Annotated in this window: 102 protein-coding genes, 1 other RNA gene and 2 pseudogenes (1 of these 105 only partly in view); 37 read left to right on the top strand and 68 right to left on the bottom strand. The window is 60.2% G+C overall.

The features are described 5' to 3' along the window. Positions 1–742, bottom strand: partial view of an HDOD domain-containing protein gene (locus AEQ67_RS29655; RefSeq protein WP_177333692.1) — the 5' portion only. Its footprint begins 74 nt before the window's first position; the window shows 742 of its 816 coding nt (coding positions 1–742); the start codon lies at positions 740–742; its stop codon lies beyond the left edge, outside the window. Between the two features lie 315 nt (positions 743–1,057). Here AEQ67_RS29655 and AEQ67_RS29650 point away from each other — a divergent pair, with 315 nt between their 5' ends. The 3 genes from AEQ67_RS29650 (at position 1,058) to ilvD (ending at position 5,861) form a co-directional block, all read left to right on the top strand. Further along, complete coding sequence (locus tag AEQ67_RS29650; protein ID WP_059407315.1) at positions 1,058–2,254, top strand: class I SAM-dependent rRNA methyltransferase; 1,197 nt, start codon at positions 1,058–1,060, stop codon at positions 2,252–2,254. 195 nt (positions 2,255–2,449) lie between these two features. Beyond that, positions 2,450–3,646, top strand: coding sequence for an MFS transporter (locus tag AEQ67_RS29645; RefSeq protein WP_059407314.1), 1,197 nt, complete (start codon positions 2,450–2,452; stop codon positions 3,644–3,646). Positions 3,647–4,019: 373 nt separating this feature from the next. Further along, positions 4,020–5,861, top strand: coding sequence for a dihydroxy-acid dehydratase (gene ilvD / locus AEQ67_RS29640; protein ID WP_059407313.1), 1,842 nt, complete (start codon positions 4,020–4,022; stop codon positions 5,859–5,861). A gap of 207 nt (positions 5,862–6,068) precedes the next feature. Here the strand turns inward: ilvD and AEQ67_RS29635 are convergent, their stop codons facing one another. The 4 genes from AEQ67_RS29635 to AEQ67_RS29620 all read right to left on the bottom strand — a co-directional run bounded on the left by AEQ67_RS29635 (position 6,069) and on the right by AEQ67_RS29620 (position 11,608). Beyond that, the gene (locus AEQ67_RS29635) at positions 6,069–8,546 is read right to left on the bottom strand and encodes a TonB-dependent siderophore receptor (protein WP_059407312.1); all 2,478 of its coding nucleotides are present in this window, start codon (positions 8,544–8,546) and stop codon (positions 6,069–6,071) included. 254 nt (positions 8,547–8,800) lie between these two features. Continuing rightward, positions 8,801–9,799: a FecR family protein gene (locus AEQ67_RS29630; RefSeq protein ID WP_152974931.1), complete on the bottom strand. Its 999-nt coding sequence runs from the start codon at positions 9,797–9,799 to the stop codon at positions 8,801–8,803. Then, positions 9,796–10,329: an RNA polymerase sigma factor gene (locus AEQ67_RS29625; RefSeq protein WP_059407311.1), complete on the bottom strand. Its 534-nt coding sequence runs from the start codon at positions 10,327–10,329 to the stop codon at positions 9,796–9,798. Before AEQ67_RS29625 ends, AEQ67_RS29630 begins: the two co-directional genes overlap by 4 nt. A gap of 223 nt (positions 10,330–10,552) precedes the next feature. Further along, positions 10,553–11,608, bottom strand: coding sequence for a phosphorylcholine phosphatase (locus AEQ67_RS29620; protein ID WP_059407310.1), 1,056 nt, complete (start codon positions 11,606–11,608; stop codon positions 10,553–10,555). Between the two features lie 241 nt (positions 11,609–11,849). On the opposite strand from AEQ67_RS29620, the gene AEQ67_RS29615 reads away from it, so the two are divergent. After that, the gene (locus AEQ67_RS29615) at positions 11,850–13,241 is read left to right on the top strand and encodes an L-cystine transporter (protein WP_059407309.1); all 1,392 of its coding nucleotides are present in this window, start codon (positions 11,850–11,852) and stop codon (positions 13,239–13,241) included. Between the two features lie 120 nt (positions 13,242–13,361). Here the strand turns inward: AEQ67_RS29615 and AEQ67_RS29610 are convergent, their stop codons facing one another. After that, positions 13,362–13,874, bottom strand: a complete 513-nt coding sequence (locus AEQ67_RS29610) for a dihydrofolate reductase (RefSeq protein WP_059407308.1) — start codon at positions 13,872–13,874, stop codon at positions 13,362–13,364. 99 nt (positions 13,875–13,973) lie between these two features. On the opposite strand from AEQ67_RS29610, the gene AEQ67_RS29605 reads away from it, so the two are divergent. Further along, positions 13,974–15,344 (top strand): DUF2868 domain-containing protein, encoded by a 1,371-nt coding sequence (locus AEQ67_RS29605; protein ID WP_059407307.1) that lies wholly within the window; start codon positions 13,974–13,976, stop codon positions 15,342–15,344. Next, positions 15,337–16,713, top strand: coding sequence for a GTPase/DUF3482 domain-containing protein (locus AEQ67_RS29600; protein WP_059407306.1), 1,377 nt, complete (start codon positions 15,337–15,339; stop codon positions 16,711–16,713). The genes AEQ67_RS29605 and AEQ67_RS29600 overlap by 8 nt, the downstream gene beginning before the upstream one ends. Positions 16,714–16,830: 117 nt before the next feature. Here AEQ67_RS29600 and AEQ67_RS29595 read toward each other — a convergent pair whose 3' ends face one another. From AEQ67_RS29595 to AEQ67_RS29565, 7 genes are all read right to left on the bottom strand, one after another. Continuing rightward, positions 16,831–17,388, bottom strand: coding sequence for a phosphonate degradation HD-domain oxygenase (locus AEQ67_RS29595; RefSeq protein ID WP_059407305.1), 558 nt, complete (start codon positions 17,386–17,388; stop codon positions 16,831–16,833). Next, on the bottom strand, positions 17,388–18,521 hold the full coding sequence (locus tag AEQ67_RS29590) for a TIGR03364 family FAD-dependent oxidoreductase (protein ID WP_059407304.1): 1,134 nt from the start codon (positions 18,519–18,521) through the stop codon (positions 17,388–17,390). The genes AEQ67_RS29595 and AEQ67_RS29590 overlap by 1 nt, the downstream gene beginning before the upstream one ends. 117 nt (positions 18,522–18,638) lie before the next feature. After that, entirely contained in the window at positions 18,639–19,664 is a 1,026-nt protein-coding gene (locus AEQ67_RS29585) for a putative 2-aminoethylphosphonate ABC transporter substrate-binding protein (RefSeq protein WP_059407303.1), read from the bottom strand. A 37-nt stretch (positions 19,665–19,701) separates the two neighbouring features. Further along, positions 19,702–21,426 (bottom strand): putative 2-aminoethylphosphonate ABC transporter permease subunit, encoded by a 1,725-nt coding sequence (locus tag AEQ67_RS29580; RefSeq protein ID WP_059407302.1) that lies wholly within the window; start codon positions 21,424–21,426, stop codon positions 19,702–19,704. Then, entirely contained in the window at positions 21,426–22,502 is a 1,077-nt protein-coding gene (locus AEQ67_RS29575) for a putative 2-aminoethylphosphonate ABC transporter ATP-binding protein (RefSeq protein ID WP_059407301.1), read from the bottom strand. Before AEQ67_RS29575 ends, AEQ67_RS29580 begins: the two co-directional genes overlap by 1 nt. Positions 22,503–22,723: 221 nt before the next feature. Beyond that, entirely contained in the window at positions 22,724–23,587 is an 864-nt protein-coding gene (locus AEQ67_RS29570) for a LysR family transcriptional regulator (RefSeq protein WP_059407300.1), read from the bottom strand. Positions 23,588–23,603: 16 nt separating this feature from the next. Then, entirely contained in the window at positions 23,604–25,901 is a 2,298-nt protein-coding gene (locus AEQ67_RS29565) for a heavy metal translocating P-type ATPase (RefSeq protein WP_059407299.1), read from the bottom strand. A gap of 84 nt (positions 25,902–25,985) precedes the next feature. Between AEQ67_RS29565 and cadR the strand changes: the two genes are divergently transcribed. Beyond that, entirely contained in the window at positions 25,986–26,435 is a 450-nt protein-coding gene (gene cadR, locus AEQ67_RS29560; protein ID WP_059407298.1) for a Cd(II)/Pb(II)-responsive transcriptional regulator, read from the top strand. A 121-nt stretch (positions 26,436–26,556) separates the two neighbouring features. Here cadR and AEQ67_RS29555 read toward each other — a convergent pair whose 3' ends face one another. The 3 genes from AEQ67_RS29555 to AEQ67_RS29545 form a co-directional block, all read right to left on the bottom strand. After that, on the bottom strand, positions 26,557–27,528 hold the full coding sequence (locus tag AEQ67_RS29555; protein WP_059407297.1) for a thymidylate synthase: 972 nt from the start codon (positions 27,526–27,528) through the stop codon (positions 26,557–26,559). Between the two features lie 48 nt (positions 27,529–27,576). Beyond that, entirely contained in the window at positions 27,577–28,389 is an 813-nt protein-coding gene (lgt, locus tag AEQ67_RS29550) for a prolipoprotein diacylglyceryl transferase (protein ID WP_059407296.1), read from the bottom strand. An 83-nt stretch (positions 28,390–28,472) separates the two neighbouring features. After that, positions 28,473–29,255 (bottom strand): sulfite exporter TauE/SafE family protein, encoded by a 783-nt coding sequence (locus AEQ67_RS29545; RefSeq protein ID WP_059407295.1) that lies wholly within the window; start codon positions 29,253–29,255, stop codon positions 28,473–28,475. 134 nt (positions 29,256–29,389) lie between these two features. Here AEQ67_RS29545 and AEQ67_RS29540 point away from each other — a divergent pair, with 134 nt between their 5' ends. Beyond that, positions 29,390–30,136 carry an NRDE family protein gene (locus tag AEQ67_RS29540; RefSeq protein ID WP_059407294.1) on the top strand — a complete coding sequence of 249 codons (747 nt, stop codon included), beginning with the start codon at positions 29,390–29,392 and terminating at the stop codon, positions 30,134–30,136. A gap of 127 nt (positions 30,137–30,263) precedes the next feature. Here the strand turns inward: AEQ67_RS29540 and ptsP are convergent, their stop codons facing one another. Together ptsP and AEQ67_RS29530 are read right to left on the bottom strand one after the other, a co-directional pair. Beyond that, positions 30,264–32,543, bottom strand: coding sequence for a phosphoenolpyruvate--protein phosphotransferase (ptsP, locus tag AEQ67_RS29535; RefSeq protein WP_059407293.1), 2,280 nt, complete (start codon positions 32,541–32,543; stop codon positions 30,264–30,266). A 22-nt stretch (positions 32,544–32,565) separates the two neighbouring features. After that, positions 32,566–33,045, bottom strand: a complete 480-nt coding sequence (locus tag AEQ67_RS29530) for an RNA pyrophosphohydrolase (RefSeq protein WP_007945562.1) — start codon at positions 33,043–33,045, stop codon at positions 32,566–32,568. Between the two features lie 143 nt (positions 33,046–33,188). Between AEQ67_RS29530 and AEQ67_RS29525 the strand changes: the two genes are divergently transcribed. Continuing rightward, positions 33,189–33,845 (top strand): HAD family hydrolase, encoded by a 657-nt coding sequence (locus tag AEQ67_RS29525; RefSeq protein ID WP_059407292.1) that lies wholly within the window; start codon positions 33,189–33,191, stop codon positions 33,843–33,845. Between the two features lie 96 nt (positions 33,846–33,941). Here AEQ67_RS29525 and AEQ67_RS29520 read toward each other — a convergent pair whose 3' ends face one another. Beyond that, positions 33,942–34,367 carry a DUF2269 family protein gene (locus tag AEQ67_RS29520; protein ID WP_059407291.1) on the bottom strand — a complete coding sequence of 142 codons (426 nt, stop codon included), beginning with the start codon at positions 34,365–34,367 and terminating at the stop codon, positions 33,942–33,944. Positions 34,368–34,406: 39 nt separating this feature from the next. Continuing rightward, complete coding sequence (ilvA, locus tag AEQ67_RS29515) at positions 34,407–35,921, bottom strand: threonine ammonia-lyase, biosynthetic (protein WP_059407290.1); 1,515 nt, start codon at positions 35,919–35,921, stop codon at positions 34,407–34,409. A 281-nt stretch (positions 35,922–36,202) separates the two neighbouring features. On the opposite strand from ilvA, the gene rpiA reads away from it, so the two are divergent. Next, the gene (rpiA, locus tag AEQ67_RS29510; protein ID WP_059407289.1) at positions 36,203–36,877 is read left to right on the top strand and encodes a ribose-5-phosphate isomerase RpiA; all 675 of its coding nucleotides are present in this window, start codon (positions 36,203–36,205) and stop codon (positions 36,875–36,877) included. Positions 36,878–37,003: 126 nt separating this feature from the next. Here the strand turns inward: rpiA and AEQ67_RS29505 are convergent, their stop codons facing one another. The 4 genes from AEQ67_RS29505 to AEQ67_RS29490 form a co-directional block, all read right to left on the bottom strand. Beyond that, entirely contained in the window at positions 37,004–37,921 is a 918-nt protein-coding gene (locus AEQ67_RS29505; RefSeq protein ID WP_059407288.1) for an SdiA-regulated domain-containing protein, read from the bottom strand. A gap of 201 nt (positions 37,922–38,122) precedes the next feature. After that, positions 38,123–39,049, bottom strand: coding sequence for an SdiA-regulated domain-containing protein (locus AEQ67_RS29500; RefSeq protein ID WP_059407287.1), 927 nt, complete (start codon positions 39,047–39,049; stop codon positions 38,123–38,125). A gap of 135 nt (positions 39,050–39,184) precedes the next feature. After that, positions 39,185–39,850 carry a fumarylacetoacetate hydrolase family protein gene (locus AEQ67_RS29495; RefSeq protein WP_059407286.1) on the bottom strand — a complete coding sequence of 222 codons (666 nt, stop codon included), beginning with the start codon at positions 39,848–39,850 and terminating at the stop codon, positions 39,185–39,187. A gap of 22 nt (positions 39,851–39,872) precedes the next feature. Further along, positions 39,873–41,267: an FAD-binding oxidoreductase gene (locus tag AEQ67_RS29490; protein WP_059407285.1), complete on the bottom strand. Its 1,395-nt coding sequence runs from the start codon at positions 41,265–41,267 to the stop codon at positions 39,873–39,875. Between the two features lie 206 nt (positions 41,268–41,473). Here AEQ67_RS29490 and serA point away from each other — a divergent pair, with 206 nt between their 5' ends. Beyond that, positions 41,474–42,703, top strand: coding sequence for a phosphoglycerate dehydrogenase (serA, locus tag AEQ67_RS29485; RefSeq protein ID WP_059407284.1), 1,230 nt, complete (start codon positions 41,474–41,476; stop codon positions 42,701–42,703). Positions 42,704–42,778: 75 nt separating this feature from the next. On the opposite strand, the gene AEQ67_RS29480 is transcribed toward serA, so the two are convergent. After that, positions 42,779–43,204: a DUF4399 domain-containing protein gene (locus tag AEQ67_RS29480; RefSeq protein WP_059407283.1), complete on the bottom strand. Its 426-nt coding sequence runs from the start codon at positions 43,202–43,204 to the stop codon at positions 42,779–42,781. A 135-nt stretch (positions 43,205–43,339) separates the two neighbouring features. Here AEQ67_RS29480 and AEQ67_RS29475 point away from each other — a divergent pair, with 135 nt between their 5' ends. Then, entirely contained in the window at positions 43,340–43,927 is a 588-nt protein-coding gene (locus AEQ67_RS29475) for a transporter substrate-binding domain-containing protein (RefSeq protein WP_059407282.1), read from the top strand. A gap of 139 nt (positions 43,928–44,066) precedes the next feature. Here AEQ67_RS29475 and AEQ67_RS29470 read toward each other — a convergent pair whose 3' ends face one another. Further along, positions 44,067–44,552, bottom strand: a complete 486-nt coding sequence (locus AEQ67_RS29470; protein WP_059407281.1) for a DUF523 domain-containing protein — start codon at positions 44,550–44,552, stop codon at positions 44,067–44,069. 2 nt (positions 44,553–44,554) lie between these two features. Beyond that, complete coding sequence (locus AEQ67_RS29465) at positions 44,555–45,187, bottom strand: 2OG-Fe(II) oxygenase (protein WP_059407280.1); 633 nt, start codon at positions 45,185–45,187, stop codon at positions 44,555–44,557. Between the two features lie 108 nt (positions 45,188–45,295). Here AEQ67_RS29465 and AEQ67_RS29460 point away from each other — a divergent pair, with 108 nt between their 5' ends. Further along, positions 45,296–46,048: a DUF2059 domain-containing protein gene (locus AEQ67_RS29460; protein ID WP_059407279.1), complete on the top strand. Its 753-nt coding sequence runs from the start codon at positions 45,296–45,298 to the stop codon at positions 46,046–46,048. A gap of 130 nt (positions 46,049–46,178) precedes the next feature. Here AEQ67_RS29460 and AEQ67_RS29455 read toward each other — a convergent pair whose 3' ends face one another. Continuing rightward, positions 46,179–47,126, bottom strand: a complete 948-nt coding sequence (locus AEQ67_RS29455; RefSeq protein WP_059407278.1) for an alpha/beta hydrolase — start codon at positions 47,124–47,126, stop codon at positions 46,179–46,181. Between the two features lie 98 nt (positions 47,127–47,224). On the opposite strand from AEQ67_RS29455, the gene AEQ67_RS29450 reads away from it, so the two are divergent. Continuing rightward, a complete protein-coding gene (locus AEQ67_RS29450) occupies positions 47,225–47,818 on the top strand; it encodes a DUF6436 domain-containing protein (RefSeq protein WP_059407277.1) in 594 nt (197 codons plus the stop codon). A 109-nt stretch (positions 47,819–47,927) separates the two neighbouring features. Continuing rightward, the gene (locus AEQ67_RS29445; RefSeq protein ID WP_059407276.1) at positions 47,928–50,327 is read left to right on the top strand and encodes a penicillin acylase family protein; all 2,400 of its coding nucleotides are present in this window, start codon (positions 47,928–47,930) and stop codon (positions 50,325–50,327) included. A gap of 120 nt (positions 50,328–50,447) precedes the next feature. Here AEQ67_RS29445 and AEQ67_RS29440 read toward each other — a convergent pair whose 3' ends face one another. After that, entirely contained in the window at positions 50,448–51,413 is a 966-nt protein-coding gene (locus tag AEQ67_RS29440; protein ID WP_059407275.1) for a GlxA family transcriptional regulator, read from the bottom strand. Between the two features lie 305 nt (positions 51,414–51,718). Between AEQ67_RS29440 and AEQ67_RS29435 the strand changes: the two genes are divergently transcribed. After that, complete coding sequence (locus AEQ67_RS29435; protein WP_059407274.1) at positions 51,719–52,360, top strand: HD domain-containing protein; 642 nt, start codon at positions 51,719–51,721, stop codon at positions 52,358–52,360. A gap of 148 nt (positions 52,361–52,508) precedes the next feature. Here AEQ67_RS29435 and AEQ67_RS29430 read toward each other — a convergent pair whose 3' ends face one another. From AEQ67_RS29430 to AEQ67_RS34415, 8 genes are all read right to left on the bottom strand, one after another. Continuing rightward, entirely contained in the window at positions 52,509–53,402 is an 894-nt protein-coding gene (locus tag AEQ67_RS29430; RefSeq protein WP_059407273.1) for an ABC transporter permease subunit, read from the bottom strand. After that, positions 53,399–54,280, bottom strand: a complete 882-nt coding sequence (locus tag AEQ67_RS29425) for an ABC transporter permease subunit (RefSeq protein ID WP_236710424.1) — start codon at positions 54,278–54,280, stop codon at positions 53,399–53,401. Before AEQ67_RS29425 ends, AEQ67_RS29430 begins: the two co-directional genes overlap by 4 nt. A gap of 35 nt (positions 54,281–54,315) precedes the next feature. Further along, positions 54,316–55,458, bottom strand: a complete 1,143-nt coding sequence (locus AEQ67_RS29420; protein ID WP_008150457.1) for an ABC transporter ATP-binding protein — start codon at positions 55,456–55,458, stop codon at positions 54,316–54,318. Positions 55,459–55,527: 69 nt separating this feature from the next. Continuing rightward, positions 55,528–56,625 (bottom strand): polyamine ABC transporter substrate-binding protein, encoded by a 1,098-nt coding sequence (locus AEQ67_RS29415; RefSeq protein WP_059407271.1) that lies wholly within the window; start codon positions 56,623–56,625, stop codon positions 55,528–55,530. Between the two features lie 240 nt (positions 56,626–56,865). Then, a complete protein-coding gene (locus AEQ67_RS29405) occupies positions 56,866–57,963 on the bottom strand; it encodes a polyamine ABC transporter substrate-binding protein (protein WP_059407269.1) in 1,098 nt (365 codons plus the stop codon). A gap of 182 nt (positions 57,964–58,145) precedes the next feature. After that, entirely contained in the window at positions 58,146–59,510 is a 1,365-nt protein-coding gene (locus AEQ67_RS29400; RefSeq protein ID WP_059407268.1) for an aspartate aminotransferase family protein, read from the bottom strand. A 58-nt stretch (positions 59,511–59,568) separates the two neighbouring features. Then, positions 59,569–60,927 carry a glutamine synthetase family protein gene (locus AEQ67_RS29395; protein ID WP_059407267.1) on the bottom strand — a complete coding sequence of 453 codons (1,359 nt, stop codon included), beginning with the start codon at positions 60,925–60,927 and terminating at the stop codon, positions 59,569–59,571. Between the two features lie 37 nt (positions 60,928–60,964). Further along, positions 60,965–61,345, bottom strand: a complete 381-nt coding sequence (locus AEQ67_RS34415; RefSeq protein WP_082377990.1) for a glutamine amidotransferase — start codon at positions 61,343–61,345, stop codon at positions 60,965–60,967. A 278-nt stretch (positions 61,346–61,623) separates the two neighbouring features. On the opposite strand from AEQ67_RS34415, the gene AEQ67_RS29390 reads away from it, so the two are divergent. Next, complete coding sequence (locus tag AEQ67_RS29390) at positions 61,624–63,000, top strand: glutamine synthetase family protein (protein ID WP_059407266.1); 1,377 nt, start codon at positions 61,624–61,626, stop codon at positions 62,998–63,000. A gap of 226 nt (positions 63,001–63,226) precedes the next feature. Continuing rightward, positions 63,227–63,859, top strand: coding sequence for a TetR/AcrR family transcriptional regulator (locus tag AEQ67_RS29385; protein ID WP_059407265.1), 633 nt, complete (start codon positions 63,227–63,229; stop codon positions 63,857–63,859). Positions 63,860–64,048: 189 nt separating this feature from the next. Here AEQ67_RS29385 and AEQ67_RS29380 read toward each other — a convergent pair whose 3' ends face one another. From AEQ67_RS29380 to AEQ67_RS29340, 9 genes are all read right to left on the bottom strand, one after another. Next, positions 64,049–64,264 (bottom strand): TOBE domain-containing protein, encoded by a 216-nt coding sequence (locus tag AEQ67_RS29380; RefSeq protein ID WP_003229256.1) that lies wholly within the window; start codon positions 64,262–64,264, stop codon positions 64,049–64,051. A 33-nt stretch (positions 64,265–64,297) separates the two neighbouring features. Next, entirely contained in the window at positions 64,298–65,104 is an 807-nt protein-coding gene (gene ssuB, locus AEQ67_RS29375; RefSeq protein WP_059407264.1) for an aliphatic sulfonates ABC transporter ATP-binding protein, read from the bottom strand. Further along, the gene (gene ssuC / locus AEQ67_RS29370; RefSeq protein WP_059407263.1) at positions 65,101–65,883 is read right to left on the bottom strand and encodes an aliphatic sulfonate ABC transporter permease SsuC; all 783 of its coding nucleotides are present in this window, start codon (positions 65,881–65,883) and stop codon (positions 65,101–65,103) included. The genes ssuB and ssuC overlap by 4 nt, the downstream gene beginning before the upstream one ends. An 8-nt stretch (positions 65,884–65,891) precedes the next feature. Beyond that, a complete protein-coding gene (ssuD, locus tag AEQ67_RS29365) occupies positions 65,892–67,040 on the bottom strand; it encodes an FMNH2-dependent alkanesulfonate monooxygenase (protein ID WP_059407262.1) in 1,149 nt (382 codons plus the stop codon). A gap of 25 nt (positions 67,041–67,065) precedes the next feature. Continuing rightward, a complete protein-coding gene (locus AEQ67_RS29360) occupies positions 67,066–68,031 on the bottom strand; it encodes a sulfonate ABC transporter substrate-binding protein (RefSeq protein WP_059407261.1) in 966 nt (321 codons plus the stop codon). Positions 68,032–68,132: 101 nt separating this feature from the next. After that, entirely contained in the window at positions 68,133–68,726 is a 594-nt protein-coding gene (ssuE, locus tag AEQ67_RS29355) for an NADPH-dependent FMN reductase (RefSeq protein ID WP_059407260.1), read from the bottom strand. A gap of 352 nt (positions 68,727–69,078) precedes the next feature. After that, the gene (locus tag AEQ67_RS29350; RefSeq protein WP_059407259.1) at positions 69,079–69,717 is read right to left on the bottom strand and encodes a peroxiredoxin; all 639 of its coding nucleotides are present in this window, start codon (positions 69,715–69,717) and stop codon (positions 69,079–69,081) included. Positions 69,718–70,012: 295 nt separating this feature from the next. Beyond that, positions 70,013–71,356: an OprD family porin gene (locus AEQ67_RS29345; RefSeq protein WP_059407258.1), complete on the bottom strand. Its 1,344-nt coding sequence runs from the start codon at positions 71,354–71,356 to the stop codon at positions 70,013–70,015. A gap of 393 nt (positions 71,357–71,749) precedes the next feature. Next, positions 71,750–73,078 (bottom strand): OprD family porin, encoded by a 1,329-nt coding sequence (locus AEQ67_RS29340; protein WP_059407257.1) that lies wholly within the window; start codon positions 73,076–73,078, stop codon positions 71,750–71,752. A 493-nt stretch (positions 73,079–73,571) separates the two neighbouring features. Here AEQ67_RS29340 and tauA point away from each other — a divergent pair. Beyond that, positions 73,572–73,908, top strand: a pseudogene (gene tauA / locus AEQ67_RS34410) (taurine ABC transporter substrate-binding protein); the annotation flags it as partial. A gap of 124 nt (positions 73,909–74,032) precedes the next feature. Here the strand turns inward: tauA and argA are convergent. Further along, entirely contained in the window at positions 74,033–75,331 is a 1,299-nt protein-coding gene (argA, locus tag AEQ67_RS29330; protein ID WP_059407255.1) for an amino-acid N-acetyltransferase, read from the bottom strand. A 250-nt stretch (positions 75,332–75,581) separates the two neighbouring features. Continuing rightward, positions 75,582–76,733: an acetylornithine deacetylase gene (gene argE, locus AEQ67_RS29325; protein ID WP_059407254.1), complete on the bottom strand. Its 1,152-nt coding sequence runs from the start codon at positions 76,731–76,733 to the stop codon at positions 75,582–75,584. Positions 76,734–76,910: 177 nt separating this feature from the next. Here argE and AEQ67_RS29320 point away from each other — a divergent pair, with 177 nt between their 5' ends. Then, positions 76,911–78,278, top strand: coding sequence for a CYTH domain-containing protein (locus tag AEQ67_RS29320; protein ID WP_059407253.1), 1,368 nt, complete (start codon positions 76,911–76,913; stop codon positions 78,276–78,278). Between the two features lie 123 nt (positions 78,279–78,401). Here AEQ67_RS29320 and AEQ67_RS29315 read toward each other — a convergent pair whose 3' ends face one another. Next, complete coding sequence (locus AEQ67_RS29315; protein WP_059407252.1) at positions 78,402–78,866, bottom strand: Lrp/AsnC family transcriptional regulator; 465 nt, start codon at positions 78,864–78,866, stop codon at positions 78,402–78,404. A 127-nt stretch (positions 78,867–78,993) separates the two neighbouring features. Between AEQ67_RS29315 and AEQ67_RS29310 the strand changes: the two genes are divergently transcribed. The 5 genes from AEQ67_RS29310 (at position 78,994) to AEQ67_RS29290 (ending at position 83,300) form a co-directional block, all read left to right on the top strand. Further along, positions 78,994–79,332, top strand: coding sequence for a hypothetical protein (locus AEQ67_RS29310; protein WP_059407251.1), 339 nt, complete (start codon positions 78,994–78,996; stop codon positions 79,330–79,332). Positions 79,333–79,422: 90 nt separating this feature from the next. Continuing rightward, positions 79,423–81,207 (top strand): GspE/PulE family protein, encoded by a 1,785-nt coding sequence (locus AEQ67_RS29305; protein ID WP_059407250.1) that lies wholly within the window; start codon positions 79,423–79,425, stop codon positions 81,205–81,207. Positions 81,208–81,535: 328 nt separating this feature from the next. After that, positions 81,536–82,456 carry an SPFH domain-containing protein gene (locus AEQ67_RS29300; RefSeq protein WP_059407249.1) on the top strand — a complete coding sequence of 307 codons (921 nt, stop codon included), beginning with the start codon at positions 81,536–81,538 and terminating at the stop codon, positions 82,454–82,456. 8 nt (positions 82,457–82,464) lie between these two features. Then, the gene (locus AEQ67_RS29295) at positions 82,465–82,914 is read left to right on the top strand and encodes an NfeD family protein (RefSeq protein ID WP_059407248.1); all 450 of its coding nucleotides are present in this window, start codon (positions 82,465–82,467) and stop codon (positions 82,912–82,914) included. A 65-nt stretch (positions 82,915–82,979) separates the two neighbouring features. Next, a complete protein-coding gene (locus AEQ67_RS29290; protein WP_169843014.1) occupies positions 82,980–83,300 on the top strand; it encodes a DUF2388 domain-containing protein in 321 nt (106 codons plus the stop codon). Positions 83,301–83,462: 162 nt separating this feature from the next. Here AEQ67_RS29290 and gcvP read toward each other — a convergent pair whose 3' ends face one another. Then, positions 83,463–86,336, bottom strand: coding sequence for an aminomethyl-transferring glycine dehydrogenase (gene gcvP, locus AEQ67_RS29285; RefSeq protein ID WP_059407247.1), 2,874 nt, complete (start codon positions 86,334–86,336; stop codon positions 83,463–83,465). Positions 86,337–86,490: 154 nt separating this feature from the next. Between gcvP and AEQ67_RS29280 the strand changes: the two genes are divergently transcribed. After that, on the top strand, positions 86,491–87,630 hold the full coding sequence (locus tag AEQ67_RS29280) for a DegT/DnrJ/EryC1/StrS family aminotransferase (protein ID WP_059407246.1): 1,140 nt from the start codon (positions 86,491–86,493) through the stop codon (positions 87,628–87,630). Positions 87,631–87,797: 167 nt separating this feature from the next. Here the strand turns inward: AEQ67_RS29280 and gcvH are convergent, their stop codons facing one another. From gcvH to AEQ67_RS29240, 9 genes and pseudogenes are all read right to left on the bottom strand, one after another. Continuing rightward, a complete protein-coding gene (gcvH, locus tag AEQ67_RS29275; RefSeq protein WP_059407245.1) occupies positions 87,798–88,181 on the bottom strand; it encodes a glycine cleavage system protein GcvH in 384 nt (127 codons plus the stop codon). A gap of 50 nt (positions 88,182–88,231) precedes the next feature. Further along, positions 88,232–89,314, bottom strand: a complete 1,083-nt coding sequence (gene gcvT / locus AEQ67_RS29270; RefSeq protein WP_059407244.1) for a glycine cleavage system aminomethyltransferase GcvT — start codon at positions 89,312–89,314, stop codon at positions 88,232–88,234. A gap of 156 nt (positions 89,315–89,470) precedes the next feature. Continuing rightward, a complete protein-coding gene (locus AEQ67_RS29265; RefSeq protein WP_059407350.1) occupies positions 89,471–91,087 on the bottom strand; it encodes an ABC transporter permease in 1,617 nt (538 codons plus the stop codon). A gap of 137 nt (positions 91,088–91,224) precedes the next feature. After that, complete coding sequence (locus AEQ67_RS29260) at positions 91,225–92,226, bottom strand: extracellular solute-binding protein (protein WP_059407243.1); 1,002 nt, start codon at positions 92,224–92,226, stop codon at positions 91,225–91,227. 239 nt (positions 92,227–92,465) lie between these two features. After that, the gene (locus AEQ67_RS29255; protein ID WP_177333691.1) at positions 92,466–93,683 is read right to left on the bottom strand and encodes a 2-octaprenyl-3-methyl-6-methoxy-1,4-benzoquinol hydroxylase; all 1,218 of its coding nucleotides are present in this window, start codon (positions 93,681–93,683) and stop codon (positions 92,466–92,468) included. Positions 93,684–93,692: 9 nt separating this feature from the next. After that, a pseudogene (locus AEQ67_RS36440) lies at positions 93,693–93,797 on the bottom strand (tetrameric acyl-CoA thioesterase); the annotation flags it as partial. Positions 93,798–93,819: 22 nt separating this feature from the next. Then, positions 93,820–95,007 carry a 2-octaprenyl-6-methoxyphenyl hydroxylase gene (ubiH, locus tag AEQ67_RS29250; protein ID WP_059407241.1) on the bottom strand — a complete coding sequence of 396 codons (1,188 nt, stop codon included), beginning with the start codon at positions 95,005–95,007 and terminating at the stop codon, positions 93,820–93,822. Further along, positions 95,004–96,338 (bottom strand): Xaa-Pro aminopeptidase, encoded by a 1,335-nt coding sequence (gene pepP, locus AEQ67_RS29245; protein ID WP_059407240.1) that lies wholly within the window; start codon positions 96,336–96,338, stop codon positions 95,004–95,006. The genes ubiH and pepP overlap by 4 nt, the downstream gene beginning before the upstream one ends. Before the next feature lie 27 nt (positions 96,339–96,365). Next, complete coding sequence (locus AEQ67_RS29240) at positions 96,366–96,926, bottom strand: YecA/YgfB family protein (protein ID WP_059407239.1); 561 nt, start codon at positions 96,924–96,926, stop codon at positions 96,366–96,368. 194 nt (positions 96,927–97,120) lie between these two features. On the opposite strand from AEQ67_RS29240, the gene AEQ67_RS29235 reads away from it, so the two are divergent. From AEQ67_RS29235 to AEQ67_RS29220, 4 genes are all read left to right on the top strand, one after another. Then, complete coding sequence (locus AEQ67_RS29235) at positions 97,121–97,330, top strand: TIGR02449 family protein (RefSeq protein ID WP_007942437.1); 210 nt, start codon at positions 97,121–97,123, stop codon at positions 97,328–97,330. Beyond that, positions 97,327–97,644 carry a cell division protein ZapA gene (locus AEQ67_RS29230; protein ID WP_007942435.1) on the top strand — a complete coding sequence of 106 codons (318 nt, stop codon included), beginning with the start codon at positions 97,327–97,329 and terminating at the stop codon, positions 97,642–97,644. Before AEQ67_RS29235 ends, AEQ67_RS29230 begins: the two co-directional genes overlap by 4 nt. Before the next feature lie 30 nt (positions 97,645–97,674). Then, positions 97,675–97,853: non-coding RNA, 6S RNA (gene ssrS / locus AEQ67_RS29225), on the top strand. An 84-nt stretch (positions 97,854–97,937) separates the two neighbouring features. Next, on the top strand, positions 97,938–98,543 hold the full coding sequence (locus AEQ67_RS29220) for a 5-formyltetrahydrofolate cyclo-ligase (protein ID WP_059407238.1): 606 nt from the start codon (positions 97,938–97,940) through the stop codon (positions 98,541–98,543). A 34-nt stretch (positions 98,544–98,577) separates the two neighbouring features. Here the strand turns inward: AEQ67_RS29220 and AEQ67_RS36050 are convergent, their stop codons facing one another. After that, positions 98,578–98,730, bottom strand: a complete 153-nt coding sequence (locus AEQ67_RS36050) for a hypothetical protein (protein ID WP_152974929.1) — start codon at positions 98,728–98,730, stop codon at positions 98,578–98,580. A gap of 196 nt (positions 98,731–98,926) precedes the next feature. Here AEQ67_RS36050 and AEQ67_RS29215 point away from each other — a divergent pair, with 196 nt between their 5' ends. Beyond that, positions 98,927–99,379, top strand: coding sequence for an EVE domain-containing protein (locus AEQ67_RS29215; protein ID WP_059407237.1), 453 nt, complete (start codon positions 98,927–98,929; stop codon positions 99,377–99,379). Between the two features lie 142 nt (positions 99,380–99,521). Here AEQ67_RS29215 and AEQ67_RS29210 read toward each other — a convergent pair whose 3' ends face one another. Next, the gene (locus AEQ67_RS29210; RefSeq protein ID WP_059407236.1) at positions 99,522–99,929 is read right to left on the bottom strand and encodes a flagellar basal body-associated protein FliL; all 408 of its coding nucleotides are present in this window, start codon (positions 99,927–99,929) and stop codon (positions 99,522–99,524) included. A gap of 150 nt (positions 99,930–100,079) precedes the next feature. Here AEQ67_RS29210 and AEQ67_RS29205 point away from each other — a divergent pair, with 150 nt between their 5' ends. After that, positions 100,080–101,057 carry an NADPH:quinone oxidoreductase family protein gene (locus AEQ67_RS29205; protein WP_059407235.1) on the top strand — a complete coding sequence of 326 codons (978 nt, stop codon included), beginning with the start codon at positions 100,080–100,082 and terminating at the stop codon, positions 101,055–101,057. A 111-nt stretch (positions 101,058–101,168) separates the two neighbouring features. Here AEQ67_RS29205 and AEQ67_RS29200 read toward each other — a convergent pair whose 3' ends face one another. Continuing rightward, positions 101,169–101,783, bottom strand: a complete 615-nt coding sequence (locus AEQ67_RS29200) for an energy transducer TonB (protein WP_059407234.1) — start codon at positions 101,781–101,783, stop codon at positions 101,169–101,171. Between the two features lie 328 nt (positions 101,784–102,111). Here AEQ67_RS29200 and glpT point away from each other — a divergent pair, with 328 nt between their 5' ends. After that, positions 102,112–103,464: a glycerol-3-phosphate transporter gene (gene glpT, locus AEQ67_RS29195; RefSeq protein ID WP_059407233.1), complete on the top strand. Its 1,353-nt coding sequence runs from the start codon at positions 102,112–102,114 to the stop codon at positions 103,462–103,464. On the opposite strand, the gene AEQ67_RS29190 is transcribed toward glpT, so the two are convergent. The 6 genes from AEQ67_RS29190 to AEQ67_RS29165 all read right to left on the bottom strand — a co-directional run bounded on the left by AEQ67_RS29190 (position 103,437) and on the right by AEQ67_RS29165 (position 109,657). After that, positions 103,437–104,108, bottom strand: coding sequence for a gamma-glutamylcyclotransferase (locus tag AEQ67_RS29190; RefSeq protein WP_059407232.1), 672 nt, complete (start codon positions 104,106–104,108; stop codon positions 103,437–103,439). The genes glpT and AEQ67_RS29190 overlap by 28 nt on opposite strands. Before the next feature lie 308 nt (positions 104,109–104,416). After that, complete coding sequence (locus tag AEQ67_RS29185; RefSeq protein ID WP_059407231.1) at positions 104,417–105,385, bottom strand: CDP-6-deoxy-delta-3,4-glucoseen reductase; 969 nt, start codon at positions 105,383–105,385, stop codon at positions 104,417–104,419. Then, entirely contained in the window at positions 105,385–106,851 is a 1,467-nt protein-coding gene (gene ubiD / locus AEQ67_RS29180) for a 4-hydroxy-3-polyprenylbenzoate decarboxylase (RefSeq protein ID WP_059407230.1), read from the bottom strand. The genes AEQ67_RS29185 and ubiD overlap by 1 nt, the downstream gene beginning before the upstream one ends. Positions 106,852–106,990: 139 nt before the next feature. Then, entirely contained in the window at positions 106,991–108,250 is a 1,260-nt protein-coding gene (gene rho, locus AEQ67_RS29175; protein ID WP_007942421.1) for a transcription termination factor Rho, read from the bottom strand. A gap of 249 nt (positions 108,251–108,499) precedes the next feature. Further along, on the bottom strand, positions 108,500–108,829 hold the full coding sequence (gene trxA, locus AEQ67_RS29170) for a thioredoxin TrxA (protein ID WP_003177349.1): 330 nt from the start codon (positions 108,827–108,829) through the stop codon (positions 108,500–108,502). 120 nt (positions 108,830–108,949) lie between these two features. Further along, positions 108,950–109,657, bottom strand: a complete 708-nt coding sequence (locus tag AEQ67_RS29165) for a FadR/GntR family transcriptional regulator (protein WP_059407229.1) — start codon at positions 109,655–109,657, stop codon at positions 108,950–108,952. A gap of 256 nt (positions 109,658–109,913) precedes the next feature. Here AEQ67_RS29165 and AEQ67_RS29160 point away from each other — a divergent pair, with 256 nt between their 5' ends. The 4 genes from AEQ67_RS29160 to AEQ67_RS29145 are packed head-to-tail and all read left to right on the top strand — an operon-like array spanning position 109,914 to position 112,760. Then, positions 109,914–110,699, top strand: a complete 786-nt coding sequence (locus tag AEQ67_RS29160) for a transporter substrate-binding domain-containing protein (RefSeq protein ID WP_059407228.1) — start codon at positions 109,914–109,916, stop codon at positions 110,697–110,699. A 21-nt stretch (positions 110,700–110,720) separates the two neighbouring features. Then, a complete protein-coding gene (locus tag AEQ67_RS29155; RefSeq protein ID WP_059407227.1) occupies positions 110,721–111,389 on the top strand; it encodes an amino acid ABC transporter permease in 669 nt (222 codons plus the stop codon). Further along, complete coding sequence (locus AEQ67_RS29150) at positions 111,386–112,036, top strand: amino acid ABC transporter permease (protein WP_033060645.1); 651 nt, start codon at positions 111,386–111,388, stop codon at positions 112,034–112,036. Before AEQ67_RS29155 ends, AEQ67_RS29150 begins: the two co-directional genes overlap by 4 nt. Next, a complete protein-coding gene (locus tag AEQ67_RS29145; RefSeq protein WP_059407226.1) occupies positions 112,023–112,760 on the top strand; it encodes an amino acid ABC transporter ATP-binding protein in 738 nt (245 codons plus the stop codon). The genes AEQ67_RS29150 and AEQ67_RS29145 overlap by 14 nt, the downstream gene beginning before the upstream one ends. The last annotated feature ends 217 nt before the right edge of the window (positions 112,761–112,977 follow it).

Here is a 112,977-nt window from a genome sequence, read left to right as displayed (position 1 = left end):
CGAGCACCAATGGCCCGATGCTATTCCATTCGTGGTCTTCTTTCTGATTGCCCAACACCCGGTATGAAGCACAAATATGCTCGGCCATTTTCAGGATCGCCAGCAGGTTTTTCAGCTGGCTGTTGCGCGACGAATCATCGCTGAAAATCGCCAGAGCATTATGGTGATTGGCAATGGCTGTACTCACGTGCTCCGGCAGGCGCCAGGATTTGGCCGTGTAATACCCGACCACCGCGTGGTTGGTATTGAACAATCGGTTCTCGGTGTCGACCACCCGGCATTCAGCACTGGCGCTGGCGTAGGCCTCTTCCAGAACGGTCATATAGTTGGGGAAGCGCTGGAGCATCAGCGGCACACCGCAATCGTGGAACAGGCCCAGTGCATACGCTTCATCGCCGGCCTGGACACCGATACGCTTGGCCAGGGTCAGGCAGGTCATCGCCACGTCCTGAGCGGTGTCCCAGAAACGGTTCAAGGTGACGATGGTGTCGTCGTTCATTTCGCCCTTGATCGACTGCGCGTTGATCAGGTTGATGATCGAACGGCTGCCCAGCAGGTTCACCGCACGCTGGATCGAGGCGATCTTGTTACTCAAGCCGTAATACGGCGAGTTGACGATTTTCAACAAGGAACCAGAGAGGCCAGGGTCCTGGGAAATCAGCTTCGCGATCACCTCCAGATCCGGGTCGGGCATGTACTGCTCCATCTGCAAATCCACCATGATCTGCGGCTGGGCCGGCACGCTGATGCCTTGCAGGGACTGTTGAATCTGTTCGGTGGTCAGCTCTTGGGACATAGGTACACACTCTGGGTCAGGCGCAGATTCTAACCTTTATGAAGTTGGATCCGACACCTTGGCTGGCACATCGCCTGAAGTTTCATCGTCGGCGTGGTATTCGAAATGGCCTTCGCGGGCAAGCCTCGCTCCTACAGGGTTTACGCGCCCTTTGTAGGCGCGAGGCTTGCCCGCGAAGGCTTCATCAGCGTTTCATCGCCCACCCGGCCCGCCACAAGCCTCAACACGCTATACTCCCGCTCTTTTTTCCGGAGCGACGTCATGTCCCTGCCTAGCCTGCGCCTCAAAGCCAACGCCGACCGTCGCCTGCGCAACGGTCACTTGTGGGTCTATAGCAACGAAATCGATGTAGCGGCGACCCCTTTGCACGGTTTCAAGGCCGGCGACCAGGCGATCCTCGAAGCGGCCGGCGGCAAGCCGTTGGGTATCGTGGCCATGAGCCCGAACAACCTGATCTGCGCCCGCCTGCTGTCGCGCGACATCAAGTTGCCGTTGGACAAGTCGCTGCTGGTGCATCGCCTGAACGTCGCCCTGTCCCTGCGCGACCGCCTGTTCGACAAGCCTTTCTATCGCCTGGTCTACGGCGACTCCGACCTGTTGCCAGGCCTGGTGGTCGACCGTTTCGGCGACATCCTGGTGGTGCAGATCGCCTCGGCGACCATGGAAGCTCATAAAGAAGACGTGATCGCAGCGCTGACCCAAGTGCTCAAGCCAAGCGGCATTCTGTTCAAGAACGATTCCAAGGCTCGCGACGCCGAAGGTCTCAACCGCTACGTCGAAACCGTATTCGGCCTGGTGCCGGAGTGGGTAGCGCTGGAAGAGAACGGCGTGAAATTCGAAGCCCCGGTCATCCAGGGTCAGAAAACCGGCTGGTTCTACGACCACCGCATGAACCGCGCACGCCTGGCGCCGTATGCCAAGGGTAAACGCGTGCTCGACCTCTACAGCTACATCGGCGGCTGGGGCGTGCAAGCCGCCGCGTTCGGCGCCAGTGAAGTGTTCTGCGTCGACGCATCGGCCTTCGCCCTCGACGGCGTCGAGCGCAACGCCGCGCTGAACGGCTTCGCCGACAAAATGACCTGCATCGAAGGCGACGTGTTCGAAGCCCTGAAAGAGCTGAAAGCCAGCGAAGAACGTTTCGACGTGATCGTGGCCGATCCGCCGGCGTTCATCAAACGCAAGAAAGACATGAAGAACGGCGAAGGCGCCTACCGTCGCCTGAACGAGCAAGCCATGCGCCTGCTCAGCAAGGACGGCATCCTGGTCAGCGCGTCGTGCTCGATGCACTTGCCGGAAGACGATCTGCAGAACATCCTGCTGACCAGCGCCCGCCACCTGGACCGCAACATCCAGATGCTCGAACGCGGCGGCCAGGGCCCGGATCACCCGGTACACCCGGCGATTGCTGAAACCCGCTACATCAAGAGCATCACCTGCCGTCTGCTGCCAAACAGCTAACCCCCTGTAGGAGCGAGCTCGCTCGCGAAAAACGGAAAGACGCCGCAGTCTCCCCGGAGACGCTGCGTCATCGTTGACGTTTTTCGCGAGCGAGCTCGCTCCTACAGTGCTTTTGATTGAATTCCCCGCATCCCGGACTAGTATCGGTTTCTGGTTTCAAGCATGAACGCTTGATCACTCCGGAAAACAAAAACAATGTCTGAGTCCTCTTGTCCCCCTCTAAGCACCGATCTGAAGCGCCAACGCACCTCCCGCTTTATCCTCATTACCAATATCTCGCTGATCAGTTTTTTCCCGCTGAATATCCTCTTGCCTTCTTTTCCTGCCCTTGCCACGAAGTTCAATACTTCCACCGCAGAAATCGCTTTATCCCTCAGCTTGTTCACGCTTGTCTTTGCGATTTCTCAACTGATCACCGGCCCGCTCTCGGATAAGTGGGGACGCAAGGAAGTTCTGCTGGGGTGCATCGTTGTGTCTACTGTCGGCTCGATAGGTTGCGCACTGGCGCCGGACTACCCGAGCTTTCTGCTATTTCGCGCCGTCCAGGCTATCGGGTGTGGTTTTTTTGTACTGGGTCATGCGCTGGTGGAGGACTTGTTCGACGAACAGGACCGGGCCCGGGTGCGAATTTATTACATGACGCTGAGCGGGTCTTTTGTCGCACTGTCGCCTCTATTGGGGTCATGGCTGCAAACCACGTTTGACTGGCAGGGTAGTTTCTATGGGTTTGCGCTGATGGCGTTCGGCATGTTTATCCATGCCCGGCTGATACTGCCTTCCAAAGCCGACACCCCGGAAAAAACACCCGTCTCAGTCATGCGCACGCTGAAATCCATCGTTGGAAGCCGGGATTTCATCCGTTATTGGTGGATCGCCGCGTTAGTGTTTGCTTGTTATTTCGCGTTGATCAGCGTGACACCGCTGATTTTCATGGATGAGTTGAAGCTGTCCGAGTACCAGTACGCGCTGGTGCTTATGGTGTATGGGGTGGCCTATTTCCTGGGTGGAGTAGCCGCTACCACCGTGCAGAAACATATCTCCCTGACGCGGCAAATCAACATCGGGCTTGGGTTACTGGGTCTCGCTGGTGCGTTGTTGGCGTTAATCGTCATTTATGAAGCGATGACGACGATTACCCTGCTCATACCGATGCTGATCAGCGCCCTGGCAGTCACGCTGGTGCGACCGGCCGCCATTTCCGCGGCGATGCTGTTGTTCTCAAGCCAGGCAGGTACAGCAGCGTCGGCAGGCAACAGCATCATGTTCATCACCGCCGCCGTCAGCAGCGCAGCCCTCGCACAAGCCGGGGATCATCTGCTGATCACCATCGCTGTCAGCTTCTTCGTCTTCAGCTTGTGGGGCTTGCTGACAAACTTCAGGATCGGCCGATAACGCGTCGTTGACACCCTTCACTGTAGGAGCGAGCTCGCTCGCGACGGTCGTCAACGATAACGCTGGCAACCTGGCACCCAGCGGCGCTCTCGGGTTCATCGCGAGCGAGCTCGCTCCTACAGGGGTAATTTGATTTGCGCATCCGTATGTCACGTCAGCGCGGTTGCGGGCATTCCCTCCAGCCGCCAGCCGTGTAGAATCGCGACATTCATCGCCAGTCATCCCCCGGCGGGTTTATGAGCTCAAGCTGAAGCGCGCGGCGATCCCGCAAAGTTATCGGCAACTTCCGGACACACGGCCATTTCTGAGTGTTCCAGACGTCAATAGAAGCTCACTTCCCTTTTGATACCTGATTAGCCGCCCGGAGTGCTTCATGCCTGATTACCGCTCGAAAACATCCACCCATGGCCGCAACATGGCCGGCGCCCGCGCATTGTGGCGCGCAACGGGGATGAAAGATGACGACTTCAAAAAGCCGATCATCGCCATTGCCAACTCCTTCACCCAGTTCGTACCGGGCCACGTCCACCTCAAGGACCTCGGCCAGCTGGTCGCCCGCGAAATCGAACGCGCTGGCGGTGTCGCCAAGGAATTCAACACCATCGCCGTGGATGACGGCATCGCCATGGGCCACGACGGCATGCTCTATTCGCTGCCGAGCCGCGAGATCATCGCCGACTCCGTCGAATACATGGTCAACGCCCACTGCGCCGATGCGATCGTCTGCATTTCCAACTGCGACAAGATCACCCCTGGCATGCTGATGGCCGCCCTGCGCCTGAACATCCCGGTGATCTTCGTTTCCGGCGGTCCGATGGAAGCCGGCAAGACCAAACTGGCCAGCCACGGTCTCGACCTCGTCGACGCCATGGTGATCGCCGCCGACTCCAGCGCTTCTGACGAGAAAGTCGCTGAGTACGAGCGCAGTGCCTGCCCGACGTGCGGTTCGTGCTCCGGCATGTTCACCGCCAACTCGATGAACTGCCTGGTGGAAGCCCTGGGCCTGGCCTTGCCGGGCAACGGTTCGACCCTGGCCACCCACAGCGACCGCGAACAGCTGTTCCTGCAGGCCGGCCGCACCATCGTCGAGCTGTGCAAGCGTTACTACACCGACAACGACGAGTCGGTGTTGCCGCGCAACATCGCCAACTTCAAGGCGTTCGAAAACGCCATGACCCTGGACATCGCCATGGGCGGTTCCACCAACACCATCCTGCACTTGCTGGCCGCGGCCCAGGAAGCCGAGATCGATTTCGCCCTGCGCGACATCGACCGCCTCTCCCGCCACGTGCCGCAACTGTGCAAAGTTGCGCCGAACATCCAGAAGTACCACATGGAAGACGTGCACCGCGCCGGCGGGATCTTCAGCATCCTCGGTTCGCTGGCCCGTGGCGGTCTGCTGCACACCGACCTGCCGACCGTGCACAGCAAGACCCTGGCCGAAGGCATCGCCAAGTGGGACATCACCCAGACCGACGACGAAGCCGTGCATCACTTCTTCAAGGCCGGCCCTGCGGGCATCCCGACGCAAACCGCGTTCAGCCAGTCGACCCGTTGGGAAACCCTGGATGACGACCGTGAAAACGGCTGCATCCGCAGTGTCGAACATGCCTACTCGAAAGAAGGCGGCCTGGCCGTTCTCTACGGCAACATCGCGCTGGATGGCTGCGTGGTGAAAACCGCCGGCGTCGACGAGTCGATCCACGTCTTCGAAGGCAACGCGAAGATCTTCGAAAGCCAGGACAGCGCCGTACGCGGCATCCTCGCGGACGAAGTGAAGGCTGGCGACATCGTGATCATTCGTTACGAAGGCCCGAAAGGCGGTCCGGGCATGCAGGAAATGCTGTACCCGACGTCCTACCTGAAGTCCAAAGGCCTGGGCAAAGCCTGCGCCCTGCTCACCGACGGCCGTTTCTCCGGCGGCACTTCGGGCCTGTCCATCGGCCACGCTTCGCCAGAAGCCGCTGCCGGCGGTGCAATCGGCCTGGTGCAGGACGGCGACAAAGTGCTGATCGACATTCCGAACCGCTCGATCAACCTGTTGATCAGCGATGAAGAAATGGCTGGCCGTCGTGCCGAGCAGGATCAGAAAGGCTGGAAACCTGTGGAAAAACGTCCACGCAAGGTGACCACCGCGCTGAAGGCTTATGCCCTGTTGGCGACCAGCGCCGACAAAGGTGCCGTGCGTAACAAGGCGATGCTCGACGGGCTGTAAGGCTTAACCGTCGAACAAAAAATGCCCCGCCAAGTGCGGGGCATTTTTTTGGCTGATCGTTTTTACACGCAGCACACAAATGGCAGACTCACTGAAGCCCTTGTAGGAGCTGGCTTGCCAGCGAAAGCGGTGAGTCAAACAGCAACGTTTTCGACTGGACGTTCGCCTTCGCTGGCAAGCCAGCGCCTACAAGGAGGGTTGCGTCATTCAGAACTGTGGTTTGTAGGTCACGCTGAACATGACGTTGCGTGGATCGCCGTAGTAGTTGTTGGCCGAGACCTGGCTGTACGCCGGAATGAAGTATTTTTTGTCGAACATGTTGTCCAGGTTCACTGCCAGCGTCACCTCATCGCTGGCCTCGTAGGCTACGCGCGAACTCCAGATCGCAAACCCGGGCTGATCGAACCCACGATCAAAACTGACAGTGCTGCTCTGCGCTTTGACACCCGCGCCGACGCTGACTTTGCTGAAGTCCCCCGGCAAGGTGTAATCACCCCAGATGCGCACCATGTGCATCGGCGTAAACGTGGAGAAGACCTTGCCCTCGAGCTCCGGATCCTTGAGGAATTTGGTGGTGTTGTAGGTATAGCTGCTGGCCAGTTGCAAGCCCGGCGCTACTTCACCGCTGATCTCGGCTTCAATGCCCTGGCTGCGAATCTTGCCGGACGCCGTCGAGCAGTACCATCCGCTGCACGCCTCATCGCTTTCGATATCGGTGGAGAAGTCGGTGACCGCACGATTTTTGTGGATGTAGCGGAACAGCGCCAGCGAGGTGTTGAGCTGGCCATCCATCAATTCGCCCTTGATGCCCAATTCGTAGTTTTTGCCCTCGACCGGCGGCAGTCCGGTTTTTTCCTTGGTCAACTGAACCTGAGGAATGAACACTTCGGAGTAGCTGCCATAGACCGACCACTCATCGTTGAGCGCATACACCAGCCCGGCGTATGGCGTGACCTTGCCGCTGGTCTGGACCGAGTTTTTCTCGCCGCCGTCCTGAAGTTCACGGGCGAAGTAATTGTCCTGGTTAAACGCAAAGTCGTACCAGCTGGTACGCGCACCGAGGATCAGGGTCAGCGGATCGGTCAGTTTGACCTTCCACGAACCGTAAATGCCTTTCTGCCGAACGTCATACGTGCTGACGGCCAGGTTGGCGCTGTCGGCGATGCTGTCGAAGCTCTGGAAGGGTCGGTGGTGGTCGATATCGCTAATGTCCACGCCCGGTGCAAACGCACGGGCATAGGAATCGTCGGTGGTGTATTTCGAATAGTTGGCGCCCAGTACCACACTGTGTTTGAACGACAACGCTTCGAAGTCACCGTTGACGAAAACGTCCAGCCCACGGTTTTTGCCGTAGAAGTCTGTGGAGTAATCAGCAAATCGCGGACCGCTCGTAGTGCCGACCGGCACCGCACCGGCAATGAACTGATAAGTCGCTTCGTTGGACTCGTTCATCGCTATCGCCGACGCCTTGAGTTTCCAGTTGTCGTTGAAGTGATGTTCCAGATCCAGATACACGGCGGTCTGGTCATTGAACGAGCGGTTCCAGGTCGAGCCGGTGTAGGTGGAGCGCGGCAAGTCCAGCGACTTGCCATCGGTGTAACGCGGCAAGCCGAGAAAGTAAGGGCGGCCGTGGCTTTTCTTGTTGCTGAAACCGACACCGAGCACGGTGTCCTCGCTCAGGTCGAAGTCCAGCGCGCCGTACACGGTCTGCTCCCAATTCCAGGTGTAATCGGAAAACGAATGGCCTTTCTCGTAGTTGACCACCGCACGGCCACGAATGTTACCGGCTTCATTCAGCGGGCCACCGACATCCGCCTGCGAGGCATAACGATCCCAACTACCGACCTTGGCACTCAACGTCACTGCCGGTGCGGCTTGTGGGCGTTTGCGCACCAGGTTGATCGCGCCGCCCGGGCTATTGGCGCCCTGAAGCAAGCCCGCCGCGCCGCGCAACACTTCCATGCGGTCGTAAATCACCATGTTTTCGGTGATGTAACTGCCCAGCGCGTAGACGTCGCGAGGAACCGGCACACCGTCGTATTGCAGCGCTTCGATGTCGAAACCTCGGGCAAACATGAACATGCCGGGGCCTGGTGACCTGATCGAGCTCAGGCCGGGCACCGCTTCAACCGCTTGGGTCAGGGTGGTGATGTTCCGGTCATCCATCGCCTTGCGCGTCAGCACGCTGACCGATTGCGGGATGTCCTTGAGCTTCTGCGTGCTTTTACCAATGGTGACGGCACCAGTGGTGTAGGAACCCGTACCTTCCGTGGTCGTCCCCAAGCGCTGAGCACTGACGTTGGTGGCGCCCAACTCCAGTGCCGACCCCGTGGCCAGGCGCTTTTCCAGGGTCACACTGTCGCTGTCGATATAGCTCGCTTGCAGTCCCGTGCCCGCCAACAGCCGCGCCAATGCTTCATCCTTGGCATAGCTGCCGCGCAGGCCTGGCGATTGCACACCCTGGGTGACGTCGGCCGAAACCAACACCTGAATCCGTGTCACTGCCGAAAATGCGGCCAGTGCGGCGTCCAGTGATTGAGCAGGAATCTCGAAGCGAAAGGTCTGGGTCTGCGCCGCAGGCGTGGTCTGTGCGTAGACCGGCTCGCCCGCGACTGCCAGGCCGAGGGCCAGCGTCAACAAAGTCGGCAAGCCGGGCAGGCGCCGGGCGGCAATCGGATGTCCCATGGATGTTTCCCCAGTGATCGAAGTCGGTGTTGCGGCGCGGCACTACTTGAGAGTGCTTATTGTTTACGCCTCAGTGATCAAGGACGACGACCCAGGAGAAAACCCTGAAACTATTTGAGAATTATTTGCAACCACACGTATTTCTGTAGGAGCGAGCTTGCTCGCGATGGTCGTTAACGATGACGCGTACTGTCTGATTTAACACGGCGTCCTTGCGGCCATCGCGAGCAAGCTCGCTCCTACAGGTTTTGCGCTCAACCTTCACGCAGGACCAACAAGTACGGGGTGTAGTGGTCGGCGCGTAGGTGCAGGGTGTAGACCAGTGCCTTGAGCACCGCCTCGGGTTTGTCGATGTCGAACACCCCGGAGACTTGTCGCTCGCGCAAATCATTACCCAGCACCAGCGTGCGTCCCGGCCAATAGCGGTTCAACTCGTCCACCACTTCGGACAGCGATTGCTGGCGAAACACCAGTTGGCGTTGACGCCAGGCGAACCCCGACGCCGGATCGAAACCATGCACAGCCGTCAGTTGCCGATCCTGATACTCGACGGCGCGACCGGGCTCCAGATACACCGGATCACCGCGCCCGGCATTCACTTCGACACGCCCCTCGGCCACCTGCACGCGGGTCTGATCTTCGCGTTGGGCAACGCTGAATTGCGTGCCGACCACCCTCACCCGCCCGTTGCCAGACTCGACGATAAACGGCCTTGCGGCATCCTTGGTCACCACGAACCAGGCTTCGCCGCGTAACAACCGCACGTGCCGTTCGCCAGCGTCCATGCGGATTTGCACAGCGGTGTCGGTGTTGAGTTGAAGTTCGGAGCCGTCGGCCAGTTCCACCCGGCGCATCTCGCCGGTGCCGGTGGCGTAGTCGGCGCGCAAGCGATCGAGCCACGGGGTTTGCAGCGCCACCAGCCCGACCATCAACAACACGGCGGCGGCACACGACCACTCCAGCCATCGGCGAGGACGCTGTTTGCGCCAGCGTGCCTGCTGTTGTTCCAACTCGCGAATCGCCTGCGCCGGTTGGCGCATTGCACCGAGCATCATCTGGACTTCCTGCCACGCATCGTCCTGCGCCTGGCCCTGCGCCAGCCACGTGGCGAAGGCATCGAGTTCAGCGGCGGTGACGTCCTCGGCCTGCAGGCGGAAGTACCAGCCGGACGCCTCGGCAAACAGATCGTCGGCCGGGGTCGGTTTATCGGGTTCGATCATCAGGGGTTCCACGGCTACGGGTTCGCGAGTCATGGCCGCGATCCTCGGTCATCGTTCGCCAACCGTGCCTGGATAAAGGCCCGGCAATCGATCAGCGCACGACGCAATTGGTATTCGACGCTACGCGGGCTGATGGCCAGGCGTTCGGCAATCTCCCGGTAGGAACATTCGTCGACATGATAGAGCAGGAAAATCTGCCGGGTCGCTTCGGACAACGCCGAAATCGCATCACGCATCAGGGATTCGTCCTGGTAGGCGGACAATTGCTCGACGGCGGACGGACTGGAGCAGGGCAAATCTTCACTGGGCTCGCCGACTTCCATGCGCTCACGGCGAATGGTCTGGCGCTGATGATCGCGCACCAGGTTGCTGGCGATGGTGAAAAGAAAGGCCGGCAGGTTGTCGATTTTCTCGCCGGATTCAAGGCGCGCCAGGCGCAGGAAAGATTCCTGGGTCAGATCGGCCGCCACCTGGGCGCTGCCGGTGCGGCGGGTGACGAACGCTTCCAGGGCTTTCTTTTGTTCGGCGAACAGGCGAGCAATCTGCGTATTCCAGGAGGGCACAGCACTACCTTGATCGAGAGGTCGTTCAGGAGCGCGCACGCTAGCAGAAGATGCGAGTGATTCGCAATTGATATATTTCAGCAACAACCGGTTCGTGTGTGGTGGATGTTATGGCCCCATCGCGGGCAAGCCCGCTCCCACAAGGTTTTGGGTGAAACAACGATGGTGTGAACACCCGAATCCCTGTGGGAGCGGGCTTGCCCGCGATGGCCGCACCTCGGTCTTACTGAATCTCTTCAGGTTTGACGATCACCCAGTTCTTGTCCGCCGTCACCGGCAAACCTTCTTTGGCCTGGGCCGCGGCGTGCTTGGCCATCATGCCGTTTATCTGGGTCATGTATTTGTCTTTGCGATTGACCCACAGGTGAATACCACCCTTGGCCACGTCGACGCTGTGGAACAGCATGTAACCGTCGCTGCTCGGAGTATCGCCGCCCACCAGAACCGGTTTTTTCCACTCATCGATGTAGGTCAGGATCGCCGCCTGCTTGCCGGCCATCCAGGTCGCCGGGGTCCACAGGTACGGGGTCAGTTCCAGGCCAAGGTTGGCCTTCTCGTCATACTTGCCCGCGGTGATCTGCTTGCGCGCCGTGGTCAGCTCGCCAGTCTTGGTGTCCTTGAGCAGCAGGCTCACGCCGATGACGTTTTGCGGTTTGACGTTGTACCCATACTTCGGATCGGCCGCGACCATGCGCACCAGTTCTTCGGAGGCGGCGGTCATGACGTAGACCTCGATGCCGTTCTCCATCAGCTTGTTGTAGAGCTCTTGCTGGCCGGTGAAGATTTTCGGCGGGTTGACGTCGAGGTTCTTCACCACGTCGCCTTCGTAATAAGTCGCCGGCACCGGCTTGCCGGAGGCCATCAACTCGTCGACATAGCCTTTGAGCTCGGTCAGCGTGAAGCCGGAAAACACCTGGGCGACCCATGGGTAGCAAACCATGTCGTCGATTTCACAGAGGCGGTAGTAGTAGCTGAACAGGCTTTCCTTGTGCTCAGCGGTGTCTTTGAACGGGATCAGTTTCAGGGAGGGGTCGAGTTTGTCGCGGGTGATCAGGCCCTTGTTCTCCATGAACGGCAGCAACGATTCTTCAAGGTCGTAGCGGTAACTGGTGTTGTCCATGTCGAACACCGCGTAGTTACCCTTGTTGGCATTGGCCGCAATCATTGCGTCCAGCGCCTTGGCCTGATCGACCGGCCAATGCTTCAGATCCGTGGCGAGTACCTGGCCGGCGAGGCCCAGACAGAGTGCGGCAACCAGAAATTTCGGTGCGAACTTCATCAATATTTCTCCCTGAGTCAAAGATATCGACGCTAACAAATTAGTGTGACAGTCCTCGTCTGCCTGCGACCGCCCGCGTCCCTTTCGCGTCAGCTGCATCCCCGACAACGACATCCGCTTATTCCAAAAACGACAGTGAACAGACTTTTTTGATATTAATTCATTAGTTTTCAAGCTGTTAGGCTTGCCGGTTCGCAGCTGCCCCGGAAGGTGGCTGGCACAAGTCTCTTTCGGAGTTCACATGAATCTGCCGCTGATCCTCAATCTGCTGGTATTCCTCGCCCTGCTCTTCGGCTTGGCGCAAACCCGTCATACGACGTGGAGCTTAGCTAAAAAAGTCCTGCTCGCACTGGTGCTGGGCGTGGTGTTCGGTGTGGCGCTGCACACTGTTTACGGTGCCGGTAATCCGGTGTTGAAAGCCTCGATCGGCTGGTTCGATCTGGTGGGCAACGGTTACGTGCAGTTGCTGCAAATGATCGTGATCCCGCTGGTGTTTGCCTCGATCCTCAGCGCCGTGGCGCGTCTGCACAACGCTTCGTCGCTGGGCAAGATCAGCTTCCTGACCATTGGCACGCTGCTGTTCACCACCGCCATCGCCGCGCTGATCGGTATCGGCCTGACCAACCTCTTCGGCCTGACCGCCGAAGGCCTGGTCGCCGGCACCCAGGAAATGGCTCGCCTGCAAACCATCCAGACCGATTACGCAGGCAAGGTCGCCGACCTGAATGTGCCGCAGCTGTTGCTGTCGTTCATTCCGCAAAACCCGTTCGCCGACCTGGCGCGAGCCAAGCCGACCTCGATCATCAGCGTGGTGATTTTCGCCGCGTTCCTCGGCGTCGCGGCGCTGCAACTGCTGAAAGATGATGTCGAGAAAGGTCAGAAAGTGATCAACGCCATCGACACCCTGCAAGCCTGGGTGATGCGTCTGGTGCGCCTGGTGATGAAGCTGACCCCGTACGGCGTCTTGGCGCTGATGACCAAAGTGGTCGCCGGCTCCAACCTGCAAGACATCATCAAGCTCGGCAGTTTTGTGGTGGTTTCCTACATCGGTCTGGGCCTGATGTTCGTCGTCCATGGTCTGCTGGTGTCGGCGGCCGGGATCAACCCGCTGCGCTTCTTCCGCAAAATCTGGCCGGTGCTGACGTTTGCCTTCACCAGCCGTTCGAGCGCCGCGACAATTCCGCTGAGCATCGAAGCGCAGACCAGTCGCTTGGGCATCCCGCAATCCATCGCCAGTTTCGCCGCCTCGTTCGGCGCGACCATTGGCCAGAATGGCTGTGCCGGTCTGTACCCGGCGATGTTGGCGGTGATGGTGGCGCCGACCGTGGGGATCAATCCGCTGGACCCGTTGTGGATCGCGACGTTGGTGGCGATTGTCACGCTGAGCTCGGCCGGTGTGGCGGGTGTGGGAGGTGGTGCGACGTTCGCGGCGTTGATCGTGCTGCCGGCGATGGGTTTGCCGGTGTCATTGGTGGCGTTGCTGATTTCGGTTGAGCCGCTGATCGATATGGGGCGCACGGCGTTGAACGTGAGTGGGTCGATCACGGCGGGGGCGATTACCAGCCAGATCATGCAGCAGACCGATAAAGAGCTGCTGGATGCGGATGAGCATTCGGCGTTAGCTCACGCTTAAGTCTTTCAGCGACTGAGCGGGCCTCTTCGCGGGCAAGCCCGCTCCCACAGGAATTGCGGTGAAACACAAAACGTGTGAACACCACCAAACCTTGTGGGAGCGGGCTTGCCCGCGAAGCTTTTAGGCTTTCTCCCAAACCTCGAAGTTGTACGCTGGCTTGTCATCGACAGCCGGATTCGGCACGTTCGACACCAGCTTCCACTCGTTCAAATCAAACGCCGGAAACCACGCATCTCCTTCCGGGCTCAGCGCCACGCGCGTTAAATACAGCCGATCGGCCTGTGCCAACCCCTGCGCATACAACTGCGCGCCACCAATCAGCATCACCTCATCGACGCCCTGCTCGTTCGCCCATTCCTCGGCACGAACCACGGCGGCCTCCAGCGACGGATAAACCTCCGCGCCTTCCAACACCAGGTCCGCCTGACGGCTGACCACGATGTTCAGCCGGCCCGGCAGCGGACGACCGAGGGAATCCCAGGTCTTGCGACCCATGATGATCGGCTTGCCGAGGGTGGTGGCCTTGAAGTATTTGAAGTCCCCCGGCAAGTGCCAGGGCATGCTGTTGTCGACGCCGATCACACGGTTTTCACCGAGGGCTGCGATCAGGCTGAGGGGGAGTGATTTAGTCATGCCGGCGAGGATACCAGAGCCTCCGCTTCTCGCAACGTGGCCCCCCGACAAGCGCCACAGCGGTTATGCTCACAGCTGGATTGAGCGACGGGATGCCGCGTGACTGAACTGAATAACCTCTGGCTGACGGAAACCATTCGCCTGCGCGAAGAACACGCCGGCCCTCTGGATGATGTGGAAGCCAACCGACTGGCGCGCAGTGCGGGTGGTGACCTGCCGTCGCGCATTCAACGCCGCGCCCTGTGGCTGGCCGAACGCGATGGACTGAGCGCCGCGCTCAAACACTGGCTGCAAGGTGCGCGCCTGGCCCTGCTGGTGCTGGCGGTGCTGGCCGTGGTCAGCGGCGCCGGCCTGGCATTCGCTGCACTCGGCGACGGCCAAACGCCAGTCAATGTGTTCTGGGCGTTGGGCAGCCTGCTTGGACTGAATCTGATTCTGTTGCTGAGCTGGGCTTTGGGCCTGGTGTTTGCCGGTGAACACGGTGCAACGCTGGGGCGCTTGTGGCTGTGGCTCAGCGAAAAACTCGCCCGCGATGCCAAAGCCGCGCAACTGGCGCCGGCCCTGCTGCTGTTGCTGCAACGGCAGAAACTCAATCGTTGGGCGCTCGGTGTGTTGGTCAACGGTTTGTGGTTGCTGGCGATGCTCAGCGCCCTGGTGACGCTGCTGATGCTGATGGCGACCCGGCGTTACGGCTTCGTCTGGGAAACCACGATTCTCAGCGGCGAGACCTTCGTAGTCATGACCCAAAGCCTCGGCGCCCTGCCCGCCTTGCTCGGGTTCAGCGTGCCCAGCGTCGAGATGATCCGCGCCAGTGGCGATGCCGCACTGAACATCGAAAGCGCCCGCCAGGCCTGGGCCGCGTGGCTGGTCGGGGTGCTGCTGGTTTATGGTGTGTTGCCCCGTCTGCTGCTTGCTCTCTTTTGCCTGTGGCGCTGGAAATCCGGCCGAGCCGCATTGCGCCTGGACTTGAACCTGCCCGGATACGCCCAACTGCGCGAACGGCTGATGCCCCCCAGCGAACGCCTGGGCATCAGCGATGCCGCCCCGGCGCAACTTCATCGCGTCGAGACCGCTGCCAGCGACCTGCCAAGCGATGGCGCATTGCTGGTGGCCATCGAACTGGACGATCAACGCCCGTGGCCGCCGCAACTGCCAAAAACCGTCAGCAACGCGGGCATCCTCGACAGCCGCGAATCGCGCCACAAACTGCTCGAACAACTCAGCCGCTTCCCCCCGGCACGCTTGGCCATCGCCTGCGATCCACGGCGCTCGCCGGATCGCGGCAGCCTGGCATTGATCGCCGAACTGGCGCGCAACGCCAGCGCCACCCGCGTCTGGTTGCTGCAAGCACCACCGGGCGAAGCGCTGGATGCCGAGCGCCTCGGCGACTGGCACGTGGCGCTGCAACAACTGGAGCTGCCGTTCGCCGATTGCGCGCCGTTGAATTGGCTGGAGACCGGTCATGACTAAGCCCTGGAAACCACCGTTGAAACTCGCGGTGGTCGGCCACACCAACGTCGGCAAAACCTCGTTGCTGCGAACGCTGACCCGCGATGTCGGTTTCGGCGAAGTCTCCCATCGTCCCAGCACCACCCGGCATGTCGAAGGCGCGCGGTTATCGGTGGATGGCGAGCCCTTGCTCGACCTGTTCGACACCCCCGGCCTGGAAGACGCGATCGCCCTGCTCGATTACCTCGAACGCCTGGAACGACCCGGCGAACGCCTCGACGGCCCGGCTCGACTGGCGCGATTTCTTGACGGCAGCGAAGCGCGGCAGCGTTTCGAACAGGAAGCCAAAGTGCTGCGGCAATTGCTGACCTGCGACGCCGGTCTCTACGTGATCGACGCCCGCGAACCGGTGCTGGCCAAGTACCGCGACGAACTGGAAGTGCTGGCCAGCTGCGGCAAACCGCTGCTGCCGGTGCTGAATTTCGTCAGCAGCGCCAACCACCGCGAACCGGATTGGCGCGAAGCGCTGGCGCGGCTGGGCTTGCATGCACTGGTGCGTTTCGACAGCGTCGCACCGCCGGAGGATGGCGAACGTCGACTCTATGAAAGTCTTGCGCTACTGCTGGAAAACTCGCGCGAACAATTGGAGCGGCTGATCGCCGATCAGCAAGCGCAACGCCTCGCTCGTCAGCAAAGTGCGGCGCGCCTGATTGCCGAATTGTTGATCGACTGCGCCGCGTGCCGACGCAGCGTGGCGAGTAATGCCGAAGAGGAACAGCACGCCATCAGCGAACTGCGCAAAGCGGTTCGCCAGCGAGAACAGCGTTGCGTCGAGGCGCTGCTCAAGCTTTACGCCTTCCGCCCGCAAGACGCGGCGGCCAGTGACCTGCCGTTGCTCGATGGACGCTGGGGCGATGACCTGTTCAATCCGGAAACCCTTAAGCAGCTGGGCGTGCGAGTCGGCAGCGGAATCGCCGCGGGCGCAGCGGCGGGTGCAGGCGTTGACCTATTAGTGGGCGGCCTGACCCTCGGCGCGGCCGCATTGGCCGGCGCGATTGCCGGCGGCGCCCTGCAAACCGCGCGCAGTTATGGCAGCCGGTTGCTGGGCAAGATCAAAGGCCAGCGTGAGCTGACCGTCGACGACAGCGTGCTGCGTCTGTTGGCGCTGCGCCAACGGCAACTGCTGCAAGCGCTGGATGCCCGAGGGCACGCCGCGATGGACAGCATCCAGGTGGCCACGCCCCAGGACAAATCCTGGCGCGAAGGCAAACTGCCCGAGGCGCTGAACAAGGCGCGGGCGCATCCGCAGTGGTCGTCGCTCAATCCGCATTCGAAATTGAATCAGGCGGAGCGGCAGGAGCAGGTTGAGGTGTTGGCGCAGCAGCTTTAGATCTGCAGTGTTTGGGCGCGGCAATCGCGGGCAAGCCCGCTCCCACAGGATCCGTGGCGTTCACAAAACCTGTGGGAGCGGGCTTGCCCGCGATGGCCGCGCCTCGACCTCATATAATTACGCAACTAACAGGCGCACTGCTTTTTCCTTTAACACCCCAAGATCCATCACCGGCACGTGCATTTCCTTGGCCTGCTCATCCCACTGACGCATCCGCAGACTGACAGCACACAGTGGATCCTGCTCGAAGGCTTCTGCCTCTTCAACGCTCATCACCCCGCCCTGATATTCCAGGGTCCGGCGGCTGGCTTCGCTCAGGCGTTCGTAGTACCCAGGCTCCTTGAGCGTCAGATAACGCTTGGCCTGAACGTGGTATTCCACCAGCCGCGCCATGCGTTCGCTGAAGCCTGCGCGACGCAGGTAATCGGCGCCCAGTCGCTCATGACTGACCACACCAAAGCCGCCCATGTTCTCGGCACTCTCGGTGCAAATATGCCCGATGTCGTGAAAGAACGCCGCCAGCACCACTTCGTCATCGAAGCCTTCGGCCATGGCCCGTTCGGCGGCCTGGGACATGTGCTCGATCTGCGACACCGGCTCGCCGATGTAATCGCTGTCGCCAAAGCGTTCGTACAACGCAAACACCTCGGCGATCACTTGCTCATTGCGTTCCATCAATGTTCTCCCAATAAGGTCGCGACGTTACATTCGGCCATCGCCGGGCCGACGCTCATGCCCACACCGGTGTGCATCAGCGCCACGCTCACACCCGGCATTGGGCGCAGGAACGAGAACGGTCCCGGCCCCCGTGAACCATAGACACCCTGCCAGCGTTCGACCACTTGCACCTTGCAGCCCAGCGTTTGCTCGGCCAGTTCAAGCATCCAGTTGTCGACCTGCTCGGCGTTGAACGGCGACGGGTCGCTGCCGTAATGGTGGGAATCGCCGATGATCAGTTCGCCATGAGGCGTCGGGCTGATCAGCAGGTGAATGCCATTTTCATGCAGGTGCGGTTCCTCTCGCAGAATCTGCGCCTGCACCGCCGCCGCTTCCGGCAGATCGGCGAACGCGCCGTAGTGCACGCAACTCAAACCGGTGAGCAACGCGTGTTGCAGGTTGAGGTTGATTTGCGGCCTTGCGCGGAGCATTTGCAGGCGGCAGATGTGCGGCTTGAGTTCGGCGATAGGCGCGGCCAGCAAGGTCTGATAATCGTGGCCGGAGCAGACAATAATCTGCTCGGCGCTGAAGGTTCCAGCGGTACTGTGCAAGCGCCCCGGCTCGATGTCGCGCACCAGCGTGGAGAAGTGAAACTCGACCCCCAGCTCGCGGCGCAGGTAGTCGATCAACGCCGGAATCGCTTCGCGCGAATACAGTTGCTGATCGTCCATGCCGTGCAACGCGGCGCGGTGATGGCGGAACTGGCCGCCGTACAAATCGCGCAATGCGGCGCCACGCAGCAGGTTCACTCGATAGCCGTGTTCCACGGCGCGGCCGGCGCAGAAGGTTTCCAGCAGGCGTTCTTCGGCTTCGTTGCGGGCGAACAGGTACGAGCCATTACGCTTGAGTTGCAGGCCGGCGAGCTGCGCCCATTGGCCCCAGATCTCGCGGCTGGCCTTGGCCAGTTCGAGCATCGGGCCCGGGGGCTGGCCGGTGACGAGGGCTTGGCCGAAGTTGCGCACCGAGGCGCCGAGAGGCGTTTCGCTGCGTTCGAAAACGCTGACTTTGAGACCGCGTTTGGCGGCGGCGTAGGCGTGGGACAGGCCGAGGATGCCGGCGCCTACGATCAGCAGGTCGTTGTGGTGTGTCATGGGGTTTGTCCCTGAATTCGAGACCGCCTTCGCTGGCAAGCCAGCTCCTACAGGGTTATCGCGCGTCCCTGTAGGAGCTGGCTTGCCAGCGAAGAGGCCCGTCAGCCAATAAAGGTCCTACTTGGCAGCCACTTTCTCGGACTTGCCGTCATAACGCTTACGCCACTCGGTCAAAATCTCATCACGGTTCTTCGACGCCCAGGCAAAGTCATTCTTGATCAAGCGTTGCTCGTAATCCGCCGGCAATTCGGTCTGGGGCTTGGCGATACCCGGCTGAGCCAGGACCGCGAAGTTCTCTTTATATAGCTCCATCGCCGCCGGGCTTGCCGAGAAGTCAGCCAGTTTCTTCGCCGCTTCTTCATGCTGCGTGCCCTTGATCACGGCAGTCGCTTCGATCTCCCAGCCCAGGCCTTCTTTCGGCAGGATGATGTCCAGCGGCGCACCCTGGCGTTTCAGCTGAACAGCCGGGTATTCAAAGGAAATGCCGATCGGGAATTCGCCCGCCGCCGCCAGTTTGCAAGGCTTGGAACCGGAGTGAACGTACTGGCCGATGTTCTGGTGCAGGTCGTCCATGTACTGCCAGCCCTGCTTCTCGCCGAAGGTTTGCAGCCAGGCGCTGACGTCGAGGAAACCGGTGCCGGACGAGGCCGGGTTAGGCATGACGATCTTGCCTTTGTACTCAGGCTTGGTCAGGTCCTGCCAGCTCACCGGTTTGGTCAAACCTTGTTTCTCGGCTTCGACGGTGTTGAAGCAAATGGTTGCGGCCCAGACGTCCATGCCGACCCAGGCGGGCGGGTTGGCAGCGTCGCGGTAGTTGCCGCCGATCTTGCCCAGGTCCTTCGGCGCGTAGCTTTGCAGCATGCCTTGCTGATCGAGAATGGCCAGGCTCGACGCGGCCAGGCCCCAGACGGCGTCAGCCTGCGGGCGGGCTTTTTCGGCCAGCAGCTTGGCGGTGATGATCCCGGTGGAATCGCGCACCCACTTGATCTCGACGTCCGGGTTGGCCTTTTCGAAGGCGTCCTTGTAGGTCTTCAGTTGTTCGGCTTCGAGGGCGGTGTACACCGTCAACTCGGTTTTCGCCGCGAAGGCGTTCAGGCTGAAAGCGGTGAGGACAGCAGCGGCCAGGGCCAGGGGCTTGAACATGATCGTTTTCCTGTTTGAGTTGAAGGATTGGAGCGAATCAATTGCCGGGCGCGGTCTGCCGCCAGGCTTGGGAGCGACGCAGCAACCCGCGCGAGGCCCAGGCCAGCAGCAGGGACACGCCCGCCGAGGTGAACAGAATCAGGGTCGACATCGCTGCCGCACCGCCGACGTTGCCGGCGTCGTCCATATTCAGCACTGCCACCGCCGCGAGGATGGTGTCGGGGCTGTAGAGGAAGATCGCCGCCGAAACGGTGGTCATGGCCGAGACGAACAAGTAGCGCACGATGTCCAGCAGCGCCGGCAGGCAGATCGGCACGGTGACCCGCAGGTAGTGCCGATACAGCGGCGCCTTGAGCGACAGCGCGGCGGCTTCGAACTCGGCGTCGAGTTGGCGCAGCGCGGTGGTCGCGGTCATTTGCGCGGTGGTCAAATAGTGCGCAATGGTGCAGACCACCAGCAGGGTCATGGTCCCGTAGAGCACATGCAGCGGGTTATCGGTGAGGTTGAAGAAGAAGACATAACCCAACCCCAGCACCAGGCCCGGCACCGCCATCGGGACGAAACTGAGCATGCGCAGGGTCAGGTTCAGCCCGCGTTGGCCCTTGGTTTTTTCCATCAGGTAGGCGCCGGTGAAAATCAGCACGCTGCCGATCAACGCGGTGCACAGGGCCATCTTCGCGCTGTTGCCATAGGCCAGCCAGCCGCCGCCCGCCGTGTCGTTGAATTGATAATGGTTGAGCGACAGCGACAGGTTGTACGGCCAGAATTTCACCAGCGACGAGAACACCGCCATGCCGAACACCAGCAGCAACGCCGCGCAAATCAGCAGCACGATCGCCAGGTAGCAGCCATCACGCAGCTTCGACGGCGCCGGCTTGAACACTTGTGCCCGACCGCTCATGGAGTCGCCGTGACGCCGACGCAACCAGGCGTCGACCCCGAAGCTGAACAGCGCCGGCAGCAGCAGGACCATGCCGATCAACGCGCCGCGACCGAATTGCTGCTGGCCGACCACGGCTTTGTAGGCTTCCAGCGCCAGCACTTGATAGTCGCCACCGACCACCACGGGCACGCCGAAATCGGTGATGGTCAGGGTAAACACCAGGCAGAACGCCGCGAACACCGCCTGACGTGTCGCCGGCCAAGTAATGCTACGGAAGGCTTTTGCCGGACTGGCGCCCATGCTGGAGGCGGCATCGAACAGTCGCGCATCCGCCAGGGACAGCGCCGACAGCAGAATCATCAAGGCGTGTGGGAAGGTGTAGATCACCTCACCGAGCACAATGCCCCAGAAGCCGTAGATATTGTCCGAGAGCAAACCGCGCAACATGCCCTGGTTGCCGAACAGATAAACCAGCGCAATCCCCGGCAGCATCGACGGTGCCATCAACGGCAACAACGACATGCCACGCCAGATGCCTTTGCCGGGAATCAGGGTGCGTTGCAGGGCGTAGGCAAACAGATAGGCCAGCGGTACGACAATCGCCGCGACGCTGACGGAAACTTTCAGGCTATTGCCGAGCAACCAGTGGAAATTCGCGCTGGTCACCAGTTCACGGGCAGCCACCCAACCACCGCCCTGCCCGGCTTCAGAACTGAAGCCACGCCAGAAGATCGCCAGCAACGGCATCAACACGGCGACGCCGAGCAACACCAGCAAAAGGATTTTGCCGCCGACCACGAACACCCGGTCGCCGATCTCGGCACGGGAGGTCTGCCGAACCTGCTTGTGCGGTATCGGCAGCGCGATGTTCGCGCTCATCAGGCAAACACCTGCAGGCTGCGTGGCGGCAAGGCGACCATGATCTGCTGGGCGCCGAGGCGCGGCATGGCTTCCGGGGCGAGTTCGGCCAGCAGCGGATGGCCGGGCAGTTGGTCGAGTTCGAAGCTCATGCGGCAACGGTTGCCGAGGAAGGTGATTTCGCGGACCTTGGCCGGAAACAGGTTTTCTTCATGCACCACAGGGTTGACGTTGATCGCTTCGGGGCGGCAGAACAGACGACCCGATGTGGTTTTGGCACTGCCATCCGCGAGGCGCATGCTCATTCCGCCGACCTGCGCATGGCTGTCACTGCTGCGGCTGAAGGGCAGCCAGTTACCCTGGCCGACGAACTCCGCCACGAATGGCGTCGCCGGGCGGTCGTAGATTTCCTGAGGCGTGGCGTATTGCTCGACCTTGCCGTTGTTCATCACGGCGATGCGGTCAGCCATCAGCATCGCTTCGTCCTGATTATGCGTGACCATCAAGGTGGTGATGCCGAGGTTGCGTTGCAGTTGGCGCAGTTCGGTGCACAGGTGCTCGCGGACCCGGGCGTCGAGGGCCGACATCGGTTCGTCCAGCAGCAACAACGAAGGCGCCGGGGCCAGGGCGCGGGCCAGTGCGACCCGTTGCTGTTGGCCGCCAGACAATTGGCCGGGATACTTTTTCTCACTGCCGATCAGGCCGACCAGTTCCAGCATCTGACCGACGCGCTGGCGCACTTCATCGCGACCGCTGCCGGCGAGGCCGTAGGCAATGTTCGCTTCGACGGTGAGATTGGGGAACAGCGCGTAGGACTGGAACAGAATGCCGTAGTCCCGAGCCTGCGGTGCCAGGTGGGAAACGTCGCGATTGCCGAGGTACAACTCGCCGCTGTCCTGTTTCTCCAGACCGGCGATGCAGCGCAGCAAGGTGGTTTTGCCGCAGCCCGACGGGCCGAGCAGACACACCAACTCACCGGCCGCGACGTCGAGGGAAACGTTGTCCAGCGCGGTGAACGCGCCAAAGCGTTTCTGCACGCTGCGCACCCGCATCGGGGCGCCGGGGTTGGTCAGGGCTGTTGCGATCGAATGGTTCATGGACGGACCTCATCAAGCAGATGAAGCTCATCCTAGGGATGTAATGCGTACGTCATGTGGCAGTGAGGCAAAAACGGCCGATAGTGGTATTTGGGGATTTTGGTTGAGGTGGTTCGTTGTCCGGACTGGCGCCATCGCGGGCAAGCCCGCTCCCACAGGTTTTACACAATCCTGTGGGAGCGGGCTTGCCCGCGATGAGGCCATGACTGACGACCAGGATTTTAGGCCGGGGCCATTTCCTGCGCCAACCCCAGAAACGCCGCCGGCAGCCGCGCACCTTTTCGCTCCTTGAGGCAGTACAGATACTCGGGAATCTGCGGCGCATTCTCGATGGTCAGCACGCGCAATTGCGGATCATGCGGCACTTCCTGCCGGGCAATGATGCTGATGCCGATATTGCGCAGGACCGCCTCGCGGATCGACTCACGGCTGCCAATCTCCAGCAGCGGCCCGAAACTCACCCCGGCGCTAGCTAATAACTCTTCCGTCAATCGACGAGTCGTCGAGCCCGACTCGCGCATCAACAACGTATGCCCGGCCAGCGCACTGAGCGGCACGTGATCGTGAATCGCCAACGGATGATTGCGGTGCACTGCCAGCACCAGCGGATCGCTGCCGAGCACCCGGCGGATCAGCCGTGCATCGTCGAGTAACTGCGATGAGGCCGCGACATCGACCCGGTAATCCTCCAGTGCTTCCAACACCTGCTGCGAGTTGCCTATTTCCACCGACACTTCCACTTGCGGCAGACGCTCGCGGAAGGTCTTCACCAGATCGAGGATGTAATACGGCGCCGTGGCGGCAATGCGCAACGTGCCCTGAACCTGCCCACTGTTACGCAGGAAGAACTCGATATCGGCTTCCTGCTGCAACAGCGTCTTGACCATCGGCAGCAACCGCGCACCTTCGTCGCTGACGGTGAGGCGGCGGCCGCCGCGGTAGAACAGTTCAACCGAATACTGACTTTCCAGGTGCCGAATCTGCGTCGTCACGGTGGGCTGGCTCAGGCCGAGCTTTTTTGCCGCCAGGGTAATGCTGCCCAAACGGGCAACCATGTAAAACGCCTTCAGCTCGGCACTCAGCACACCGTTCCCTCATCCTTTATTTACGCAGCAGGCGCAAACCGTTGAACACCACCAACAGGCTCACGCCCATGTCGGCGAACACTGCCATCCACATGGTGGCGATCCCGGCGAAGGTTACCCCAAGAAAGATCGCCTTGATGACCAATGCGAGGGCGATGTTCTGTTTGAGGATACTTGAGGTCTGCCGCGACAATCGGATGAAAGCCGGGATCTTGCGCAGATCGTCGTCCATCAGGGCGACATCAGCGGTCTCGATGGCGGTATCGGTGCCGGCAGCGGCCATGGCGAAACCGATCTCGGCCCGCGCCAGTGCCGGGGCATCATTGATGCCGTCGCCGACCATGCCGACGTTGTGGCCCTGTGCATAAAGCGCTTCGATGGCTTGCAGCTTGTCGGTCGGCAGCAGGTCGCCCTTGGCCTCGTCGATGCCCACTTGCGCGGCAATCGCCTGCGCGGTGTGGACGTTGTCGCCGGTGAGCATCAGGGTTTTGATGCCCAGGTCGTGCAGTTGCTGGATCGCCTCGCGGCTGGACTCTTTCACCGTGTCCGCCACGGCGAACAGCGCCAAAGGGCCGGACTGATCGAGCAACAGCACCACGGACTTGCCCTGTTTTTCCAGCGCGAACAGCGTTTCTTCCAGCGCCGGCGAGCACAGGTTCAGCTCTTCCACCAGACGGTGGTTGCCCAAGTGATAGGTCTGACCGTTGATGTCACCGCGGACCCCACGACCGGCCAGCGCTTCGAAGTTATCTACAACCAGCGAGGTGAATTGTTTATCCACCGCCGCATTGGCGATGGCCAGCGACACCGGGTGATCCGAACGACCGGCCAGTGCCGCCGCAATGGCCGGGGCGGTTTGCTCGGCGGTGGGATCGAGGATCAGGTAATCGGTCTGCACCGGTTTGCCGTGGGTGATCGTGCCGGTCTTGTCCAGCGCCAGGTAATCGAGCTTGTAACCGCCCTCCAGGTAGACGCCGCCCTTGACCAGAATCCCTTTGCGCGCCGCTGCGGCGAGACCGCTGACGATGGTTACTGGCGTAGAAATCACCAGCGCACACGGGCAGGCCACGACGAGCAACACCAGCGCCCGGTAGATCCAGTCGAACCAGACCGCGCCCATGAACAGCGGCGGAATGACCGCGACTGCCAGGGCAAGGATGAACACCGCCGGGGTGTAGATTTTCGAGAAACTGTCGACGAAACGCTGGGTCGGCGCCCGCGCGCCCTGGGCCTGTTCGACGGCGTGGATGATTCGCGCCAGGGTCGAATTGTTCGCCGCAGCGGTCACGGCGTACTCAAGCGAGCCGGACTGGTTGATGGTGCCGGCGAACACCTTGTCGCCCACGGTTTTCTCGACCGGCAGGCTTTCGCCAGTGATCGGTGCCTGGTCGATGGTCGAACTGCCGGACACGACTTCGCCGTCCAGACCCACCCGTTCGCCCGGACGAATCCGCACCCGCGCGCCCAGCTCGATGGTTTTGACGTCTTGTTCAATCCAGCTGCCGTCAGCCTGCTGCACCGTCGCCTGCTCCGGCGTCATCTGCATCAGGCCGCCGATGGCGTTGCGCGCGCGGTCCAGGGACTTGGCCTCGATCAACTCGGCCACGGTGAACAGGAACATCACCATCGCCGCTTCCGGCCACTGGCCGATCAGGATAGCGCCCGTCACCGCGATGCTCATCAGCGCGTTGATGTTCAGGTTGAGGTTTTTCAGGGCAATCCAGCCCTTCTTATACGTACCGAGGCCGCCGCTGAGGATCGAGACCAGCGCAATGATCGCCACCACCCAGTTCGGTGCAGCGTCGGTGAAGTGGATGACTTCGGCTGCCAGCGCGCCAACACCGGACAGCGCCAACGGCCACCAGGGTTTTTTCTCGGGCGCCGGGGCTGGCGCTTCAACGCCCTGCTCCAGCGGCTCGGCCTGCATGCCGAGCGACTTGATGGCGTCGATGATCGGCGCGGTGCTCGGCAGGTCGTGGGTCACACCCAACACCCGGTTGATCAGGTTGAATTCCAGTTGTTGCACACCCGCGAGCTTGCCCAGTTTGTTCTGGATCAGCGTCTGTTCCGTCGGGCAGTCCATGGCGTCGATGCGGAAACTGCTGAGCCGCGCGCCGGCGGTCGGCGTGTCGCTCAACTTGATCAGCGACGGTGCCGCCACTTTGGCGGAACAGCAGGAATCCCCGTGGCTGCCGTGATCGTGCTTCTGCACAGGCTGCAGCTTGTGGCTGTGATCGTGATCGTGATCGTGATCGTGATCGTGATCGTGATCGTGATCAGCCTCGGGTTTGTGGGTGTGAAGGGAATCGCTCATTGGTCGCGTCCATAAAGGTGCCTGTTGCCAAGTAAAGACCCTGTAGCCACTATAGGGTCAAGCACCCATTTGGAGATTGCCGTCATGAAGATCGGAGAACTGGCGAAACTCACCGATTGCGCCGTGGAAACCATCCGTTACTACGAACGCGAAAGCCTGCTGCCGGAGCCGGCCCGCAGCGACGGCAACTACCGCGTGTACACCCAGGCCCACGCCGAACGCCTGACCTTCATCCGCAACTGCCGCACCCTCGACATGACCCTCGAGGAAATCCGCAGCCTGCTGGCATTGCGCGACAGCCCGCAGGATCAATGCGAAAGCGTCAACGCGCTGATCGACGAACACATCCACCACGTCAAGGCGCGGATCGATGGCTTGCTGGCCTTGCAGGCACAACTGCTCGACCTGCGCCAACGCTGTGGCGAAGGGCCGGATATCGAGCAGTGCGGGATTTTGCAGCGGCTGGAAGTGAGTGGCGGGGTTGTGGCGACGGAGGTTGAGCATTCCCATGTCGGCCGCAGCCACGGGCACTAGGCACTCCAAAAAACCTGTGGGAGCGGGCTTGCCCGCGATGACGGCGGCACATCCAACATTAATGTGACTGACAAACCGCTATCGCGGGCAAGCCCGCTCCCACAGGTTCAGTGGTAGATTGTCAGACCGCCATCGGCGCGGTCATTGGGGCGTGGTGTTCGTAGCCTTCCAGCGAGAAATCGCTCGGTTCGATCAACTCCAGCCATTCCGGCTGGTACACGCCGGTCTTGGCAAATTCCGGCACACGGTCGCTGATCACCAGTTTCGGCATCGGGAACGGCTCGCGCTTGAGCTGTTCGTTGAGCATGTCCAGGTGGTTTTCGTAGACGTGCGCATCGCCGATGAAATAGGTGAACCAGCGCGGCGTGTAACCGGTCAGGCGACCGATCAGGCTCAGCAGCGCGGCGCCTTCGGTGAGGTTGAACGGCGTGCCCAGGCCCAAATCATTGGAGCGGATGTAGAGGGTCAAGGAAATCTCTTTGGTCTCGACATTCGGATGGAACTGGTACAGCAAGTGGCACGGCGGCAAGGCCATTTCATCGAGCTGGGCAACGTTCCAGCCGTGGAACAGGATGCGGCGGCTGCCCGGGTCTTTGATGATGGTGTCGATGCACTGGCGAATCTGGTCGATCGCCTTGTACAGCACCACGTAGGCCTGACCGTCTTCTTCGCCTTCAGCGATCTGCCGATAGCCTTGCTTCAGGGTTTGCTCGATGGCGGCCGGGTTGCTGACCGGGATCTGCTTGTACGCCGGCCATTTGCGCCATTGCACGCCGTAGATTTCGCCGAGGTCGTCTTCGCCCTGGCGGAACGGGTTGGCCAGCCACTGGGCGTTTTCGTTGGCGTTCTGATCCCAGACCTTGCAGCCCAGCGCGCGGAATTCGGCGGCGTTGTTCACACCACGCAGAAAACCGCACATCTCGCCGATGGCTGATTTGAAGGCCATCTTGCGCGTGGTGATCGCCGGGAAACCTTCCTTCAGGTCATAACGCAGCATCGCGCCAGGAAAACTGATGGTGTTCACGCCCGTGCGGTTGGCATGTTTGGTGCCGTTCTTGATGACGTGGGCGACCAGTTCGAGATATTGCTTCATGAATTACCTGTGTCCTTGAACCCGGAGCCGTCGCCCCGGGGTTCGAATTTATACGGCAGCCGCTGGAGCAGCCGGGGCGCGGCGATACGCCAGCCAGATCAGGAACAGCCCGCCGACGATCATCGGTACGCAAAGCACCTGCCCCATGGTCAGCCAGTTCCAGGCCAGATAGCCCAGTTGCGCGTCCGGCACGCGGACGAATTCGACGATGAAACGGAAGATGCCATAGAACAGCGCGAACATCCCGGACACCGCCATGGTCGGCCGCGGTTTGCGCGAGAACAGCCAGAGGATGGCGAACAGCGCCACGCCTTCCAGGGCGAACTGATACAGCTGCGACGGGTGACGCGGCAACTGCGCCGGATCGCTGAACGGCGGGAAGACCATCGCCCACGGCACGTCAGTCGCCTTGCCCCACAACTCGGCGTTGATGAAGTTGCCGATGCGCCCGGCACCCAGGCCAATCGGCACCATCGGTGCAACGAAGTCCATCAGCTGGAAGAACGACTTGTTGTTCTTTTTACCGAACCACAACGCCGCCAGCATTACGCCGATGAAGCCACCGTGAAACGACATGCCGCCCTTCCACACTTCGAAAATCAGCGTCGGGCTGGCGAGGTAAGCATGCAGATCGTAGAACAGCACATAGCCCAAACGGCCGCCGACGATAACGCCCATCGACATCCAGAAGACCATGTCGGAGAGTTTCTCCTTGGTCCAGGTCGGGTCGAAGCGGTTCAACCGGCGCGACGCCAACAGCCAGGCGCCGCCGATGCCGATCAGGTACATCAGGCCGTACCAGTGGATTTTCAGCGGACCGATGGCCAGGGCCACCGGGTCGATCTGCGGGTAAGGCAGCATTGCGACTCCTCGTTAGAGTTGAAAGCTTCAAAATTCCCGGGGGACGCTGCCACCTCAGGATTAAGCCAGGATTGTGCCGGGCGTCAGAGCAGGAAATTCAGCCCCACGCAGAACAGCAAAGCGGCGAACAGTCTTTTCAGCAAGCGCGGCGACAAGTTGTGCGCCAGTCGCGCACCGAAGCGGGCGAAGACCATGCTGGTCAGGGCGATCCCCAGCAGCGCCGGTAAATAAATAAAACCGAGACTATGGGCCGGCAGCAATGGATCGTGCCAGCCGATAATCATGAAACTTAATGCACTGGCCAGGGCGATCGGCAAGCCGCAGGCTGACGACGTCGCCACCGCTTGCTGCATCGGCACGCTGCGCCAGGTCAGGAACGGCACGGTCAGCGAGCCGCCGCCAATCCCGAAAATTGCCGAGGCCCAGCCAATCACAGTGCCAGCGATGGTCAGACCGACTTTCCCCGGCACCGTTCGGCTGGCCTTGGGTTTGAAGTCCAGTGCCAGTTGCACGGCGATGACCAGCGCAAACACGCCAATGATTTTTTGCAGGTTCGGCCCGGAGATCGCTTCAGCGGTCAGTGCGCCGAAACCGGCGCCGATCAGAATGCCGAGGGTCATCCAGGCAAAGATCGGCCAGCGCACGGCACCGCGGCGGTGATGCTCGCGCACCGCGTTGACCGAGGTAAAGATAATCGTCGCCAGGGACGTTCCGACCGCCAGGTGGGTCAGGATCGACGCGTCGAAGCCTTGCAAGGTGAAACTGAACACCAGCACCGGGACGATGATGATCCCGCCGCCGACCCCGAACAGCCCGGCCAGCACGCCTGCGCAGGCGCCTAGCGCCAGATAGAGCAGAAATTCCATGGTATTTCCCCGCCCATCCCCAAAACCGGAGCGGCATGGTAACGGATGCACGGCCTCAAGCTCTACTGTGCAAGGCGATGGATCGACAGACGATGACTGCGTAGAGTGGGCAAAAAACACACAAGGACCACCTTATGTGCCTGATTGTTTTCGCCTGGCGACCCGGCCACGCGCAGCCGCTGATCGTCGCGGCCAACCGCGACGAATTCTACGCCCGGCCCAGCCGGCCCCTGGCGCAATGGCCAGAAGCCCCGCATGTCTATGCCGGTCGCGATCTGGAAGCCGGTGGCACCTGGCTCGGTGTCGGCGCCAATGGCCGCTTCGCCGCGCTGACCAATATCCGCGATCCCCATCAACCACCCGCGCGAAAGTCGCGAGGCGAACTGGTCGCGCGATTTCTCACCGGCGAGATGCCGATTGACGACTATTTGAGCGACGTTGTCGAACGTTCGCTGGACTATGCCGGGTTTAACCTGCTGGTCGGCAATGCCAACGAGCTGTGGCACTTCAATGCTCGGGAGACTGAGGCGGTGATGTTGGCGCCGGGGGTTTATGGGTTGTCCAACGCGGGGCTGGATACGCCTTGGCCGAAGTTGCTCAAGGCGCGGACGGCGTTGAGCGAGGTGCTGGACGATCCACAGCCTGAGGCGTTGTTGGCGATTTTAAATGATTCGCAGACGGCGCCGTTTGCCGAGTTGCCGGACACCGGGGTGGGCCTGGCCACCGAGACGTTGCTGTCGAGTGTGTTTATCGCCAGCCCGACTTATGGGACACGGGCGAGTACGGCGTTGATTGTTCAGGCGGATGGAACGCGGGTGATGGTCGAAAGGAGTTTCGGGCCGTATGGCGGGCATCTTGGGGAAGTGGATATGTTGATTTAGCCGTTGCCTGGACTGACGCTATCGCGGGCAAGCCCGCTCCCACAAGGTTTTGTGGTGTGACATAGATAGCATTCACACCGGAGATCCCTGTGGGAGCGGGCTTGCCCGCGATGGGGCCATCAGCCTTTTAAAGAGTCTTGACCGAAGCCGGATTGATCATCCGCGCCAACCCAAGGTTCTTCAGCGCCAATTGCAGCGAGCTGTGGATAACTTGCGGGTTGTCGATGGTCATCAACTCCGCCAACAGTTCCTTGGCCCTGCTCAGGTTGATCTGGCGCAGCATCCACTTCACTTTCGGCAAGTTGGTGGCGTTCATCGACAGGCTGTCGAAGCCCATCGCCATCAACAACACCGCCGCCGCCGGATCACCCGCCATCTCGCCGCAGATACTCACCGGCTTGCCTTCGGCATGCGCATCGCGCACCACGTTTTGCAAAGCTTGCAGCACCGCCGGGTGCAGGTAGTCGTAGAGATCGGCCACCCGCGGGTTGTTGCGGTCCACCGCCAGCAGGTACTGGGTCAGGTCGTTGGAGCCAACCGACAGGAAGTCCACTTGCCGCGCCAGTTCCTTGGTCTGATACACCGCCGCCGGAATCTCGATCATCACGCCAATCGGCGGCATCGGCACGTCGGTGCCTTCATCGCGCACTTCGCCCCAGGCCCGGTGAATCAGGTGCAGGGCTTCTTCCAGCTCATGGGTGCCGGAGATCATCGGCAGCAGAATCCGCAGGTTGTTCAAGCCTTCGCTGGCCTTGAGCATGGCGCGGGTCTGGACCAGGAAGATTTCCGGGTGGTCGAGCGTCACGCGAATGCCGCGCCAGCCGAGGAACGGGTTGTCTTCCTTGATCGGGAAGTACGACAGCGACTTGTCGCCGCCGATGTCCAGGCTGCGCATGGTCACCGGTTGCGGGTGGAACGCGGCGAGTTGCTCGCGATAAATCGCCAGTTGCTCTTTTTCACTCGGGAAGCGCTGGTTGATCATGAACGGCACTTCGGTGCGGTACAGGCCCACGCCCTCGGCACCGCGCTTCTGCGCCCGCGCCACGTCCGCCAGCAGGCCGGTGTTGACCCACAGCGGCATGCGGTGGCCATCGAGGGTCACGCACGGCAAGTCCCGCAGCGCATCCAGCCCGAGGGCCAGTTGTTTCTCTTCCTCGACCACTTCGGCGAACTGCTTGCGCAGCACTTCGCTGGGGTTGGTGTAGACCTCGCCGTGGTAGCCGTCGACGATCATCTGGATGCCGTCGACTTTCGAGTACGGCAGATCGACCAGGCCCATCACCGTCGGGATGCCCATGGCGCGCGCCAGGATCGCCACGTGGGAGTTGCCGGAACCGAGTACCGAAACCAGACCGACCAGCTTGCCTTCCGGCACCTCGCCGAGCATTGCCGGCGTCAGTTCTTCGCTGATCAGAATGGTGTTGTCGGGGTAGACCAGCGTCTGCTGACGCTCTTCCTGCAAGTACGCCAGCAAGCGGCGGCCAAGGTCCTTGACGTCCGAGGCGCGCTCACGCAGGTAGGCGTCGTCCATCAATTCGAAACGGTTGACGTGCTCGGTGACCACCTGACGCAACGCGCCCTGGGCCCACTGGCCGGTCTTGATCACCGTGGTGATTTCGCTGCCCAGCGAGGCATCGTCGAGCATCATCAGGTAGACGTCGAACAGCGCGCGCTCTTCCGGGCGCAGCTGGTTGGCCAGTTTGGCGGACAAGGCGCGCATGTCGGCGCGCACGCCTTCGAGGGCGGTCTTGAACGGCCCGAGCTCGGCCTCGATGTCGGTGATGGTCTTGTCCGGCCCCACGCCCAGACCGGGGGGGGGCGGCATGACCACCGCCGGACCCCCCGCCGCACCCCGCGGACCCGGGACGCCCACGAACTTGGCTTCCTGGATGCCCTTGCCCCGACCGCCCCGGCCACGGGTCGCACCGGGGGCTTCGGCATGGGCGATAACGCCGGCGAGCTGCGCGCTCATGGTCACGAGGAAGGCTTCTTCACCTTCATCGAACTGGCGACGTTCTTTTTGCTGAATGACCAACACGCCGACAACGCGGCGGTGGTGAATGATCGGTGCCCCGAGGAATGAGGCGTAGCGTTCTTCACCGGTCTCGGCGAAGTAACGGTAGCGCGGGTGATCCGCGGCGTTTTCGAGGTTCAGGGGTTCTTCACGCGTGCCGACCAGGCCGACCAGACCTTCGTTGGGTGCCATGCTGACTTTGCCGATCGAGCGCTTGTTCAAGCCCTCGGTGGCCATCAGCACGAAGCGGTTGGTCTCAGGGTCAAGCAGGTAGACCGAGCAGACCTGGCTGCCCATGGCCTCTTTGACGCGCAACACAATAATCCCCAACGCCGCCTTGAGATCCTTGGCGGAGTTAACTTCCTGGACGATCTTGCGCAGCGTATTGAGCATGGCTCGGGGTCGAACTCCGTCGTCAGTCGCGCGTTAAAAGGCGCGGGGCAAGCTCTTTGAGAGCGCGTCGATACACCTCGCGCTTGAATGTCACCACCTGGCCCAACGGATACCAATAACTGACCCAGCGCCAGCCATCGAATTCCGGTTTACCGGTCAAATCCATCCGCACCCGCTGCTCGTTGGAGATCAGGCGCAGGAGAAACCATTTCTGTTTCTGGCCGATGCACAGCGGTTGGCTGTGCGTCCTGACCAGACGTTGCGGCAAACGATAGCGCAACCAGCCCCGGGTGCAGGCGAGAATTTCAACATCTTCGCGTTCCAGGCCCACTTCTTCGTTCAACTCGCGGTACAAGGCGTCTTCCGGCGTCTCCTGGGGGTTGATCCCTCCCTGTGGAAACTGCCAGGCATCTTGATTGATACGGCGAGCCCATAGCACCTGGCCGGCATCATTCGTGAGAATGATCCCGACATTGGGGCGGAAACCATCGGGGTCGATCACGGCAACAACCTCGCAAACGCATGTCGCCGCATTGTTCCACAAAGGTTGTGAAGGCAGCAACGAGCCGGCCAACCTTATGTGCACTCTTGTGAAAAGTCCGTATTCTGGACGCCTTTCTACAGACTTTTCAGCGAGTAACTGCAATGCGGCTGGCTTTATTCGACTTGGACAACACACTTCTGGGCGGTGACAGTGACCACGCCTGGGGCGATTACCTGTGCGAACGCGGCTTCCTCGACGCCGTCGCCTACAAGGCACGCAACGATGAGTTCTACCAGGATTACCTGGCCGGCAAGCTCGATAACGATGCCTACCTGAACTTCTGCCTGGAAGTGCTCGGTCGTACCGAAATGGCCACCCTGGATCAATGGCACCGCGACTACATGCGCGATTGCATCGAACCGATCGTGCTGCCCAAGGCCATCGAACTGCTGGCCAAACACCGTGACGCCGGCGACAAACTGGTGATCATCACCGCCACCAACCGCTTCGTCACCGGGCCGATTGCCCAGCGTCTGGGCGTCGAAACCCTGATTGCCACCGAATGCGAAATGCAGGACGGCCGTTACACCGGACGCAGCACCGACGTGCCCTGCTTCCGTGAAGGCAAGGTGACGCGGTTGAATCGTTGGCTGGAAAAAACCGGGTATTCGCTGGAAGACAGTTATTTCTACAGCGACTCGATGAATGATCTGCCGCTGCTGGAGCAGGTGACGCATCCGTTCGCGGTCGATCCTGATCCGAACTTGCGGGCCGAGGCCGAGAAGCGTGGCTGGCCGGTGATTTCGTTGCGCGACTGAAGACGCCTTCGCGGGCAAGCCTCGCTCCTACAAAGGCTCATCGCCGTACTGTAGGAGCGAGGCTTGCCCGCGAAGGGGACGCCATGGTTTCACACATTAAACCGGCTTGGCACCCATCAACCCGGCAATGGCGATAAAGCAGACGAAGCTGAACAACGCCAAGGCAAAGGTGAACTTGCCACTGCCTCCCGGCGCAGTGCGCAGCGTGTTAAGCCGCACCAACAACCAGAACCAGCCCAACGCCGCCACGGTGTACAGCACGCTGGAAGCCAGCAACCAGGTCTGCCCCAGCGGCCAGCCCACCAGATGCACCATCCACCACCCCGTGAACGGCATGCTCAGCAGCGCCAGCCCCATCAGCAGCCAGATGAACACGCGTGGCCGTTGCAGCGTTCGAGCGTGAGCCGTCGCATCACCGTTGCGCCGCGTGCGCCACACCCAGATCGCCAACCCCAGCGCGCTGAGCAACAGCAGCACCGTCGCCACGACATGCGCCACTTTCAGGGCGGTTAACGTTTCCATTGTTCGAGTTCCTTATAGCCTGCCCATCAGCGTAGCCGCTCAGCCGAGAAACAGCAGATAGGCCGGGTTGTCGCTTTCGTCCCAGTACGGGTAGCCGATTTCTTCCAGCGCTGCGGGCACCAGATGGCGTTCGTCGTGAGGCACTTGCAGGCCGGCGACCACACGACCATCCGCCGCACCGTGGTTGCGGTAGTGGAACATCGAGATGTTCCAGCGCCCGCCAAGCTTGTTGAGGAAGTTGAACAGCGCACCCGGACGCTCCGGGAATTCGAAGCGCAGAATCACTTCATCGACGACATGTGCCGCACGGCCGCCGACCATGTGGCGGATGTGCAACTTGGCCAGTTCGTTGTCGGTCAGGTCGATCACCGGGAAACCCTGATCGCTGAGGCTGGCGATCAGCGCACTGCGTGGGTCGGTATCGGGATGCGTCTGCACGCCAACGAATATGTGCGCTTCGCTGCCGGTGTTGTAGCGGTAGTTGAATTCGGTGATCTGGCGCTTGCCGATGGCTTCGCAGAACGCCTTGAAGCTGCCCGGTTTCTCGGGGATGGTCACGGCGATGATGGCTTCACGGCCCTCGCCCAGCTCGGCGCGCTCGGCGACATGGCGCAGGCGGTCGAAGTTGACGTTGGCGCCGGAGTCGATGGCCACGAAGGTGTGCCCGGTGACGCCGTTCTGCTCGACGTACTTCTTGATCCCGGCCACGCCCAAGGCGCCGGCAGGTTCAGTGATCGAGCGGGTATCGTCGTAGATGTCCTTGATCGCCGCGCAGATCTCGTCGGTGCTGACGGTGATCACGTCATCGACATAGTCTTTGCAGATGTCGAACGTGTGCTGGCCAATCTGCGCCACCGCGACGCCGTCGGCGAAGATGCCCACGGTCGGCAGCACCACCCGCTCGCCCGCGGCCATGGCGGCTTGCAGACAATTGGAATCGTCTGGTTCGACGCCGATGATTTTGATTTCCGGGCGCAGGTACTTCACGTACGCCGCGATGCCGGCGATCAGCCCGCCGCCGCCCACCGGAACGAAGATCGCATCCAGGCGCCCGGGGTGCTGGCGCAGAATCTCCATGGCCACCGTGCCCTGCCCGGCAATGGTGTGCGGATCATCGTACGGGTGAATGTAGACGTAGCCTTTTTCGTCGACCAGTTTCAGCGAGTAGGCCAGGGCTTCGGGGAACGAATCCCCGTGCAGCACCACTTTGCCGCCACGGGAACGCACGCCTTCGACCTTGATCTCGGGCGTGGTCTTGGGCATGACGATGGTGGCTTTCACGCCCAACACCTTGGCCGCCAGGGCCAGGCCTTGCGCGTGATTGCCCGCCGAAGCGGTGACCACGCCGCGAGCGCGTTCTTCGTCGCTCAGCTGAGTGAGCTTGTTGTAAGCGCCGCGAATCTTGAACGAGAACACCGGCTGCAAGTCTTCACGCTTGAGCCAAATATGATTGCCCAGCCGCTCGGAGAGCTGGCGAGCAGTCTGCAATGGGGTTTCTACGGCAACGTCATAAACGCGCGAGGTGAGGATCTTTTTGACGTACTGTTCGAGCATCGGAAAGCATCACTGAGCGGGTTGGGCAGGGCCAAGGAGTCTAACCCGCCTTCCGACCGCACGACCACACCTGTAGGAGCGAGGCTTGCCCGCGAAAGCGATCTTACAGTCAACATTTATGCTGGGTGTGCCGGCCTCTTCGCGGGCAAGCCTCGCTCCTACAGGTACCCGGGGCGGGGTGCAGGCTTTAGTCACGACCTGCCAATCGGGCAATGCCCTTCCCCGCCCCGACGCCTATAATGCCGGCCTTTCGTTCCCCTCTTCGGCACCTCGGAGCCCGCATGACTCAGGATCAACTCAAACAGGCAGTGGCTCAGGCCGCCGTCGACTTCATCCTTCCGAAACTCGACGACAAGAGCATCGTCGGTGTCGGCACCGGCTCCACCGCCAACTGCTTCATCGATGCCCTGGCCCAGCACAAGGGCGCATTCGACGGCGCCGTCGCCAGTTCCGAAGCCACCGCCGCCCGCCTCAAGGGCCACGGCATTCCGGTGTATGAGCTGAATACGGTCAGCGACCTGGAGTTCTACGTCGACGGCGCCGATGAAAGCGACGCGCACCTGAACCTGATCAAGGGTGGCGGCGCAGCCCTGACCCGCGAGAAAATCGTCGCGGCCGTGGCCAAGACCTTCATCTGCATCGCCGACGCCAGCAAACTGGTGCCGGTGCTCGGCGCGTTCCCGCTGCCGGTCGAAGTGATCCCGATGGCCCGCAGCCACGTGGCCCGCGAGCTGGTGAAGCTGGGCGGCGACCCGGTTTATCGTGAAGGCGTACTGACCGACAACGGCAACATCATCCTCGACGTGTTCAACATGCAGATCACCAACCCGGTGGAACTGGAATCGCAGATCAACGCGATTGTTGGCGTGGTCACCAACGGTTTGTTTGCGGCGCGTCCGGCAGATTTGCTGTTGCTGGGCACCAGCGAAGGCGTGAAAACCCTGCGCGCTGAGTAATTCAGACACGCCGATAAATCTGTGGGAGCGGGCTTGCCCGCGATGAGGCCATCACATTCAACATCATTGTTGAATGATAGACCGCTATCGCGGGCGAGCCCGCTCTCACAGTTTTTGGGGTGTTGGTTAGGGTTGCGCTGGTTTTTTGAAGACGTAGAACAGGTTCGGCTCGCTCACCAGGTACATCGTACCGTCGTCATCCATGGCGATCCCTTCTGCTTGCGGCACGGTTTTCTGTAAACCCTGGCGGCCCTTGTTCAATGACATGGTGCTCAGCGGGCGTCCGTCTATATCCAGCTCCAGAATCAGCCGCGATTCATCCGACAGCGCCAGCAGATGGCCGCTGCGCTCATCGTATTGCAGGCTCGACAGGTCCCGCACGAACATCCCGGCATCGCGCTTGGGGTTGTTGACCACGTGCACTGCGTAGGACTTTTCCGGGTTGTAATGCGGAAAACCCTGCACTTCGTAGATCAGCATCGGGTCGCGTTCCTTGGCGACAAACAGCCGCTTGCCCACCGAATCGTAGGCCAACCCTTCAAAACCCTTGTTGCCGCTCATGTGCACGCCAAGGGTCATCTGCTCGGCATCCGCCGCGTCGAGGAAGGTGGTGCCCTTTTCCAGATGAATCTTGATCAGTCGATGCTGGTGCTCGTCGGTGATCACGTACGTGTCGGCGCTGATGAATTCCACCGCCTCCGGGTCGCCGAAACCGACCAACGCGATGCGCCGAATAATCTGCCCGTCCAGCGACAGCTCGATCAGCTCGGAGTTTTTGTTGGTGACAGTGAACAGGCTTTTGCGCACCGGATCGAATGTCAGTGCCGACACATCATCGTCCAGGCCCTCGATGACTCGCGCCTCGACGGCGACCTGATACTGATCCAGTCCAATGGACAGCGTGCTCGTTGGCTGCCAAAGCGTCTGCAGATTGAACCAGGCGCGCTCGAACAGGCGCATGTACTGACCGATCGCGATCAACACAATCAGCGCAATCACCGACAGGATCAGTAGCAGGGGTTTGGGGCGGGCAAATCGACGCATTAGGGCGGGCTCGAATACAAAACAGGCGGATGAAATATCACGCCTGTCTGAATTGAAGCTTAATGGCCAGATGCCTTCGACCACAACTTCCGAATTGAACCCGTGCAGGAGCGGCCGAAGGCTGCGATCTTTTGATCTTGATACTAAAAAATAAAAGTCAAAAGATCGCAGCCTTCGGCAGCTCCTACAGGAAGGTAGGGTCTATTTCTGCTTTTCGAAACGGTAGAACAGGTTTGGTTCGCTCACCATGTACAGCGTGCCAGCCTCGTCAATGGTCACGCCTTCGGCGCGCGGAATGGTGTTTTTCAGGCCATTGAAGCCGCCCAGCAGGCTGATGAAACTGACCTGCTCGCCCTTTTTGTCCAGCTCCAGCAGCAGGTGAGAGTCAGCGGACAGTACCAGCATGTGGCCGGTCCGAGGGTCGATGGCCAAGGCCGACAGGTTGCGCATGTCCAGCGCATGACTGGCCAGCTTCACCTTGTCACCGATAAGCGTCTTGCCATCACCTTTCCAGGAGAACAACGCAGGCGGTCGCTCTTCACCCAGCAGCATGTGCTGATTGCGCGAGTCCCAGACGACGGCTTCGAAAGCCTTGTTCTGGCTCTTCGAAGGACCGAGATCGTATTTCGGGAAGTTGGCGATGTTCAACTCGCGGGTATCGGCATCGACCTTGACGATGGAGAGCATGTGCTCGCGCTCATCAACAATGGCCAACAGACCGTTGCCCATCACGGTCACCCCTTCCGGGTTGCTCCAGCCCACCAGCGGCATTTTGCGCAGGACATCGCCCTGCAAGGTCAGCTCGACCAGGAACGGTTTATTGCCCATGACGGAGAACAAGGTTTTGGTCTGCGGATCGTAGGCCAGGTCGGAGGCTTCGTCCTTCTCCATGCCCGGAAGCACTTTGGCATCGATCACCGCCCGGTAATCCGGTAGCCAGACACTCTCCTGGCGCACGGCCGGGCTTTCGAAACGTTCCCGCACCCAGAGCACCCCACGATCATCCCAATGCATGGCAAACGCGAGGCCATACACGGCGGCGGCTACCAGCAAAAGCCAGGAATACCAGCGCATGGCAAAGCGTGAGCGGCGGGCAGATTTCAGCGTAGGCAGCGGTTGAGTGGCCATCGGGGAATGCGTTCCAGAAATTCAGGTATGTGTAGGAGCTGGCTTGCCAGCGAAGAGGCCATCAAATTCAACATTGATGTTGGCAGACCGGCCGCCTTCGCTGGCAAGCCAGCTCCTACAGGGGTTTTGCGTTGGTTAGCGGACGCTGCTGGTGAAACTGCTGGCGCCTGGCAGCTCCAGGACAATCTCGTCACCGACATTCAGCGGACCAACGCCCACCGGCGTACCGGTCAGGATCACGTCACCGGCCTGCAGCGAGAAACAGCCGGCCATGTGCTGGATCATCGGCACGATCGGGTTGAGCATCGCGCTGCTGTTGCCATCCTGGCGAACTTCACCGTTGATGGTCAGGCGGATACCGATGTCGGTCAGGTCGGCGAAGGTGCCGCCGGACACGAACGGCGCAATCACTGCCGCACCGTCGAAGGACTTGGCGATTTCCCAAGGCAGGCCTTTGGATTTCAGCTCGGCCTGCTTGTCGCGCAGGGTCAAGTCCAGGGCCGGGGCGAAACCGGAGATGGCGTCGAGCACTTCTTCGCGGCTCGGCTTGGTCGACAACGGCTTGCCGATCAACACCGCGATTTCCGCTTCGTAATGCACCGAGCCACGCTCGGTCGGAATACTGAAACCGCCTTCCAGCGGCACCACGCAACTGCCTGGCTTGATGAACAGCAGCGGTTCGGTAGGCACCGGGTTGTCCAGTTCCTTGGCGTGTTCGGCGTAGTTACGGCCGATGCACACCACTTTTCCCAGCGGGAAGTGAATACGCGTACCGTCGACATACTGGTGCTGATAGCTCATAACCGACTCCTGTTTCATTGATTCAAACAGCGAAAATTTTGCCTGGGTTCATGATGCCGTTCGGGTCGAAGACCGCTTTGACGGCTTTCATGTATTCGATCTCAACGGGTGAGCGGCTGTAGGTCAAGTAGTCACGCTTGGTCATGCCCACGCCATGTTCGGCGGAAATCGAACCGTTGTACTTCTCGACGGTTTCGAACACCCACTTGTTGACGGTCGCGCACTTGGCGAAGAACTCGTCCTTGCTCAGGTTTTCTGGCTTGAGGATGTTCAAGTGCAGATTGCCGTCGCCGATGTGGCCGAACCAGACGATTTCGAAATCCGGGTAATGTTCGCCGACGATCGCATCGATTTCCTTGAGGAACGCCGGGACTTTCGACACAGTGACCGAAATGTCGTTCTTGTACGGCGTCCAGTGGGAAATGGTTTCGGAGATGTATTCGCGCAACTTCCACAGGTTCTGCAGTTGGGTTTCGCTCTGGCTCATCACGCCGTCCAGCACCCAGCCCTGCTCGACGCAATGTTCGAAGGTTTCCAGGGCATGGTTGGCCACTTCTTCGGTGGTCGCTTCGAATTCCAGCAGTGCGTAGAACGGGCAATCGGTTTCGAACGGCGTCGGCACGTCGCCGCGCGCCATGACTTTCGCCAGGGCTTTGTCGGAGAAAAATTCGAACGCGGTCAGGTCGAGTTTGCTCTGGAACGCGTGCAGCACCGGCATGATCGAGTCGAAATCGGCGGTGCCGAGGACCATCGCGGTGAGGTTTTTCGGGGCGCGATCCAGGCGCATGGTCGCTTCGACCACGAAACCCAGCGTGCCTTCGGCGCCGATAAACAGCTGACGCAAATCGTAGCCGGTGGCGTTCTTGATCAGGTCGCGGTTCAGTTCCAGCAGGTCGCCCTTGCCGGTGACGACTTTCATGCCCGCGACCCAGTTGCGGGTCATGCCGTAGCGAATGACCTTGATCCCGCCGGCATTGGTGCCGATATTGCCGCCAATCTGGCTGGAACCTGCCGAAGCGAAGTCGACCGGGTAGTACAGGCCCTTTTCTTCGGCGACGTTCTGCAAATGCTCAGTGACCACGCCCGGCTGACAAACGGCAGTGCGATCGGTCATGTTCACGTCGAGAATCTGGTTCATGTAGTCGAACGAAACGACTACTTCACCATTCGCCGCCACGGCAGCAGCGGAAAGCCCGGTGCGACCGCCGGACGGCACCAGCGCCACCTTGTGCTCATTGGCCCAACGGACAATGGCCTGGACCTGCTCGGTGGTCTTGGGAAACACGATGGCGGTCGGGGCCGGGGCGAAATGCTTGGTCCAATCCTTACCGTAAGCATTCAGGGAGTCGGCATCGGTCAGCACCTTACCAGGCTCAACCAGGGTCTTCAGCTCTTCAATCAGGGCAGGATTGGTCATCGACAGAACTCTCGAACAATTCATGGTCATCCTGAGAACGCTTCACGTCGCAGGAATGAGTGTTTAGCGGGGTGCATATGCTAGCATACCGACCCCGCAGCATAGTGCCCAACGGCTGTTCTGCGGTGACGGCGTTCCTGCCGTTCGGGTCAGCTCTGGGCTGCGCCCTTCCCTGCCATTTTTCTCCGGGATACAGGTTTACGCAGATGAGCAAGACTTCTCTCGATAAGAGCAAGATCAAGTTCCTTCTTCTCGAAGGCGTCCACCAATCGGCTGTCGACGTTCTCAAGTCGGCGGGCTACACCAGCATCGAGTACCTCACAGGTTCTCTGCCGGAAGCCCAGCTGAAGGAAAAGATCGCTGATGCGCACTTCATCGGCATTCGCTCCCGCACTCAACTGACGGAAGAGATCTTCGATCACGCGAAGAAACTGGTGGCTGTCGGCTGTTTCTGCATCGGCACCAACCAGGTCGACCTCAACGCGGCTCGCGAACGCGGCATCGCGGTGTTCAACGCACCGTACTCCAACACCCGTTCCGTAGCGGAGCTGGTGCTGGCCGAAGCGATCCTGTTGCTGCGCGGCATCCCTGAGAAGAACGCTTCCTGCCACCGTGGCGGCTGGATCAAGAGCGCAGCCAACTCCTTCGAAATCCGCGGCAAGAAGCTGGGTATCGTCGGTTACGGTTCGATCGGTACGCAACTGTCGGTCCTGGCGGAAGGCCTGGGCATGCAGGTGTACTTCTACGACACCGTGACCAAGCTGCCATTGGGCAACGCAACGCAAGTTGCCAGCCTGACCGAGCTGCTGGGCATGTCGGACATCGTCACCCTGCACGTTCCGGAAACCGCTGCGACCCAGTGGATGATCGGCGAGAAGGAAATCCGCGCCATCAAGAAGGGCGGCATCCTGATCAACGCTGCTCGCGGCACCGTGGTCGAACTGCAAGCCCTGGCGGACGCGATCAAGGACAAGCACCTGATCGGCGCGGCCATCGACGTGTTCCCGGTGGAGCCTCGCTCCAACGAAGAAGAGTTCGAAAGCCCGCTGCGTGGCCTGGACAACGTGATCCTGACCCCGCACATCGGTGGTTCCACCGCTGAAGCGCAAGCCAACATCGGTCTGGAAGTGGCCGAGAAACTGGTCAAGTACAGCGACAACGGTACGTCGGTGTCCTCGGTCAACTTCCCGGAAGTGGCGTTGCCGGCTCACCCTGGCAAGCACCGTCTGTTGCACATCCACGAGAACATCCCGGGTGTGATGAGCGAGATCAACAAGGTCTTCGCCGAAAACGGCATCAACATTTCCGGTCAGTTCCTGCAGACCAACGAGAAAGTCGGCTACGTGGTTATCGACGTAGACGCCGAATACTCGGAAATGGCGCAAGAGAAGCTGCAGCACATCAACGGCACCATTCGTTGCCGCGTGTTGTTCTGATAGCGACTTGAGCGACAAAAAAAGGAGCCCTTAGGGGCTCCTTTTTCATGTCCGCGGTTCTTTACTCCGAGCAGGTTACTTCACGTTGACGGTGATCTTCTTCGACACGATTGGCGGATCGAAGGCCATATGGCTCATGTCGCCTAACTCCAACTGCAAGGTGTGCTTGCCAGGTGTCAGCGTCAGCTCCGTTTCGGTTTGCGCCTTGCCAAAATGAACGTGATTGGCATCTGCCGGGATGACTGCCCCTGCAGCCACAACTTCCTTGGCATCGATCAGCAAATGGTGGTGGCCGGTGTTCTTGGTGGTATCGCCCGCTGGCGCCAGCGCAACGTTCTCGACAGCGAATTTAACCTTGAAGGTTTGCGGGACAGTCCCACCATCTTCAGGAGAAACGATGGACACTTCGGCACCTTTCGGAGCCGGTGTGGCAGCACTGGCCAGCACTGAAACGCCCATCAACAGGCCAGCCAATGCTGCTCGTGACATAAAGGTTTTCATTCTCTTCTCCAGTTTTTTCGTAAAATCCGCGTGGCCATGACAACTTCACGGCCATTCGTTGTCGAAGGCACTCGACAACCATAGCAAAGCGCGCCTGAACCAGAGCGTCGCAATAATGAATTCAAAGGAGTGACCATGCGTTTTTTGCCTGGCCTGATCTGCCTGCTACCCCTTTTGAGCCCTTTGGCTCATGCCGAACTGATTGACGATGTAAACGACCGTGGCGAATTGCGCATTGCACTTGAGGCTAATACACCGCCGTTCAATTTCAAGGACGATGGCAAACTAACGGGCTTCGAAGTCGAATTGGGCCAACTGTTGGCCAATGAACTGGATGTACGGGCCGACTTCGTTGTCACCGATGCCAACGATCTGTTGCCCGGCGTCGAAACCGGCAAGTACGACGTCGCGATCAATCACATAGCAATGACCGCCGATCTCAAGGATCGTTTCGATTTCAGCGAACCTTACAGCTACACCCATGCGCAATTGATCGCGCAGAAGGAAGAGCAGCCGCGGTCGATGGTGCTGGTGCAATCGCTGGCGGAAGAGCAGCCCAAAGACGGTCCGGTGGTGGGCCTGGCAATTCCGTTCCAGAAGGGCAACCCGGCGTTCCACGCCAGCCTGGAAAACGCCTTGCAGCGGATCAAGGCCGATGGACGACTGGAAGCGTTGTCGCAGAAGTGGTTTGGGGCGGACACCAGCTTGCCGCCAAAACCCTGATTCAACGACGACCTGAAGTAAAAGATAAACCTGGGGGAGCGGGCTTGCCCGCGATGAGGCCATAACATTCAACATTGATAGTGAATGCAAGACCGTCATCGCGGGCAAGCCCGCTCCCACAGTGGTTTTGTGTAGGTTGTTAGTCGAGTGTTGCCAAGGACTGCGCTGCTTCAGCCAACTCCAGCTCGCTGAAGACTTGCACGCCATGACGCTTGAGTAGCGCCGCAGTGACGCCCTCACCACTGACCTTCACACCGCTGAACGTCCCGTCATAGGTCAGCAAATTCCCGCAAGACGGGCTGTTGGCCTTGAGCACGGCAATCCGGATACCGTGCTTTTGCACCAGTTCCAGCGCCTGATAAGCCCCCGAGAGAAACTCGGCACTGACGTCCGCGCCGTCCGTGGTGATCACTGACGCCTGGCCATCCAGCACTTCACCGCCCTGCCCGCCCGGGATTTCCGCCGCGGCCCTCGGAGTCGGCAATCCGCCGGCCACTTCCGGACCCAACGGCACGATCCGACCTTCGTCGAGCCACTGTTGAAGCTGATCGAACGGCCCGCTGGCCCCGCCGTCGTAACGAACACGGTGGCCCAGCAGGCAGCGGCTTACCAGAATCTTCTGCATGATCAGAACGGCTCGTTGCCGCGACGCCGGAACCAGCCGGTCAACGACAGGCGCTCGCGCGTCGCGGGCAGGACTTCGTGGGGCACTTCACCCGACAGGAACACCACCAGGCTTCCGCCGGCCGGCAGCACATCGTGTTCGACACCGTCGGCCAGGTACATGCGCAACTGGCCGCCGTGCTCGGGCAGCCAGGCGTCATTGAGGTAGACCACCGCCGACACCATGCGCCGGTCATCATCGCGGAAACGGTCGACGTGCTTGAGGTAGAAAGCACCAGGCGGGTACAGGGCGAAATGACTTTCGAAATCTTCCAGGCCCAAATACAAACCGCGATTCATCGCCTCGCGCAGGCTGTCCATCAGCTCCAGATAACTGTCGCACGCCAGCGCCTGACCGGGGTCGATCCACTGGATATGGTCGCCTCGAATCCCCTCGCGGATCTCCGATGTCGGCCCGCGCCCCACGGCCGCCGGCGCCAATTCACCCTCGGCAGAACGTTTACGGCACTCGGCCGCCAGTTCCTGGGTCAGACCCAGAGGCAGGAAAATATTCTGCTGCGACCAGCCGTGTTCAGCCAGGTCGTCGACGATACGTAACAGCAGCGGGTGATCAGAGGGTATTTGCATGACGCGCATAGTATTCCTGCGCCTGTAAATCCGACAGAGCCGCGCAGCGGGTTGATACGAATTCTCGACAAGAACGAAGGCCACACGGAGAATAGTCGCCTGCTGACAGGAGTCCCTATGCGCCGTTTGCTTTTCTCACTGTTGATGTTCTGCGTAATGCCCGCCTGGGCAGACGGCCACGACCAGTTGTACAAGGTCGCCGGCTGGCCAGAACAACGCGCGCATTTCAACGACGCACTTTCAGCCGCTCAGCAGCGTTACCAGAACAGCCTGCCACCGGCGGTGTTCCAGGCACTGGTCAACAACAGCAATCAGCGTTTTGCGCCCCAGGCCGTGGACCAGCGCGCCGAAGCGCAATTGCGCAAGACCCTCACCGATCCGAAGCCTGCGTTGACGTTCTTTCAATCTCCGCTGGGGAAGAAAATCGTCGCCGCCGAACTGCTGGCGACGCGCCGCGATCAACTGGCAAAAAACGCCAAGGGCTTGCCCAAGATGCAAGCCACTGACAGCCGCATGCTGATCATCGGCCATCTGGCCCAGGCCCTGCCCGCTCGCGAGGCCGGCGCCGAAGTCAGCCTGGCGATTGCCGGTGTCGCGGCCGACAGCCTCAGTTCGATGATCCCCGGCCTGCTCGGTGGCGGTCAGGCACAAGGGATGTTGAACGGACAGCGCCAGCGCTTGATGGACCAGATCGGCAGCGACCTGAACAACACGTTGCTGTATGTCTATCGCGACCTGTCGGATGACGAACTGGAAGAGTTCGCCACGTTTGCCGAGTCTGCTGAGGGCAAGGCTTATTACCAGGCGGCGCTGGCGGCGATTCGTGCGGGGTTGGCGGTGGGGCAGGATACGTCGAGTCTTCGTCAGTAATCCTCAGCGCCTGGAAAATCGCCATCGCGGGCAAGCCCGCTCCCACAGTGAATGGTGTAAACCCGCAACTTTGTGTTCACCACAAAAACCTGTGGGAGCGGGCTTGCCCGCGATGGGGCCATCATGGCTCCTAAAGATTCCGACCTTTGATCCGCTTCGTCAAAAACCCAAAATACTCCCCCCGCAACGCCAGCGTCTCATTCGCCAGGTGATGCCGCGCCTGTGGCAACATCAACACCTGCGGCCGATCGAACTTGGCCTTCAACACCTCAAGGTTATGTTCCCAATCCACCGTCATGTCCGCCTGCCCCTGCACAATCAGCGGTCGCCGGGGGCTGCCCGGTGCGGCTTCGATACGCTTGATCCACCGCGCCAGCGCACCGACCCAGGCCGTCGGCAAGCGCAGCGGTTGTAATGGATCGGCTTGCAGGAACGGCAAGAAATCCGGGTCGTTGGAATTCTCGCTGAAGCGTCGGGCAATGGCTTTGACGAACGGCTTGAGCAGGTAATAGCTGAGCTGCGACCAGCCCCAGGCTCGCGGCCTCACCAAGGGCGACAGCAAAATCACCTGGCCCTGGGCCGGGCTGCTCGCGCCCTGGTTGAGCACATGATCGATCACGATCGCGCCACCGGTGCTTTGCCCGCAAAGGTGCCACGGTTGCGGCAGATCAAGGGACAACGCCTCGGCGAACAATCCTTGCAGCGTGTCCTGATACTCGGCGAAATCCTTGATGCTCGCCCGCTCGCCACTGGACAGCCCGTGCCCCGGCAGGTCGCAGGCAATCACCGCGAAACCCTGGTCCAGCGCCCACTCGATCACATGCCGGTAAAGCCCGGTGTGATCGTAGAACCCATGGAACAAAAACAGCGTGGCTTTTGCCCGCTCGGGCCACCAGACCTGACTGACCACGTCGTAACCATCCACCGCGAAACACCCCAGGCCGCTGCGCACATCGCGTCCCGGAAAATCCAGCCCGTAGAACCGCTGGTAAGCCAGCGCTTCCACCGACAGCGGCTGCCCCTCGGCCAATGGCCGCAGGCTGGCACGCAGATGATCGGGGTCGAAAGTGGCGGACATGAGCAAATTCCAAAACCTGAAACAGACTTTATGGGCCTGCGATATTCATCTGTCGCGGCAAGCATGGCAAGCTGGGCGACCTTCGAGGATTGAAACCCATGCGTCCGGCCTACCGCACCACACTGCTTGCCAGCCTGCTCGCCCTCGTGTGCGCCGGCGTACTGTGGGCCGCTTACGACTGGTTTCAGGGGCGCTACCTGCGAGCGTTCAGCTCACACACAGCGGTGTTCTCCGGCGATCCGTTGCGCCTGCCCGACAACCTCGCCGGTCCCGGCGCCATCCGCCTCGTGCACTTCTGGGACCCGGCCTGCCCGTGCAACGTCGGTAATCAACAGCACCTGACCGAAATGGTTGAGCACTATGTACCGCAAGGCGTGGAGTTTTATGCGGTACAAAAGCCTGGCAGCCATGGCCAGTTGCCCAGCACGTTGAGCAGCCTGAAAACCATCACCATCCTGCCCGGTTCCGAACAGATCCCCGCCAGCCCGGCCGTGGCGATATGGGATCGCAGCGGCAAACTGGCGTATTTCGGCCCGTACAGCGAAGGCCTGACCTGCAACTCGAGCAACAGCTTTATCGAGCCGATCCTGCAGGCGTTGAACGAAGGCCGCGCCGTGAATGCCACGCACACACTGGCTGTGGGGTGTTACTGCCCGTGGCCGGTCGATACAAACCTCGAGACAAAGAAGTAGCGCTCAGGAGAGGCGAATCCCTCCTAAGTGCGATGGTCCGGTCGGCAAGCCGTGGTAAACAGTGGCGCCAGGGAACTGCTGTCACTCATAACAAAAACAAGGAATCACCATGAAACGTAGCCTGACCGTTCTTGCCGTGCTGATCGTCATGCTGGCCGCAGGCGCCGGCTGGTACGTCTACAGCAAGCAGCCGTCACGCCAGGGCATGGTTGAACTGCAACACCTGCAAGGTTCGGTCACCGTGCGCTACGACGAGCGCGGAATCCCGCACATCCGCGCCGACAACGAAACCGACCTGTACCGCGCCCTCGGTTACGTGCATGCCCAGGACCGGCTGTTTCAGATGGAAGTCCTGCGCCGACTCGCCCGTGGCGAACTCGCCGAAATCCTCGGCCCGAAACTGCTCGATACCGACAAACTGATGCGCAGCCTGCGCATTCGCGAACGCGCCGAAACCTATCTGGCGAACCTGGACAAACAGTCGCCGACCTTCATCGCCCTGCAAGCCTATCTCGACGGCATCAATCAATATCAGGACAGCCATCCGAAACCCGTAGAGTTCGATGTGCTGGGCATTCCCAAGCGCCCGTTCACCGCCCAGGACACCATCAGCATCGCCGGCTACATGGCCTACAGTTTTGCCGCGGCGTTTCGTACCGAACCGTTGCTGACCTTCGTGCGCGATCAGTTGGGGCCCAACTACCTGAATGTGTTCGATCTCGACTGGCAGCCCAAGGGTGTGCTCAACGGCAGCCCGCCAGCCCTCGCCAGTGCCGACTGGAAAGCCCTCAACGCCCCCGCCCGCCTCAGCGAACAGGCCCGGGCCGACAATGGCCTGCCACAGTTTGAGGGCAGCAACGCCTGGGTCGTCTCCGGCAGTCGCACCAAAAGCGGCAAGCCGCTCTTGGCCGGCGACCCGCACATCCGCTTCTCTGCGCCGTCGGTGTGGTACGAAGCGCACCTTTCGGCGCCGGGCTTCGAACTCTACGGCCACTATCAGGCCTTGATGCCATTCGCCTCCCTGGGGATGAACCGCGACTTCGGCTGGAGCATCACCATGTTCCAGAACGATGACCTCGATCTGATCGCCGAGAAGGTCAACCCGGACAATCCCAACCAGGTCTGGTATCGCGGCAAGTGGGTGGACATGGTGACCAGCGAACAGCAGATCGCGGTCAAGGGCCAGCCACCGGTAACGCTGATGCTGCGGCAGTCGCCGCACGGTCCGATCGTCAACGATGCGCTGGGCAGCGGCGTCGGCAAAACGCCGATCGCCATGTGGTGGGGGTTTCTCGAAAGTCAGAATCCGATCCTTGAAGGCTTCTACCAGCTGAACCGCGCCGACACCCTGGCCAAGGCGCGCAGTGCCGCCGCCAAGGTCCAGGCGCCAGGCCTGAACATCGTCTGGGCCAACGCCAAGGGCGACATCGGTTGGTGGGCCGCCGCACAGTTGCCGAAACGTCCGGTGGGGGCACGTCCGGGGTTCATCCTCGACGGCAGCTCCGCCGAGTCGGACAAAGACGGCTTCTACCCGTTCAGCGCCAACCCGCAGGAAGAGAACCCGGCGCGGGGCTACATCGTCTCGGCCAACTTCCAGCCGGTGTCGCCGAGCGGCATGGAGATTCCCGGCTATTACAACCTGGCCGATCGGGGCCAGCAGCTCAATCGCCAGCTCAGCGACAAAAGCATCAAGTGGGATCTGGACGCCAGCCAGAAGCTGCAACTGGGCACGACCACTGCCTACGGTCCGCGTTTGCTGGCGCCATTGCTGCCGGTATTGCGCGAAGTGGTGAGCGATCCTGCCGAACTGAAACTGGTGGAGCAACTGGTCCAGTGGCAAGGCGATTACCCGCTGGATTCCACCAGCGCCACGCTGTTCAACCAGTTCCTGTTCAACCTGGCTGACGCGACGATGCACGATGAACTGGGCAATGACTTTTTCGAAACACTGCTCTCGACCCGAGTGATCGACGCCGCGCTACCGCGCCTGGCTGCAACCGCCGACTCGCCGTGGTGGGACAATCGCAATACCCTCGGCAAGGAAACCCGCGCCGATACGGTCAAGGTGGCGTGGCAAGCGAGCATCGCCCACCTCAAGACCACCCTTGGGACAGATGTCGCGCAATGGCAGTGGGGCAAGGCGCACACGCTGACCCATGGTCATCCACTGGGGCAACAGAAGCCGTTGGACCGGATCTTCAACGTCGGCCCGTTCGCGGCGCCCGGCACTCACGAAGTGCCGAACAACCTCTCGGCCAAGATCGGCCCCGCGCCGTGGCCCGTGACCTATGGCCCATCGACCCGGCGCCTGATCGACTTCGCCGACCCGACCCACAGCCTGACCGTCAACCCGGTCGGCCAGAGCGGCGTGCCGTTTGACAGCCACTATGACGACCAGGCCGAAGCGTATATCGAAGGGATCTACTACCAGGCGCATCTCAATGATGAAGAAGTCACGGCCAATACGCGTAGCACGCTGAAGCTGTTGCCGGCGCGATCAGCTCAGTAGATTTTCGGTGGCCGGGCGGACGCCTTCGCGGGCAAGCCTCGCTCCTACAGGTTACGCGTCGCCCTTGTAGGAGCGAGGCTTGCCCGCGAAGAGGCCCTTACAAACACTATCAACGCTGGCTCAAACCATCGCCGCAAAGTTCAGCCTGAACTGCTGCGGCGTTACCCCCAGCCTGCGGTTGAACACACTGCGCATGTGCTGGGCATCGCGAAACCCGCACTGATACGCCACGGTCTTGAGCGGCGAGCTGGTGCTCTCGAGCAGCACCCGCGCCGCGTCCACCCGCGCCCGCTCGACGAATTCCGCCGGAGTGATTTTCGCCTCCTTGGCGAACACCCGTGAAAAGTTGCGCGCGCTCATGTTGGCCGCATTGGCCAGGTCGGCAATCGTCAGGTCGCCGGTGAGGTTGGCCAACACGTAGAGCTGCACCAACGCCACCGCCGACGTCGGTTCCGCGTGTGGCGTGAGGAACGGGCTGAACTGCGATTGCCCGCCCGAGCGTTGAGTGAACACCACCAGCCGCTTGGCCACGCTGAGGGCCACTTCCGGCCCGTGGTCCCGGCCCAGCAGGTACAACGACAGATCGATCCCCGCCGTGACCCCGGCCGAGGTGTACAGCTCGCCGTCCTGCACGTACAGGCGATCGGCGTCGACCTGCGTCGATGGGCACAACGCCGCCAGCGCCGCCGCATCGCCCCAGTGAGTGGTCACTGTTCGTCCTTCGAGCAATCCGGCCCGGGCGAGCATGAACGCGCCGTTGCAGATCGAGCCAAAGCGCTGCGCCAGCGCGCAAGCATCGCGCAGCCAGGCATCGAATGCCGCGCCGAAATTCATGAACGGCAACTGCGGCCCACCGGCCACCAGTAGCAAGTCATAGGCCTCCAGCGCTTCGCTGAAATGCCGATGGGCATTGAGTGACAAGCCGTTGGAGCAGGCCATCACCCCACGCTCGACCCCGATCACCTCCAGCCGATAGTGATCTTGCGGTGCCAGGAACCGATTGGCTTCGGAAAACACGTCCATGGGACCGGTGACGTCCAGGGACTGAACGCCTGCGAACACCACGATGGCAACGGTTTTACTCATGACGTGAATCGCCTTCTATGGCTCTGAATGCACCAAGACCTGTAGGAGCGAGCTTGCTCGCGATGGACGTCAACGATGACGCGGGCCGCCTGGATGAACGCGGCGTCCTTGCGTCCATCGCGAGCAAGCTCACTCCTACAGGGGCTGTGTGCAAACTTAGCCAATCCGCGCGCAACAAGCGAGGTTGGCGCGATATGCAGGTTCATTGGCAAGGATCGCAGCCATGGACCGATTGTCCGGTTTGAGGTGCGGGAACAGACTGAACCCATCAGCGCCGCCACGGCGTTCCCCACGAGGAAAGCACCATGAGCAGCACCATCGCCGGTATCAAAATCCCCGACAGCGCGTTGGCCAGGGCCACCACTGAATACATTCGCGACGTCGAATCAGACCTGCTGTATCACCACTCACGCCGGGTGTTTCTGTTCGGCGCGTTGAGCGGTGAACGCAAGCAACTGGCCTACAACCCCGAGCTGTTGTACGTCGGCGCCATGTTCCATGACTTGGGCCTGGTGGAAGGTCACCGCACGGATGACGAACGATTCGAAGTCGATAGCGCCAACGCCGCCAAAGCATTCCTCAAACCTTATGGCCTGTCGGACGACGATCTCGAGCAGGTGTGGCTGTCAATTGCGCTGCACACCACACCGGGTGTGCCGCAGCACCTGCGTCCGAACGTGGCGCTGGTGACTGCCGGTGTCGAGATGGATGTGCTGGGTATCGATTACGCCGCGTTCCCCACCGTGCAGCGTGAAGCGGTGGTGCATGCGCACCCGCGTGGCGAAGGGTTCAAGGAATGCATCCTGTGTGCGTTCGCCAATGGCTTCAAACACCGGCCGGACACCACGTTCGGCACCGTGAACGCGGATGTGCTGGTGGACAGCGAGCCGGGCTTCAAACCGATGAACTTCGTCGAGATCATCCGCAAGTCACCTTGGGTTTCCTGATCACCAAAAAACCTGTGGGAGCGGGCTTGCCCGCGATGGCGGAATACCAGACAACATTGATGTTGAATGTACTGACCCCATCGCGGGCAAGCCCGCTCCCACAGTGAGTTGGGTTGACTACGGAGTCGTGGTCAACCTCGCTTCAGGCTTATGCCGCTTCCGGCGCCTGCTGTGCGCGACGCACGTCCGGTTGTTTCCAGGAGTCGGCAGCGCTTTCTTCGATGGCCTGCTGGATCGCACGCTTGCGGCTTTCTTCGGCGCGGCGGCTGAAGAACCAGACCAGGAATGTCATCAGCGATACCGCCAGCAGAATCAGGCTGGCCACGGCGTTGATCTCGGGCTTCACGCCCAGGCGCACCGCCGAGAACACTTCCATCGGCAGGGTCGTCGAACCCGGACCGGAGACGAAGCTCGCCAGCACCAGGTCATCCAGCGAGAGCGCAAAGGACATCATGCCGCCGGCACCCAGCGATGGCGCGATCATCGGAATGGTGATCAGGAAGAACACCTTCCACGGCCGTGCGCCGAGGTCCATGGCCGCCTCTTCGATCGACAGGTCCAGCTCACGCAAGCGCGCCGACACCACCACCGCCACATACGCCGCACAGAACGTGGTGTGGGCGATCCAGATGGTAATGATGCCGCGTTCCTGTGGCCAGCCGATCATCTGCGCCATGGCCACGAACAGCAGCAACAGCGACAGACCGGTGATCACTTCGGGCATCACCAACGGTGCGGTGACCAGGCCACCGAACAGCGTACGGCCCTTGAAGTGGGTGATGCGGGTCAGCACGAAGGCCGCCAGCGCCCCCAGCGCCACTGCGGCCACCGCCGTGTAGCAGGCGATTTCCAGCGAGCGCACCACCGAGCCCATCAGTTGGGTGTTGTCCATCAAACCGACGTACCACTTGATCGACCAGCCGCCCCACACCGTCACCAGTTTCGAGGCGTTGAACGAGTAGATCACCAGGATCAGCATCGGTGCGTAGATAAACAGCAGACCCGCTACCAACATGAAGCTTGAGAAACGGAAGCGCTTCATTCTTTGCCCTCCATTTCTTTGGCCTGACTACGGTTGAACAGGATGATCGGCACAATCAGGATCGCCAGCATCACCACCGCCAGGGCAGACGCCACCGGCCAGTCACGGTTGTTGAAGAACTCTTGCCAGAGGACTTTACCGATCATCAGGGTTTCAGGGCCGCCGAGCAGTTCCGGGATCACGAACTCGCCCACCACCGGAATGAACACCAGCATGCAGCCGGCGACGATGCCGTTCTTGGACAGCGGAATGGTGATTTTCCAGAAGCTGTTGAAGGTGCTCGACCCGAGGTCCGAGGCGGCTTCCAGCAGGCTGTTGTCGTGCTTCACCAGGTTGGCGTAGAGCGGCAGGATCATGAACGGCAGGTACGAATACACGACGCCGATGTACACGGCGAGGTTGGTGTTGAGGATCTGCAGTGGCTCATTGATCCAGCCCATGCTCATCAGGAAGCCGTTGAGCAGGCCGTTGTTGCTGAGAATGCCCATCCACGCATAGACGCGGATCAGGATCGCCGTCCAGGTCGGCATCATGATCAGCAGCACCAGCACCGTTTGCATCTCTTTACGGGCACTGGCAATGGCGTAGGCCATCGGGTAGCCGATCAGCAAACAGAGGACGGTGCTGATCAGCGCCATCTTCAGCGAGCCGAGGTAAGCGGCGATGTACAACTCGTCGCCGGCCAGCATTGCGTAGTTGCTCAGGTTCAGCAGCAACTGCACTTTCTGGTCGAGGTAGCTGTAGATCTCGGTGTACGGCGGAATGGCCACGTCGGCTTCGGCGAAGCTGATCTTCAGGACGATGAAGAACGGCAACATGAAGAACAGGAACAACCAAATGAACGGAACCCCGATGACCAGCTGACGGCCACCGGGAATTATTCGATTGAGGCGGCGTTTGAATTTGCGCATGTTCATGAGCGAAGTACCACGCCGCTGTCGTCTTCCCAATACACGTAAACCTGGTCACCCCAGGTTGGGCGCTGACCACGGCGCTCGGCATTGGCGACGAACGACTGGACGATCTTGCCGCTCGGCAGTTCGACGTAGAACACCGAGTGGCCACCGAGATAAGCAATGTCATGCACCTTGCCGCTGGACCAGTTGTATTCGCAGGTCGGCATGGTTGGCGTCACCAGCAGTTTTTCCGGACGGATCGCGTAGGTCACGGATTTATCCTGCACCGAGGTGCTGATGCCGTGGCCGACATAGATCTGGCGGTCCAGGTCCTTGCAGGTGATGGTCGCGTGGCCTTCGGCGTCGTCGATCACTTCACCGTCGAAGATGTTGACGTTGCCGATGAACTCGCAGACCAGGCGGCTGGTCGGGGTTTCGTAGATGTCGATCGGGCTGCCGATCTGGGCGATCCAGCCCAGGTGCATGATCGCGATGCGCTCGGCCATGGTCATGGCCTCTTCCTGGTCGTGGGTCACCATGACGCAGGTTACGCCGACGCGTTCGATGATCTCGACCAGCTCCAGTTGCATTTGCGAACGCAGCTTCTTGTCCAGCGCACCCATCGGTTCGTCGAGCAGCAATAGCTTCGGTCGCTTGGCCAGCGAACGGGCCAGGGCCACACGCTGACGCTGGCCACCGGACAATTGATGCGGCTTGCGCTTGGCGTACTGCGTCATCTGCACCAGCTTGAGCATGTCCGCGACACGCGCATCGACTTCAGCTGCGGGGATTTTGTCCTGCTTGAGGCCGAACGCGATGTTCTGCGCCACGGTCATGTGCGGGAACAAGGCGTAGGACTGGAACATCATGTTGATCGGCCGCTCGTACGGCGGCATGTCCGTGATGTCGACGCCATCGAGGAAAATCCGCCCCTCCGTGGGCCGTTCGAAGCCTGCGAGCATGCGCAGCAAGGTGGATTTGCCCGATCCCGAACCGCCGAGCAGGGCGAAGATCTCGCCTTTCTTGATTTCCAGGGACACATCGTCCACGGCAATCGTCTCGTCGAACTTCTTCGTGACCCGGTCGATTTTGACCAACACCTGTTTAGGTGATTGGTCGCCCTCGAGGGCTTTCTTATAGGCGCCGGAGGCAACTGCCATTTACGAAACTCCCAACAAAATTGCAGTTCGCCCGAGGCGAGCGAACCTTGGATAGTTTGAGCCTTGCAGCTATTTACCCGACTTGACCTTGGTCCAGCTGCGGGTCATCAAACGTTGAATGTTTGGTGGTAACTCGATGGACACGTAGGTCTTGTCGAGGACTGCTTGCGGTGGATAAACCGACTCGTCGGTGCGGATGGACTGCTCCATCAGTTTGTCCGACCCAGGGTTAGGGTTGGCGTAGCCGACGTAATCACTGACCTGGGCGATCACCTCAGGTTTCAGCAAATAGTTGATGAAGGCGTGGGCTTCCTTGACGTTGGCCGCATCCTTGGGGATTGCCAGCATGTCGAACCACAGTGCGCCGCCTTCTTTGGGAATCGAATAAGCGATGTTCATGCCCTTGCCGGCTTCAGCCGCGCGGGCCTTGGCCTGGATCATGTCGCCGGAGAAACCGATCGCCACGCAGATATCACCGTTGGCCAGGTCCGCGATGTACTTGGAAGAGTGGAAGTAGGTCACGTAAGGCCGCACCGCCAGCAACTTGGCTGTCGCCTTCTCATAGTCTTTGGGGTCGGTGCTGTTGGCGTTGAGGCCCATATAGTTGAGCACGGTGGGCATCATTTCATCGGCGGAATCGAGGAACGACACGCCGCAGCTGTGCAATTTCTTGATGTTCTCCGGTTCGAATACCACATCCCAGGAGTCGATCTTGTCGAGACCGAGCACTTCCTTGACCTTGTCGACGTTGTAACCGATGCCGTTGGTGCCCCACAGATACGGCACGGCGTACTGGTTACCCGGATCGTTTTGCTCCAGGCGCTTGAGCAGCACCGGGTCGAGGTTGGAATAGTTGGGCAACAGCTTCTTGTCGAGCTTCTGGAAAGCGCCCGCCTTGATCTGCTTGCCGAGGAAATGGTTGGACGGCACGACCACGTCGTAACCGGTACGCCCGGCCAGCAACTTGCCTTCCAGGGTTTCGTTGGAATCGAAGACGTCATACACCGGCTTGATGCCGGTCTCTTTCTGGAAGTCTGCGAGGGTGGTCGATCCGATGTAGTCCGACCAGTTATAAATATGCACAGTGCCGGCAGCCTGGACACTAACGGCGAGCGTTAGTCCGGCACCGACCAGCAAGGCATTGCGCAACATAGAAAAAATAGGCAAGTGGAGGTCCTCTAAAATTAGTTGGGCCCAAGTTGCCCCGCGTTACATGACAGCCATGGCTGCCTGACAACAAAACCGGCGCGCAACTTACCCTCGATAAACCGTTCCAGCAAAACTTTTATACCGATACCTGTAGGAGCGAGCTTGCTCGCGATGAACCCGAGAGCACCGCGGGGTGTCAGGCACCCAGCGTTATCGTTGACGACCATCGCGAGCGAGCTCGCTCCTACAGGGTTTTACTTACTTACCGGATTTGATCTTGGTCCAGCTGCGCGTCAGGATCCGCTGGGTCGCGGCCGGCAAGTCGGCAATCGCGTACAGCTTGGCCAACACGTCTGCTGGCGGGTAGATGCCTGGATCGCTAGTGATGTCTTTATCAACCAACGGGGTTGCAGCCGCGTTACCGTTCGGGAAGCGTACGGCGTTGGTGATGGCCGCCATGACTTCCGGCTTCTGCAGGTAGGTCATGAACTTGTAGGCGCCTTCGACGTTTTCGGCATCTTTAGGGATGGCGACCATGTCGTAGAAGCTGCCCGCACCTTCTTTCGGAATGTTGTAGCTGACTTTCACCTTGTCACCGGCTTCAGCGGCGCGAGACTTGGCCTGGTAGATGTCACCCGAGTAACCCACGGCTACGCAGATGTTGCCGTTGGCCAGATCAGAGATGTACTTGGACGAGTGGAAGTAGGCGATCGAAGGACGGACCTTCATGATCAGCGCTTCGGCCTTGTCGATGTCTTCTTTCTTCTGGCTGTCGGTTGGCAGACCCAGGTAATGCAGCGCCACCGGAATCATCTCGGTAGGCGAATCCAGCAGACTGATACCGCACGACTTCAACTTGGCGGCGTTTTCAGGCTTGAAGATCAGGTCCCAGGAATCGGTCGGTGCGTCGGCACCCAGTGCAGCCTTGACCTTCTCGGCGTTGAAGCCGATACCGATCGAACCCCACATGTAAGGGAAGGCATGTTCGTTGCCGGGGTCGCTCACCGATACCGCTTTGAGCAGGTCGGGGTTCAGGTTTTTCCAGTTAGGCAACTTGGACTTGTCGAGTTTCTGGTAAACGCCGGCCTTGATCTGCTTGGCCAGGAAGTTGTTCGACGGTACGACGATGTCGTAGCCGGACTTGCCTGCCAGCAACTTGGCTTCCAGGGTTTCGTTGCTGTCAAAAACGTCGTACACCACCTTGATCCCGGACTCTTTTTCGAAGTTCGCGATGGTGTCAGGTGCGATGTAATCGGACCAGTTGTACACGTGAAGAACTTTATCGTCCGCCTGAACTGCGCCCGCCATCACGCCCATCAGGGACATGGCGAGGAGGGTCTTGCCAGCTATCTTCATACCTAATGCCTTCATGGGTAATGCTCCAATTTTTCTTTTTAACCACGTGCTCAGCGGCCTTTCCCGGGCACCCCGAACAACCGGTAGTCTGGCAAGATCCAAGGCAGGCTTTCAAGGAAAGACCCATCCTTTGTTTGCTCTGAGCGAAATGCAAACTTCACACCCCGCCCAGAGCCTAGCACTTAGCCCTGCAACGCACTCAGCGTCAGGTCCAGACACTTGCGTGCCTTTGTGACCAACTCATCGATTTCTGCCGGTGTGATCACCAGTGGCGGAGCAATGATCATGGTGTCGCCCACGGCGCGCATGATCAGGCCGTTCTCGAAGCAGAACGTGCGGCAGATCATGCCGACGCCCTTGCCTTCGTAACGTTTGCGAGTGGCCTTGTCCTGCACCAGCTCGATGGCCCCCAACAGACCGACCCCACGTACTTCCCCCACCAGCGGGTGATCGTTCAGTTCCCGCAGACGCTTTTGCAAATAGGGTGCCGTTTCTGCATGAACGCGCTCGACAATTTTTTCTTCGCGCAGGATGCGGATGTTTTCCAGTGCTACCGCAGCAGCCACCGGGTGCCCGGAATAGGTGAAACCGTGGTTGAAATCGCCACCCTCGTTGAGCACCGCGACCACTTCGTCACGCACGATCAGGCCACCCATAGGGATGTAGCCGGAGGTCAGGCCCTTGGCGATGGTCATCATGTCGGGCTTGAGGTCGTAGAAATCGGTACCGAACCACTCACCGGTACGGCCGAACCCACAGATCACTTCGTCCGCCACGAACAGGATGTCGTACTTGGCGAGGATTTCCTTGATGCGCGGCCAGTAGGTGTCTGGCGGAATGATCACGCCACCGGCACCCTGGATCGGCTCGGCAATAAAGGCACCGACGTTGTCGACGCCAACTTCCAGAATCTTCTCTTCCAGCTGATTGGCCGCCCAGATACCGAACTCTTCCGGCGTCATGTCGCCGCCTTCACCGAACCAGTACGGCTGGGCGATGTGGACGATGCCCGGAATCGGCAGGTCGCCCTGCTCGTGCATGTAAGTCATGCCACCCAGGCTCGCGCCGGCCACGGTGGAACCGTGATAGCCGTTCTTGCGGCTGATGATGACTTTCTTTTTCGGCTGGCCCTTGATCGCCCAGTAGTGACGAACCATACGCAGCATGGTGTCGTTGCCTTCGGAACCGGAACCGGTGAAGAACACGTGGTTCATGCCTTCCGGTGCGATGTCGGCGATGGCCTTGGCCAGTTCCAGCACCGGCGGGTGAGCGGTCTGGAAGAACAGGTTGTAATAAGGCAGTTCACGCATTTGCTTGCTGGCGGCATCGGCCAGTTCATCGCGACCGTAGCCGATCGCTACGCACCACAGGCCGGCCATGCCGTCGAGGATCTTGTTGCCTTCGCTGTCCCAGAGGTAAACGCCTTTGGCGGTGGTGATGATCCGCGGGCCTTTCTCTTTCAGCTGCTTGAAGTCGCTGAACGGGGCCAGGTGGTGATCATTGCTCAGGGTTTGCCACTCACGGGTTTGCGGGTTGTTGCTGGTCATGCGAATTCTCCTAAGATTTCAGTGAAGGGCGCGGCCAAGTGCAGCCGCGCCCGGCGCATCAGACGGCGAAGAGCAGGAATTCCCGCTCCCACGAACTGATCACGCGCTTGAAGTTTTCATGCTCGGCCCGCTTGACCGCGACGTAGCCAGTGATGAATTTCTTGCCCAGGTATTTCTCGATGGTCGCGCTGTTTTCCATGCGTTCCAGCGCGTCTTCGATGGTCAGTGGCAGGCGCAGGTTGCGGCGTTCATAGCCACGCCCCACCACCGGCGCACTTGGGTTCAAGCCTTCGACCATGCCGACGTAACCGCAGAGCAGGCTCGCGGCAATCGCCAGGTACGGGTTGGCGTCGGCGCCCGGCAGGCGGTTTTCCACCCGACGGTTTTGTGGCCCGGCATCCGGCACCCGCAGGCCCACGGTGCGGTTCTCTTCGCCCCATTCCACGTTCACCGGTGCCGAGGTGTCCGGCAGGAAGCGGCGGAACGAATTGACGTTCGGCGCGAACAGCGGCAACAGCTCGGGGATCAGTTTCTGCAAGCCACCGATGTGGTTCAGGAACAGTTGGCTCATGGTCCCGTCTTCATTGGAGAAGACGTTCTTGCCGGTCTCGATGTCGATGATGCTCTGGTGCAAGTGCATCGCGCTGCCCGGCTCGCCGGTCATGGGTTTGGCCATGAAGGTCGCCGCCACGTCGTGCTTCAGCGCGGCTTCGCGCATGGTGCGCTTGAACACCAGGATCTGGTCGGCCAGGGACAAGGCATCGCCGTGACGGAAGTTGATTTCCATCTGCGCCGTGCCGTCCTCGTGGATCAGCGTGTCGAGGTCCAGCTCCTGCAATTCGCACCAGTCGTAGACGTCTTCAAACAACGGATCGAATTCGTTCGCCGCTTCAATCGAAAACGACTGGCGACCGATTTCCGGGCGCCCGGAGCGGCCGATTGGCGGCTGCAACGGATAGTCCGGGTCGTCGCTGCGCTTGGTCAGGTAAAACTCCATTTCCGGCGCCACGATCGGCTGCCAGCCTTTGTCGGCATAGAGTTTCAGGACCTTCTTGAGCACGTTGCGCGGCGACAGCTCGATCGGGTTGCCCTGCTTGTCGTAGGTGTCGTGGATCACCTGGGCGGTGGGCTCGATGGCCCACGGCACGAGGAACACCGCGTTCGCGTCGGGGCGGCAGATCATGTCGATGTCGGCCGGGTCGAGCAGTTCGTAATAGATGTCGTCTTCGACATAGTCGCCGGTCACGGTCTGCAACAGAACGCTCTCGGGCAGGCGCATGCCCTTTTCGGCAATGAACTTGTTGGTCGGCGAAATTTTGCCCCGAGTGATTCCGGTCAAGTCGGCGATCATGCATTCGACTTCTGTGATCTTGTGGTCTTTCAACCAATCGGTGAGCTGGTCGAGGTTGTGACTCATAAATGCCTCATAGGCTGAGTTTCCTGACTCTTATAAGTCAGGCGTTGTTTGACGCATCGGCGTCGCGTGATACAGATTGCCACTGCAATTGCCGCGCACAAATACCCGCCTCGACAATAGCGTGGTAAATCGGGCGTAAAGTAACGCGTACAGAATCATGAGCAGCGCCCGACGCATTGGCTGGGCCGCCACCGTGAAACGGTTCTATATTGGAAGTAGAGTCGGTAAAGAGAATGTCGTGCAGACCGTCCAGAATATCGGACGGTGCCCGCCAAATTACCGGGGAAGAAAGAGTCGACGGCACACCGTTGGCAACGCAGGCCTGAGCGTGAACGTAGGGATCGCCACTGATGTGGTAAGCATGCAGACCGATCTGCCTTGAGCAGTCGGTGACGCCGATTAACGTCGGGCGAGACATGAAGCACCCCGGTATTATTGGTGTTATGGGTTTGAATCGAGCTTAGCCTTGTTCATTTTTTTACACAACACCCCCGTAAAAAATACAACACGGCCCGCTCAAGCCCGCGGCCGCCAAAGCGCTCAAAGGCATAAAAACGCCCCAAAGTGCCTCAAAAAAGCCCTACGAGCGCTTTTTTAGGGCAAAAAAGGCCTCGCTTGACTTCGGCATGCCGTTCGGGTTGACTGGAATCCGAAGAGATCAATGATTGATATTTTTAACAACAAAGGTGTTGCATCATGTCGGTACCCCCGCGTGCCGTTCAGCTTAACGAAGCGAACGCGTTCCTTAAGGAACATCCTGAGGTTCTGTACGTTGACCTTCTGATTGCGGATATGAATGGTGTGGTGCGCGGCAAGCGCATTGAACGCACCAGCCTCCACAAGGTTTACGAGAAAGGCATCAACCTGCCGGCCTCTCTATTTGCTCTGGATATCAATGGCTCGACGGTGGAAAGCACCGGCCTGGGCCTGGACATCGGCGATGCTGACCGAATCTGCTATCCAATCCCTGACACCCTGTGCAACGAGCCTTGGCAGAAGCGCCCTACCGCGCAACTGTTAATGACCATGCACGAACTCGAAGGTGAACCTTTCTTCGCGGATCCCCGTGAAGTCTTGCGTCAAGTTGTTACCAAGTTCGATGAGATGGGCCTGACTATCTGCGCCGCGTTCGAACTGGAGTTCTACCTGATCGACCAGGAGAACGTAAACGGTCGCCCACAACCACCGCGCTCGCCGATCTCCGGCAAACGCCCGCACTCGACACAGGTTTACCTGATCGACGACCTCGACGAATACGTCGACTGCCTCCAGGACATTCTGGAAGGTGCGAAAGAGCAAGGCATCCCTGCCGACGCGATCGTCAAGGAAAGTGCCCCGGCGCAGTTCGAAGTGAACCTGCACCACGTGGCCGACCCGATCAAGGCCTGCGACTACGCGGTCCTGCTCAAGCGTCTGATCAAGAACATCGCCTACGACCATGAGATGGACACCACCTTCATGGCCAAGCCTTACCCGGGCCAGGCGGGCAACGGTCTGCACGTCCACATCTCGATTCTTGATAAAGATGGCAAAAACATTTTTGCCAGCGAGGATCCCGAGCAGAACGCCGCACTGCGTCACGCGATCGGCGGTGTGCTCGAGACCCTACCGGCGCAGATGGCTTTCCTCTGCCCGAACGTTAACTCCTACCGTCGTTTCGGCGCACAGTTCTACGTGCCGAACTCGCCGTGCTGGGGCCTGGACAACCGCACCGTGGCGATTCGCGTACCGACCGGCTCGTCCGATGCCGTGCGTATCGAACACCGCGTTGCCGGCGCCGATGCCCACCCGTACCTGCTGATGGCTTCGGTCCTGGCAGGCGGGCACCACGGCCTGACCAACAAGATCGAGCCTGGCGCACCCGTGGAAGGCAACAGCTACGAGCAGAACGAGCAAAGCCTGCCGAACAACCTGCGCGATGCACTGCGCGAGCTGGACGACAGCGAAGTCATGGCCAAGTACATCGATCCGAAATACATCGATATCTTCGTGGCCTGTAAGGAAAGCGAGCTGGAGGAGTTCGAACACTCCATCTCCGACCTTGAGTACAACTGGTACTTGCATACCGTGTAAGCGGTTGCAGTAAAACGAGAACGCCGCAGGCTGATAAGGCTTGCGGCGTTTTTTTATGGCCGCCTGCGGCGGATCGCAGGCAAGCCCGCTCCCACAAGGATTGTTGTCGACCACAAATTTTGTGTTCACAGACGATACCTGTGGGAGCGGGCTGCCCGCGATGGCGTCCTGGCAGACAACACACAACCCGCCTCGTACAATGCCCGCTGCCCCGCAGGAGACTTCAATGACCCGACTCGCCACCCCACGCAAACCCCGCGCACGCAGCCAGGCCCGGATCGATTCGATACTCGATGCCGCCCGCACGCTGCTGGCTGCCGAAGGTGTGGCCAGCCTGTCGATCTACAGCGTCGCCGAGCGCGCGGAGATCCCGCCCTCCTCCGTCTACCACTTCTTCGCCAGCGTCCCGGCCCTGCTCGAAGCCCTGACTGCCGACGTCCACGCAGCGTTTCGCGCCTGCCTGCAAGCGCCGATCAACCACGAAGCCCTCAGCGGCTGGCGTGATCTGTCGCGCCTGGTCGAACAACGCATGCTCGACATCTACGACGAAGACGCCGCCGCCCGCCAATTGATTCTTGCCCAGCACGGCCTCACCGAAGTGACCCAGGCCGACCGCCAGCACGACATCGAGCTCGGCGACCTGATGCACAAACTCTTCGACCACCACTTCGAACTGCCGAGGCTGCCGACCGATGTCGATGTGTTTGCCCTGGCCATGGAACTGGGTGACCGCGTGTACGCCCGTTCAGTGCAACAACACGGGCAGATCACCCCGCGCATGGCCGAAGAAGGCATGCGGGTGTTCGATGCGTATTTGGGGTTGTACTTACCAACCTATTTACCCAAGCGGAATCTCTAGCGAGCTCACTGCCCTCATCGCGGGCAAGCCCGCTCCCACAAGGATCTCCAGTGCACACAGATTTTATGAGCAACAGATAAACCTGTGGGAGCGGGCTTGCCCGCGATGGCTACACCGCTGAGTTCAAGCCATGCACAAAAAAAACCCCGAAGGGTTCACACCCTTCGGGGTTGTTGTTTGCGCACGCGCTTACAACTTGGCGATCGACACCTCGGTGGATTTCACGAAGGCGATCACTTCGCTGCCGACCACCAGTTCCAGCTCTTTCACCGAGCGAGTGGTGATCACCGACGTCACGATGCCGGAAGCGGTCTGCACGTCGATTTCCGAAAGCACGTCGCCGAGAACGATTTCCTTGATCGAGCCTTTGAACTGGTTGCGCACGTTGATGGCTTTAATCGTCATGGTGTTGATTCCTGTCGTTGATACAAGCTTGAGTTATTGAGCCCAGCGCAGTTGCGTGGGCAATGGTGAAACGGGTTCCGGTTCCGGCGGTTGGCCGGGCAGCGCCAGCACGCGGTTGAGGACTTCGGTTTCCAGCGCCGCCAGCCGATGAGAGCCACGGACCCGAGGGCGCGGCAGTTCCACCAGCAGGTCGAGGCCGACTTCGCCCTCTTCGATGAGGATCACCCGATCGGCAATCGCCACCGCCTCACTGACGTCGTGGGTCACCAGCAATACGGTGAAGCCGTGCTTCTGCCAGAGCCGTTCGATCAGTTGCTGCATCTCGATTCGGGTCAGGGCATCCAGCGCGCCCAGCGGCTCGTCCAGCAGCAGCAAGCGCGGTTGGTGGATCAGCGCGCGGGCCAGGGCCACACGTTGCTTCTGCCCACCGGACAAGGCCGCAGGCCACTCGTTGGCGCGATCCGCCAGGCCGACCGCTTCCAAGGCTTCCAGCGCTTGCGCACGCCAATTGCCCTTGAGCCCGAGGCCGACGTTGTCGATGACCTTTTTCCACGGCAGCAGACGCGCTTCCTGGAACATCAGCCGGGTGTCTTCCCGTGCATCGCTGAGCGGCGCAGAGCCAGCGAGCAATTCACCGCCCGTGGGTTTGTCGAGGCCGGCGAGCAAACGCAGCAAGGTGCTTTTGCCGCAACCGCTGCGACCGACCACCGCGACAAACTGACCTGCTGGAATGTGCAGATCGATCTCGCGCAGCACTTGTCGCGACCCAAAGCTTTTTTGCAGCTTGCGCACCGCCAGCGGAATACCGCGCAGCAGGCGTGGAGGTTGTTGAGCAGTCATGCGGCACCTCCTTTAACAACCTGATAGGCCGGATGCCAGCGCAGCCACACGCGTTCCAGTCCACGGGCCGCGAGGTCGGCCAGTTTGCCGAGCACCGCGTACAACAAAATCGCCAGCACCACCACGTCAGTCTGCAAGAACTCCCGGGCATTCATCGCCAGGTAACCAATGCCGGAACTGGCGGAAATGGTTTCCGCGACGATCAGCGTCAGCCACAGGAAGCCCGGGGCGAAACGCACCCCGACCAGGAGGGAAGGCACCGCCCCTGGCAGAACCACTTGCCAGAACAGGAAGAAGCCGGACAAGCCATAACTGCGGGACATTTCCACCAGCGCCGGGTCGACGTTGCGGATGCCGTGATAGGTGTTGAGGTAGATCGGGAACAAGGTGCCCAGCGCTACCAGAAAAATCTTCGCCGACTCATCGATGCCGAACCACAGGATCACCAGCGGAATCAGCGCCAGGTGCGGCACGTTGCGGATCATCTGCACCGAACTGTCGAGCAGGCGTTCGCCCCATTTCGACAGGCCGGTGATGAAGCCCAATGTCAGGCCGATGCCGCCGCCGATGGCAAAGCCCAGCGCAGCACGCCAGCCGCTGATCGCCAAGTGCGTCCAGATTTCGCCGCTGCGCACCAGGCTCACGCCGGCTTCGATGACCGCAATGGGTGCCGGCAGAATCCGCGTCGACAACCAGCCCGCCGACACCGACAACTGCCACACCGCCAACAGCAACACCGGCAACGCCCAGGGTGCGAGGTTGTGGATGATTTTCTTCATGGCGCGCCTCAGCTCTGCGACGCGGCTTTGGGGAGGATGTCGTTGGCGACCATCTCACCAAACGGGCTGACGTAACCGGCGCTTTTCGGCAGCTCGGGACGTTCGATGTCCAGGTGCGGGAAGAGCAATTCGGCGACGCGGTACGACTCTTCCAGGTGTGGATAACCAGAGAAGATGAACGTGTCGATGCCCAAGTCCGCGTATTCCTTCACGCGGGCCGCCACGGTCGGACCGTCGCCCACCAGCGCCGTGCCGGCACCGCCGCGCACCAGGCCAACGCCGGCCCACAGGTTGGGGCTGACTTCGAGGTTGTCGCGGCTGCCACCGTGCAGCGCGGCCATGCGTTGCTGGCCGACGGAATCGAAGCGTGCCAACGAGGCTTGAGCACGAGCGATGGTGTCGTCATCCAGATGCGAGATCAGGCGATCCGCCGCTTGCCACGCTTCTTCATTGGTTTCACGGACGATCACGTGCAGGCGAATACCGAAGCGCACAGTACGGCCAAGCTTCGCCGCTTTGGCACGCACCTGTTCGATTTTCTCTGCGACAGCAGCCGGTGGTTCGCCCCAGGTCAGGACCATTTCCACCTGCTCGGCTGCCAGATCCTGCGCCGCTTCCGAAGAGCCGCCGAAGTACAGCGGCGGGCGCGGGTGCTGGATCGGTGGATAGAGCAACTTGGCACCCTTCACGCTGATGTGCTGACCGTCGTAATCAACGGTTTCGCCTTCCAGCACACGACGCCAGATGCGGGTGAATTCCACCGAGGCCTGATAGCGCTCTTCGTGGGTCAGGAACAAACCGTCGCCAGCCAATTCTTCCGGATCACCGCCGGTTACCAGGTTGAACAGCGCACGACCGCCGGACAAGCGATCCAGCGTTGCAGCCTGACGCGCGGCCACCGTCGGGGAAATGATCCCGGGGCGCAGGGCGACGAGGAATTTCAAACGCTGGGTCACCGGGATCAGCGATGCCGCCACCAGCCACGAATCTTCGCAGGAGCGACCGGTGGGAATCAGCACCCCGCCGAAACCCAGACGATCCGCCGCTTGCGCGACTTGTTGCAGGTAACCGTGGTCGACGGCGCGAGCGCCTTCGGCGGTGCCAAGGTAATGGCCGTCGCCGTGAGTAGGCAGGAACCAGAAGATATTGAGGCTCATGGAGTGGTCTCCTTAGGGAATCGAATTACGGTGCTTTGGCAACGGCCGCCGGTGGCGTCCAGATCACGTCTTTGATGCTCAACGGCTTCGGAATCAGCTTGAGCTGGTAGAAGCTGTCGGCGATTTTCTGTTGCGCGGCGACCACTTCAGGCGTCAGGAACAGCGCGCCGTAGCCCTGGCGTTTCACCGAGGTCAGGGTGATGTCCGCCGGCAGGCCGAGCAGTGGCGAGACTTGTTTGGTCACGTCTTCCGGGTTGGCTTTGGACCACTCACCGACCGCGCGCACTTCTTCCACGAGGGTCTTGATCACCTCGGGATTTTTCTGCGCATACGGCTTGGTCGCCAGGTAGAACTGATGGTTGTCGACGATGCCTTGGCCATCACGCAGGGTGCGTGCTTGCAGCTGCTGTTCTGCGGCGGCCTGGTACGGGTCCCAAATGACCCAGGCATCAACGCTGCCACGTTCGAACGCGGCGCGGGCATCGGCCGGCGGCAGGAAGACGGTCTGGATGTCGGTGTATTTGAGGCCGGCGTCTTCAAGGGCGCGGACCAGCAGGTAGTGAACGTTGGAGCCTTTGTTCAGGACGACTTTCTTGCCTTTGAGCTCGGCCACCGATTTGATCGGCGAGTCCTTCGGCACCAGGATCGCTTCGCTGTGTGGCGCGGGCGGTTCGTAGGCGACGTAGAGCAGATCGGCGCCGGCCGCTTGAGCGAACACCGGAGGGGTTTCGCCGGTAACGCCGAAGTCGATCGAGCCGACGTTCAGGCCTTCAAGCAGTTGCGGGCCACCGGGGAATTCAGTCCATTGCACGTCCACGCCTTGGGCGGCGAGGCGTTTTTCCAACGTGCCTTTAGCCTTGAGCAGCACCAGGGTGCCGTACTTTTGATAACCGATCCGAAGTGTCTCGGCTTGAGCTTGAGTAATGGCGCCGAAGGTGACAGCCGCAACAAACAGAGCGACCAGACCACGACGCAAAATGACAGGGCGCATGGCGCTCTCCTTTTTGCTGTTGGGTTTTGGCTGCACCTGCTTGGCCGTTAGCGGCTGAGTAAGGTGAGTGGATCAAATTCAGATGTGACTTGAGTGCTGGCTTAAATGCTCCAGCGAGCACTCAACAAACGTTCGTTCAACAGGTTCGGGTCGATCGGCTTGGGGCGTCGGGCCATGGCGCTGAAAAACAGCTCCAGCGATTCACTCAGCCGCTGTTCCAGCTCGGGTGCCAACTGCGCCTGGGCACTGCCTTCGCCGTAAGCGATCTGGCTGTCCACGGCGAAAATCCCGTGGAGCATTTCCTGGGCTTTCAACGCCGACAACACAGGCTTGAGCGCGTAATCCACCGCCAGCATGTGGGCGATGCTGCCGCCGGTTGCCATTGGCAAAACCACTTTGTGCGCCAGGGCGCGTTCGGGCAGCAGATCGAGCACGGTCTTCAGGGCGCCGGAGAACGATGCCTTGTACACCGGAGTAGCGATCAACAAGCCATCGGCGTTTTCAATCTGTTGCAGCAGGTCAATCACCTTCGGACTGTCGAAGCGTGCATGCAGCAAGTCTTCGGCCGGGAAGTCCCGTACCTGGTAACTCACCACTTCCACACCTTGCTCCTGCAACCAGCGTTGCGAGCGGTCCAGCAGCACCCCGGAACGGGAGCGTTGGCTCGGACTGCCACCGAGTGAGACGACCAGCATTCAGATGATTCCTTGGGCGGTATTGGCGATTCGCGGTTTGCGGTCTCGCTTGGGTGGAATGACCTTAACAGGTGATTGTTATATCCATAAATCATATTTATTCATTTGGTTATTCCTTGTAGAACTATGCAGTTCCATTTCCTCCAGGCAAAAAAACAGGCCGTATACACGGCCTGAAATCCCCTGCTTTGTGGACGACAAAAACTATTCACTGGCCGTTCTGCCGCAATCGCGGGCAAGCCCGCTCCCACAGTGGATAGGGGTGATCACAGAGGTATGGCAAACCACAAAACCCTGTGGGAGCGGGCTTGCCCGCGATTGCGATTTCAGCCACACCGCAAAATTCGAAGGATTACCTGTTCGGCTGCGGTGTCAGGCGCAGGTACGGTTTCACCGCGCGATAACCCTTGGGAAAGCGCTTCTTGATTTCGTCTTCGTCCTTGAGCGACGGCACGATCACCACTTCATCACCGTCCTGCCAGTTGGCCGGGGTGGCCACTTTGTAGTTGTCGGTGAGTTGCAGCGAGTCGATCACCCGCAGGATTTCATTGAAGTTGCGGCCGGTGCTCGCCGGGTAGGTGATGGTCAGGCGCACCTTTTTGTTCGGGTCGATCACGAACAACGAACGCACGGTCAAGGTGTCGTTGGCGTTGGGGTGGATCAGGTCGTAAAGGTCCGAGACCTTACGGTCCGCATCAGCCAGGATCGGGAAGTTGACGACGGTGTTCTGTGTTTCGTTGATGTCCCCGATCCACTTGTGATGCGAATCCACCGGGTCAACAGACAGGGCGATGGCCTTGACTCCTCGCTGGGCAAACTCATCTTTCAATTTGGCGGTGAAGCCGAGTTCGGTGGTGCACACCGGTGTGAAATCCGCCGGGTGGGAAAACAGCACGCCCCAGCTATCGCCCAGCCACTCGTGGAAATTGATAGTGCCGGCGCTGGAATCCTGTTCGAAGTCGGGGGCGATATCGCCCAGTCTGAGGCTCATGGTGCTGCTCCTGATGAGTGCGGTTTGAGCTCAACTGTGCCTGTGTTTCTTATCTATTAAAAAGAATAAATATTGATTTGGTTAGATCGTAAACGAATATTAAAAATCTGTTCACTGGACGTGCATGCGCATCCCGCCGAACATCGCCAGCAAGGTTCGAGAAGGCCTTGAGTTGCTGCATTAAAGAGGGGAATTTCAGGCCGGGTTTACGGGGGTGATCCCGGTTTGAAAACGCAAAAGCCCCGCCAGGCGAGATGCCGGGCGGGGCTTTTTTGTCTCGGTTACAAGAGCGCTATTACAACAGCGGGATCGAGTAGCTGACGATCAGGCGGTTTTCGTCCTGGGAGCGAGTGCTCGGCAGGTCAGTACGCCAGGTAGCGTTTTTCCACATGACGCCAAGGTTTTTCAACGCGCCGGACTGGACGACGTAACCCACAGTCAGGTCGCGTTCCCACTCGGAAGCGCCGTCAGCCAACTCTGCACCGCGAGCGTTAACGGTGTCTATATTGTCGCCACGCAGGTAAACCACACCCGCCGTCAGGCCGGGTACGCCGACCTTGGCGAAGTCATACGAGTAGCGTGCCTGCCAGGTGCGCTCGCCGGCACGGGCGAACTTCTGGATTTGCGAGTCGGTAATGATGTAAGCCGACGAGCCGTCACCCTGGTTCAGCCAAGGGAAATCGCTGCTGCCGTTACTGACCTGATAACCGCCACCGAAGGTGTGACCGGCAACGGAGTACAGGAACAGACCGCTGTACAAGTTGTTGTCGACCTTGCCTTTACCGCTAGCCACCGCGTTGTAGTTGCCGGTGCTGTAGTAGAGCGGATCGTGACCGTTGGCGCCGTCGTCAGAGCTGTTGAAGTAGCGCAAGTCCGACTTCAACACACCCGGGCCGATTGCCCAGTTGTGCACCAGACCCAGGAAGTGTTGCTTGTAGAAGTCTTCCAGGTTGCCGTAGTAGTACTGGGCAGTCAGGTCCTTGGTGATTTTGTAGTCACCACCCCCGTAAATGAACTTGTTGCTGTCACGGCCAGCAGCCGTGCGACCGTTGGCACCCGAAATCGACAGCTCTTCGTTGTTGCTGGAGTTACGACCCTTGGCGTGCTCGATCTGACCGCCGACCAACGTCAGGTCTTTGATGTCATTCGTGGTGATCTGGCCACCCTGGAAGGTTTGCGGCAGCAGACGACCATCGTTGGTCACGATGACCGGCAGTTTCGGCTGCAGAGTGCCCAGTTTCAGCTCGGTCTGGGAGATCTTGGCCTTGGCCGTCAAACCCAGGCTGGAGAAGTTATCAACCGCTTCGCCGTTGGACTTGCTTGGGAAAACAGTACCGCCGTACGAGTTGTTGGAGGCACCGTTAGTACCGCCACCCGAATCCAGACGCACGCCCAACAGGCCGATCGCATCAATACCGAAGCCAACAGTGCCTTGGGTGTAACCGGAAATGAAGCGCAGGTCGAAGCCTTGGCCCCACTCTTCGTTTTTGTTCGGGCCAGTACCGTCTCGGTAGTCGGTGTTGATGTAGAAGTTACGCAGCCCCAAGGTGGCCTTGCTGTCTTCGATGAAACCTGCGGCGCTTGCCTGCTGCGCCACAACCCCTAAGGCCACAGCCATGGCCAAGGTGGACTTGTTCATTTGTTTCGCTCCTATCGTTTCTAGTTCCTGGTCCTGGGTCGAATGCCCGGATCCTGAGATGCGCGCTTTAGCGCCAAGCCGTCTAACCCGGTCATCTGGTCGCTAAAGGATACCTGTTCATAAAGCCAAAAAGAATTGTTGCAATATTTTTCATACCATTAAGGAATAAAGCTCCGCATGGGGACAGAAGGTATCGGCGCGTAAACCAATTCCTGAACCTGTTTGAAAATCGGGAGCGGTATTGCCAAGACTCAAAGGTGCTGCGGCGCTCACTTTAGGCCCACAGAAACAAATCTAAAAAGAATAAAAAATCATCATGTGCAATGTTTATGGAATATAAAAATAGGGGCGAAAAAAAGCCTCGCCAGTGGGCGAGGCTTTCTGCGCAACTGATTACATGAAGCTATAGGTGTAGTTGAAGATCAGACGGGTCTGGTCCTGGTCGGCGATGTTGATTTCGCTGCCACGGTAGGTGCCATGACGCAACGTCGCACCGAAACCTTTGAGAGCGCCCTGTTGAATGGTGTAGTCCACTCGCAAGTCGCGTTCCCACTCGGACATATCGCTGCCGGTGCCGTTCGCAGCTTTGATGTTATCGCCATGCAGGTAAGCAACCGATGCTTTCAAGCCTGGAACACCCAGTGTGGCGAAGTCGTAGCTGTACTGACCGAACGTGGTGTTTTCACCGGCACGGACGAAACCGTTAACCATGGCGTCGGTGAACAGATAGAAACTCGTGCCGCCGGCCCCTTCGTTGCGACCATTGCCATCGACAACGCTGCCCTGGTTCAGATAAACGAAACCACCGTCATCGTTGACACGCTGATGGCCAACCAGGAAGGCGTTGCCGCCCAGGGTGTAGGTGAACATCGCGCTCCAGGTCTTGTTATCGACCTCGCCCGGGTTCTTGGCGAAACCACCGTTGTTATTGAACTGATAGCCAGCATCGCCGTTCTTGCCGTCGGAGCTGCTATCGAAATAACGAATGTCGGTCTTGAAGGACTGGTTGGTGCTGATCGGCAAGACGTGAATCAGACCGAAGAAGTTCTGTTTGTAGTAGTCCTTCAGGTTCGAGTGGTAGTACTGCAGGGTGAGGTCTTTGGTGACCTTCCAGTCAGCACCGGCGTAACGGAACTGGTTGCTGTCCTGAGTACCGCCATTCACTGCCATACCGGTGGTGTTCGACGAAGCGCGACCCGCGGCGTGTTCGAGCTGGCCGACGTTAAGGGTCACGTTGTCGATTTCTTTGGAGGAGATCGTGCCGCCTTCAAAGGTCTGTGGCAGCAGACGGCTGTCGTTCGCTACCAGAATCGGCATGTTTGGCTGCAGAGCGCCACCGTAGTGGGCTTCGGTCTTGGAGAAGCGCGCCTTGACGTTACCCGCCACGCGGCTCCACTCATCCACTGCCGAACCATCGGTGTCGCTTGGGAAGAACGTGTTGTTGTCCGGGTGGTGACCCTTGCCGCCATCCAGATGGATGCCGACCAGCGCCTGCGCATCGATACCAAAACCAACGGTGCCTTGGGTGAAGCCGGACAGATAATCGAACTTGAGGCCTTCAGCGGTCTCTTTCTGATCGGCGCCGCCATCACGGTTATCGTTGTTGTAATACATGGTGCGGGAACTGACGGAAGCCTTGCTGTCTTCGATGAAACCCGCGGCGCCTGCCTGCTGCGCCAAAACCCCAACAGCCACGGCCAGCGCCAAGGTGGACTTGTTCATTGTTTCGCTCCTCTCGTTTCTAATTCTTGTGTTCCTGGCTCGAGATCAGGTGCCTCGAATCCTAAGATGCGCGATTAGCGCCAGACCGTGACCCACAAGTCAATCGTAACTATGTGTGTCTACGACCATAGTCTAATCCCCGGTTTTTTGGTCCTTGCGGGTTCATGAATTCGTCATAAACCCAAAAAGAATTGGTCAATTCTTTTTTTCATACCTTTTAGGAATACAGCTCACCCCACTCGACGCCCGGAATAGAGCGATCGACTCATAAGCTAATTCCTAAAGGGTATTTTTTAGCTGTTTTTTAGATCGAATAGCTTTGACGCAATTCGGAAACATTACCCCTCCCGAGAGGCGCCGCCATGTCGACCAAACGCGCACTATCCAGCCCAATTGTTACAGTTTGTGTGTCGCTTTCAATTTCGTTCTCCGCTCATGCAGCGAACCTCACCGTCGGCAATCGATAAACCGGAAGATCTGATCGGCAAGACCATCGCCAGCCCTGGGGGAAATTCGCAAGACCGGCAAGACCTTGACCGACGCGGCGCAGGTCGGCCAATGGGGTGCGCCGACCTTCGAAGTCTGGGTGGTGCGCAAGGATTACGCCGAGAAGCACCCGGAGGACGTGGCGAAATTCGCCAAGGTCACGCTGGACTCATTCGCCGACTATGCCGCGCATAAAGACAGCTGGACCGCTGACTCGGTGCCGGTGCAGAAAATCGCCAAACTGACCGGTGCCAACCAAGGCGATTGGCGAGGCGGCGAAGTTCTTGAAGGAACAGGGAAAGGTTGAACCGGTACTGCCGGTTTATTCGCCGTATGTCAGTGCAAATAGCACACCGATCTCCTGTCGGAGCGAGGCTTGCCCGCGAAGGCGTCATCATGGACAACAGATAAATCGAGTCGTCTGCTTCGCGGGCAAGCCTCGCTCCTACCGGGATTGGGGTCGCCGATTCAGAGGGTTTTTTCGAAGATCTTCGAATTGCGCTGATAGTTGTACAGCGACGCCCGAGCCGATGGCAGACGCTCGACGCTGCTCGGCACGAAACCACGCTCACGGAACCAGTGGGCCGTGCGGGTGGTGAGTACGAACAAGGTTTTCAACCCCTGTGCCCGCGCGCGGGTTTCGATGCGCTCCAGCAACTCATCCCCGCGACCACCATGGCGGTACTCCGGGTTCACCGCCAGACACGCCAACTCCCCGGCATCCGAATCGGCAATCTGGTACAGCGCCGCGCACGCGATGATCATGCCTTCGCGCTCGACCACGCTGAACTGCTCGATCTCACGCTCCAGCACTTCGCGGGAACGACGCACCAGAATCCCCTGCTCTTCCAACGGGCTGATCAGGTCCAGCAAACCACCGACGTCCTCGATGGCCGCCTCGCGCACCACTTCGAATTGCTCCTGGGCCACCAGCGTACCGCCACCGTCACGGGTGAACAGTTCGGTCAGCAGCGCACCGTCTTCGACATAACTGACGATATGACTGCGGGCGACCCCACCGCGACAGGCTTCAGCGGCCGCATCCAGCAGCTCGCCCTGATAATTGCTGCCCAAACGCTGCAAATGCGCGGGCACCTGTTGTGGACGCAACTCGCGAACCAGACGACCGTTTTCGTCGATCAGACCAAGGTCGGCGCCGAACAGCAGCAGTTTGTCCGCGGCCAGATCGATGGCCGCGCGGGTGGCGACGTCTTCGCACGCGAGGTTGAAAATCTCACCGGTCGGCGAGTAACCCAACGGCGACAGCAACACGATCGAGCGCTCGTCCAGCAGACGATTGATGCCCTTGCGGTCGACCCGGCGCACTTCGCCGGTGTGGTGATAGTCGACGCCTTCGAGCACGCCGATCGGCCGTGCGGTCACCAGATTGCCGCTCGCCACCCGCAGGCGCGAGCCCTGCATTGGCGACGAGGCCATGTCCATCGACAACCGCGCTTCGATGGCAATGCGCAGTTGGCCGACCGCGTCGATCACACATTCCAGCGTCGCGGCATCGGTGATGCGCATGCCGTGATGGTAATGCGGGGTCAGGCCGCGAGCCGCCAGGCGGGTTTCAATTTGCGGACGGGAACCGTGCACCAGCACCAATCGCACACCCAGGCTGTGCAGCAGCACCAGGTCGTGGACGATGTTGCCGAAATTCGGGTGCTCCACACCGTCGCCGGGGAGCATGACGACGAAGGTGCAATCGCGGTGGGCGTTGATGTAAGGCGAAGCGTGACGAAGCCAATTAACGTATTCGGGCATGAACCTGGGCCTGTAATAAATAGCAGCCAAAAAATGGGCGAACAGAAAATGCACAGCGGGCTGATGGTTATCGTCGGAACAGGCTTGGCGACACGCGCGCTCTCCTCATGAATACGGGTTAAGACACCGGCAATTTAAACGCGATCCCTGTAGGAGCGAGCTTGCTCGCGAAAAACGTGAGGGCACCGCGTTCATCCGGGCAGCCCTCGTTATCGTTAACGTCCTTCGCGAGCAAGCTCGCTCCTACCTCCTACAACACCGGGGTCAAGCAGTAATGTTCAATCAACTGACGTAATAGATGCACCGTAGGCTGCAAACGTGACATTTCGAGGTATTCCCCCGGTTGGTGTGCGCAGGCGATGTCGCCCGGGCCGAGCACCAGTGTTTCGCAGCCAAGACGCTGAAGATAAGGCGCTTCCGTGCCGAACGCCACTGCTTCGGCCCGATGGCCGGTGAGCTTTTCCGCGATCCGGACCAATTCGGCATCCTCGGCCTGCTCGAAGGGCGGCACTTCGGGGAACAGCGGCGCGTAATCGATCTTCACCTGATGCCGTTCGGCAACCGGCTTGAGCCGTTGCAGAATTTCCGCGCGCAGGGCTTTAGGGTCCATGCCCGGCAATGGCCGCAGGTCGAACTCCAGCGAGCATTGGCCGCAGATGCGGTTGGGGTTGTCACCGCCGTGGATGCAGCCGAAGTTCATGGTCGGCGTCGGCACGCCAAACTGCATGTTGCGAAATTCACGCTGCCACAGCAGACGCAGGCCCCGCAGTTCGCCGATGGCATCGTGCATGGCTTCGAGGGCGCTGTGGCCCAGGCGCGGGTCAGAGGAATGGCCGCTCTGCCCGAGAATATCGATGCGCTCCATCATGATGCCTTTGTGCATCCGGATCGGTTTGAGCCCGGTCGGCTCGCCGATCACCGCTGCGCGACCCAATGGACGTCCGGCGGCGGCCAAGGCGCGGGCACCGGACATCGAGCTTTCTTCATCGCAGGTGGCGAGGATCAGCAGCGGTTGCTTGAACGGTTGGTCGAGCAAGGGTATGACGGCTTCGATGGCCAGGGCGAAAAAACCCTTCATGTCGCAACTGCCGAGGCCGATCCAGCGGCCATCGACTTCGGTCAACTTCAGCGGATCGGTCTGCCACAGCGCGCCATCGAACGGCACGGTGTCGCTGTGTCCGGCCAGCACCAGGCCGCCGGGACCAGAACCGAAACTCGCCAGCAGGTTGAATTTGCCGGGGCTGACCTGCTGAATGTCGCAGGCAAAACCCAGGTCACCGAGCCACGTTGCCAGCAGGTCGATCACCGGACGATTGGATTGATCGAGGCTGGGTTGGGTACAACTGACGGACGGTGCGGCGATCAGCGCAGCGAACTGATCTTTCATGGACGGCAAAGGCATCGCTGACTCCAACTCCCGGATTGAAGTCCATCATAGAACCATCTGGCGACAGGAATAAACCGTTGCGGTTCGTCGCCAAGCGTCAACAGACCCTATCTCGAATGAGTCCTGTACACTGCACGACCTTGGCAGCCACACATTCCCCCGGCTGCGCTCCCGATCCTGGATTTTCCGGCCATGCAGAAAGAAACCGAAATCAAACTCCGCGTCAGCCGCGAAACCCTCGCCGCCCTGCGCGAACACCCGCTCCTGAAAAAACGCAACAAAAGTGGCTGGGAACGCCGTGAGTTGATGAACCAGTACTTCGACACGCCTGAGCGCGACCTGGCCCGCGCCAAGGTTGCCCTGCGCCTGCGCCGCGATGGCGAAGAAGTGATTCAGACCCTCAAGACTCGCGGCCATAGTGTCGCCGGTCTGTCCGAGCGTAACGAGTACGACTGGAACCTGCCCAAAGCCAAGCTCGACGTAAAGAAACTCGACGGCGAATGCTGGCCTGAAGAGCTGGCCGAGCTGGACAAGAAAACCCTGAAGCCGATCTTCACCACCGATTTCATCCGCGAACGCGCGGAAATCGCTTGGGGCCGTGGCAAGACCAAAGTGGTCATCGAAGCCGCGCTGGACCTGGGCCACGTCATCGTCGGCAAACAGAAAGAAGAAATCTGCGAGCTGGAACTGGAACTGCGCGAAGGCGAACCGGCCGCGTTGCTGGAGCTGGCCGCCGAGTTGGCCGCAACCCTGGCCCTGATGCCGTGCGACATCAGCAAGGCCGAGCGCGGTTATCGCCTGTACGACGCCAACAGCTACTCGTTGAGCCTGCCAGCGCCACAAATCACCGCCGAAATGCCGCTGGACGACGCCTTCGCCGCCCTGAGCTGGCACTTGCTGGGCAGCAGCCAGCGTCTGGCCGAGCAGTATCGTTTCAATGGTCACTGGCGCCTATTGCAGGACTGGGTCGAAAACCTCGCTGAACTGCGCGCATTGCTCAGCAGCCTGGGCCAGGCCGCACCGCGTCAGTCGACTCACGATCTGCGCGTTGCACTGGATGCCTTGCTGGAAGACTGGCGCCCGCTGGTACAAGCCGGCATCGACGACGAAGACGTGCGCAAAGCCGCGCCGGAGCAGTTTCTCGAAGAACTCGAAGACCCGCGCTGGGGCCTGTTCTCCCTGAACACCTCGCGCTGGTTGCTGGCCCGCACCTGGGCTGCCGATCGCAACGTTCGTGGCAATCGCCAGGGCGCCGCGCAATTGGGCAGCTGGTTGCCGCGCCTGCTGGGCGAGGAAGCCACGTCCCTGCAATTGCAGCGTTACCAGCAACAGCCGGAAGACCTCGCCGAGCAACTGCCGCGCATCGAGCGCATCCAGGCCTGGATGCACCATGCGCGTAACGTGCTGGACATTCCGGAAATGGATCGCCTGTACGGTGAGCTGAACAAACTGGCGCAACTGGCTAACGAGCCGATCACCGACGAATCGCTGGATGCGCGTAAGCAGCAGGCGATTGCGGTGTATCAGAACCGTGCCTGGAAAATGCTGCTGCGCATGTAAGACCGCCTTCGCGGGCAAGCCCGCTCCCACAGGACCGTCGGCGAACACAAAATATGTGTACAACGATAAAACCTGTGGGAGCGGGCTTGCCCGCGAAGAGGCCCGCCCATCCACCACAAAACCTCAGACCGGCAAACTCGTCGTCGACTTGATCTCCGACAACGCCACAATCGAATTGACCTCCTGAATCCCCGGCACCATCGACAGCTTCTCAAAGAAGAAGCGCTCATACGCCTCGATGTCCGCCGTCACAATCCTCAGCAAGAAATCCACCGACCCCATCAACACATAACACTCCAGCACTTCGGGAAAACCGCGAATCGCCTCGGTGAACTCGGTGAAGTTCGAACGGCCGTGCGCGTTGAGTTTGATCTCGGCAAAAATTTGCGTGTTCAGGCCTATTTTCTTGCGGTCGAGCAACGTTACCTGCCCGCGAATGATCCCCTCCTCCTTCATCCGCTGTATCCGCCGCCAGCACGGCGATTGCGAGAGCCCCACCTGGTCAGCAATCTGCGCACTGGAGAGCGAAGCGTCCTCTTGCAGCAACGCCAGAATCTTGCGGTCGTAGCCGTCCAGCTCGCTGTGCATAAAAAAACCTGTGATTTATAGCTTCATGAATTGCGCAATTCGATAAATCGCCCATAACGCCAATCATAGATAAGAAATGCCTCGCCCCGAATGTAAAAATTCCTCCAGTGATTTTGGAGACCCGACCATGCCGCATCTAGAAGCCGTGAACACCCCGCCCGCCCGCGCCGATGTCTGGAACATCAGCAACGGCCACTGCCGCGTTCACTACCAACTGCTGGCCGAGGCCGAACCGGATGTGCTGTGCCGGGCGCTGAACCTGTTCGCCATGCAATTCCTGACGCCGCAACAGGTCAACGTGCAGCGCATGGATGATTTGCTGTCGGTAGACATCGTCATCGACGGATTGACCTGGCATCGCGCCCAGGTCATCGCGGAAAAATTGCGTAACCTGATCAGCGTCTGTTCGGTAGAGCTGCAAGCCGCCGATTCTGCGTGGGATGAGCCGGTTCAGGCGGCAGGCTGAAAGAACTCGAAACGGCTTCGTCGGGTAGTGGCCCAACGATCAGCGGGTCCGCGACTATCCTTTGCGGACTGTTGTTCATGAGGAGCCCGCATGTCCGTTCAACTTGCCATTCAGGACCGCTGGCTGGATCTCAATGATTTGCTGCGTGAACTGGTCGCCCAAGGCTTTATCAGCCAGGACTCGGCCGAACACGCGCTGAATGCCCGACGCCGTCACGCCGCCAATGGCCAGATGCACCCGCTGGAGTTCATCGCCAGCCAGCAGCTGGACGACCTCAGCCGCCCCGGCAAACACCTCGACCTGGAAAGCCTGACCCTGTGGCTGTCGCAGCAGGCCGGCCAACCTTACTTGCGCATCGACCCGCTGAAAATCAACGTCGCGGCCATTACCCCATTGATGTCCTACGCCTTCGCCCAGCGCCACAAAATTCTCGCGGTCGCCATCGATCGCGACGCGGTGACCGTGGCCAGCGCCCAGCCGTACGTCAACGGTTGGGAAGCCGACCTGACCCACGTCCTGAAACTGCCGATCAAGCGCGTGGTGGCCAACCCGATCGACATCCAGCGCTTCAGTGTGGAGTTTTTTCGCCTGGCCAAATCGGTCAGCGGCGCGACCAACGCCGATCAGCAGATGAACACCCTGGGCAACTTCGAACAGTTGCTCAACCTCGGCGCCAGCGACCAGGAGCCCGACGCCAACGACGCACACATCGTCAACATCGTCGATTGGTTGTTCCAGTACGCGTTCCAGCAGCGCGCCAGCGACATCCACATCGAACCCCGACGCGAGCAAGGCACCGTGCGCTTTCGCATCGACGGCGTGCTGCACAACGTCTATCAATTCCCGCCGCAGGTGACCATGGCCATCGTCAGTCGCCTGAAAAGCCTGGGGCGAATGAACGTCGCGGAAAAGCGCAAACCCCAGGACGGCCGGGTAAAAACCAAGACCCCGGACGGTGGCGAAGTCGAACTGCGCCTGTCGACATTGCCGACCGCCTTCGGCGAAAAAATGGTCATGCGGATTTTCGACCCGGAAGTGCTGCTCAAGAATTTCGATCAGTTGGGCTTCTCCGCCGAAGACCTGCGTCGCTGGCAGGACATGACGAGCCAGCCCAACGGCATCATCCTGGTCACCGGGCCGACCGGTTCCGGTAAAACCACCACGCTGTACACCACGCTGAAAAAACTGGCGACGCCCGAGGTCAACCTCTGCACCATCGAAGACCCGATCGAAATGGTCGAGCCGGCGTTCAACCAGATGCAGGTCCAGCACAACATCGACCTGACCTTCGCCGCCGGTGTGCGCGCGCTGATGCGGCAGGATCCGGATATCATCATGATCGGCGAGATCCGCGACCTCGAAACAGCCGAAATGGCGATTCAGGCCGCGCTCACCGGCCACCTGGTGTTGTCGACGCTGCACACCAACGATGCGCCCAGCGCGATCAGCCGCCTGCTGGAACTCGGCGTGCCGCATTACCTGATCAAAGCCACGGTGCTTGGCGTCATGGCCCAGCGTCTGGTCCGCACCTTGTGCCCGCACTGCAAGGCGCCGTTGACGCTGGGCGAAGAAGACTGGCAAACCTTGACCCGGCCCTGGCAGGCACCGTTGCCGAGCAATGCACAACGCGCCATCGGTTGCCTGGAATGCCGCGACACCGGCTATCGCGGCCGCGCCGGGGTGTACGAAATCATGCAACTGACTGACGGCGTCAAGGCGCTGATCAATCCCGACACCGACTTGCTGGCGATCCGGCGCCAGGCGTTCAAGGAAGGCATGCGCAGTTTGCGGCTGTCGGGGGCGCAGAAAGTCGCAGCGGGGTTGACCACGATCGAGGAGGTGCTGCGGGTGACGCCGCAGAGCGAGCAGAAATAGCGCCTTGTAGCAGCTGGCGAAGCCTGCGTTCGGTTCGGGCCGCGATCGGACGAAGCAGTCGTGAAATCAGACAACGCGGAGTATCAGGAAAACCGCAAGTTCAGGTTTTACGACTGCTTCGCAGCCGAACGCAGCCTCGCAAGCTCGACAGCTGCTACAGAGCCGAACGCAGTCTTCGCCAGCTGCGATAAATTGCGTATCGCTTAACTGACTGGCATTTACCTATTGTGTCTCCTGATGATGCGAGGGCCGACTATCGGTACTTATCCCCGACCCGCGCCGCTACACTTCTGCGATCGCCATTTCATTTGATCAACAGGGAATCGTTATGCAGATCGGCAGCGTGCTTTTACTTTTTGTCGGCCTCGTGGTCGCCATTCTGTTCATGGGTTTCAAAGTCGTGCCGCAGGGTTACCAATGGACGGTCGAGCGTTTCGGCCGTTATACCAACACCCTCAAGCCAGGCCTGAACATCATCATCCCGGTGATGGACCGCATCGGTCGCAAGATCAACGTGATGGAAAGCGTGCTGGACATTCCGCCGCAGGAAGTCATCACCGCCGACAACGCTACGATGCAGATCGATGCGGTGTGCTTCTTCCAGGTGGTCAACACCGCTCAGGCCGCCTACGAGGTGAACAACCTCGAACACGCGATTCGCAACCTGCTGCAAACCAACATCCGCACCGTGCTCGGCTCCATGGAGCTCGACGCGATGCTCAGCCAGCGCGACGGGATCAACGAAAAACTGCTGCGTACCGTCGACGAAGCCACGGCGCCGTGGGGCATCAAGATCACCCGGATCGAGATCAAGGACATCAGTCCGCCGGCTGACCTGATGGCGGCAATGTCCGGGCAGATGAAGGCCGAGCGGATCAAACGCGCGCAAATCCTCGAAGCCGAAGGCCTGCGAGCGGCTGCCATCCTGACCGCAGAAGGCAAGAAGCAGGCGCAGATCCTTGAGGCCGAAGGCGGTCGGCAGGCCGCATTCCTCGAAGCCGAAGCCCGTGAACGTCAGGCCGAAGCTGAAGCCCAGGCGACCAAAGTGGTGTCCGAAGCCATCGCTGGCGGCAACGTGCAGGCGGTCAACTACTTCGTCGCGCAGAAGTACATCGATGCGCTGGGCAAACTGGCCTCGGCCAACAACAGCAAAGTGATCCTGATGCCGCTCGAAGCCAGTTCGATGATCGGTGCAGTCGGCGGCATCGGCGAAATCGTCAAGGCCACGTTCGATAACAAGAAAGCCTGAGGCACGCTATGTGGGCATTTCTGCAGCATCTTTCCTTCTGGGACTGGCTGGCACTGGGCACGGTGCTGCTGATTCTCGAAGTATTCGGCGCCGGCGGTTATCTGCTGTGGATCGGCATGGCCGCCGCCGCTGTTGGCGTGCTGACCTTTGTCGCGCCGGACCTGTCCTGGGAATTGCAGTTCCTGCTGTTCGGCCTGCTCTCGATCGCCACGGCGCTGTATTGGTGGCGACGCCAACGCAGCGCCGTGCGTGAGAGCGATCAGCCGAACCTCAACCTGCGAGGTCAGGAACTGATCGGTAAAACCTTCGTGGTGCATGAAGCCATTGTCGATGGCCGCGGCAAGATAAAAGTCGCCGATGGCGTGTGGATGGCCCGAGGCCCGGATGCTGCACCGGGTAGCCGGGTTCGTGTGGTCGGGCAGCAAGGGGCGATTTTGCTGGTAGAACCGGCTGAATAAGCCGCTATGGAACTCGACTGGGTGATTGGCAATCCAACGCCGTAGATAACCCAGTGGAGTCACCCATCATGCGTCTCAAACTTGCTGTCGCTACCCTCGCCCTGTTGTCCCTGCCAGTCGGTTCGGCGATGGCCGATAGCTTTTGGCGTAACGTCATCTCTTCCGGTGCAACCACCGGTTCGACCTACCTGACCTTCAAGGATCACAAACTGATCGTTGCTGCTCAGGACGATGCCGGCAGCTTCGTCGCCAGCGACGGCGGCATCCGCGGTCCGTACCTGGAAGCCGCGATGCAGAAAGTCCGCGCCGACAACCCGGGCCTGCAGGCGACGGACATGGAATTGGCGAATGCGATCCTGGCGAAGAATGCCGTCGCTTCCGAATAAGACTTACCGCTAAACAAAATGCCGCTCACATGAGCGGCATTTTTTTGCCCGACACACACGCCCCTGTAGGAGCTGGCTTGCCAGCGAAGGTGGGTCAGCCACATTGATGTCGACTGACACTCCATCGCTGGCAAGCCAGCTCCTACAGGGGGCGTGTGTGTTTCAGCGGTAATCGTCTACCGGGACACAGGCGCAGAACAGATTCCGGTCGCCGTACACGTTATCCACACGGTTCACCACCGGCCAATATTTATGCGCCTTGGTGTGCGCATCCGGCGTCACTGCCTGCTCGATGCTGTAGGGCCGTTCCCAAACTCCGGTGATATCAGCCAATGTGTGCGGCGAGCGTTTCAGCGGATTGTCTTCCGCCGGCCAGTTGCCGTTCTGCACCTCGGTAATTTCTGCACGAATGCTCAGCATCGCCCCGATAAACCGGTCCAGCTCGGCCTTCGATTCGCTCTCGGTCGGTTCGACCATCAACGTTCCCGGCACCGGAAACGACATGGTCGGGGCGTGGAAGCCGTAGTCCATCAAGCGCTTGGCCACGTCCTCCTCGCTGATCCCGGTCAGCACCTTGAGCGGCCGCAAGTCGAGGATGCATTCGTGTGCCACCCGCTCGTTGCGCCCGGTGTAGAGCACAGGGAACGCGCCGGACAGATGCTGCGCCAGGTAATTCGCGGCGAGGATCGCCACTTCGCTGGCGTCCGCCAGTTGCGGTCCCATCATGGCGATGTACATCCAACTGATCGGCAAGATGCTCGCACTGCCCCAGGGCGCCGCGCTGACCGCGCCGTTCTGCGGCAACGGCCCGTCGATCGGCACCACCGGGTGATTGGCCACGAACGGTGCCAGATGGGCCCGCACACCAATCGGCCCCATGCCCGGCCCGCCGCCGCCGTGGGGAATGCAGAAGGTTTTGTGCAGGTTCATGTGGGACACGTCGGCGCCAATGTCCGCCGGCCGCGCCAGCCCGACCTGGGCATTGAGGTTGGCGCCATCCATATACACCTGCCCGCCATGGCTGTGGATAACTTCACAGATTTCGCTGATGCCTTCCTCGTAGACGCCATGGGTCGAAGGATACGTCGCCATCAGGCAGGCGAGTTTGTCCCCGGCATCCGCCGCTTTTTCCTTCAGGTCATCGAGATCAACGTTGCCCGCCTCATCACACTCGACGATCACCACCCGCATGCCGGCCATCTGCGCCGAAGCCGGATTGGTGCCGTGGGCCGAGGACGGGATCAGGCAGATATCCCGGGCGCCCTGATGGCGACTCTCGTGGTATTTGCGGATCGCCAGCAACCCGGCGTACTCGCCTTGGGCACCCGAGTTGGGTTGCATGCAGATCGCATCGAAACCGGTGATCGCACACAGCCAGCGCTCCAGTTCCTCGATCATCAGCGAATAGCCGAGCGCCTGCTCTTTCGGCACAAACGGGTGCAGGTTGGCGAACTGTGGCCAGGTGATGGGGATCATTTCGCTGGTGGCGTTGAGCTTCATGGTGCAAGAGCCCAGCGGGATCATCGATTGATTGAGCGCCAGGTCCTTGTTTTCCAGTTGCTTGAGGTAACGCAGCATCTCGGTTTCGCTGTGATGGGCGCTGAACACCGGGTGACGCAAATACGGCGAGGTACGCAGCAGCCCATTGGGAATGCCGGAGGCCAGGGTGTCAGCGTCCAGTTCGTCGACGTTCAGCCCATGATCGGCACCGAGGAACACATCGAACAACTTCGCCACGGTGGATTCGTCAGAGGTTTCGTCGAGGCTCAGGCCCAGTCGCCCGCGGCCGAGAATGCGCAGGTTGATCTGTGCCGCCTGGGCACTTTCGATGATCGCCGTCTGAGTGCCACCGACTTCCAGAGTCAGGGTGTCGAAGAAATGCTGATTGAGGCGGGTGATACCGTTTCGCTCAAGGCCGGCGGCAAGGATGCAGGTCAGCCGGTGAACTCGCTGGGCAATCCGCTTCAACCCTTCCGGGCCATGGTAGACCGCGTAAAAACTGGCGATGTTGGCCAGCAGCACTTGGGCGGTGCAGATGTTCGAGTTGGCCTTCTCCCGACGGATGTGTTGCTCACGGGTCTGCAGGGCCATGCGCAGCGCGGTGTTGCCGCGAGCGTCTTTCGAGACACCGATGATCCGTCCGGGAATCGCCCGTTTGTACTCATCGCGGCTGGCAAAAAACGCCGCGTGCGGCCCGCCGTAACCCATCGGCACGCCGAAACGCTGGGATGAACCGAACACCACATCGGCGCCTAACTCTCCCGGCGGCGTCAGTAATAGCAGGCTCAGCAGATCGGTGGCGACACAGGCCAGCGCTTGCTGGGCATGCAGGTGATCGATCAAGGGGCGCAGGTCGTGAATCTCGCCGTGGGTGTCGGGATATTGCAGCAGCGCGCCGAACACCTGGTGCTGTTTCAAGTTATCCACAGCGTCGACGATCAGTTCGAAGCCGAAGCCTTCGGCACGGGTCTGCACCACGGAAATGGTCTGTGGATGACAGTTTTCGTCGACGAAGAACAGATTGCTTTTGGACTTGGCGACACGCTTGGCCAGGGCCATGGCTTCCGCCGCTGCGGTGGCTTCGTCCAGCAGTGAGGCATTGGCCAGTTCCAGGCCAGTAAGGTCGATGGTTAATTGCTGGAAATTCAGCAGCGCTTCCAAACGGCCTTGGGCGATCTCCGGTTGATAGGGCGTGTAGGCGGTGTACCAACCGGGATTTTCCAGCACGTTGCGCAAGATGACGGTTGGCGTCAGCGTGCCGTGGTAGCCCATGCCGATCAGGCTGGTCCAGACCTGATTCTGCTCGGCGTAACCCCGAAGTTTGGCCAGCGCGGCTTCTTCGTCGAGGGCTGGCGGCAGGTCGAGCGCCCGGTTCAGGCGGATTCCCGGCGGCACCGTCTGTTCGATCAACTCGACCCGGCTACCGAGGCCGAGGCTGTCGAGCATCGCCTGCTGCTCGGCGGCATCGGGCCCGAGGTGGCGGCGAAGGAAGGCATTGGGGTCGCGTAACTGACTCAAGGACGGCAACTGGGACATGACGGGCTCTCTCTTGACTGGCGCTCAACGTCGATGCAACTCGGTCAAAGCAGCATAGCAGTCGATACCCAAGCGGATGGCGTGGCGCCATCGACCAATCCCGATCATCATGCTCGACGCATGCCTAATGTCCGCTGATCAGGTGTCTTTATTCATGAGCCAACTGCCTTTCCTGCCGTTCTCCAAACCCACCATCGATGAAGCCACGATTGCCGCTGTCGGTGACGTATTGCGCTCGGGCTGGATCACCAGCGGCCCCAAGGTCCAGGCCTTTGAAGCGCAGCTCTCGGACTATTTCGGCGGGCGCCCGGTGCGCACCTTCAATTCCGGCACCTGCACCATGGAAATCGCCTTGCGCATTGCCGGAGTCGGGCCGGGTGATGAAGTGATTACCACGCCGATTTCCTGGGTCGCCACCGCCAACGTCATTCTCGAAGTCGGGGCCACGCCGGTGTTTGCCGACATCGACCCGATAACCCGCAACATCGACCTCACGCAGCTCGAAGCCGCCATCACCCCGCGCACCAAAGCCATCATTCCGGTGTTTCTCGCCGGCCTGCCACTGGACATGACGCGCCTGTATGCACTGGCAAAAAAGCACAACCTGCGAGTGCTGGAAGACGCCGCCCAGGCACTGGGGTCAAGCTGGGACGGCCGACGCATTGGCTCGACCGGCGACTTTGTGTCCTTCAGTTTCCAGGCGAACAAAAACGTCACCTCGTCTGAGGGCGGTTGCCTGGTGCTGAACACTGCCGACGAAGTGCGACTGGCGGAGAAGTACCGTTTGCAAGGCGTGACCCGCAACGGCTTCGATGGGCTGGATGTTGATGTGTTGGGCGGCAAGTTCAACATGACCGATGTTGCAGCGGCCATTGGTCTGGGCCAATTTGCCCATATCGAAGCGATCACCGCTCATCGGCGCGAACTGGCCAGGCACTACTTCGCTTGCTTTGGCGAGGATTTCGAAGCGCAGTACGGGGCTCAGCTACCCCCGGCGGATTTCCATAACAGCAATTGGCATTTGTTCCAACTGGTGCTGCCAGAGCGTAAGGATGGCCAACCGGCACGGGCCACGTTCATGGAGCAGATGCAGGCTTTGGGTGTCGGTATCGGCTATCGCTCCCCGCCGATTCACCTGCTCAGTCTTTACCGCGAGCGCGGGTTCAAGGAAGGGATGTTTCCCGTGGCTGAACGGGTGGGTCGCCTGATTGTTTCGTTGCCGATGTTTACCGCCATGAGCAAAGCGGACGTCGAGCGCTCGGTGGCAGCGGTGAAGGCCGTTCTAAAGTGTTGAAACCTGTAGGAGCGAGCTCGCTCGCGATGGTCGTCAACGATAACGCTGCAAGACGGGTACTGCGCGGCGTTCTCAGGTCCATCGCGAGCGAGCTCGCTCCTACAAGGGGTATCCAGCGGGCAATAAAAAGCCCCGACGAGTCGGGGCTTTGGGATGAAGCTGAAAGCTTACTCGCCGATGGCGGCCTTGTAGCCAGCCGCATCGAGCAGCTTGTCCAGGTCAGCCGTGTTGCTTGGCTTGAGCTTGAAGATCCAGGCACCGTACGGGTCGGTGTTGAGCGACTCAGGCGAAGCGCCCAGGTCTTCGTTGATTGCGATCACTTCACCGGCAATCGGCGAATAGATGTCGGAAGCCGCTTTAACCGACTCCACCACACCGGATTGATCACCGGCGGCGAAGACTTTTCCGACTTCGGTCAGTTCAACGAAGACCACATCGCCCAAGGCTTCCTGAGCGTGATCGCTGATGCCCACGGTGACGGTGCCATCGGCTTCCAGACGGGCCCATTCGTGACTTTCGGCAAAACGCAGGTCGGCAGGGATATCGCTCATGTTCTGTGTCCTCAAGAAAAATGTCAGCGGTCGTAGTCCGCCAGAAAAGGTTAGATCAAGGTTTTGCCATGGCGTACGAAGGTCGGTTTGACCACTCGGACCGGATACCACTTGCCACGGATTTCCACTTCGGCGCGGTCGGCAGTTGCCATCGGCACGCGCGCCAGTGCTATCGACTTGCTAAGCGTAGGAGAGAAACTACCACTGGTGATCTCTCCTTCGCCAACATTGGCGATGCGAACCACTTGATGAGCGCGCAAAACCCCACGCTCCTCAAGGACCAGACCGACCAGTTTGTGCTGTACGCCACCCGCTCGCTCGGCTTCCAGGGCCGCGCGGCCAATGAACTGACGAGTGGCCGGTTCCCAGGCAATGCTCCAGGCCATGTTGGAGGCCAGCGGTGACACATCTTGATGGATGTCCTGCCCGTAGAGGTTCATGCCGGCTTCGACACGCAAGGTATCCCGAGCGCCAAGGCCGATAGGGGAAATGCCCGCCCCCACCAGATCGTTGAAAAACCCTGGCGCCTGACTGGCCGGCAGAACGATTTCCAGGCCATCTTCGCCGGTGTAACCGGTGCGGGCGATGAACCAGTCACCGTCCGGCTGACCTTCAAAAGGTTTGAGCAGCTGGATCAGATTGCCGCGAGACTGGGTCACCAGTTCGGCAATCTTGTGCCGGGCGTGCGGACCTTGAATGGCCAGCATCGCCAACTCGGAGCGTTCGTTGAGCTGCACATCGAAACCATCGAGGTGAGCCTGCATCCAGGCGAGGTCCTGATTGCGGGTGGAGGCGTTGACCACCAGACGATAACCCTCGTCGAGGCGATAGACGATCATGTCGTCGACGATGCCGCCGCGCTCGTTGAGCATGGTGCTGTACAAGGCACGGCCGGGGCTGTGCAGGCGCTGGACGTCATTGGCCAGCAAATGCTGGAGCCAGGCCTTCGCCTGGGGGCCGCCGACATCGATCACGGTCATGTGGGATACATCGAAAACCCCGCAATCGCGGCGCACCTGATGGTGTTCCTCGACCTGCGAGCCGTAATGCAGAGGCATATCCCAACCGCCAAAATCGACCATCTTCGCGCCTAGGGCGAGATGAAGGTCATACAGAGGCGTACGCTGTCCCATGGGTTTCTCCTTCCGGGCGTGGCGAAGGTGCGGGCAGGTGCTATACGGGGTGAAAGCCTTTAAAAACAAGGCGTCCAGCCGATTTCAGCTACCGGGTCTGTCAGACGGACCGCACCGAATGCCGCGCATTGTAGCCTCAAGGTGTAGGACTGGCACCTAGGCGTTTCGATGCGCCGAACGTCGAATCAATCCGATGACCGGTAGCAGCCCGACCAAAACCAGGGTCAGTGCCGGCAACGACGCCCTCGCCCACTCGCCTTCACTGGTCATTTCGAAGATGCGCACAGCCAGCGTGTCCCAGCCAAACGGGCGCATCAGCAGGGTCGCGGGCATTTCCTTGAGCACATCGACGAACACCAGCAACGCGGCGCTCAATGTGCCGGGCAGCAATAACGGCAGATACACTTTGAAAAACAACCGTGGCCCACCGACGCCGAGACTACGTGCCGCTTCGGGCAAAGATGGCCGTATTCGCGCCAGACTGCTTTCCAGTGGCCCATAAGCCACCGCGATGAAACGCACCAGATAGGCCAGCAACAACGCCGACAGACTGCCCAACAGCAGAGGCTTGCCCGCGCCGCCGAGCCATCCCGACAACGGGATCACCAGTTCGCGGTCGAGGTAGCTGAACGCCAGCATGATCGACACCGCCAACACCGAACCGGGCAAGGCATAACCAAGATTGGCCAGGCTGACACCGGTGCGGATGCCCCGCGTCGGCGCCAACCGGCGGGCAAACGCCAGTACCAGGGCGACGCAGACCGTAATCACTGCCGCCATACCGCCTAAATAGAGGGTGTGGACGATCAGCCCGGCATAACGCTCGTCCAGATCGAAGCGCCCGCGCTGCCAGAACCACACCACCAGTTGCAGCATCGGAATGACGAAGGCGCAGGCGAACACCAGGCCGCACCAACTCATTGCCGCCAACGCCTTGAAGCCGCGCAGGTGATACAGCGCCTTGACTCGCGGCCGCTCGTTACTTGCCCGGTTGGCCCCGCGCGCACGACGCTCGCCGTACACCACGACCATCACCACCAGCAGCAACAGGCTTGCCAGTTGCGCAGCGGTAGAGAGGCTGAAAAATCCGTACCAGGTTTTGTAGATGGCCGTCGTGAACGTGTCGAAGTTGAACCCCGACACCGCCCCAAAATCCGCCAGGGTTTCCATCAACGCCAATGCCACACCCGCACCAATGGCTGGGCGCGCCATGGGTAAGGCGACACGCCAGAACGCCTGCCACGGCGATTGCCCAAGGACACGCGCGGCTTCCATCAGGCCTTTGCCCTGAGCCAGGAACGCGGTGCGCGCCAACAGATAAACGTAGGGATAGAACACCAGCACCAGAACGACAACCACGCCGCCCGTGGAACGTACTCGCGGCAGCCGCAGCCCGCTGCCGAACCATTCGCGCATCAGGGTTTGCACGGGGCCGGCGAAATCCAGCAGGCCGACGAAGACAAACGCCAGCACGTAGGCGGGAATCGCAAAGGGCAGCATCAGCGCCCAGTCCAGCCAGCGCCGACCGGGGAATTCACAGAGGCTGGTGAGCCAGGCAAGACTGACACCCAATAGCGTTACGCCGATACCGACGCCGAATACCAGGGTCAGGGTGTTGCCCAGCAGGCGTGGCATCTGGGTGTCCCACAGGTGGGACCAGATTTGCTGATCGATGGTTTGCCAGGAGAGAAACAACACACTCAGGGGCAGCAGGACCAGCGCGGCAATGGCGAAGACCAGGGGATACCAGCGGCGTTGGGCGGGGTGGGCCAAAGAGAAACTCTCGCGAAAGTCTTGAAATGTCGGGAAACGCAAAAGATCGCAGCCTTCGGCAGCTCCTACATTGGGACGGTGTACACCCTGTAGGAGCTGCCGAAGGCTGCGATCTTTTGATCTTTAAAGCAGCAGACTCAGTTCCAGCCAGCTCGATCCATCATGCGAATCGCTTCTGCCTGACGCTTACCGGCGATTTCCACCGGCAAGGTGTCGGCGACAAACTTGCCCCAACCCGCCACTTCAGCGGAAGGTTGAACGGCAGGGTTGGCCGGGAATTCCTGGTTCACATCCGCGAAAATCTTCTGCGCTTCCGGCGTGGTCATCCACTCCACCAACGCCTTGGCCGCTTCCGGGTGCGGCGCATGTTTGGTCAGGCCGATGCCCGACAGATTGACGTGTACACCACGATCGCCCTGGTTTGGCCAGAACAGCTTCACCGCCAGGTCCGGCTTCTGCTTGTGCAGGCGACCGTAGTAGTAGGTGTTGACGATGCCGACGTCGCATTGGCCAGCGTTGATCGCTTCCAGCACCGCGACGTCATCGGAGAACACGTCGGTGGACAGGTTGCTCACCCAGCCCTTGAGGATCTGTTCGGTTTTATCGGCGCCATGCACTTCGATCATCGTGGCCGTCAGCGACTGGTTGTAGACCTTCTTCGCCGTACGCAGGCACAGGCGGCCTTCCCATTGCTTGTCGGCCAGACCTTCGTAGGTGGTCAACTCACCCGGTTTCACTCGATCGGTGGAATAAGCGATGGTCCGCGCCCGCAGGCTCAGGCCGGTCCAGGCGTGAGAGGACGCGCGGTACTGCAGCGGGATGTTGGCATCGATCACTTTCGAGGTGAACGGCTGGAGGATGCCCATCTGCTCGGCTTGCCAGAGGTTGCCGGCATCAACGGTGAGCAGCAGGTCGGCGGTGGCGTTCTCGCCCTCGGCCTTGATGCGCTGCATCAGCGGCGCTTCCTTGTCGGTGATGAACTTCACCTGCACACCGGTTTTTGCGGTGTAGGCATCGAAGACTGGCTTGATCAGCTCGTCGATACGCGAGGAGTAAACCACCACTTCGTCGGCGGCCTGGGCGGCGGTGCCAATCAGGGTCAGGGCCAGTGCGGTCAGTAGACGCTTCGGTGCCAACATGGGCGCGGTCTCTCGATTGAAAATTGAGGCCAAATGATAAGGACTCACATTTACCTTCTCAATCGAACAGTTTGCGGGTGAGTTACCAGATGTTGCATGGCCAGAGATTTGCGGTGAATGTGCTGACGCCTTCGCGGGCAAGCCTCGCTCCTACAGGATTTACAGGTGCCGTGAAAACGACACATAACCTGTAGGAGCGAGGCTTGCCCGCGAAGAGGCCATCAGCCCCAGCAAAAATCTCAAGCCTTGGCCAGCGCCGGCAAATCCCCGGTCAACCCCAGCGCCTCACGCACAAACAACGCCTTGGCTTCCGGCATCTGATCGACCATCTTCAACCCGGCATTGCGCAACCAGCGCACCGGCAGCGGATCCGCCTGGAACAACCGCTCAAAACCCTCCATCGCCGCCATCAACGCCAGGTTGTGGGGCATGCGCCGACGTTCATAACGGCTGAGCACCTTCACATCCGCCAGACACTCGCCCCGCGCGGCCGCTTGCAACAGCACTTCGGCCAAGACGGCGGCATCGAGGAAACCCAGGTTCACGCCCTGCCCGGCCAACGGGTGAATGGTGTGCGCTGCGTCGCCGATCAGCGCCAGGCCCTCCGCCACATAACGCTTGGCGTGGCGCTGACGCAGCGGCACGCACAGACGCGGGTCAGCGCTGAGCACGCTGCCGAGCCGGCCTTCAAAGGCGCGCTCCAGTTCTTTGCAGAAGCCCTCGTCATCCAGCGCCATCAGGCGTTCGGCTTCGCTTGGCGTGGTCGACCAGACGATCGAACACCAATCCTGCTGACCGTCGCGTTCCAGCGGCAGGAACGCCAGCGGACCGTTGTCGGTGAAACGTTGCCAGGCTGTCATTTGATGCGGCTTGGCGCTGCGCACGCTGGTGACAATCGCATGGTGCAAATAATCCCACTCGCGAGTCGCCACGCCGGTCAGCCGTCGCACCGCCGAGTTGGCGCCGTCCGCCGCAATCACCAGCGGCGCGCGCAGTGTGCGGCCATCGGCCAGGGTCAGCAGCCAGTCGTCGCCGGAGCGGCGCATCTGTTCCAGGCGCGCATTGGCCAGCATCCCGAGGTCGCAGTCGTGCAAACGGTCGAGCAAGGCGTCCTGAACCACACGGTTCTCGACGATGTGCCCGAGTACGTCGGCATGCACACTGGCCGCCGAGAAATGAATCTGCCCGGTGCCGCTGCCATCCCACACCTGCATGTCGGTGTAGGGGCTGCTGCGCCGGTTGGCGATGCCGTCCCAGACACCCAGGCGCTCGAGAATCCGTTGGCTGGCAGCCGACAAGGCGCTCACTCGCGGCTCGAAGGTCGCCTGGGCATCGAACGGTTTGACACTCAGGGGGCTGCCGTCCAGCAGCAGGACTTCCAGCCCACTGTCCTGCAACGCCAGCGCCAGGGCGCTGCCGACCATTCCGGCCCCGACAATCAGCAGATCTGCACGCATTTCCATGCTTTAAGCCTGTCTCGCTTGCGGCTTGCGCCGCACGTAAAGGGTTTTTTCGACCGGCGCCACCAAGGGGCCCGCGCCGTCGTGAATATCGAGCTGCAATTGCGGCAGAGAGTGCGCGTCACCCCGCCACTCAAGCATCGGGACGCGTACCCAAGCCCATCGCCTGCCGCGCAAACCAACGCTTGGCCGGGGGCAGCAGATCGAGGCCGAGCAGGCCGATATTGCGCCCCAGGGACACCAGCGGCTGGGTGCTGCCGAACAAACGCGGGACCTGATCGGAGAAGCCGACGGTCAGGTTCTGATCCATGCGCGGACGCGCGCGATAAGCCTGCAAGGTCGCGAAGTCGCCGGGCGATGTTTCGCTGGCCAACAACGCGTCGGCCAACGCCTGGGCATCCCGCAGCGACAGGTTGAAACCCTGGCCGGCAATCGGATGCAGGCTGTGAGCGGCATTGCCAAGAATCGCCAGATGCGGACGCACCTGCTCTTCGGCCTCGATCAAGGTCAGCGGGTACAAATGCCGCGCGCCGACCTGCTTCAACGTGCCGAGGCGATAACCGAACACGCCCTGCAATTCGCTCAGAAAGCTTTTTTCATCAAGGGCCGCCAGTCGCTGCGCGTCCATCCCCAGACGGGTCCAGACCAGGGCGCAGCGGTTTTCCGGCAGTGGCAGCAAGGCCATCGGGCCGTCGTCGGTGAAGCGCTCGAAGGCCATGCCGTTATGCGCTTCACTCGGGGTGATGTTGGCGATCAGCGCGCTCTGGTTGTACGGGCGCTTTTTGATGCCGATCCCCAGTTGCTCGCGCAGGCCGGAGCGGCCGCCATCAGCGAGTACCGCGAGGTCGCATTCAAGGGTGGTTTCATCGTTGAGGGTCAGGCGATAGCCATCGGTCAGCGGCTCCATGCGCGTGACTTCCGCCGGGCAACGCCAGCTGATCACGTCCTTGTCCAGACCTTGCCACAGGCATTGGCCGAGCCAGGCGTTTTCCACCACGTAACCCAGCGCCGGAACGCCCTCTTCCATCGCCGACAGTCGCGCCGTGGAGAAACGCCCACGGTCGGACACATGAATCTGCTTGATCGGCTCGGCGCGGCGGGAGATTTCCTGCCACACGCCCAACCGTTGATAAATCTGCTTGGCCCCGTAGGACAGCGCCGACGAGCGTGCGTCATAGCTCGGTTGGTAGGTGTCGCCGGGAGCGAACGGCTCGATCAGCACGATCTTCCAGCCGCGAGCCTTGGCCCCGGCCTGCAAGGCCAACGCCAGACTTGCACCCACCAGACCGCCACCGATGATGGCCAGATTGACTCGACTCATGCCGCTTGAGTCCGTGCAGCGGCCATCAAGGCCTCGATCTCGACGACCGTTTTCGGCACGCCTTTGGTCAATATTTCACAGCCGGTTTTGGTCACCACTACGTCGTCCTCGATGCGTACGCCAATGCCGCGCCATTTCTTCGCCACGCTCTGGTTGTCCGGGGCGATGTAGATGCCCGGCTCCACGGTCAGCGCCATGCCGACTTCCAGCACCCGCCATTCGCCGCCGACCTTGTACTCGCCGACGTCATGCACATCCATCCCCAGCCAGTGGCCGGCGCGGTGCATGTAAAACACTTTGTAGGCTTCGCTGGCGATCAACTCGTCGACGTCGCCCTGCAACAAACCCAGCTTCACCAGACCGCTCGTAATCACTCGAACCGTGGCTTCGTGCGCCTGGTTCCAGTGCTTGTTCGGGGCGATTTCGGCAAATGCGGCTTCTTGCGACGCCAGCACCAACTCGTAGATCGCCTTCTGTTCCGCAGAATACTTGCCGTTGACCGGCCAGGTTCGGGTGATGTCACTGGCGTAGCAGTCAATCTCGCAACCGGCGTCGATCAACACCAGATCACCATCCTTGAGCAGCGCGTCATTCTGCTGGTAATGCAGGATGCAGCTGTTGCGCCCCGACGCGACAATCGAGCCGTAGGCCGGCATCTTCGCCCCGCCCCGGCGGAACTCGTAGTCGAGCTCGGCTTCGAGGCTGAACTCATGCAGTCCGGCGCGGCTGGCCTGCATTGCGCGGATATGCGCCTGGGCGGAAATCCGCGCGGCCTCGCGCATCACCTTCACTTCTGCCGCCGATTTATACAGGCGCATGTCGTGAAGCAGATGATCCAGGGCAACGAATTCGTTCGGTGGCTGGGCGCCAAGGTGTGCCTTGGAGCGGATCACGTTGATCCAGTCCATCAGGTGCCGGTCGAATTCCGGGTTGCTGCCCATGGCCGAATACACCCGGTCGCGCCCCTCGATCAGGCCCGGCAGGATGTCGTCGATGTCGGTGATGGGGAACGCGTCGTCGGCGCCAAAGTCGCGGATCGCGCCTTCCTGGCCAGCACGCAGGCCGTCCCACAACTCTCGTTCGGCATTGCGTTCACGGCAGAACAGCAGGTATTCGCCATGTTCGCGACCGGGCATCAGCACGATAACGGCCTGTGGCTCGGGAAAACCGCTGAGGTACTGGAAGTCACTGTCCTGACGATAGACGTGCTCGACGTCACGGTTGCGGATGGCAACCGCGGCGGCGGGCAGGATGGCGATGCTGTTGGGTTCCATCTGCGCCATCAAGGCCTTGCGGCGACGGCTGTATTCCGATTTCGGGATATGAATCATGGGCAGATGGCTTTTCCTGGCACGCGATTAATGCAACGACGGTTTGGCGGCAGCCGGCGCGTCCGGCTTCCTGGTTTCGCTGAACAGCAGCAGCGGCGCGACGCGCAGGTACTCCATGACTTCCATGTAGTCGCTCTCGCCATCGTCCGACTCTTCCAGCGCGTCTTGCACCTGGGAGATGGCTGCCAGGTCCTGCAGCACTTCGGTGGCCTCGGTGCTGAGCATGCTGCTGTCACGGCAGTTCAAGCCAAAACCGCTGAGGAAACCCTGGCACCATTGGCCCAGTGCGGCGGCACGATCGGCCAGCGGCTCGTCATCGGTAGGCAGCAGCAGAACGACAGTCACGTCGTCGCCGGTGAGTTCACCCTTGACCATCTCCTGCAAGCCGATCAGGGCATTGCGGACATTATCTTGCGGCTCGCTTTCGAGCAGCTCGGCGGCATCGATCAACCAGCCTTCGGCATCGAAGCCGGCACCGGCGCAACTGCGGCCGAGCAACAGGCCATGCAGTTCGGCAGGCGAGACGTTATGACCGCTGGAAGTCAGCAGGGTGGCGAAGGCTTGGTACGGAGAATTCTGAATGGGCATGGGCAGCTAGGCGCCAGACGGCGCTATGTCTAGAATGAAGGCCTTGTATCCTACATCGACTACCCCTGTAGGAGCGAGCTTGCTCGCGATGGTCACCAACGATAACGTTGGGCACCTGGCACCCCGCGGCATTCTCGGGTTCATCGCGAGCAAGCTCGCTCCTACAGTCCAACACCCATCAGACAGTGAAGACAATGGAAGACACCGACCTGCAAGCGCTGATGGCCAGACTCGAACTGCTAATTAGCCGAGTCGAGCAACTAAAGAGTCAAAACGGACTCCTATTAGCTCAGGAAAAGACCTGGCGCGAGGAACGCGCTCACCTCATTGAAAAGAACGAAATCGCCCGGCGTAAGGTCGAATCAATGATTTCGCGCCTCAAGGCCCTGGAGCAAGACTCATGAGTTCAAGCAATAGCGTAACCGTGCAGATCCTCGACAAAGAATATTCGATCATCTGCCCTCAGGAAGAGCGCAGCAATCTGGTGAGCGCCGCCCGATACCTGGACGGCAAGATGCGCGAAATCCGCAGCAGCGGCAAAGTCATCGGTGCCGATCGCATCGCCGTAATGGCCGCGCTGAACATCACCCACGACCTGCTGCACAAGGAAGAACGCCCGGATGTACAGGCCAGCGGCTCGACTCGCGAGCAGGTTCGCGACCTGCTGGATCGGGTCGATTTGGTACTCGCAACCGATCCGGACGTCACCAAGGGCTGAAACGTGAAACGGCTTGGGGTATACTCGCTTCACTCCCTGGGGTGCTTGCCAGTTGACCACGTCCCTGAGCCGATTCGCACTACCCTGGAAGTTGCACGTTGGGCTGGTGTGCATGTCCGCTAGACGGAAAGCCTTAAAGCCTACTGCATCTTCCACCTTGAACTTTCGGGTTCAAGGGCTAAGTCAGCAGCGGTTCATCCGGGGAGCCTGATTCCAGTCCGATGCCGGTTTAAATACCGGCATCGGCTTTTTTACGGGTACGCTTTATGTACCCAACCCGCGAGCCCCGATTCATGACCGAACCTGCGCTGCTACCCCGCCCGCAACTTCGACGCATGCTGCGCAAGGCCCGCCGCGCACTGACACCCAGTCAGCAGCGCCAGGCCGCTCGCGGGTTGTACAAGCAATTGGCCCAGCAACCGCTGTTCCGCCGCGCAAAACACATCTCTCTTTATCTACCCACCGACGGTGAAATCGATCCGCGCGTGCTGCTGCGTGCCGCTCAACGTCGGGGCAAGGCTACCTATCTGCCGGTACTCAGCGCCTGGCCGCGAACCAAAATGGTGTTCCAGCGGATTCGCCCCGGTGAAAAACTCAAACCCAATCGCTTTCGTATTCTCGAACCCGTGCACAACCTCGCCCGGCAACGCAAAGTCTGGGCGCTGGATCTGGTGTTGCTGCCATTGGTGGGGTTTGACGATGTCGGCGGGCGCCTGGGCATGGGCGGTGGTTTCTATGACCGGAGCCTGGCGTACCTGGCGCGGCGCAAAAACTGGCGCAAGCCGACGTTGCTGGGGCTGGCCCATGAATGTCAGAAGGTCGAGCGATTGGCTCAGGCGAGCTGGGACGTGCCGTTGCAAGGAACGGTGACAGACAAGGCGTGGTATTTCGCAGACTAGACGCCACTGGAATCAGCGGCGTCGAAAAGACCGATCAGCGCTTGAAGGCTGTCGGCTGTTGTTGCTGGGCGATTTCGATCGGTGCGTCGGTCTTGTTGTTCCACAAGCTTTGGGCATAGCCGGTGGTCACGACGCCGAGGCCGAACAAAATAACCAAAATCCATAGTAAATCCGGTTTGCGTTTCATCGATTGCCCCCCCAAAGGCACATCAACACGATGACAGCAGCGGTTTCCGTTGTAGGCCGTGCAGCAGCGTCAAGCTTAGAAGGCCGGCATTTTGCGACAACGTGAACCGACACGCAAACGCTGGCGTCAACCGACTGTCGGTTTGTCATAAAATTGACCGACAACTTGCCCACTCACCCCGCAAGGAGCAAAAACCATGGCGTATTGGCTGATGAAATCCGAGCCCGAGGAACTCTCGATCAACGGTCTTGAGAAGCTTGGCAAAGCGCGCTGGGACGGGGTTCGCAACTATCAGGCGCGTAACTTTTTGCGGGCCATGGCGGTCGGTGACGAGTTTTTCTTTTATCACTCCAGCTGCCCTGAGCCGGGAATTGCCGGGATCGGCAAGATTGTCGAAGCCGCGTATCCAGACCCGACGGCGCTGGAGCCTGAGGGTCATTACTTCGATCCGAAGGCCACCCCTGAGAAAAACGCCTGGAGCGCGATCGATGTCGCGCATGTCGAGACGTTTTCCAGGGTGTTGAAACTGGATTACCTGAAACAGCAGACGGCGCTGGCGGAGATGCCGCTGGTGCAGAAAGGTTCGAGATTGTCGGTGATGCCGGTTACGGCGGAGCAGTGGGCGGCGGTGATCGCGCTCAAGCCCTAAGAATTGCGGCGCCTCTCAAATTGCTATCGCGGGCAAGCCCGCTCCCACAGAGTTCTGCGGTGAAAAACATGATCGTGTTCCACCAAAAATCCTTGTGGGAGCGGGCTTGCCCGCGATAGGGCCCACCGGAACAGCGAATGACTTATTGAATGATCAGGTTGTTGAACAACAAATCCTCAACCACCGGCTGACCGGTTTCGTCGTTCATGATTTGCTGGGCCTGCTTCAAGGCTTCCTGACGCAGCTTCTCCTTGGCCTCGACGTTGTTCATCGTCTCGGTCGTCTGCTGGGCAAACAGCGCCACCAGTTGATTACGAATCAACGGCTCGTTGGCCTTGACCAGTTTGGTCGCCTCTTCCCCGGTCACCCGCAACGCCACATCGGCCTTGTAGACCTTAAGCTTCGGCGTGCCGTCCAGCCCGTAGTTGCCCACGAACGGCGGGCTCAGGGTGATGTAATTGACCTTCGGCGCCGAACCTTCTTTGGCTTCTTCGGCCATCGCTGCCACGGGCAGAGACAGGGCCAGCAACAACATGATCCACGCTTTCACAATTCGCTCCTTATCCGGTTTGCGGCCTAGCATAACGACCCGCCGCGTTAGCACAAGCTTATGGCTGACTATCAGGGCGGGGCATGCTCGTTGACCCGTCGATTCACACACCTACACTTATCGGCCATCACTCCCAAAGGAATAGCCCTGATGAAAGCCGTGCTGTGCAAAGCCTTCGGCCCTGCCGAATCGCTGGTGCTGGAAGACGTCGCCAGTCCTGTCGCGAAGAAGAATGAAATCCTGCTGGACGTGCACGCCGCCGGGGTGAATTTCCCGGACACGCTGATCATCGAGGGCAAATACCAGTTCAAGCCGCCCTTCCCGTTTTCCCCTGGCGGTGAAGCAGCCGGTGTGGTCAGTGCAGTGGGCGAAAAGGTCAGCCACCTGAAAGTCGGCGATCGGGTCATGGCCCTGACCGGTTGGGGCAGCTTCGCCGAACAGGTCGCGGTGCCGGGCTACAACGTGCTGCCGATCCCCCCGTCCATGGACTTCAACACCGCCGCCGCCTTCAGCATGACCTACGGCACCTCGATGCATGCGCTCAAGCAACGGGCCAATCTACAGCCCGGTGAAACCTTGCTGGTACTGGGCGCCTCCGGTGGTGTCGGTCTGGCCGCGGTGGAAATCGGTAAAGCCATGGGCGCCCGCGTGATCGCCGCCGCCAGCAGCGCCGAAAAACTCGCGGTGGCCAAGGCGGCCGGCGCCGATGAGCTGATCAATTACAGCGAAACCAGCCTCAAGGATGAAATCAAACGCCTCACCGATGGCCAAGGCGCCGACGTGATCTACGACCCGGTGGGCGGCGACCTGTTCGACCAGGCCATCCGCGCCATCGCCTGGAATGGTCGTCTGCTGGTGGTTGGCTTCGCCAGTGGACGCATCCCGGAACTGCCGGTCAACCTTGCCCTGCTCAAGGGCGCGGCAGTGGTTGGCGTGTTCTGGGGCTCGTTTGCCCAGCGCCAGCCGCAAGACAACGCGGCGAACTTCCAGCAGTTGTTTGGCTGGTTTGCCGAGGGCAAGTTGAAGCCGCTGGTGTCGCAGGTGTACCCGCTGAGCAATGCAGCGCAAGCCATTGATGATCTGGGCCAGCGTAAAGCGGTCGGGAAAGTGGTGGTTCAGGTTCGCTGAGCCTGCGCTGCGGCTGATGACGCCTTCGCCGGCAAGCCTGGCTCCTACGGGTGTTGTGCGACGCATAAAATTGCCCCCGATCTCAGGATCGGGGGCTTTTTTTGGCCGGGACTAAAGCAACTCGCGAATGTCCTTCGGCAGCAAACTCATGTATTTGAGGACGGGGCCGCGACGGCATTGCCGGACGATGGTAGGCACACGCCTGTTGAGCGTGGCGATCAGCGCCAGACGCTTCTCGTCTGGCAACTGAGTGATATGAAACACGTTCGACAGATAAGCCCGGGTGTAATCAAACACCGCTGTATCCACCCACGCGTGCTCCGGGAAATCGGCCAGAGCCTCATTGATGTCACGGCATCGCAGTTTTTTGAGCCATTGGTTGGTGTGGATGGGCGTGTCCAGATCCAGCCGGAAGCTCATGGGCGCAACCACGTCCAGTTCGGCAAGGGTGTCACCCTCCACCGCCCACGGCTTGAATCGCCACTGTACAATCGCGACCCTGGACGCTTCGGCCAGTTCAGGATGGTCGCTTTGCAAAATGTTCACTTTGCTGACCGAACCATCGGCATTGGCAGTGAACCCGACCCGGACCTCACCGATTATCCCGGCCCTGTAAAGCGCCCGGGGGTAAATCGGCTTGGGATTATGTTCAGGTATCAGGAGCACGTCCCCCGCCCTGATATCCATCGACACCATCAGCAACAGCACACACGCTAACCACCGCATAACCCCTCTCCTTCGCGACTGCAATGCCAACCCTGGCACCCGCACAAAGGTTAAAGCGCGGTGACCTGAAACAGAACGTCACGACTTCCCATTCAATCGAAGGACATTTCCCAAAGCCCTGCCTTATTCCGGACAGACGAAGGGCGTCAAAGCGACAGAGGTAATGCTTCCTACAACGTCCTTCATTTATACCTGAGCGACATGTTCGTAAAAGAACATGCGATCTCCAATGTTTCCGCTGTTTCGCCAATGCGAACCGGTGCTATTTTCGGTAACGAAACTGTAACATTCGCATCCGCAGTCAAAACAAGAAATCTGGAGCTCTTGAATGTTTGCTTTCTTTCGTCCTGCCGCACATCAGGCTCCATTGCCTGAAGAAAAAATAGACAGCACCTACCGACGCCTTCGCTGGCAGATCTTCGCCGGGATTTTCATCGGCTATGCCGGTTACTACCTGCTGCGCAAGAACTTCACCCTGGCCTTCCCTGACCTGATCGCCCAAGGCTATACAAAAGGCCAGCTGGGCGTGGCCATGTCGGCGATTGCGATCGCCTACGGCCTGTCGAAGTTTTTGATGGGCATTGTGTCCGACCGCTCGAACCCGCGTTACTTCCTGCCGTTTGGCCTGGTGGTCTCCGCCGGGGTGATGTTCGTTTTCGGTTTCGCACCTTGGGCGACATCCAGCGTGACCATGATGTTCATCCTGTTGTTCATCAACGGCTGGGCGCAAGGCATGGGCTGGCCGCCGAGCGGGCGAACCATGGTGCATTGGTGGTCGCAGAAAGAGCGCGGCGGTGTGGTGTCGGTGTGGAACACCGCGCATAACGTCGGCGGAGGCTTGATCGGCCCGTTGGCGATTCTCGGCATGGGCTGGTTCAACGACTGGCACAGCAAGTTCTACGTACCGGCCGCCGTGGCGCTGCTGGTCGCCGTATTTGCCTTCATTGTGATGCGCGATACACCGCAATCGACGGGCCTGCCGCCCATCGAGAAGTACAAAAACGATTACCCGGAAGGCTACGACGCCAGCCACGAAGACGAATTCAGCGCCAAGGACATCTTCGTCAAATACGTGCTGCGCAACAAAATGCTCTGGTTCATCGCCCTGGCTAACGTCTTCGTCTACCTGCTGCGCTATGGCATCCTGGACTGGGCGCCGACCTACCTCAAAGAGGTCAAGCACTTCGACTTCGACAAAACGTCGTGGGCGTATTTCCTTTATGAGTGGGCAGGCATTCCGGGCACGTTGCTGTGCGGCTGGATGTCGGACAAGGTCTTCCGCGGCAACCGTGGCCTGACCGGTATGGTGTTCATGGCGTTGGTGACCGTCGCGACGATCGTGTATTGGCTGAACCCGCCCGGCAACCCGATGATCGACATGATCTCGCTGTTCGCGATCGGCTTCCTGATCTACGGTCCGGTGATGCTGGTTGGCTTGCAAGCGCTGGAACTGGTGCCGAAGAAGGCGGCGGGGACGGCGGCAGGCTTTACTGGCCTGTTCGGTTACCTGGGTGGTTCAGTCGCGGCCAGTGCCTTGATGGGCTACACGGTGGACTACTTCGGTTGGGATGGCGGTTTCATCCTGCTGGTCGCCGCGTGCCTGCTGGCGATGGCGTTCCTGGCACCCACGCTGGGTCACAAGAACGTCGCCAGTCAGACCCGCGAAGAAGCACTCGCCTGATCAGACTTTGATTTACAACGCTTGAGCCGCGCCTCCAGATTTCGGTCTGGCATGGCGTGGCTGCGCAGGGCGTTGGCGGTCTGCTCGACATAATCGCGAGTGGTGCCGTAACGCCCGCAAGCGTTTTCGAACACGTGGCTCAGCACGTGATCCGGCAAGTTGCCGGCATAGCTGGGCAGATGACGCTCCAATACGAATCCCAACGCCTGAACCTGGCTTCCGTCTTCAAGACGGCAGTTGAGCCAGTGTGGGCGATAGGACGGAAAGGGCATTTCGCGCTGCCACAAGGCGTAGAGCGACGCGTCGAGTTGTTCTTCGGGCAAGCGATACGCGAAACCGCTGCAAGAGCCGCCGCGGTCCAGGCCAAACACCAGCCCTGGCACTTCCGGCGTGCCGCGATGTTCGTGGGACCACAGGTACAAACCGCGATGGTAGCCATGCACACGACCGCGCACACGCTCCGCCGTCGGGCATTCAGGCTTCCAGATCAGCGAGCCGTAAGCGAACAGCCAGACCGGCCCGCCCTTGTGGCGCGCCATGGTCGACTGCATCGAGCTGAGCAATTGTTCGTGCGTAAGCTGCGGCCCCAGATCGAGCCGCGGAGGGTAAGCCAGATTCAAAAAAGCAGATTCAATGGCGCTCATGGCGAATAGCGTTCAGCTCCCCGCGGGTAAAGATTACTTAATAGAACGCACCGCTGTAACAATAAGGCACATATGTTTTAAGGCAATTTAAGTGCCACGGCACAGTTCTTAATGATTGCCTGGATGACATATAACCTACCGGCACTTATATAAATTTATAAATACCGATCGGCTATATAGAGGGTTATAACCTGTAGGAGCGAGCTTGCTCGCGAGGGTCGTTAACGATTACGCGGGAAGTCAGGCTTTCCCGCGGTGCTTTTGAGTCCATCGCGAGCAAGCTCGCTCCTACAGTGTGGTGGGCAGCCTCAGGATCTAGGGGCGTATGCAAATACGTCGGCGCGCATTTGATGGGCATCCATCCCGGCTTCGACCAAGGCATCCAGCGTGCCGTAGACCATCGCTGGCGAACCGCTGGCGTAGACATGCAGGGCTTTCAGATCAGGGAAGTCTTCACACACTGCTTCATGCAACATGCCACAGCGCCCCTGCCAGCCGCATTGATCGCTGACGACTTTATGCAGGAACAGGTTGGGCAGTTTCAGCCATTCATCCCAATGTTCAATGTCATAAAAGTCTTCAGGACGACGCACGCCCCAATACAGATGCACCGGATGTTTGAAGCCGGTAGCGCGGCAATGTTCGATCAAACTGTGGATCTGGCCCATGCCGGTGCCTGCGGCAATCAGCACCAGCGGACCGGCCGGCAGTTCCGCCAGGTGGGTGTCGCCGAAGGGCATTTCGATCCGCACCATCGAGTTGCGCTGAAGCTGCTCGATCAGGTTCAGCGCACTGCTTTCGCGCGCCAGCACATGGATTTCCAGGTCACGCCCGCCATGCGGGGCCGAGGCCAGGGAGAACGCGGATTTCTCGCCGTTTTCCCGTTCGATCATCAAATACTGACCCGCGTGATAGCGCGGCGGCTTACCCGCCGGTGCGCGCAAACGCACGCGCCAGGTATCGCCGCCGACGTCCCTGCATTCAATGACCTGACACGACAAGCTGCGCACCGGCAATTCTCCCAGCGCGAGCACGCCATCCCACAGCACAATGCAGTCTTCCAGCGGCTCTGCTATGCAAGTGTAGAACTCGCCATGGTCACGCACATCGCCGGCCTGCTCGACCCGCCCTTCCACCAGCAGTGCGCCACAGACGTGGCAATTACCATTGCGACAGCTTTGCGGGCATTCATAGCCCAGACGCCGTGCGCCGTCGAGAATCCGCTCGCCGGGCAGAATCTCTAGCACTGCTCCGGAGGGCTGCAAGGTTACACGCATCAATCTATTCCTAACTGATTCCAGATGGCATCGATCCGTTGGGTCACGGCTTCGTCCTTGACGATGACCCGGCCCCACTCGCGGGTGGTTTCGCCCGGCCATTTATGCGTGGCATCGAGCCCCATCTTCGAACCCAGGCCGGAAACCGGCGAGGCGAAGTCGAGGTAATCGATCGGCGTGTTGTCGATCATCACCGTGTCGCGCTTGGGGTCCATGCGCGTGGTGATGGCCCAGATCACGTCATTCCAGTCGCGTGCGTTGATATCGTCGTCACAGACGATAACGAACTTGGTGTACATGAACTGTCGCAAAAACGACCAGACACCGAGCATTACCCGCTTGGCATGGCCGGGATACGACTTCTTCATGGTCACGATGGCCATGCGGTACGAGCAGCCTTCGGGCGGCAGGTAGAAGTCGGTGATCTCCGGGAACTGCTTCTGCAGGATCGGCACGAACACTTCGTTCAGCGCCACGCCGAGAATCGCCGGCTCATCCGGCGGACGGCCGGTGTAGGTGCTGTGATAAATCGGTTTGATCCGGTGGGTAATGCGCTCGACGGTGAACACCGGGAAGCTGTCGACTTCGTTGTAGTAGCCGGTGTGGTCGCCATACGGACCTTCATCGGCCATCTCGCCCGGATGGATCACGCCTTCAAGGATGATCTCGGCGGTGGCCGGCACTTGCAGGTCGTTGCCACGGCACTTCACCAGCTCGGTGCGGTTGCCACGCAACAGACCGGCGAAGGCATATTCGGAGAGGCTGTCCGGCACCGGCGTCACCGCACCGAGAATGGTCGCCGGGTCAGCGCCCAACGCCACGGACACCGGGAACGGTTGGCCAGGATGCTTCTCGCACCACTCGCGATAATCCAGCGCGCCGCCACGGTGGCTCAGCCAACGCATGATGACCTTGTTGCGGCCGATCACTTGCTGACGATAGATGCCGAGGTTCTGGCGATCCTTGTTCGGACCTTTGGTGACGGTCAGGCCCCAGGTGATCAGCGGGCCGACGTCGCCAGGCCAGCAGGTCTGCACCGGCAGCATCGCGAGGTCGACGTCGTCGCCTTCGATGACCACTTCCTGGCAGATCGCGTCTTTGACGACTTTCGGCGCCATGGCGATGATCTTGCGGAAGATTGGCAGCTTGGACCAGGCGTCTTTCAGGCCTTTGGGCGGCTCGGGCTCCTTGAGGAAGGCCAGCAGCTTGCCGATCTCGCGCAGTTCACTGACCGCTTCTGCACCCATGCCCAACGCAACGCGCTCGGGGGTGCCGAACAGGTTGCCGAGTACCGGAATGTCATAACCCGTAGGGTTTTCGAAAAGCAGGGCCGGGCCTTTGGCGCGCAACGTGCGGTCGCAGACCTCGGTCATTTCGAGCACTGGGGACACCGGAACCTGGATGCGCTTGAGTTCGCCGCGCTTTTCCAGGCCGCTGATAAAGTCGCGCAAGTCGCGATACTGCATGCGTGAGCCTCGTATTGGCCGTGCCGTTCGGGGGTGGCAGTTTAGCGCCGAACCCCTCTATTCAGAACCACGAACTGGCGATTGATCAAAAATCAGATAGCAAAAAGCCGGGTTTCCCCGGCTTCTTGGCTTTATCGACTTACTTGCGTTTCATCGACAGGAAGAACTCATCGTTGGTCTTGGTCGTTTTCAACTTGTCGACCAGGAACTCGATGGCAGCGATTTCGTCCATCGGGTGCAGGAGCTTGCGAAGGATCCACATGCGCTGCAACTCGTCGTCAGCCGTCAGCAACTCTTCGCGGCGGGTGCCGGAACGGTTGATGTTGATGGCCGGGAACACACGTTTTTCAGCGATGCGACGATCCAGCGGCAGTTCCATGTTGCCCGTGCCTTTGAACTCTTCGTAGATCACTTCGTCCATCTTCGAGCCGGTTTCAACCAGCGCGGTGGCGATGATGGTCAGCGAACCGCCTTCTTCGATGTTCCGCGCGGCGCCGAAGAAACGTTTCGGTTTCTCCAGGGCGTGAGCATCGACACCACCGGTGAGCACTTTGCCGGAGCTCGGGATCACGGTGTTGTAGGCGCGAGCCAGACGGGTGATGGAGTCGAGCAGGATCACCACGTCCTTCTTGTGTTCGACCAGGCGCTTGGCCTTCTCGATCACCATTTCGGCAACCTGCACGTGGCGGGTTGGCGGCTCGTCGAACGTCGAGGCAACCACTTCGCCGCGCACGGTGCGCTGCATTTCGGTTACTTCTTCCGGACGTTCGTCGATCAGCAATACGATCAGATGAACTTCAGGGTTGTTACGCGCGATGTTGGCCGCGATGTTCTGCAGCATGATCGTCTTACCGGCTTTCGGCGGTGCAACGATCAGACCGCGCTGGCCTTTGCCGATCGGGGCGCACAGGTCGATGACACGACCGGTCAAGTCTTCGGTGGAACCGTTGCCGGCTTCCATCTTCATGCGCACGGTCGGGAACAGCGGGGTCAGGTTCTCGAAGAGAATCTTGTTTTTCGCGTTTTCGGGACGATCGTAGTTGATCGTGTCGACCTTGAGCAGCGCGAAATAACGCTCGCCTTCCTTTGGAGGGCGGATCTTGCCAACGATGGTGTCACCGGTGCGCAAGTTGAAACGGCGGATCTGGCTAGGCGAGACGTAGATATCGTCCGGGCCAGCCAGATAGGAAGCGTCAGCGGAGCGCAGGAAGCCGAAGCCGTCCTGGAGAATCTCCAGCACGCCATCACCGGAGATTTCCTCGCCGCTTTTCGCGTGCTTTTTGAGCAGGGAGAAAATCACGTCCTGCTTGCGCGAACGGGCCATATTTTCTATGCCCATCTGTTCGGCCAATTCGAGCAGTTCGGTAATCGGCTTTTGCTTGAGTTCAGTCAGATTCATATAGGAATGACGTAATCATTTATGGAGGGGGGGAAATTAAGCTTTTGGCTTAATGAGGCCGCGCCGCAGAGAAGGCGACAGGATCGCGTACTTATTCGAAAAGGAGTGCGTCGGCGACGGCTAGCAGGGGGCAATGGAGAAACCAGTGCGGGGCCGAATGTACCACCTGAGTTTCGGAGCGTCTAGCCCTCTATAACGAAAAAGCCCCGCAATATGCGGGGCCTTTTTTCGGACACTTTACAGCGACGCTTAGATGTTGGCGTCGAGGAAAGCAGCCAGTTGCGACTTCGACAGTGCGCCGACCTTGGTCGCTTCAACGTTGCCGTTCTTGAACAGCATCAGAGTCGGGATACCACGCACGCCATGCTTGGCCGGTGTTTCCTGGTTCTCGTCGATGTTCAGTTTGGCAATGGTCAGCTTGCCTTTGTAGGTCTCGGCAATTTCGTCCAGAACAGGAGCGATCATTTTGCAAGGGCCGCACCATTCAGCCCAGTAGTCGACCAATACAGCGCCTTCGGCCTTGAGTACGTCGGCCTCGAAGCTAGCGTCGCTAACGTGTTTGATAAGATCGCTGCTCATGGAAGTCTCCAGGTTGTAAGCAAAAAAACGTGGCCCATCATAGCCGCCCTTCCCGCGTTCAGGAAGCCGCAGATGATTGAGTCTCGCTATGGTGGTCCATGAGTTTGGGTATAGCTCAAGTCATGAGGTGGCGGGAGCGACGAAGGCAATTCCGGTGCGCAACGCGGCGTTACGCACATGTTCGTGCATGGCCTTCTGCGCCGCGCCGGACGCCCGTCGAGCCAGTGCACGGAGGATTTTGCGGTGCTCCTGCCAGGTTTCCATGGCCCGTTCGGCCCGGATGAACGGTAGCTTCTGGCTCTCCAGGAAGATGTCGGCGCTCGCGGTGAGGATGCTCAGCATCGCCTGATTGCCGCTGGCCAGCAGGATGCGGCGGTGGAAGTCGAAATCCAGCCGCGCCGCTGCCTCGAAGTCGCCAGCCTTCAGTTCGTTACGCATGGCGGCGACGTTGTCTTCCAGGGCATCGAGTTCAAACGTACTTAACGTCACGGCCGCCAGCCCCGCAGCAAAGCCTTCCAGGGCATAACGCAACTGGAAGATGTCCAGCGGCGACGCCTGGGCCGCGAACGGCCAACTCAGCGCGGCATCGGACCGAGGCAAGTCCACCGGCGATTGCACGAACACCCCCTTGCCCGGCTGGATGCTGATGACGCCCAGCGCACTCAGTGACGATAAAGCCTCGCGCAGCGACGCCCGACTCACCCCCAATTGCACAGCCAGGTCCCGTTGCGAGGGCAAGGCGTCCCCCGGTCCAAAACCCTGTTCGGTGATCAGTTTACGGATGGCTTGCAGCGCCACTTCAGGTACGGCGCGGGAGATAGAGTTCATGGTTTTTCAGACGAACCAGGCCAATGAGCGGTTAGTTGTAAAGCTATTCGCGACGCCCGGCAAGTCGTGCCCCATGGGGGTTCGGTGTTTTTCCTGGATGCGCTATCGGGGTGCGAAATGTCACCCGACTGTTCAGACCAGTAAGACCGAAAAGCACCAATAAAACCGTGGCCTGCACCCCCTAAAAACCAATCTTGGCATGGCCCGTGCTCTGTCGATCCGCAGAATTCACTTCTCGCCGATTCGGAGATTTGCCATGACCCAGCGTTACAGCGCCCTCCTCGCAGCCCTGTTTGCCAGCCTGATGCTGAGCCAGGCACCCGCCCATGCCGACGGTCTGGAGGATGTGGTCAAGCGCGGCGTCCTCAAGGTGGCCGTGCCTCAGGACTTCCCGCCCTTCGGCTCGGTCGGCCCGGACATGAAGCCACGTGGTCTCGATATCGACACCGCCAAACTGCTGGCCGAGCAACTCAAGGTCAAACTCGAACTGACGCCGGTCAACAGCACCAACCGCATTCCGTTCCTGACCACCGGCAAGGTCGACCTGGTGATCTCCAGCCTCGGCAAGAACCCCGAGCGCGAGAAAGTCATCGACTTCTCACGCGCCTATGCGCCCTTCTACCTCGCCGTGTTCGGTCCGCCAGACGCCAACATCAACAGCCTGGACGACCTCAAGGGCAAAACCGTCAGCGTCACCCGTGGCGCCATCGAAGACATCGAGCTGAGCAAAGTCGCCCCCGAGGGCGTGACCATCAAGCGCTTCGAAGACAACAACTCGACCATCGCCGCGTACCTCGCCGGGCAAGTCGACCTGATTGCCAGCGGCAACGTGGTGATGGTGGCGATCAGTGAGCGCAGTCCAAAACGCGTGCCCGCGCTGAAAGTGAAGCTCAAGGATTCGCCGGTCTACGTCGGCGTGAACAAGAACGAGCCGGCGCTGCTGGGCAAGGTCAACGAGATCCTGGCTACCGCGAAGACTGACGGCGCCTTGGAGAAAAACTCCCAGACCTGGCTCAAAGAGCCACTGCCGGCCGATCTCTGATCGACGCTCGGGAGATTTGATATGGCCTATCAGTTCGACTTTCTACCGGTGGTGCAAAACACCGACCTGCTGCTGCGCGGTGCGTTGTTCACCCTTGAGCTGACGGCCATTGGCGCGGTGTTCGGCGTGGGGCTGGGCATCGTCGGGGCGCTGGTGCGGGCCTGGAACATTCGCCCGTTCTCGGCGATGTTCGGGGTCTACGTCGAGTTGATTCGCAACACGCCGTTTCTGGTGCAGTTGTTTTTCATCTTCTTCGGCCTGCCGTCCCTCGGCGTGCAGATTTCCGAATGGCAGGCGGCGGTGCTGGCGATGGTGATCCACCTCGGCGCTTATTCCACCGAGATCATCCGCGCCGGCATCCAGGCGCTCCCGCGAGGGCAGCTGGAAGCCGCCGCTGCGTTGGCGATGACGCGCTTCGAAGCCTTCCGCCACGTGGTCTTGCTGCCGGCGCTGAGCAAGGTTTGGCCGGCGTTGAGCAGCCAGATCATCATCGTCATGCTCGGCTCGGCGGTGTGTTCGCAGATTGCTACTGAAGAGTTGAGCTTCGCGGCCAACTTCATCCAGTCGCGCAACTTCCGCGCTTTTGAAACCTACGCCCTGACCACGCTGATCTACCTGTGCATGGCGTTGCTGATCCGCCAGCTACTGAACTGGATCGGTCGCCGCTACATTGCCAGGAGCAGCCAATGAGCGATTTCACTTTCTGGGACGTCGTGCGCAACCTGCTCACCGGCCTGCAATGGACCTTGGCACTGTCGCTGGTGGCGTTTATCGGCGGTGGGCTGATCGGGTTGCTGATCATGGTCATGCGCATTTCGAAAAAATCCCTGCCGCGCAGCTTTGCCCGCACCTACATCGAACTGTTCCAGGGCACGCCGCTGTTGATGCAGCTGTTTCTGGTGTTCTTCGGCGTGGCATTGGCCGGGGTAGAGATTTCACCGTGGATGGCGGCGGCGATTGCCCTGACGCTGTTCACCAGCGCGTACCTGGCGGAGATCTGGCGCGGTTGCGTCGAGTCGATCCCCAACGGCCAGTGGGAAGCCTCGTCGAGCCTGGCGCTGAACCCGCTGGAGCAACTGCGCTACGTGATCCTGCCGCAAGCCCTGCGCATCGCCGTGGCACCGACCGTGGGCTTCTCGGTGCAAGTGGTCAAAGGCACCGCTGTCACCTCGATCATCGGCTTCACCGAACTGACCAAGACCGGCGGCATGCTCGCCAACGCGACCTTCGAACCGTTCATGGTCTACGGCCTCGTGGCCCTCGGTTACTTCCTGCTCTGCTACCCCTTGTCCCTCAGTGCGCGCTACCTGGAAAGGAGACTGCATGCCTCTGCTTAGAATTTCGGCCCTGCATAAATATTACGGCGACCACCATGTGCTCAAAGGCATCGACCTGAGTGTCGAGGAAGGCCAGGTGGTAGCGATCATCGGCCGCAGCGGCTCGGGCAAATCGACCTTGCTGCGCACGCTTAATGGACTGGAGTCGATCAACGACGGAGTGATCGAGGTCGACGGCGAATACCTCGACGCCGCCCGCGCCGACCTGCGCAGCTTGCGGCAGAAAGTCGGGATGGTGTTCCAGCAGTTCAACCTGTTCCCGCACCTGACCGTGGGCGAGAACGTCATGCTCGCGCCGCAAGTGGTGCAGAAAGTGCCCAAGGCCAAAGCGGCGGAACTGGCGCGACAGATGCTGGAGCGGGTTGGATTGGGGGAGAAATTCGATGCCTTCCCGGATCGACTGTCCGGCGGGCAGCAACAACGGGTAGCGATTGCCCGGGCGCTGGCGATGTCGCCGAAGGTATTGCTGTGTGATGAGATCACCTCGGCGCTGGACCCGGAACTGGTCAATGAAGTGCTGAGCGTGGTTCGGCAACTGGCCAGGGAAGGCATGACGCTGATCATGGTCACCCATGAAATGCGCTTTGCCCGGGAGGTCGGGGACAAGTTGGTGTTCATGCATCAGGGCAAGGTGCATGAGGTGGGGGATCCGAAAGTTTTGTTTGCTGACCCGCAGACAGTGGAGCTGGCGAATTTCATTGGGACGGTTGAGGTGGCGGTCTGAGGGTTCTTCAGCGCCTTTGAGGCCGTCTTCGCGGGCAAGCCCGCTCCCACAGGGTTCTCTGCTGGAACGCGATGGTGTGTTCGACGCAAAAACCTGTGGGAGATTCTATGGTTGAGGGGAAGCCCTCAACCAGCTTTGGGTTGGTATTCGCCCTGTCCTTTCAGTAGAGCGAATACGATCCGAGCAAGCTTGCGAGCCAGTATCACCAATGCCTGAG

Source organism: Pseudomonas sp. RIT-PI-q (assembly GCF_001297125.1).
Taxonomy (GTDB): Bacteria; Pseudomonadota; Gammaproteobacteria; order Pseudomonadales; family Pseudomonadaceae; genus Aquipseudomonas.
This window is presented reverse-complemented; position numbering and strand designations above follow the sequence as displayed.

Bases quoted from the DNA above. Each gene is read 5' to 3' on its own strand.
- AEQ67_RS29650 (WP_059407315.1), top strand. From the start codon at position 1,058: ATGTCCCTGCCTAGCCTGCGCCTCAAAGCCAACGCCGACCGTCGCCTG.
- AEQ67_RS29645 (WP_059407314.1), top strand. From the start codon at position 2,450: ATGTCTGAGTCCTCTTGTCCCCCTCTAAGCACCGATCTGAAGCGCCAA.
- ilvD (WP_059407313.1), top strand. From the start codon at position 4,020: ATGCCTGATTACCGCTCGAAAACATCCACCCATGGCCGCAACATGGCC.
- AEQ67_RS29635 (WP_059407312.1), bottom strand. From the start codon at position 8,546: ATGGGACATCCGATTGCCGCCCGGCGCCTGCCCGGCTTGCCGACTTTG.
- AEQ67_RS29630 (WP_152974931.1), bottom strand. From the start codon at position 9,799: ATGACTCGCGAACCCGTAGCCGTGGAACCCCTGATGATCGAACCCGAT.
- AEQ67_RS29620 (WP_059407310.1), bottom strand. From the start codon at position 11,608: ATGAAGTTCGCACCGAAATTTCTGGTTGCCGCACTCTGTCTGGGCCTC.
- AEQ67_RS29615 (WP_059407309.1), top strand. From the start codon at position 11,850: ATGAATCTGCCGCTGATCCTCAATCTGCTGGTATTCCTCGCCCTGCTC.
- AEQ67_RS29610 (WP_059407308.1), bottom strand. From the start codon at position 13,874: ATGACTAAATCACTCCCCCTCAGCCTGATCGCAGCCCTCGGTGAAAAC.
- AEQ67_RS29600 (WP_059407306.1), top strand. From the start codon at position 15,337: ATGACTAAGCCCTGGAAACCACCGTTGAAACTCGCGGTGGTCGGCCAC.
- AEQ67_RS29595 (WP_059407305.1), bottom strand. From the start codon at position 17,388: ATGGAACGCAATGAGCAAGTGATCGCCGAGGTGTTTGCGTTGTACGAA.
- AEQ67_RS29590 (WP_059407304.1), bottom strand. From the start codon at position 18,521: ATGACACACCACAACGACCTGCTGATCGTAGGCGCCGGCATCCTCGGC.
- AEQ67_RS29585 (WP_059407303.1), bottom strand. From the start codon at position 19,664: ATGTTCAAGCCCCTGGCCCTGGCCGCTGCTGTCCTCACCGCTTTCAGC.
- AEQ67_RS29580 (WP_059407302.1), bottom strand. From the start codon at position 21,426: ATGAGCGCGAACATCGCGCTGCCGATACCGCACAAGCAGGTTCGGCAG.
- AEQ67_RS29575 (WP_059407301.1), bottom strand. From the start codon at position 22,502: ATGAACCATTCGATCGCAACAGCCCTGACCAACCCCGGCGCCCCGATG.
- AEQ67_RS29565 (WP_059407299.1), bottom strand. From the start codon at position 25,901: ATGAGCGATTCCCTTCACACCCACAAACCCGAGGCTGATCACGATCAC.
- cadR (WP_059407298.1), top strand. From the start codon at position 25,986: ATGAAGATCGGAGAACTGGCGAAACTCACCGATTGCGCCGTGGAAACC.
- AEQ67_RS29555 (WP_059407297.1), bottom strand. From the start codon at position 27,528: ATGAAGCAATATCTCGAACTGGTCGCCCACGTCATCAAGAACGGCACC.
- lgt (WP_059407296.1), bottom strand. From the start codon at position 28,389: ATGCTGCCTTACCCGCAGATCGACCCGGTGGCCCTGGCCATCGGTCCG.
- AEQ67_RS29545 (WP_059407295.1), bottom strand. From the start codon at position 29,255: ATGGAATTTCTGCTCTATCTGGCGCTAGGCGCCTGCGCAGGCGTGCTG.
- AEQ67_RS29540 (WP_059407294.1), top strand. From the start codon at position 29,390: ATGTGCCTGATTGTTTTCGCCTGGCGACCCGGCCACGCGCAGCCGCTG.
- ptsP (WP_059407293.1), bottom strand. From the start codon at position 32,543: ATGCTCAATACGCTGCGCAAGATCGTCCAGGAAGTTAACTCCGCCAAG.
- AEQ67_RS29525 (WP_059407292.1), top strand. From the start codon at position 33,189: ATGCGGCTGGCTTTATTCGACTTGGACAACACACTTCTGGGCGGTGAC.
- AEQ67_RS29520 (WP_059407291.1), bottom strand. From the start codon at position 34,367: ATGGAAACGTTAACCGCCCTGAAAGTGGCGCATGTCGTGGCGACGGTG.
- ilvA (WP_059407290.1), bottom strand. From the start codon at position 35,921: ATGCTCGAACAGTACGTCAAAAAGATCCTCACCTCGCGCGTTTATGAC.
- rpiA (WP_059407289.1), top strand. From the start codon at position 36,203: ATGACTCAGGATCAACTCAAACAGGCAGTGGCTCAGGCCGCCGTCGAC.
- AEQ67_RS29505 (WP_059407288.1), bottom strand. From the start codon at position 37,921: ATGCGTCGATTTGCCCGCCCCAAACCCCTGCTACTGATCCTGTCGGTG.
- AEQ67_RS29500 (WP_059407287.1), bottom strand. From the start codon at position 39,049: ATGGCCACTCAACCGCTGCCTACGCTGAAATCTGCCCGCCGCTCACGC.
- AEQ67_RS29495 (WP_059407286.1), bottom strand. From the start codon at position 39,850: ATGAGCTATCAGCACCAGTATGTCGACGGTACGCGTATTCACTTCCCG.
- AEQ67_RS29490 (WP_059407285.1), bottom strand. From the start codon at position 41,267: ATGACCAATCCTGCCCTGATTGAAGAGCTGAAGACCCTGGTTGAGCCT.
- serA (WP_059407284.1), top strand. From the start codon at position 41,474: ATGAGCAAGACTTCTCTCGATAAGAGCAAGATCAAGTTCCTTCTTCTC.
- AEQ67_RS29480 (WP_059407283.1), bottom strand. From the start codon at position 43,204: ATGAAAACCTTTATGTCACGAGCAGCATTGGCTGGCCTGTTGATGGGC.
- AEQ67_RS29475 (WP_059407282.1), top strand. From the start codon at position 43,340: ATGCGTTTTTTGCCTGGCCTGATCTGCCTGCTACCCCTTTTGAGCCCT.
- AEQ67_RS29470 (WP_059407281.1), bottom strand. From the start codon at position 44,552: ATGCAGAAGATTCTGGTAAGCCGCTGCCTGCTGGGCCACCGTGTTCGT.
- AEQ67_RS29465 (WP_059407280.1), bottom strand. From the start codon at position 45,187: ATGCGCGTCATGCAAATACCCTCTGATCACCCGCTGCTGTTACGTATC.
- AEQ67_RS29460 (WP_059407279.1), top strand. From the start codon at position 45,296: ATGCGCCGTTTGCTTTTCTCACTGTTGATGTTCTGCGTAATGCCCGCC.
- AEQ67_RS29455 (WP_059407278.1), bottom strand. From the start codon at position 47,126: ATGTCCGCCACTTTCGACCCCGATCATCTGCGTGCCAGCCTGCGGCCA.
- AEQ67_RS29450 (WP_059407277.1), top strand. From the start codon at position 47,225: ATGCGTCCGGCCTACCGCACCACACTGCTTGCCAGCCTGCTCGCCCTC.
- AEQ67_RS29445 (WP_059407276.1), top strand. From the start codon at position 47,928: ATGAAACGTAGCCTGACCGTTCTTGCCGTGCTGATCGTCATGCTGGCC.
- AEQ67_RS29440 (WP_059407275.1), bottom strand. From the start codon at position 51,413: ATGAGTAAAACCGTTGCCATCGTGGTGTTCGCAGGCGTTCAGTCCCTG.
- AEQ67_RS29435 (WP_059407274.1), top strand. From the start codon at position 51,719: ATGAGCAGCACCATCGCCGGTATCAAAATCCCCGACAGCGCGTTGGCC.
- AEQ67_RS29430 (WP_059407273.1), bottom strand. From the start codon at position 53,402: ATGAAGCGCTTCCGTTTCTCAAGCTTCATGTTGGTAGCGGGTCTGCTG.
- AEQ67_RS29420 (WP_008150457.1), bottom strand. From the start codon at position 55,458: ATGGCAGTTGCCTCCGGCGCCTATAAGAAAGCCCTCGAGGGCGACCAA.
- AEQ67_RS29405 (WP_059407269.1), bottom strand. From the start codon at position 57,963: ATGAAGATAGCTGGCAAGACCCTCCTCGCCATGTCCCTGATGGGCGTG.
- AEQ67_RS29400 (WP_059407268.1), bottom strand. From the start codon at position 59,510: ATGACCAGCAACAACCCGCAAACCCGTGAGTGGCAAACCCTGAGCAAT.
- AEQ67_RS29395 (WP_059407267.1), bottom strand. From the start codon at position 60,927: ATGAGTCACAACCTCGACCAGCTCACCGATTGGTTGAAAGACCACAAG.
- AEQ67_RS34415 (WP_082377990.1), bottom strand. From the start codon at position 61,345: ATGTCTCGCCCGACGTTAATCGGCGTCACCGACTGCTCAAGGCAGATC.
- AEQ67_RS29390 (WP_059407266.1), top strand. From the start codon at position 61,624: ATGTCGGTACCCCCGCGTGCCGTTCAGCTTAACGAAGCGAACGCGTTC.
- AEQ67_RS29385 (WP_059407265.1), top strand. From the start codon at position 63,227: ATGACCCGACTCGCCACCCCACGCAAACCCCGCGCACGCAGCCAGGCC.
- AEQ67_RS29380 (WP_003229256.1), bottom strand. From the start codon at position 64,264: ATGACGATTAAAGCCATCAACGTGCGCAACCAGTTCAAAGGCTCGATC.
- ssuB (WP_059407264.1), bottom strand. From the start codon at position 65,104: ATGACTGCTCAACAACCTCCACGCCTGCTGCGCGGTATTCCGCTGGCG.
- ssuC (WP_059407263.1), bottom strand. From the start codon at position 65,883: ATGAAGAAAATCATCCACAACCTCGCACCCTGGGCGTTGCCGGTGTTG.
- ssuD (WP_059407262.1), bottom strand. From the start codon at position 67,040: ATGAGCCTCAATATCTTCTGGTTCCTGCCTACTCACGGCGACGGCCAT.
- AEQ67_RS29360 (WP_059407261.1), bottom strand. From the start codon at position 68,031: ATGCGCCCTGTCATTTTGCGTCGTGGTCTGGTCGCTCTGTTTGTTGCG.
- ssuE (WP_059407260.1), bottom strand. From the start codon at position 68,726: ATGCTGGTCGTCTCACTCGGTGGCAGTCCGAGCCAACGCTCCCGTTCC.
- AEQ67_RS29350 (WP_059407259.1), bottom strand. From the start codon at position 69,717: ATGAGCCTCAGACTGGGCGATATCGCCCCCGACTTCGAACAGGATTCC.
- AEQ67_RS29345 (WP_059407258.1), bottom strand. From the start codon at position 71,356: ATGAACAAGTCCACCTTGGCCATGGCTGTGGCCTTAGGGGTTGTGGCG.
- AEQ67_RS29340 (WP_059407257.1), bottom strand. From the start codon at position 73,078: ATGAACAAGTCCACCTTGGCGCTGGCCGTGGCTGTTGGGGTTTTGGCG.
- argA (WP_059407255.1), bottom strand. From the start codon at position 75,331: ATGCCCGAATACGTTAATTGGCTTCGTCACGCTTCGCCTTACATCAAC.
- argE (WP_059407254.1), bottom strand. From the start codon at position 76,733: ATGCCTTTGCCGTCCATGAAAGATCAGTTCGCTGCGCTGATCGCCGCA.
- AEQ67_RS29320 (WP_059407253.1), top strand. From the start codon at position 76,911: ATGCAGAAAGAAACCGAAATCAAACTCCGCGTCAGCCGCGAAACCCTC.
- AEQ67_RS29315 (WP_059407252.1), bottom strand. From the start codon at position 78,866: ATGCACAGCGAGCTGGACGGCTACGACCGCAAGATTCTGGCGTTGCTG.
- AEQ67_RS29310 (WP_059407251.1), top strand. From the start codon at position 78,994: ATGCCGCATCTAGAAGCCGTGAACACCCCGCCCGCCCGCGCCGATGTC.
- AEQ67_RS29305 (WP_059407250.1), top strand. From the start codon at position 79,423: ATGTCCGTTCAACTTGCCATTCAGGACCGCTGGCTGGATCTCAATGAT.
- AEQ67_RS29300 (WP_059407249.1), top strand. From the start codon at position 81,536: ATGCAGATCGGCAGCGTGCTTTTACTTTTTGTCGGCCTCGTGGTCGCC.
- AEQ67_RS29295 (WP_059407248.1), top strand. From the start codon at position 82,465: ATGTGGGCATTTCTGCAGCATCTTTCCTTCTGGGACTGGCTGGCACTG.
- gcvP (WP_059407247.1), bottom strand. From the start codon at position 86,336: ATGTCCCAGTTGCCGTCCTTGAGTCAGTTACGCGACCCCAATGCCTTC.
- AEQ67_RS29280 (WP_059407246.1), top strand. From the start codon at position 86,491: ATGAGCCAACTGCCTTTCCTGCCGTTCTCCAAACCCACCATCGATGAA.
- gcvH (WP_059407245.1), bottom strand. From the start codon at position 88,181: ATGAGCGATATCCCTGCCGACCTGCGTTTTGCCGAAAGTCACGAATGG.
- gcvT (WP_059407244.1), bottom strand. From the start codon at position 89,314: ATGGGACAGCGTACGCCTCTGTATGACCTTCATCTCGCCCTAGGCGCG.
- AEQ67_RS29260 (WP_059407243.1), bottom strand. From the start codon at position 92,226: ATGTTGGCACCGAAGCGTCTACTGACCGCACTGGCCCTGACCCTGATT.
- AEQ67_RS29255 (WP_177333691.1), bottom strand. From the start codon at position 93,683: ATGCGTGCAGATCTGCTGATTGTCGGGGCCGGAATGGTCGGCAGCGCC.
- ubiH (WP_059407241.1), bottom strand. From the start codon at position 95,007: ATGAGTCGAGTCAATCTGGCCATCATCGGTGGCGGTCTGGTGGGTGCA.
- pepP (WP_059407240.1), bottom strand. From the start codon at position 96,338: ATGATTCATATCCCGAAATCGGAATACAGCCGTCGCCGCAAGGCCTTG.
- AEQ67_RS29240 (WP_059407239.1), bottom strand. From the start codon at position 96,926: ATGCCCATTCAGAATTCTCCGTACCAAGCCTTCGCCACCCTGCTGACT.
- AEQ67_RS29235 (WP_007942437.1), top strand. From the start codon at position 97,121: ATGGAAGACACCGACCTGCAAGCGCTGATGGCCAGACTCGAACTGCTA.
- AEQ67_RS29230 (WP_007942435.1), top strand. From the start codon at position 97,327: ATGAGTTCAAGCAATAGCGTAACCGTGCAGATCCTCGACAAAGAATAT.
- AEQ67_RS29220 (WP_059407238.1), top strand. From the start codon at position 97,938: ATGACCGAACCTGCGCTGCTACCCCGCCCGCAACTTCGACGCATGCTG.
- AEQ67_RS36050 (WP_152974929.1), bottom strand. From the start codon at position 98,730: ATGAAACGCAAACCGGATTTACTATGGATTTTGGTTATTTTGTTCGGC.
- AEQ67_RS29215 (WP_059407237.1), top strand. From the start codon at position 98,927: ATGGCGTATTGGCTGATGAAATCCGAGCCCGAGGAACTCTCGATCAAC.
- AEQ67_RS29205 (WP_059407235.1), top strand. From the start codon at position 100,080: ATGAAAGCCGTGCTGTGCAAAGCCTTCGGCCCTGCCGAATCGCTGGTG.
- AEQ67_RS29200 (WP_059407234.1), bottom strand. From the start codon at position 101,783: ATGCGGTGGTTAGCGTGTGTGCTGTTGCTGATGGTGTCGATGGATATC.
- glpT (WP_059407233.1), top strand. From the start codon at position 102,112: ATGTTTGCTTTCTTTCGTCCTGCCGCACATCAGGCTCCATTGCCTGAA.
- AEQ67_RS29190 (WP_059407232.1), bottom strand. From the start codon at position 104,108: ATGAGCGCCATTGAATCTGCTTTTTTGAATCTGGCTTACCCTCCGCGG.
- AEQ67_RS29185 (WP_059407231.1), bottom strand. From the start codon at position 105,385: ATGCGTGTAACCTTGCAGCCCTCCGGAGCAGTGCTAGAGATTCTGCCC.
- ubiD (WP_059407230.1), bottom strand. From the start codon at position 106,851: ATGCAGTATCGCGACTTGCGCGACTTTATCAGCGGCCTGGAAAAGCGC.
- rho (WP_007942421.1), bottom strand. From the start codon at position 108,250: ATGAATCTGACTGAACTCAAGCAAAAGCCGATTACCGAACTGCTCGAA.
- trxA (WP_003177349.1), bottom strand. From the start codon at position 108,829: ATGAGCAGCGATCTTATCAAACACGTTAGCGACGCTAGCTTCGAGGCC.
- AEQ67_RS29165 (WP_059407229.1), bottom strand. From the start codon at position 109,657: ATGAACTCTATCTCCCGCGCCGTACCTGAAGTGGCGCTGCAAGCCATC.
- AEQ67_RS29160 (WP_059407228.1), top strand. From the start codon at position 109,914: ATGACCCAGCGTTACAGCGCCCTCCTCGCAGCCCTGTTTGCCAGCCTG.
- AEQ67_RS29155 (WP_059407227.1), top strand. From the start codon at position 110,721: ATGGCCTATCAGTTCGACTTTCTACCGGTGGTGCAAAACACCGACCTG.
- AEQ67_RS29150 (WP_033060645.1), top strand. From the start codon at position 111,386: ATGAGCGATTTCACTTTCTGGGACGTCGTGCGCAACCTGCTCACCGGC.
- AEQ67_RS29145 (WP_059407226.1), top strand. From the start codon at position 112,023: ATGCCTCTGCTTAGAATTTCGGCCCTGCATAAATATTACGGCGACCAC.